This is a genomic window from Streptomyces sp. NPDC032822 (assembly GCF_055578825.1).
The window spans coordinates 1-91174 of sequence record NZ_JBVIOL010000025.1; the positions used below are offsets into that span (position 1 = coordinate 1).

General features: G+C 69.2%; 81 protein-coding genes, 1 tRNA gene and 8 pseudogenes. 38 read left to right on the forward strand and 52 right to left on the reverse strand.

All coding sequences use genetic code 11. The annotated features are described in order from the left end of the window. Positions 1-264 precede the first annotated feature (264 nt). Together ACZ5VD_RS39130 and ACZ5VD_RS39135 are read right to left on the reverse strand one after the other, a co-directional pair. Positions 265-3678 carry a LysM peptidoglycan-binding domain-containing protein gene (locus tag ACZ5VD_RS39130; RefSeq protein WP_468685204.1) on the reverse strand — a complete coding sequence of 1138 codons (3414 nt, stop codon included), beginning with the start codon at positions 3676-3678 and terminating at the stop codon, positions 265-267. After that, positions 3678-4118 (reverse strand): TadE/TadG family type IV pilus assembly protein, encoded by a 441-nt coding sequence (locus tag ACZ5VD_RS39135; RefSeq protein ID WP_468685205.1) that lies wholly within the window; start codon positions 4116-4118, stop codon positions 3678-3680. Before ACZ5VD_RS39135 ends, ACZ5VD_RS39130 begins: the two co-directional genes overlap by 1 nt. Positions 4119-4180: 62 nt before the next feature. On the opposite strand from ACZ5VD_RS39135, the gene ACZ5VD_RS39140 reads away from it, so the two are divergent. From ACZ5VD_RS39140 to ACZ5VD_RS39150, 3 genes are read left to right on the forward strand one after another with little or no spacing between them, the layout of a single operon-like run. After that, complete coding sequence (locus ACZ5VD_RS39140; RefSeq protein ID WP_468685207.1) at positions 4181-4399, forward strand: hypothetical protein; 219 nt, start codon at positions 4181-4183, stop codon at positions 4397-4399. Positions 4400-4453: 54 nt separating this feature from the next. After that, positions 4454-4987 carry a DUF4262 domain-containing protein gene (locus tag ACZ5VD_RS39145; protein WP_468685208.1) on the forward strand — a complete coding sequence of 178 codons (534 nt, stop codon included), beginning with the start codon at positions 4454-4456 and terminating at the stop codon, positions 4985-4987. A 36-nt stretch (positions 4988-5023) separates the two neighbouring features. After that, the gene (locus ACZ5VD_RS39150) at positions 5024-5359 is read left to right on the forward strand and encodes a hypothetical protein (protein ID WP_468685210.1); all 336 of its coding nucleotides are present in this window, start codon (positions 5024-5026) and stop codon (positions 5357-5359) included. 20 nt (positions 5360-5379) lie between these two features. Here ACZ5VD_RS39150 and ACZ5VD_RS39155 read toward each other — a convergent pair whose 3' ends face one another. The 23 genes from ACZ5VD_RS39155 to ACZ5VD_RS39265 form a co-directional block, all read right to left on the reverse strand. Further along, on the reverse strand, positions 5380-5880 hold the full coding sequence (locus ACZ5VD_RS39155) for a TadE family protein (protein WP_468685301.1): 501 nt from the start codon (positions 5878-5880) through the stop codon (positions 5380-5382). Positions 5881-5894: 14 nt separating this feature from the next. Next, on the reverse strand, positions 5895-6320 hold the full coding sequence (locus ACZ5VD_RS39160) for a TadE/TadG family type IV pilus assembly protein (RefSeq protein WP_468685211.1): 426 nt from the start codon (positions 6318-6320) through the stop codon (positions 5895-5897). Further along, on the reverse strand, positions 6320-6535 hold the full coding sequence (locus tag ACZ5VD_RS39165; protein ID WP_468554696.1) for a hypothetical protein: 216 nt from the start codon (positions 6533-6535) through the stop codon (positions 6320-6322). Before ACZ5VD_RS39165 ends, ACZ5VD_RS39160 begins: the two co-directional genes overlap by 1 nt. Positions 6536-6582: 47 nt before the next feature. Beyond that, the gene (locus tag ACZ5VD_RS39170; protein ID WP_468685213.1) at positions 6583-7467 is read right to left on the reverse strand and encodes a type II secretion system F family protein; all 885 of its coding nucleotides are present in this window, start codon (positions 7465-7467) and stop codon (positions 6583-6585) included. Then, positions 7464-8414 (reverse strand): type II secretion system F family protein, encoded by a 951-nt coding sequence (locus ACZ5VD_RS39175; RefSeq protein ID WP_468685214.1) that lies wholly within the window; start codon positions 8412-8414, stop codon positions 7464-7466. The genes ACZ5VD_RS39170 and ACZ5VD_RS39175 overlap by 4 nt, the downstream gene beginning before the upstream one ends. Then, positions 8411-9904 (reverse strand): CpaF family protein, encoded by a 1494-nt coding sequence (locus tag ACZ5VD_RS39180; protein ID WP_468685216.1) that lies wholly within the window; start codon positions 9902-9904, stop codon positions 8411-8413. Before ACZ5VD_RS39180 ends, ACZ5VD_RS39175 begins: the two co-directional genes overlap by 4 nt. Continuing rightward, a complete protein-coding gene (locus ACZ5VD_RS39185) occupies positions 9894-10721 on the reverse strand; it encodes a hypothetical protein (protein WP_468685217.1) in 828 nt (275 codons plus the stop codon). Before ACZ5VD_RS39185 ends, ACZ5VD_RS39180 begins: the two co-directional genes overlap by 11 nt. Then, positions 10721-11338 (reverse strand): SAF domain-containing protein, encoded by a 618-nt coding sequence (locus tag ACZ5VD_RS39190; RefSeq protein WP_468685218.1) that lies wholly within the window; start codon positions 11336-11338, stop codon positions 10721-10723. The genes ACZ5VD_RS39185 and ACZ5VD_RS39190 overlap by 1 nt, the downstream gene beginning before the upstream one ends. A gap of 111 nt (positions 11339-11449) precedes the next feature. Next, positions 11450-12340, reverse strand: a complete 891-nt coding sequence (locus ACZ5VD_RS39195; RefSeq protein ID WP_468685220.1) for an ATP/GTP-binding protein — start codon at positions 12338-12340, stop codon at positions 11450-11452. Next, positions 12334-12936, reverse strand: coding sequence for a hypothetical protein (locus ACZ5VD_RS39200; RefSeq protein ID WP_468685222.1), 603 nt, complete (start codon positions 12934-12936; stop codon positions 12334-12336). Before ACZ5VD_RS39200 ends, ACZ5VD_RS39195 begins: the two co-directional genes overlap by 7 nt. A gap of 1271 nt (positions 12937-14207) precedes the next feature. Next, the gene (locus ACZ5VD_RS39205; protein WP_468685224.1) at positions 14208-14387 is read right to left on the reverse strand and encodes a hypothetical protein; all 180 of its coding nucleotides are present in this window, start codon (positions 14385-14387) and stop codon (positions 14208-14210) included. Further along, positions 14378-17008 carry an ATP/GTP-binding protein gene (locus ACZ5VD_RS39210; protein ID WP_468685225.1) on the reverse strand — a complete coding sequence of 877 codons (2631 nt, stop codon included), beginning with the start codon at positions 17006-17008 and terminating at the stop codon, positions 14378-14380. The genes ACZ5VD_RS39205 and ACZ5VD_RS39210 overlap by 10 nt, the downstream gene beginning before the upstream one ends. After that, entirely contained in the window at positions 16984-17634 is a 651-nt protein-coding gene (locus tag ACZ5VD_RS39215) for a hypothetical protein (RefSeq protein WP_468685227.1), read from the reverse strand. Before ACZ5VD_RS39215 ends, ACZ5VD_RS39210 begins: the two co-directional genes overlap by 25 nt. Next, entirely contained in the window at positions 17631-18734 is a 1104-nt protein-coding gene (locus ACZ5VD_RS39220; RefSeq protein WP_468685228.1) for a C40 family peptidase, read from the reverse strand. The genes ACZ5VD_RS39215 and ACZ5VD_RS39220 overlap by 4 nt, the downstream gene beginning before the upstream one ends. A gap of 35 nt (positions 18735-18769) precedes the next feature. Continuing rightward, positions 18770-21562: a hypothetical protein gene (locus ACZ5VD_RS39225; RefSeq protein WP_468685229.1), complete on the reverse strand. Its 2793-nt coding sequence runs from the start codon at positions 21560-21562 to the stop codon at positions 18770-18772. A gap of 1 nt (position 21563) precedes the next feature. Further along, positions 21564-21935: a hypothetical protein gene (locus ACZ5VD_RS39230; protein WP_468554684.1), complete on the reverse strand. Its 372-nt coding sequence runs from the start codon at positions 21933-21935 to the stop codon at positions 21564-21566. Beyond that, positions 21932-24625 (reverse strand): ATP-binding protein, encoded by a 2694-nt coding sequence (locus ACZ5VD_RS39235; RefSeq protein WP_468685230.1) that lies wholly within the window; start codon positions 24623-24625, stop codon positions 21932-21934. The genes ACZ5VD_RS39230 and ACZ5VD_RS39235 overlap by 4 nt, the downstream gene beginning before the upstream one ends. After that, on the reverse strand, positions 24622-25200 hold the full coding sequence (locus tag ACZ5VD_RS39240) for a hypothetical protein (protein WP_468685232.1): 579 nt from the start codon (positions 25198-25200) through the stop codon (positions 24622-24624). Before ACZ5VD_RS39240 ends, ACZ5VD_RS39235 begins: the two co-directional genes overlap by 4 nt. Next, entirely contained in the window at positions 25197-25541 is a 345-nt protein-coding gene (locus ACZ5VD_RS39245; RefSeq protein ID WP_468685233.1) for a hypothetical protein, read from the reverse strand. The genes ACZ5VD_RS39240 and ACZ5VD_RS39245 overlap by 4 nt, the downstream gene beginning before the upstream one ends. Further along, complete coding sequence (locus ACZ5VD_RS39250; RefSeq protein ID WP_468685234.1) at positions 25538-26470, reverse strand: conjugal transfer protein; 933 nt, start codon at positions 26468-26470, stop codon at positions 25538-25540. Before ACZ5VD_RS39250 ends, ACZ5VD_RS39245 begins: the two co-directional genes overlap by 4 nt. Positions 26471-27406: 936 nt before the next feature. Beyond that, on the reverse strand, positions 27407-27673 hold the full coding sequence (locus ACZ5VD_RS39255; RefSeq protein ID WP_468554679.1) for a hypothetical protein: 267 nt from the start codon (positions 27671-27673) through the stop codon (positions 27407-27409). Continuing rightward, entirely contained in the window at positions 27637-27870 is a 234-nt protein-coding gene (locus ACZ5VD_RS39260; RefSeq protein ID WP_468554678.1) for a hypothetical protein, read from the reverse strand. The genes ACZ5VD_RS39255 and ACZ5VD_RS39260 overlap by 37 nt, the downstream gene beginning before the upstream one ends. Then, on the reverse strand, positions 27867-28289 hold the full coding sequence (locus tag ACZ5VD_RS39265; RefSeq protein WP_468554677.1) for an ATP-binding protein: 423 nt from the start codon (positions 28287-28289) through the stop codon (positions 27867-27869). Before ACZ5VD_RS39265 ends, ACZ5VD_RS39260 begins: the two co-directional genes overlap by 4 nt. A 456-nt stretch (positions 28290-28745) precedes the next feature. Between ACZ5VD_RS39265 and ACZ5VD_RS39270 the strand changes: the two genes are divergently transcribed. Both ACZ5VD_RS39270 and ACZ5VD_RS39275 read left to right on the forward strand, forming a co-directional pair. Next, entirely contained in the window at positions 28746-29735 is a 990-nt protein-coding gene (locus ACZ5VD_RS39270; RefSeq protein ID WP_468685236.1) for a hypothetical protein, read from the forward strand. After that, entirely contained in the window at positions 29720-30259 is a 540-nt protein-coding gene (locus tag ACZ5VD_RS39275; protein WP_468554675.1) for a GNAT family N-acetyltransferase, read from the forward strand. The genes ACZ5VD_RS39270 and ACZ5VD_RS39275 overlap by 16 nt, the downstream gene beginning before the upstream one ends. 537 nt (positions 30260-30796) lie before the next feature. Here ACZ5VD_RS39275 and ACZ5VD_RS39280 read toward each other — a convergent pair. Beyond that, complete coding sequence (locus ACZ5VD_RS39280; protein WP_468685238.1) at positions 30797-31945, reverse strand: ISAs1 family transposase; 1149 nt, start codon at positions 31943-31945, stop codon at positions 30797-30799. A gap of 253 nt (positions 31946-32198) precedes the next feature. Then, the gene (locus ACZ5VD_RS39285; protein ID WP_468555286.1) at positions 32199-33512 is read right to left on the reverse strand and encodes an MFS transporter; all 1314 of its coding nucleotides are present in this window, start codon (positions 33510-33512) and stop codon (positions 32199-32201) included. Positions 33513-34053: 541 nt separating this feature from the next. Here ACZ5VD_RS39285 and ACZ5VD_RS39290 point away from each other — a divergent pair. The 3 genes and pseudogenes from ACZ5VD_RS39290 to ACZ5VD_RS39300 all read left to right on the forward strand — a co-directional run bounded on the left by ACZ5VD_RS39290 (position 34054) and on the right by ACZ5VD_RS39300 (position 36070). Then, positions 34054-35253 (forward strand): annotated as a pseudogene (locus tag ACZ5VD_RS39290) (IS256 family transposase). A 125-nt stretch (positions 35254-35378) separates the two neighbouring features. Continuing rightward, complete coding sequence (locus tag ACZ5VD_RS39295) at positions 35379-35660, forward strand: hypothetical protein (RefSeq protein WP_468555285.1); 282 nt, start codon at positions 35379-35381, stop codon at positions 35658-35660. A 20-nt stretch (positions 35661-35680) separates the two neighbouring features. Further along, the gene (locus ACZ5VD_RS39300; RefSeq protein ID WP_468555288.1) at positions 35681-36070 is read left to right on the forward strand and encodes an NAD(P)(+) transhydrogenase (Re/Si-specific) subunit beta; all 390 of its coding nucleotides are present in this window, start codon (positions 35681-35683) and stop codon (positions 36068-36070) included. Here the strand turns inward: ACZ5VD_RS39300 and ACZ5VD_RS39305 are convergent. The 5 genes and pseudogenes from ACZ5VD_RS39305 to ACZ5VD_RS39325 form a co-directional block, all read right to left on the reverse strand. Continuing rightward, complete coding sequence (locus ACZ5VD_RS39305) at positions 36003-37985, reverse strand: hypothetical protein (protein ID WP_468685239.1); 1983 nt, start codon at positions 37983-37985, stop codon at positions 36003-36005. The two genes, ACZ5VD_RS39300 and ACZ5VD_RS39305, sit on opposite strands and share 68 nt — an antisense overlap. A gap of 115 nt (positions 37986-38100) precedes the next feature. Beyond that, positions 38101-38586, reverse strand: a pseudogene (locus tag ACZ5VD_RS39310) (CoA transferase subunit A); the annotation flags it as partial. Positions 38587-38710: 124 nt separating this feature from the next. Next, positions 38711-39656: pseudogene (locus tag ACZ5VD_RS39315) on the reverse strand (fumarylacetoacetate hydrolase family protein). After that, complete coding sequence (locus ACZ5VD_RS39320; RefSeq protein WP_468685241.1) at positions 39653-41254, reverse strand: MFS transporter; 1602 nt, start codon at positions 41252-41254, stop codon at positions 39653-39655. Before ACZ5VD_RS39320 ends, ACZ5VD_RS39315 begins: the two are co-directional and overlap by 4 nt. Positions 41255-41384: 130 nt before the next feature. After that, the gene (locus tag ACZ5VD_RS39325; RefSeq protein WP_468685243.1) at positions 41385-42314 is read right to left on the reverse strand and encodes an MBL fold metallo-hydrolase; all 930 of its coding nucleotides are present in this window, start codon (positions 42312-42314) and stop codon (positions 41385-41387) included. Positions 42315-42491: 177 nt separating this feature from the next. Here ACZ5VD_RS39325 and ACZ5VD_RS39330 point away from each other — a divergent pair, with 177 nt between their 5' ends. Both ACZ5VD_RS39330 and ACZ5VD_RS39335 read left to right on the forward strand, forming a co-directional pair. Further along, positions 42492-43118 (forward strand): TetR/AcrR family transcriptional regulator, encoded by a 627-nt coding sequence (locus ACZ5VD_RS39330; protein ID WP_468685245.1) that lies wholly within the window; start codon positions 42492-42494, stop codon positions 43116-43118. Between the two features lie 126 nt (positions 43119-43244). Next, positions 43245-43475, forward strand: a pseudogene (locus ACZ5VD_RS39335) (NUDIX domain-containing protein); the annotation flags it as partial. A gap of 366 nt (positions 43476-43841) precedes the next feature. Here ACZ5VD_RS39335 and ACZ5VD_RS39340 read toward each other — a convergent pair. The 3 genes and pseudogenes from ACZ5VD_RS39340 to ACZ5VD_RS39350 form a co-directional block, all read right to left on the reverse strand. Continuing rightward, positions 43842-44435 carry a hypothetical protein gene (locus ACZ5VD_RS39340; protein WP_468685247.1) on the reverse strand — a complete coding sequence of 198 codons (594 nt, stop codon included), beginning with the start codon at positions 44433-44435 and terminating at the stop codon, positions 43842-43844. 243 nt (positions 44436-44678) lie between these two features. Then, positions 44679-45236, reverse strand: a pseudogene (locus ACZ5VD_RS39345) (transposase family protein); the annotation flags it as partial. A 342-nt stretch (positions 45237-45578) separates the two neighbouring features. Then, positions 45579-46514 (reverse strand): nitrilase-related carbon-nitrogen hydrolase, encoded by a 936-nt coding sequence (locus ACZ5VD_RS39350; RefSeq protein ID WP_468685250.1) that lies wholly within the window; start codon positions 46512-46514, stop codon positions 45579-45581. A 95-nt stretch (positions 46515-46609) separates the two neighbouring features. On the opposite strand from ACZ5VD_RS39350, the pseudogene ACZ5VD_RS39355 reads away from it, so the two are divergent. Together ACZ5VD_RS39355 and ACZ5VD_RS39360 are read left to right on the forward strand one after the other, a co-directional pair. Beyond that, positions 46610-46681 (forward strand): annotated as a pseudogene (locus tag ACZ5VD_RS39355) (carboxyltransferase domain-containing protein); the annotation flags it as partial. Positions 46682-46861: 180 nt separating this feature from the next. Continuing rightward, entirely contained in the window at positions 46862-48133 is a 1272-nt protein-coding gene (locus ACZ5VD_RS39360) for a low temperature requirement protein A (RefSeq protein ID WP_468685251.1), read from the forward strand. 590 nt (positions 48134-48723) lie between these two features. Here ACZ5VD_RS39360 and ACZ5VD_RS39365 read toward each other — a convergent pair. Then, positions 48724-49464, reverse strand: a complete 741-nt coding sequence (locus tag ACZ5VD_RS39365) for a methyltransferase domain-containing protein (RefSeq protein ID WP_468685253.1) — start codon at positions 49462-49464, stop codon at positions 48724-48726. A 146-nt stretch (positions 49465-49610) separates the two neighbouring features. On the opposite strand from ACZ5VD_RS39365, the gene ACZ5VD_RS39370 reads away from it, so the two are divergent. Next, positions 49611-50063, forward strand: coding sequence for a DUF5959 family protein (locus ACZ5VD_RS39370; RefSeq protein WP_468554930.1), 453 nt, complete (start codon positions 49611-49613; stop codon positions 50061-50063). On the opposite strand, the pseudogene ACZ5VD_RS39375 reads toward ACZ5VD_RS39370, so the two are convergent. Continuing rightward, positions 50045-50521: pseudogene (locus ACZ5VD_RS39375) on the reverse strand (IS5 family transposase); the annotation flags it as partial. The gene ACZ5VD_RS39370 and the pseudogene ACZ5VD_RS39375 sit on opposite strands and share 19 nt — an antisense overlap. Positions 50522-50593: 72 nt before the next feature. Here ACZ5VD_RS39375 and ACZ5VD_RS39380 point away from each other — a divergent pair. From ACZ5VD_RS39380 to ACZ5VD_RS39390, 3 genes and pseudogenes are all read left to right on the forward strand, one after another. Next, positions 50594-50965, forward strand: a complete 372-nt coding sequence (locus ACZ5VD_RS39380; RefSeq protein WP_468685254.1) for a helix-turn-helix domain-containing protein — start codon at positions 50594-50596, stop codon at positions 50963-50965. After that, positions 50966-51013: pseudogene (locus ACZ5VD_RS39385) on the forward strand (hypothetical protein); the annotation flags it as partial. Between the two features lie 116 nt (positions 51014-51129). Next, positions 51130-51735 carry a transposase gene (locus tag ACZ5VD_RS39390; RefSeq protein WP_468685256.1) on the forward strand — a complete coding sequence of 202 codons (606 nt, stop codon included), beginning with the start codon at positions 51130-51132 and terminating at the stop codon, positions 51733-51735. Positions 51736-51764: 29 nt separating this feature from the next. Here ACZ5VD_RS39390 and ACZ5VD_RS39395 read toward each other — a convergent pair whose 3' ends face one another. The 5 genes from ACZ5VD_RS39395 to ACZ5VD_RS39415 all read right to left on the reverse strand — a co-directional run bounded on the left by ACZ5VD_RS39395 (position 51765) and on the right by ACZ5VD_RS39415 (position 55114). After that, on the reverse strand, positions 51765-52100 hold the full coding sequence (locus ACZ5VD_RS39395) for a hypothetical protein (protein ID WP_468554931.1): 336 nt from the start codon (positions 52098-52100) through the stop codon (positions 51765-51767). Further along, positions 52076-52297 (reverse strand): hypothetical protein, encoded by a 222-nt coding sequence (locus tag ACZ5VD_RS39400; RefSeq protein ID WP_468685258.1) that lies wholly within the window; start codon positions 52295-52297, stop codon positions 52076-52078. The genes ACZ5VD_RS39395 and ACZ5VD_RS39400 overlap by 25 nt, the downstream gene beginning before the upstream one ends. 249 nt (positions 52298-52546) lie before the next feature. Further along, a complete protein-coding gene (locus tag ACZ5VD_RS39405; RefSeq protein ID WP_468685260.1) occupies positions 52547-53779 on the reverse strand; it encodes an MFS transporter in 1233 nt (410 codons plus the stop codon). A 252-nt stretch (positions 53780-54031) separates the two neighbouring features. Beyond that, a complete protein-coding gene (locus ACZ5VD_RS39410) occupies positions 54032-54475 on the reverse strand; it encodes a hypothetical protein (RefSeq protein WP_468554934.1) in 444 nt (147 codons plus the stop codon). Positions 54476-54580: 105 nt separating this feature from the next. Beyond that, positions 54581-55114, reverse strand: coding sequence for a hypothetical protein (locus ACZ5VD_RS39415; RefSeq protein ID WP_468685261.1), 534 nt, complete (start codon positions 55112-55114; stop codon positions 54581-54583). Between the two features lie 527 nt (positions 55115-55641). On the opposite strand from ACZ5VD_RS39415, the gene ACZ5VD_RS39420 reads away from it, so the two are divergent. The 7 genes from ACZ5VD_RS39420 (at position 55642) to ACZ5VD_RS39450 (ending at position 61881) form a co-directional block, all read left to right on the forward strand. Continuing rightward, complete coding sequence (locus ACZ5VD_RS39420; protein ID WP_158711611.1) at positions 55642-55824, forward strand: hypothetical protein; 183 nt, start codon at positions 55642-55644, stop codon at positions 55822-55824. Between the two features lie 109 nt (positions 55825-55933). Continuing rightward, positions 55934-57403: an SAVED domain-containing protein gene (locus ACZ5VD_RS39425; protein ID WP_468685263.1), complete on the forward strand. Its 1470-nt coding sequence runs from the start codon at positions 55934-55936 to the stop codon at positions 57401-57403. Positions 57404-57641: 238 nt separating this feature from the next. Beyond that, positions 57642-58610 (forward strand): SMODS domain-containing nucleotidyltransferase, encoded by a 969-nt coding sequence (locus tag ACZ5VD_RS39430; RefSeq protein WP_019064904.1) that lies wholly within the window; start codon positions 57642-57644, stop codon positions 58608-58610. Positions 58611-58615: 5 nt separating this feature from the next. Beyond that, positions 58616-59203 (forward strand): hypothetical protein, encoded by a 588-nt coding sequence (locus ACZ5VD_RS39435; RefSeq protein WP_468685265.1) that lies wholly within the window; start codon positions 58616-58618, stop codon positions 59201-59203. Beyond that, complete coding sequence (locus ACZ5VD_RS39440; protein WP_468685266.1) at positions 59197-60471, forward strand: HesA/MoeB/ThiF family protein; 1275 nt, start codon at positions 59197-59199, stop codon at positions 60469-60471. The genes ACZ5VD_RS39435 and ACZ5VD_RS39440 overlap by 7 nt, the downstream gene beginning before the upstream one ends. Then, positions 60468-60986 carry a Mov34/MPN/PAD-1 family protein gene (locus ACZ5VD_RS39445; protein WP_468685268.1) on the forward strand — a complete coding sequence of 173 codons (519 nt, stop codon included), beginning with the start codon at positions 60468-60470 and terminating at the stop codon, positions 60984-60986. The genes ACZ5VD_RS39440 and ACZ5VD_RS39445 overlap by 4 nt, the downstream gene beginning before the upstream one ends. 34 nt (positions 60987-61020) lie before the next feature. After that, the gene (locus ACZ5VD_RS39450; protein ID WP_468685269.1) at positions 61021-61881 is read left to right on the forward strand and encodes a nucleotidyltransferase domain-containing protein; all 861 of its coding nucleotides are present in this window, start codon (positions 61021-61023) and stop codon (positions 61879-61881) included. A 320-nt stretch (positions 61882-62201) separates the two neighbouring features. On the opposite strand, the gene ACZ5VD_RS39455 is transcribed toward ACZ5VD_RS39450, so the two are convergent. From ACZ5VD_RS39455 to ACZ5VD_RS39490, 8 genes are all read right to left on the reverse strand, one after another. Continuing rightward, the gene (locus ACZ5VD_RS39455) at positions 62202-63662 is read right to left on the reverse strand and encodes a Wadjet anti-phage system protein JetD domain-containing protein (protein WP_468685270.1); all 1461 of its coding nucleotides are present in this window, start codon (positions 63660-63662) and stop codon (positions 62202-62204) included. Position 63663: 1 nt separating this feature from the next. Next, a complete protein-coding gene (locus ACZ5VD_RS39460; RefSeq protein WP_468685272.1) occupies positions 63664-66840 on the reverse strand; it encodes a coiled-coil domain-containing protein in 3177 nt (1058 codons plus the stop codon). Further along, on the reverse strand, positions 66837-67463 hold the full coding sequence (locus ACZ5VD_RS39465; protein ID WP_468685273.1) for a hypothetical protein: 627 nt from the start codon (positions 67461-67463) through the stop codon (positions 66837-66839). The genes ACZ5VD_RS39460 and ACZ5VD_RS39465 overlap by 4 nt, the downstream gene beginning before the upstream one ends. Before the next feature lie 2 nt (positions 67464-67465). Next, entirely contained in the window at positions 67466-68032 is a 567-nt protein-coding gene (locus ACZ5VD_RS39470) for a hypothetical protein (RefSeq protein WP_468685274.1), read from the reverse strand. Then, a complete protein-coding gene (locus ACZ5VD_RS39475) occupies positions 68029-69324 on the reverse strand; it encodes a hypothetical protein (RefSeq protein ID WP_468685275.1) in 1296 nt (431 codons plus the stop codon). The genes ACZ5VD_RS39470 and ACZ5VD_RS39475 overlap by 4 nt, the downstream gene beginning before the upstream one ends. Before the next feature lie 130 nt (positions 69325-69454). Then, positions 69455-70582 carry an AAA family ATPase gene (locus tag ACZ5VD_RS39480; RefSeq protein WP_468685276.1) on the reverse strand — a complete coding sequence of 376 codons (1128 nt, stop codon included), beginning with the start codon at positions 70580-70582 and terminating at the stop codon, positions 69455-69457. A 126-nt stretch (positions 70583-70708) separates the two neighbouring features. Continuing rightward, a complete protein-coding gene (locus tag ACZ5VD_RS39485) occupies positions 70709-73069 on the reverse strand; it encodes a transposase (protein WP_468685277.1) in 2361 nt (786 codons plus the stop codon). A 20-nt stretch (positions 73070-73089) separates the two neighbouring features. Then, on the reverse strand, positions 73090-73833 hold the full coding sequence (locus ACZ5VD_RS39490; RefSeq protein ID WP_468685279.1) for a TnsA-like heteromeric transposase endonuclease subunit: 744 nt from the start codon (positions 73831-73833) through the stop codon (positions 73090-73092). A 942-nt stretch (positions 73834-74775) separates the two neighbouring features. Here ACZ5VD_RS39490 and ACZ5VD_RS39495 point away from each other — a divergent pair. The 4 genes from ACZ5VD_RS39495 (at position 74776) to ACZ5VD_RS39510 (ending at position 78806) form a co-directional block, all read left to right on the forward strand. Next, positions 74776-75003: a hypothetical protein gene (locus ACZ5VD_RS39495; protein WP_468685280.1), complete on the forward strand. Its 228-nt coding sequence runs from the start codon at positions 74776-74778 to the stop codon at positions 75001-75003. A gap of 143 nt (positions 75004-75146) precedes the next feature. After that, the gene (locus ACZ5VD_RS39500) at positions 75147-75668 is read left to right on the forward strand and encodes a hypothetical protein (protein WP_468685281.1); all 522 of its coding nucleotides are present in this window, start codon (positions 75147-75149) and stop codon (positions 75666-75668) included. Between the two features lie 449 nt (positions 75669-76117). Next, a complete protein-coding gene (locus ACZ5VD_RS39505; protein WP_468685283.1) occupies positions 76118-78079 on the forward strand; it encodes a hypothetical protein in 1962 nt (653 codons plus the stop codon). Next, complete coding sequence (locus tag ACZ5VD_RS39510) at positions 78060-78806, forward strand: hypothetical protein (RefSeq protein ID WP_468685285.1); 747 nt, start codon at positions 78060-78062, stop codon at positions 78804-78806. The genes ACZ5VD_RS39505 and ACZ5VD_RS39510 overlap by 20 nt, the downstream gene beginning before the upstream one ends. A gap of 292 nt (positions 78807-79098) precedes the next feature. Here ACZ5VD_RS39510 and ACZ5VD_RS39515 read toward each other — a convergent pair whose 3' ends face one another. Next, positions 79099-80136 (reverse strand): hypothetical protein, encoded by a 1038-nt coding sequence (locus tag ACZ5VD_RS39515; RefSeq protein WP_468685286.1) that lies wholly within the window; start codon positions 80134-80136, stop codon positions 79099-79101. Positions 80137-80330: 194 nt separating this feature from the next. On the opposite strand from ACZ5VD_RS39515, the gene ACZ5VD_RS39520 reads away from it, so the two are divergent. From ACZ5VD_RS39520 to ACZ5VD_RS39560, 9 genes are all read left to right on the forward strand, one after another. Then, positions 80331-80594: a helix-turn-helix transcriptional regulator gene (locus ACZ5VD_RS39520; protein WP_468685288.1), complete on the forward strand. Its 264-nt coding sequence runs from the start codon at positions 80331-80333 to the stop codon at positions 80592-80594. A 169-nt stretch (positions 80595-80763) separates the two neighbouring features. Then, positions 80764-81621, forward strand: a complete 858-nt coding sequence (locus ACZ5VD_RS39525; RefSeq protein ID WP_468685290.1) for a DUF6083 domain-containing protein — start codon at positions 80764-80766, stop codon at positions 81619-81621. Then, entirely contained in the window at positions 81618-82100 is a 483-nt protein-coding gene (locus ACZ5VD_RS39530; protein WP_468685291.1) for a hypothetical protein, read from the forward strand. The genes ACZ5VD_RS39525 and ACZ5VD_RS39530 overlap by 4 nt, the downstream gene beginning before the upstream one ends. Beyond that, positions 82097-83566: a UvrD-helicase domain-containing protein gene (locus ACZ5VD_RS39535; protein WP_468685292.1), complete on the forward strand. Its 1470-nt coding sequence runs from the start codon at positions 82097-82099 to the stop codon at positions 83564-83566. The genes ACZ5VD_RS39530 and ACZ5VD_RS39535 overlap by 4 nt, the downstream gene beginning before the upstream one ends. A 270-nt stretch (positions 83567-83836) precedes the next feature. Beyond that, a complete protein-coding gene (locus tag ACZ5VD_RS39540; RefSeq protein ID WP_468685293.1) occupies positions 83837-84238 on the forward strand; it encodes a hypothetical protein in 402 nt (133 codons plus the stop codon). Positions 84239-84376: 138 nt separating this feature from the next. After that, positions 84377-84664, forward strand: a complete 288-nt coding sequence (locus ACZ5VD_RS39545; RefSeq protein WP_468685294.1) for a helix-turn-helix domain-containing protein — start codon at positions 84377-84379, stop codon at positions 84662-84664. Beyond that, a complete protein-coding gene (locus ACZ5VD_RS39550) occupies positions 84661-86214 on the forward strand; it encodes a helix-turn-helix domain-containing protein (RefSeq protein ID WP_468685296.1) in 1554 nt (517 codons plus the stop codon). The genes ACZ5VD_RS39545 and ACZ5VD_RS39550 overlap by 4 nt, the downstream gene beginning before the upstream one ends. Continuing rightward, positions 86215-86790, forward strand: a complete 576-nt coding sequence (locus tag ACZ5VD_RS39555) for a transcriptional regulator (RefSeq protein ID WP_468685297.1) — start codon at positions 86215-86217, stop codon at positions 86788-86790. It begins immediately after the preceding gene. Between the two features lie 65 nt (positions 86791-86855). Continuing rightward, positions 86856-86929 (forward strand) — tRNA-Met (locus tag ACZ5VD_RS39560). 55 nt (positions 86930-86984) lie between these two features. On the opposite strand, the gene ACZ5VD_RS39565 is transcribed toward ACZ5VD_RS39560, so the two are convergent. After that, entirely contained in the window at positions 86985-88028 is a 1044-nt protein-coding gene (locus tag ACZ5VD_RS39565; protein ID WP_468685298.1) for a TniQ family protein, read from the reverse strand. Between the two features lie 279 nt (positions 88029-88307). Between ACZ5VD_RS39565 and ACZ5VD_RS39570 the strand changes: the two genes are divergently transcribed. After that, on the forward strand, positions 88308-90572 hold the full coding sequence (locus ACZ5VD_RS39570; RefSeq protein WP_468685299.1) for a helicase associated domain-containing protein: 2265 nt from the start codon (positions 88308-88310) through the stop codon (positions 90570-90572). A 42-nt stretch (positions 90573-90614) separates the two neighbouring features. Then, entirely contained in the window at positions 90615-91094 is a 480-nt protein-coding gene (locus ACZ5VD_RS39575) for a hypothetical protein (RefSeq protein ID WP_468685300.1), read from the forward strand. Positions 91095-91174 lie beyond the last annotated feature (80 nt).

Consider the following 91174-nt stretch of genomic DNA (forward strand, 5'->3'; position numbering starts at 1 on the left):
AGCTCACGGACCGCCGCGTACGAACCGGCGAAGCCGATCCCGGCGATGACGACCGCACCGGCGACGACCACGCCGATCAGAATCCGGTGCATCCGGCCGATACGGACAGTGCCGGGGGTACCTGTATGGCTGGTGTGGTGGTGTCTTCCGGTCATGAGCAGCCCTCTGTCGGGAGGGTTCTCGCAAGGGTACGGCGTGCTGTCCTGCCGGGATCAGCTGTCGTGGGGCTGGAGATCTGCCGGGTGATTGTGGAGTGGAGGACGGTCATGGGGCAGCCGTCCGGTGTTCGTGGGCAGGGGCGAGGAGTTCGGCGATGAGTTGTTCGGTCTCGGTCTCAAGTGAGCAGTCCAGTGCCCGGTTGACCTGTTGGACGCGGGTGATTGCGGTGCGCAGGCCGGAGCGGTTTTTGGCGGCGTGCTCTATGCGCATCCAGTCCCTGTACAGCAGCTCTGCACTGTCGTCGGCCTCGAGACCGGTTGTGATGGCTTGCCGTGCCCTGCCGAGGTCGTGGTGAGGGCCGGGTGGGGTGCGGTGGGCGGCCACGGTGTGGGCGACGTCGATGATCCGGGTGGTCATCTCCTGCTGAAGGGGCTCGGCCCAGGGCAGTGGCCGTGAGCCGAAGGGTCGCCCGCGCACCAACCTCAGGGCTGCTTCTAAGTCCGGCAGTCCGGCCGGTCCTTGGGGGAGCGCACGCTCGGCGAGCTGCAGGAAGTGGCCCCAGTCGCAGCGTACGGCGGGGGAGAGACGGTAGGGATCGTCTCCGATACGGCGGCGCGGCACGTACGCGTGGCCGGAGGCGTCGTTGCCCAGTGCGCGTCGCAGGCCTTGGAGGCGGGCGTTGAGGGTGCTCGTTGTCCAGGGCGTCAGCGGGTCCATGTCCTTGCACAGTGCATCGGCCGTGCGCCCGGGCCGGAAGTACATCAACGCGGCCAGTTGGGCCATCCGTGGTCCGTGTCCGGAGCTGGCCACGCCGTCCACCTCGACCGGACCCAGGACCCTGATCTGCGGCGCATGCAGATCGTGCACCTCGCTCTGCTGTTGCAACGTCCCGCCACGATCTGGCTGTGGTGCCGTGTCGCTCGGTGGCTGCCCTGTTGCGGTTTTCGGTTGTTTTGCGGGATCTGTCTGTGGGTGGCTTGGTGCCGTCGATAGCAGGTTCAGCCCTGCCGGATCGGCGGATGCGGCCAGCAGGGCCGGAAATACCTTGTTGTTGTCCCTTCCAGCCACGGAAGCTCCGGCACTGCCGGCGTCGGTGCCGGCACGGATGCCGTCGTGAACGGGTTCCTCCTTGACCACCACGGCTGTTTTGGGGCCGGGCTCTGGTGGCACGTCCTCCCAGGGGAAGCGGGCCGGTTCGGCGGGCTGCCCGGAGACCGCGAGCGCCGTGGTGATCTGCATGTAGGCGGCGTGTTCCAGGCGCTGCACTGTGATGTCGATGCCGGCGTAGTTGAGGTTCTGCGGCTCGTTGAGTGAGGCGTTGAGGATCTCCGCTTCGGGGAAATGCCCGGCTGCCGAACTCGCCGGGGCGATCAAAGTGACGGGGACCGTGCCGGCCTTGTCGATGACCTCCGCGAGTTCCCAGGCCGTGTCCGTGTCCAGGGACGACGCGCACAGCAGCAGGTAGGGATGATGCTGGGTTTCGGGTATCTGGTGCGCTTCCAACAGCCGTTCGCTCAGATCGCGTATGGCGTGCGCGGCGTGCCGCATGTGGGAGATCCGCACCGTGGGCAGCAGCTGTGGCAGGTCCTCGCCGAACCCTACGGTGACGACCTCGACGTCGCTGGCCCACGGGCTCATCCCGAGTTCCAGGGCGAGCGAGGTACACACCTCGGTGATGTGGAGCGGGTTGCCGTCCAGCAGCAGCACGGGCAACTGCGCGAGGTTGATCAGGAGAAGGTCGCCCGCCTCGGAGGAGCCGATCGTGACCAGCCCCGGATACGGTGCCGGCACCTCCCTGGCGGCCTCCTCGTCCAGGAGCACGGCGTCGGAGGGCAGAGCCCACCAACCGCCCTGCCCCGAGACGAAGGGCGTCTGCGGCTTCAGGGCGAGGTCCTCGGGCAATACCTCCAGCGTGCAGGCCCCGATCCGGGCCGCCCGCAGCGGCGGCGGGACCTCGGCGTCTTCCCGCTGGTGGGCCAGAGTCCGCAGGGCCACGTCCAGGAGGGCAGCTCCGCCGGGCTCGGCGGCCGCCGCCAACTGGGCTTCTGCCGTGGACGTCTGCGGTGCGATGGCGATCTTCTCGCCGGGTTTGCGGCGGCGGCGCTGCAGCGTCCTGCGCAGGGCGAGGGCACCGGTGGTGGCTGCGGCCAGCAACGCGCCGGCGCCGAGAACGGTGCGCAGGTTCAGTGGGCTGCCGGCCGGAGCCGGCGCCGGGGGCTCGGACGCCGTGGTGGCGGGGGAGGAGGCAGCAGAGCCGGAGGATTCAGCCGACGCCGAAGGGGAGGCGGCAGAGGGCGAGACGCCGGCGCTGGGCCCGGACGTTGCAGTGTCCGGTGCGGAGGGAGAGGCCTGGCCCTGCCCGGGCTGCTGGGCAGGGCGGCTGGCCGGTGCGCTGGGCGCCGACGACTCCGGTGCAGGCGTGGTGCTCTGGCTCGGCGCGGGCGCCTGTTCGTCCCCCGTCCCCTCACCCGGCTTCTGCCCGCCGTCGGGATCCTGGGTGGCCGGGGGAGCGCTCTCCTGGCCGTCCGGCTCCTCACCCTGGTCGCGGTTGTGGGAGGGCTGGGCGCCAGGCACCGTGACCTGCTGCCCCGCGTAGATGACGTCCGGGTCGGAGAGGGCGGGCAGGCCGTGCGGCTGCGGCTTGTCCCGGCTGGCCTCGAACAGCTGAGGCCACTCGCCGCCGTCGCCGAGCTCCTCCTCCGCGATCTTCGACAGGTAGTCGCCGGAGTGGACCGTGACCACGTGCTCGCTCTTCCTCTCGGCAGATTGAGCGCCGCCGTCATCCAGCTGTGTACGGGCGCCTCCCGCGGCACCGGCGGGGTCAGGCATCTGAAGCTGCCAGCCGGGCTGCAGAAAGCTGTTCGCGCTAAAGACCTGGCCGTCGGCCATGGTCCGGCCCGCGTTGAGGTCGGCGATCTCCCGCCACCGCTCGCCGTCTCCCAACTCCCGCTCCGCGATGGCCCACAGGCTCTCGGCGGGCCGCGTCTGTCGCACCGTGTACGACGTGCGGGGCATCGAGATATTTGCGGCGGACGCCGGGGCCCGATCGGCTTCGGTGGCTTGCGGGGCCTGTGTCGCCTGAACGGCGATGAGGGCCGCGGCGGTGGCCGGCGCGGCCTGCGCGTCGGAGGCCAGAGCCGAGTTCGTGGGCAGCAGGACCAGGATGCTGCCGACCAGAAGAGCGGCGGCACGCTGTGAGGAGCCCAGACCCCGAGGGACGTGCCACGTCCGGCCACGCAGCTGCGCGATCAGCTCACGGACCGCGCAGAACGCGAACTGCGCCCACCCGATCCAGCCCACCGCGATGAGCAGCAGCAGAAATACCGCCCCCGTGTCCTGCCGGTCCAGCAGGTGCATGAGGTCATCGTGGGTGGAAGCCCAGATGGCCGGGGTGGCCCAGGCCAGCAGCAGCGGCAACCCGGCGACCGCGGCGGCCAGTACGGTCAAGCTCAGCACGGCCTTGAGGACACGGGCCAGGGTGCGGCCGGCCGTCGCAGCGGGGGAGGAGGTGGGGCGCATCAGTCTCCTTCAGGAGCAGTGACGCCATGCAGGAGGGTGGCCTGGCCCTGGCCGGTCACCGACAACGAGCCGATCCCCACCGCCGACAGGAACTTCGTGTCGTACGAGCCGGTGACGGTGACGCTGAGGGTCTTGCCGTCGCCGGACACGCTGATCGTGCCGGTGGCGCCGACGGAGCGTAGGTAAGCCTGCGCGGCGGTCTGGGCGTCCTGAGGGTCCACGACGATCGCGTTGCCGCTGATCGCCTCGGCAGGGTCGATGGCCTGCCCGCCTGCCCGGGCGGCTTCGCCGGCGACGTAGTCGGCACGTTCGGTGGCGCGCATCTTGCTGCCGCCGTCGACAGCGACGCCGATGATCCCGATCAGCGCGATGACGCACACGGCGACGAACACGGTGACACCACCCCGGTCATCGGGGCGCGCCCGGCCCGACCTCATCATCGGGAAAACCATCAGTCACCTCGTGTCGGAAGAGTCATCGGTTTGCAAGCCGTTGTAGTGCCATGGGAAGCCGTAACGTCGGCATCCGCTGGATCAAGCTGCTGCTCGGCCACGGCGTCAGCAGTCGCTCGATCTGCGAAGACCGCATCCGCGCCGAAGCCATGGCCAGCCGGGGAGATGCCAAGCGCTGGCACGACATGTTCGGCCTGTCCATCAACGCCGGCCTCCACCACACCGATGTCGAGCCCCCGGGCCTCGCCGACGCCCCTCCGTCGCAGTGACCGGGCCCCCTCCTGCCGAGCCTGCCGCCGACGCGCCCCCGTAGCCTCATGGCTATGCCCACCGGTCACAGCGCCTGCCATTGCGTCGTCTGCCAGAACATCCACGAACTGGACCCCAGCACCCAGTCGACCGTCGACACCATCCATCAGCACGGCTGGCAGGTCATGATGATCCCCGCGGACGACCTGGGGCCGGGCTGGGCGTACACCATTGGCCTGTGGCACCAGCACCGGATACCCGAGTTGGCGATGTTCGGCCTGGACATTTCGCGGATGCAGACACTCCTCAACGACCTCGCCCGACAGGCTGTCGAGGGACAACTCTTGGAAGCCGGGCAGGAGGTGCATGACGTCGCGAACGTCTCGGTCGTCCTCAAGAGCGTCGACTACCGCTGGTACAAGGCGTTCTTCGGCACCGCGATCGGCTACTACCGCAAGCCGCCGTTCTCGTTTCTCCAGGTTGTCTGGTCCAACCGTGACGGAGTCTTCCCCTGGCAGCCAGGAGGAGAAGACCTCCTGGACCGCCAACCCTGGTTGTCGCTGCGTCCCGAAGAGCACCCCGTCGGGGTCTGGACGCAGGATCTGTGAAGAGGCGACTGTCACGCCGTCGAGGACAATGACGTCATGACGCGCTGGTTCCGCAGTTACTGGGCCCAGGAAGACACATGGTTCTACTTCGAGGCTGATGCCGACGGTTGGGTCACCCGCCAGGTCGAACTCCAAGGACCACTGGAGAAACCCGTCGCTGCAGCCTCGTCGACAGAATGGGAAGCTGCCCAGCGGGCCGGAACCCTCGCAGACTACGAAGCCACCTTCGGCGCCACAGCAGAGGTTCCCGTCCACGACTGGGATGCGCACGAGCCGCAGGACCTCACCGCCGGAGAATTTGAGACTGTCTGGCTCACCGCACGAGCAACCTGCCAAGCAAGAGCGCGAGCACGCTCGGCGCGCGAAGCGTGAACCAAAGCATCCCCGCGTGCTCACTGCTCACCTCCCACACTTCGGTGCGTACTCCACGGCACTTCAGGATTCGCGAAGCCAAGAGCTCTCTGTCGGTACTGATCCACCACCGACGTGGCAGTCGACGTGAGCGTCCGGGCCCCGGGTACACCTGGCAGCAGCAGGTCCGACAGGTTGACCGTGCAGGTCACGGTCACGGTGACCGTCCCGACCTGGCCCACCGGCACGCCGAGACCGCCGGTGTTGATGCTGACGCTCGTCGACCCGCACGCGATGCCCTGGTCGTTCAGCGACTCGGCGGCAGCCGCCCGCGCGGCGCCCAGGGCCGCACCTGCGGTGCGGTGGATGGACGCCTCCCTGGCAGCGTCCTCGGCTGCCGCATCGATCTTCGACCCCGAGGTGACGAGGCGTCCGCCGGCGATCGCCAGGCACAGGAACATGATCAGCGACGGGAGGACGATCGCCGCCTCAATCGCGACGCTCCCCTCATCGCTGGGTCCCCTGCGAGCCCCTCGGGCCATGTATCGCATCTGGTTCACTCTCCCGGCACCGTCCAGCGCTCCACCGGGCCGGACGCCGACTGAGTGACCTGCAGGCCCGAGACGCCCGGGATCATCGACATGGCCGTGCCGGAGACCTGCACCCGCACCCGCTGCCCGTCGCTGCCGGCAGTGACGCTGTAGCCGCGCAGGCTGTCGCCCGCAACCCGCCGCAGCACGTCCCGGGCCTGGGCCGCACCTTCCGCCGGGCTCGACTCGTAGGCGCGGGCCGCGGTGAGGCCTTCTCGGGCAGCGGTCAGGGCGATCTGCCGGGCGTAGTACCACATGGAGGTCTGGATCACGGCCACCGTCGCGAGCAGCACGAATGGGAAAATGATCGCCATCTGGATGGAGGTGTCACCGCGGTCGTCGCGCCATCTTCGTTCTTCCCACCAAACCTTCAGCCGCCCGGGAGGAGACATCACAGTCCGCTGAGCTTGACGTTGTACTTGGCGACCACGACGGCGATGGTCCCGGCGATCAGTACGGCGCCGGTGACGGCGGCCACCCAGATGATGACGGTGGTGGTGCTGATGTCACCGCGGTCTGGCCGACGCCTGGCTTCCTCCAGGCCATCCTGCAGCCGCGTGGTCAGCCAGTGCACCGCACGGTGGGTGCGGGCTGCGGTGTGCTTCATGATCTGTGCTCCTTGCTCTTTGAGAGATTCGGCGAGCCGGGATTTTCTTAGACGGTGAGCATGCGGATGACCGCGGGGAACGCCATCAGCAGCATCACCAGCACCGCCAGCAGGGCGCCGGGGGCGGTCATTTTCTCGCTGGCGGCGTTCGCCTCCGCGGCCTGATCGGCCAGCAACTCCGCGTTGAGCGCGCCTGTTCGGGCGCGCAGCGCCTTGTAGACGGCGGTGCCGTCGGTGGCCGAGCCGCGCATGATGTCGGCGACGTCGGAAAGGACGGGCAGGTCATACTCGGCGGCGAGTTCGGTGAGCGCCTGGTAGGGCGGGACCTTCTCCATCCGGGCCCGGCGCAGTGCGCCCTGCAGGTAGAGGAAGGGCCAGCCCTGGCCGACCCCGGCTGCCTTCTCCAGTGCCTCGGCGGGGCCGGCGTCGGCGGCCCGCTTGAGCGCGACCAGGTCAAGGTAGGCGGACACCGCGTGCGCGAACTCCTCGCGCGCCCGCTTGGCCTGGTCCCGCACCGCGAGATCCGGGGTGATGAACAGCAGCCCCGCGATGAGGAGTCCGACGCCGGCGGGCACGTAGAACGGCAGGGAGACGCCCGCGATGATCCACGGGATGGTCGCGATGACCGGGCAGAGCAGGCCGAGTGCGGCGAGTGCGGTCTTCTTGAGCATGAACTGGCCCGGCCCCTGGCCGAGCAGGGCCAGGTTGGTGGTGGGGATCCGCACACCGGGAAGACGCTCCAGGCGGGCCAGCAGCCACCGGCCCCACACCTCCTCGCGGTCCACCTCCGGATCAGGCAGGGCCAGGGCGGCCGGGGCGCTGCGCGCGAGAGCAGGTCCCAACGCGGGCTGGGGGCGCAGGAGTTCCCGCACGAGCAATGCGAGGCCGGCGCCTACCGTGCCACCGGTCAGTACGACGGGAAGCAGGTTCACGAGGAGACTCCTTCCAGATCACGGCCGGTGACCGGCACGTCCGCCTCGGCTGCGGGGGCGGGCAGCCGGACGGTGCTGGCCGCATCGGTGATCAGGAAGCGCGGGATACGGCGGAAGGAACCCAACTGCCGCATCAGGGCGAGCACTGCGATGAACCCGGCCGTCAGGAAGGCGAGTACCAGCTGTCCGAGCAGCGTGGAGTAGGGCTTCGTGTAGCTCGGCACGAAGAACCCGCCCACCACGATGCCCATGGTGATAACGGTCATCCACCGCACGGTGGTCCGGGGCTTCGCCCGGTCCGCCTCGATCGACCGCTTGCGGGCGACCTCCTCACGCACCGTGCCCGCCAGGTCCTCCAGCGCCTGGGCCAGGCCGGGGCCGCGGTCGTTGACCGACAGAATGAGTGCGGCGACCACCTTGTCAGCGGTGACGTCATCCAGTTCCTCGGCGAACGCGCGGAGCGCTCCCTCCGGCCGCCAGCCCAGCCGCAGCCGGTCGGACAGGTTGACGACCTGCGGGGCAAGCTCCTCCGGTGCACCCTGACGGCTGGCGACCATTGCCTGTTCCAGCCCCATACCCAGCCGCAGCAGCCCAGCCAGACGCTGGGTCCACTCACTCAGGGCTTCCAGCTGACCGATGCGTTCCTGCGCCATCTGCGTGGGGGTGATCAACCAGGGCACGCCGATGACGGCCGCGCCGAGCAGGGCGCCCCCCACGAAGTTACCCGAGACCAGCCACACGGCCACGAAAACCATGAGCGCCGCGGCCGCGAGGGTCCGCCGGCGCAGCCGGACATCCTCGCTCTGTTCTTCCCTGTTGCGCAGGGCCCGCCACCGTTGCCGAAGCGTCGCCCGGCGCGGCGCCGTCGTACCAGTGAGACCTGCAACAACGCCGATCAGCCCGCCGATGACGGCCATGCCGCACAGCAGCCCCCACAGCAGGGTCATCGGCTGACACCCACCATCAGCGGAAGCGGCGCCTGCCAGGCCCCGTAGGGCTGCTGCAGCAGGGCGGAGTCCAAGCCGACGCGGCGCAGGTCATCGATGCAGCCCGGGTCCATCCTCGGCACCGCCCGCACGTCCCCGAACTCGCTACCGGGGGAGAAAATCGTGTTCGTGGCGGGCCGGCCGTTCTCGCCGATCCCGGTCAGCTCCAGGATGTGGGAGACGTAGCGGTGGCGGCGGCCGCCGATCTGCGTCTCATCCGTCATGTCGACGTACACGATGAAATCCAGGCCGTTCGCGGTCTGCCGGTAGGCGAGCTGCTCGGACAGGTTGTCCTGGGCGAGCGCGTACAACTCGGCGATCCGGTCGAAGATGATGTCGGGTCTTCGGGCGTGGATGGTGCACAGATTGCCGCCCGAGCCGTTCGTCAACGCCTGCATCATGGCGACGACTTCAGGGCCGCGGACCTCGCCGACCACGATCCGCTCCAGCGACATCCGCAACGCGGGATGCATCAGGTCCAGCAGCGTGACCTCGCCTACGCCGCGGCCGGTGACGTCCTTCTCACCGTTGGACTCGCGGCCCACCAAGGAGACGACCTGCCGGTGGTAGCCGTTGGCGTGGGCGAACAGCTCGTCCTCCGTCTGGATGGTCGCAAACCGCGTCTCGGGATCGAACTCCTTGAGCATCGCCCGCAGCAGCGTGGTCTTCCCGGCCTTCTGCTTCCCCGCAATCATGATGTTCTTCTCCGCACGCACGCATGCGCCGAGGAACTGCCGCAGGATCGGATCGATCGTGCCCAGCCGCACCAGGTCATCGAGACCGGCGTGGGAGACCCGGTGCCGGCGGATCACCGCATAGGTCATCGGGCCCAGCCCCGTGATGGCCTGCAGGCGCGAGCCATCCTGCAGGGACAGGGCCAGGGTGGGGTTCGCCGTGGAAATGGTCCGCTCGCTGTGCCCAGAACCCCTCGCCAACTCCCGCAACAGCTCCAGCAGTTCATCCTCCGACTCCGCGATCGGCCCGACCATGCGGCGTTCACCGTCGCCGTAGTCGAGCCACACCGCGCCCGGGCCCTGGATGATGATGTCCTCGACCCGCTCATCATCCAGATACGGCTGGAGCCGGCCGGCCCGGAAGAGCAGGTCATAGACGGCACGCCGTAGCGCCTCGTCTTCCTGCGGCGGCATGGCCGCTGCGTCCGACCACAGCGCGACCGCCTCGTTGATCCAGTCCAGGCAGCGCTGTTCCTCGCTGGCCCGGTCCATATCAGGCGTCGTCTTCAGCAAGTCCTCGCGCTGCTTGGCGACCTGGCTGGCGATGTGCCGGGCGGCCTTGTGGTCGACGGTGACCTGAGGCGTGGCAGTGCCGAGGACGTGCGTACTTGAGGCAGCGCCGGCACGCGCGCCGCTCGACTGCTGGGGCCAAGCCTGTTGAGGGCCGCCGGGCGGCGGAGACACGAGGGGATCGTTGTGCAAGGGCCTACCGCGCACGGGTCACCCCTCTGCCTGCGGCAAACGTGCCGCGCGGATCGAGGCGGGCCCGGCGCATCGCGGCCCGCTGCACGAGCAAGGTGCTGCCCGTACGGGCAGCCTTCATCAGCGCCGACCTGGTAAAACGGCGCGGCTGCTCGGCGCCGTCCGACAGCACACGGGCCTCGTCCGGTGCGTACGGCAGTGTCGCCACCACCGGAACCTGCAGAACGCGCTGCACCTCGCCCGCGGGATACGGGCCTTCGTTGATCATCAGAACGCCTACGTCACCGACCCGCTCCTCCAGTGCGCGCACCCGGCCCTCGGCAGCCTGAAGACAGCGCAAGGTGTTGCGCACGACCACGATCACGGCGTCGGCCTGCTCGGCCAAGACACCGGACGGACCGAAAGCCCCCCGGCGGCCGAGGTCGATCAGGACGTCGTGGCCGTGCTCGGCCTCGATGCCGCGGAAGATGACGCCCAGGGCCTTCCACACTGAACCCAGGCTCGCTGACTGCGCGGGATCGGTGATCCCCGGCAAAAGAAGCCGGTCGCGCGCTGGCTGCTGCCTGCCCTCCTCGCTCCCCAGGTCGATCAGTTGACGCCAGAACGCATCGCCGAGCTCGCCTTGGCGGGCGGCGACCGAGAGGTTCCGCAGTCCGTACCGGTCGCCGAGCGTGCCCTGGAGCAGCCCATGTAGCACCGCCCCGCCGTCGGGGTCGCATTCGGCGAGGACCATCCGTCGGCCCGGCTCCAGCGGCCACGACAGCAGCATGGCGAGCGCGGTCGTGCTCACGCCGGGCGCGCCACTGCAGCCTGCCAACGCGATCACAGTCATCAGGTGCCGTCCGCAGCGGTGAGGACCAGGCGCAGTGTGCCGGTAGATACCCACGCGGCAGCCGTGGGGCCGTCCTGCGCGCTGGTGGCGACGTCGACGACCATGATCCCGGTGCCGGGGGCGGCGCTGGAGGCCTTCACGACCCGTCCGTCGATGGTTTCTGGCGCGGTGTTGGGCATCTCGCCGGCCTCCGACGCCCCCTGGGCTGGAACGTGGACCAGCCGCACCTTCTGGCCCGGCACCAGCGAGGTGGCCGGGATCTGCTTGGGCTCAAGCCCGATCGGCACCAGTTGCTCACCGGCCATCACCAGGGAGTCCTTCGTCACCTGCGACGGGTTGAGGAGGGATCCGGGCTTGAGTTCCACGGCGGCTCGCTTGCCCACCACCGAGTCCAGGTCATCGCCGCGTACTGCCTTCACGGCCGGGTCGAGCGCGATGCTGGCCTTGCCCAGGTCGTCCTCGCTCACGACCTGGCCGACCTGGACGTCACGGACGACCGTCACCACCTCTGTTCGGTCGCCGACCTGCAGCAGCAGGACAGCAACCCCGGCCCCTCCGGCAGCGATCAGCGTCAGCGACAGGGCGATGACACCTGGTCGTCTTCTGCGAGCCGACACCCTCGGGGGAGTGACCGGTGCTGCCACCTGTCCCGGCCGGGGGACACCGTGGGAGCTGGCTGTCTCTAATCGTTCTTGGGTCTTGCTCACCGTTTAGTCCTTCCGGTGGCGCTACCTGACGACCTGTACTTCGCCGACCGCCACCTGCACGTTGGATTGTCGGGTCTCGATGAGCTGGCCGGCCGCTCCGCCGCCCTGCCAGTTGATCGTCCATGTCGAGGTCGCGGTGACCTGGTACTTGCCGTTCTTGGCACCAGCTGAGGTTTTGGGATAGAGGTGTCCGCACGTTGGTGACTCGGTCATGTCCTCGGACGCCTGGTAGACCGTGCCCGGGCCGTTGCACGTCACGCTGACGCCGCCGCCCATCTGCCACACGACCTTCGACACCTTCGCGGTCGCGGTGACAGTGATCCCGCCCGCCGACGCCGAGGCGGTGTTGGGCCCGTAGGTCGTGACGCTCGGCCTGACCCACATCCACACCGGAACACCGACCGTGTACCGTCCGGCTGCGCGCGGGCTGGCAATGTCAGGACCGAGCAGCGTCATCGAGTCAACCGCGCGCTGCGCCAGCGCAGCTGGGTCTACCGCCTCCTGCTCAGGGGGGTCGGCCAGCCACACCATCCGAACGACCGTGAGGTCCCCTCCATTTCGGGTACAGCTTTCTTCGTACACGGCCCCTTCGCCACGTTCGTGGCCTTCCCAGTCCAAACTGTCAGCGAGCGGCTGCGGGTCTGCAAGCTTGTAGGTGCAGACATTTGCGAACTCGCTCTGAGTAGCCGAGCTGCCGCTGCCGCCCGATCCGTCTGCGTCAATGCCCCCGCCCTGGCCGCCGCCCTGGCCGCCGGCCTGGCCCGGAACGTCGACTTCCACCTCGCAGTTGAACTGCCCGCATTTCACACTGCCGCCGCCGTTGGGCGCGTCATCCGCGTAGCTGTTGAAGGGAACGGCGAACGCAGCAACTAAGACAGCAGCCGTGGTGACGGAGACCCGGCGGGTCAGCACGACTTTCCCTGGGGCTCGTCGCGGGTGACGCGCCACCCTTCCGGATACTTCTCCACTGTGCTTGCGATCACATACTTCGTTAGCCGGTTAGCGGGGAGGGACACGGGCTTCTCGGTCTCGGCATCGACGGTCTGCCAACGCGAGATGTCCAGGCAACTGGATACCTTCGCGTACGGGACCTTCCTCGACACGTCGATCTTGGTAACCGTCTGGTCGGTGACAGCAACGTCGCCGAGGTAGATGAGTCCGCCGTTATGGGCGCGTTTGGCGTCTGACTCTGCGTTCTTCAAGGCGGCTGATGCGGCGTACTGATCAAGATGCGCGCTCTTACCCGTCGGGTCGGCGTAGAGCTTTTCCATCTCCTGCCAATAGGCCCCGTACGCCGTGATTGCCTGCTTCTTCGCTGTCTCCTTCGGATCAGCGGTGATGGAAGCCGTCGGGGACGGCGCGACCGACGAGGGCTCGTCGCTGGGCTCGTCCTTCGCGTCGGATGGGCTGCAGGCGGTTATCGCGAGCGCGGCGCACAGTGTGAGGGCCGCGGCTGAGAGCTTGCGGATGTGGACAGCGGAATGGTCTGTCCGGTGGTGGCGGGTCACGATCCCTCCCCGATCAGTGCCCGGCGACCAGACTGCTCAGTCTGCAGCCGCCTGGAAGCAAAACCCGACCTTGCGCCCTGTTTGGGTCGCACGGATGCGCTCTTTGTAGCGGGAACCCTACGCATATGCCAGTCAACATCCCAGCCGTATGCGTGAGTTATCAGGAACAACTCGGAACGAATCTGGTCACACGAGGTCATGAGCGGTGATAAGTCGCCCCAGATCAAAAGCGACCACTCATCCCTTTTTTGGATGTGTGATGGGTGGCGGCAATCGGCACTGCGCAGGGCTGCCAGGTGTCGAGCGGTCGCGCGGACGCTCCCTGCGGCAGGAGGCCTTGGCCGGTGTATCGAACGGCAGCGGGCGGGAGCCGTCTGCGGTGGTGCCCGCTGGGGCGGCATGGAGTCGTAGGGGGACGTATGGGCTCTCCCCGGCCTGAGCGTGCGGAGGTCAGCCGTGGTGGGCTCGGGCGGCTGCCAGGCTGGCCACGGTGCCTGGGTTCGGTGCCGGTCGGCGGCTGCCGCGAGAAGGGGCCGCCTCACTGGGTGGGTGAGGGTGTTGGCCAGACGGTGATCACGTCCCCGTCGAGGGTCACGCGCCGGTCCGGGAATCGGCGGCGCACCAAGTCGAGGTCGTCTAGGTCGAAGTCACTGGCCCCTTCGACCACCCACGCCCTCCCGATGCGGGAAGCCTCCCGCGTTCGGGCAGGCCACGCTCCCTCGGTGTGCTGTTCATTACTGCGAAGTTTGTCAGTGGCTGGTGTCATCCTGGAGACCTCAATCATCGTGGCGTGTAAAGGTAGTTGCGACATAAGGCTTGCGGATCAGGAGGATTCTAGGTGTTCGCGAGAGCAAACAGCAAGAGTTTTTCGTGGGGATTGCAACGCTGATATTCGCCCATGCAGGCGCGTTGTGGACGACCCGGCGAGTGCGATGAGAGGAGCGGGCACAGCTCAGGGCCGTACGAGCTCTGGAACCCCTGGCCTTGCTCGTCGCCTCACCTGTGCTGCTTATCGCCGGAGCGCCGGTCCACCGCTGCCCAGTGCACCCCGTATGCCCGTTCGCGGTCGTGCTTGTTCCTTCCCGTCGACGGTGCTGCCGTCTGATAGCTCTGTCCATGAACGAGGCTCGCCGCCGACGAGTGGTATCCAGGCATCGCTGGTAGGACCCTTAAGTTCGAGGTCTTCGAGGACGGTTGCTCCCGGTGGCACTTGGAGGGCCCGGTCCGCCACGAGCGGACGAAGTAGACCAGGCGCTCGCCGAGCAGCTGGTTCAGCCGTTCCGAGACGACTGGCGGGAGCGGTCGGGACGCAGCAGTACGTGCGGCTGGTTGGTGGATGCCATGCGGTACTGGGCGAGCATGGCCAAGAGCTGGTGCTTGAGGGGCTTGGTGGGGCTGGGCGTGAAGCCCGCTGTCGTACGGTCTTTGGCCCGGGCGGTGGTCAGTTCCATTCGTCTTTCTTCGACAGTTGGCCAGCGGGGGCGCCGGCAGGGACATGCGCGGCGAGGAAGGCGATGACCCGGCCGAGCTGCTGTGCGGCGCGGTCGGTGAGCTGGTCCAGCGGGAGGGCTCCGGCGTTCAGGTGCGCGGCCCGCTCCAGCGCCGGGACATCCTTCGGGCGGGCCTGGGCGGCGAAGATGTCGTCGAGATGGGGTCCGCGCAGTGGGATGGGCCCGATGCGGCGTCCGTGTACGTTCATGGACACGTAGTGCTCGAAGCGTTCCATGGTGGCGACCCGGTCGGGGCTGGGGTTGTCGCTCCACTCTGCGGTGATCGGCGCGATTGCGGACTTCGACCCGGCGGTGGTGGCCAGCGTGGACGCGTTCTGTACAAGGGACAGCCGTACGGGGGTGGGCAGGCGGGACAGGAGCTGGGTCATGCCGTGGACGTGGCAGCGGTACTTGCGGAGATCCTCGAACATCGCGGCGATGGTCTCCGGGGCCGCGCCGGTCAGGGTGATCAGCTCGTCGAAGTAGGGACGGAACGGCACCCGCTGCTCCTCGGGCGTGTCACGCCGCGAGCGCGCGGCCCGGAGCAGATCGCGGGCGAGCAGAGCGGTCAGCAGGCGGTCGGTGGGCCCGTTGCCGCGCGGGCACACCCACACGATCATCTTGCAGTCCATCGCGGCACGGATGTTGTAGATGCCGACCGGCTGGCCGAGGAAGGCGCGGGTGATCGGGTTGGCGGCCAGGCGGGTGATCGGGTTGAGGACCACGGCGAATGCGTCGGGCGGCAGGGCCGGGAACACCGCTGTCCACCACGAGTGGGTCTCCTCATCCAGCCTGTCGGTGACCGCGGCGAGTGCTGCCTTGCGTAAGGCCGGGTCGGTGAGCAGGGCCCGTACGTGGAAGATCGTGGCCTGGTCCTCGGGCCGGCCGGCCTGGCAGGCCGCCTCGTTGACGGCGACCAGCACAGTGAGCGCACAGGTGAGGATGGTGAGCGCGCGCGGAGCGGTCGCGTCGTCCCAGGCCAGTGCGGAGGCATAGGCGTCGGTGATCGCCTCGACTACCTCGTGCGCCGTCTGGCCCTGGTGCATGGCGAGCGGATTCCACGAACTCACCCGCGGGTTGGGACCCAGACCGTTGAGGTCGATCAGCGCGATCCGGGGCATCAGGGTTTCGTGTGCCAGGAACGTGGTGGCCCGCGGCCACGAGTCGCGGTGCGGGTCGACGAAGACAAGCCCTCCGCCCGCGTGCGCCCAGCCGATCGCCTGTGCCAGGGCCCGCTCCGTCTTGCCGCCGCCCGCCTTGCCGACCCCGACCTCGAACAGGGTCTCCTCGGCATAGGTGGCGACCAGACGCTGCCTGCCGTCAGGGCCCCGGTAGATGCCCTGCAGCAGCAACTCGGGCTCGCCGAAGGCGAAGGTCGGCAGGTCACCGGCGAGCACCGGCAGACGGCAGTGCACGGTGGGCGGCTTGAGCAGGCCGGTCAGCTCTTCCAGTCTCACCCAGTTCGCCCGGGGCGGCTGGCAGTGCCCCAGACGCCAGCGGCGTTCGAAGCCGTGCCGGGTGGGCCAGTGGTCGGCGCCCACCCGCCACGGTCCCAGGCGCCACCCGCGCATGGCCCACCGGGAGCGGCCACCGAACACGTCAACGCCTGCCTGTAGTTGGGCGAGCCGGGCCTGGGCACGGCCCTCGGTGTTCGACGCGCACATCACGAGCAGCTGGACCCGGACCAGGTGGTCGTCCTCGGCGAGCTTTCCCAGGGCCTCGGCCGGCTCCACCCGGCGGGGCACTGGCGGCATCACCAGCCGCCGACCCGAGCCCGAGCCTGGCCTGACACTGAGGAGCTGCTGCAGCTGCCTGCCCCAGGAGTCCTCGATGCCGTTGGCGTCTTGACGGATCCATCGCGCGGCCCGCTGGGCCTGGCGGCGTTCGGACCGGCGGGCGGCGCTCATCAGCTGCAGGCGGCGTGCCCGCAGTGACCACTTGGGGGCGCGCTGGATGTCGAGCCGTATCTCAGCGAGGTCGCCGAGCCCGGCGCGCAGGTCGGACACGGCATCGACGAGCGGCTGGAGCGGGTCGGGGGAGAGCGGCACTTCGCGTAGCGGGGCCGTGGGCTTGCCGCGCAGGATGAACTCCGCCCGCACGGTGTGTGTCCGGGGCTTGTCGAGGATCGGCCGGGCCCGCTTGACGGTGACGTCCGGCCCGAACGGGGTGATGGACAGCAGCCGTTCACCGCCGGCGGGGCCCTCGATGCGGTAGCGCAGCGGCTCGGTGCCGTCCGCGCGCAGCCGGATCTGCACGGTCTTCGCCCGGCGGGGCGCCCACCAGGGCATGGCGGTGGAGGCGCGGGCGAGCTGGACGCCGCGCCGGAAGATCTCCTCCGGGCCCGGGTCGAAGTGCCGGTCGGGGACGAGCTCCAGGGCCATCCGCTCGGCCGAGGCGCGTGCGGCGAGACGGCGTGCCAGCACTTCGCCCGTGCGCCAGGTCGCGGCGATAGCCAGGGCGAGCAGGTACCAGTGGTCGTAGAGCCAGCTGGCGGCGTCGATCAGGCCGGCCAGCAGGCCCAGTGCCTGGCCGGCTGCCGTCTCATCGGTATGACCGGTCACGTACGGGGCTGGGGTGTCCACGCGGATGCTCCCTTTGTCGCAGTGCGGGTGAAGTACCAGTTGGTGACGTGCCGCTCGGTGTAGGTGCCGCCGCGGTCTTTGCCCGCCCACACCAGGTGCACGACCGCCTTGTCCGGGCTGTCGTCGCTGCGGGCGATGGCCGCCTGGATGCGGAAGCGGGCGGTGGCGAACGCCGGTGCGATCGCCTGGTCCGGGTCGCCGAAGAGTGCGGGCCACTTGGTGCGGCCGATCCCGGTGGCGTCTGTTCGCAGCAGGCCACGGCCGGCGGCGAGGAGAGTGTGCTCGTCGGCGTCGGAAAGGTCGGCAGGCCAGGCGTCCTCAAGTGAGTTCTGGATCGCCGCATCGCCGGCAATGCCCTCGCCGTGCGGCGGCATTGCGGACGCGGCGGCCGGCTGCGCCGTCGCGGTGGAGGCCGTGGCCGATGAGGGTGCCCCGGTCTGCGGAGGGCGGCTGGAGGCAGTGGTTGCCGCGGTAACCGGCGTGGAGTCAGTCGCGTGCAGTGTCGCCGAGATAGCGGGTGCGCTCGGCGCCACATACGGCATCGTCAGCAGGACCACCCCGGCCACGACCAGGATCACAGTGGCGGTCAGCAGCAGGCGCGGCGAGCACACTGGAGAGGTGGTCACAGCAGCCGGGCCCCTCCCGCATAGCCGGACATCGTGTTGACCGCGTCCAGGCGGACCGCAGTGCCCGGCCGGGCGGCGTTGACCATCTGTCCGCTGCCCAGGTAGATCCCGACGTGGTAGATCGTTACGTCGTGGCCGGGGGCGTCGGCGTAGAAGACGAGATCGCCGGGCTTGAGGGCGCCGGTGCCGAGACTGGCGGGGATCCGCTGGCCGACCCCGGCCTGGGCCGCTGCCGTGCGCGGCAGCTGGATGCCAGCCTTGGCGTAGGCGTACACGGTCAGGCCCGAGCAGTCGAAGCCCTTGACGTTCGCGCCGCTCGAACCGCCTGGCGAGCAACATAATCCGTACGACTTGCCGTTCGTGTTGCCGCCGCCCCACGAGTAGGGGACACCGCGCTGGGCGAGCGCCGTCTCGATGACGGTGCGGACCTTCCCGGACACGTTCTTCAGGTCCGGGTCCTTGGCGGCCGCCGTGTACTGGTCGATCCACCCGAGCACGTTGGCGACGTACTCGCTGGAGTGGTTGTACTGCCAGATTGCGGCGTTGAGTTGGGCGCGCCGGGTCAGGTCACGGCCGCCTCCACACAGGTAGACGGCACCTGTGAGCGCGGCGTCGTCGGCGTTGTGCGGGTCGGCGACCTGGTCATCGCCTGCGTCCTTGCCGACGCTCTCCCAAGTGGAGGGCAGGAACTGGAAGGGGCCCACAGCACGCTCACCTGTCGCGGTGCCGTCCCACTTGCCGCTATCGGTGTCCGGGAAGGCGGTGGTGTTGCCGGCGGCCCCGGAACCGTTGAGGAGTACCCCGTAGATCTTCGGGCGGATGTCTCCGCCTGCGGTGATGTTCCGGCCCACGGCATGGTTGGACTCCACCTTGGCGATCCCGGCGAGGACCGGCCAGCGCATGCCCTGGCACGTCGGCACGTGCTTCCCGATCTGCTGAGCGGCCTTCTTGTAGGCGGTCAGCATCCGCGGCGGGATGCCCGCGGCACTGCCGCTCCTGCCGTCGTCGCGCGCACCGGTCTGCAGCGCGATGTATGCGCTGATCGAGTTCGAGACGGGTACGGCGCAGCACACGGCGGCGAACATCAGCAGCGTGATCATGCATCCCCACCGCCGGACACGGCGCCCCGGCGGCCTCACTCGTCCTCACCGCCCCCGTCGGCCTGCCAGCGTGCCCGCATCTCACGCAGTGCCTCGGCCTGTCGTATCTGCTCCGGTGTCCGGCCCGGCGCCGGCCGGGCGGTTTCGCCCTGCATCCGGCGGGCGAGGTCCGGATCTGTGCGTGCGACGCTCGCGATGGTCTGGCGCCTGAGTTCTGCGGGATCGTTGAGGAGCCGCTGCAGCGCGTCGTTTGGGCCCCAGACACTGGAAGTGCCGGTACCGGAGGATGCCGGCGCCGGGCCACCAGCAGTCCCAGTGGAGGCTCCGCCGGCTGCCGCGCGCGGCTGTGTCACCCGGGCGGTGCCCGTCGTGCTAGGCGCTGTGGTGGGCAGACGGCGGCTGGCGAACGGGCCTGTTCCGCTGCTGTTGTCGCGGTGTTCGCGCAGGACACGGGACACGTGACGGCCCGTGTCGCCCCAGGCCCGGCTGTCCTCGCGGACGGTGTTGCCCCACACCCGCACCTGCTGGCGGGCGTCCTGCGCGTAGCGCGAGCTTCCCGACCGGGCCCGCTGGACGTTGGCCGGCAGACCGACCGTCGCCCCGTACCCGGTTCGGCCGCCGCGGTTCAGGATGCGGTATCCGCGGAGGCGGACCAGCCGGTTGTGGGCGCGGGTGGAGAGCAGGGTGCGGTCGGTGTTCTGGTCGTGGAGTACCTGGCCGGAGTCACGGTCGATGATCTGGCCGTCGGCGTTGCGGTACCGGTCGGGCGGCCCGCCGGGCCGGCGCGGCCCTACGCCGCCCCATCCGCCGTCTGCGCCGCCGGGTGGGCCGCCCGCGCCTGGGTCGCCGTCTGCGGTGGCCTTGCGCCACCTGGCCAGCTGGTCCTTGTCCGGGCGGCGGCCGATCAGCAGCCCGTACGCGCCCTTGGCGCCGAGCCGTGCTGCCAGGCCGCCCACGGCTGCGGCCGCGGTGAGCGGGGCGAGTCCCCGGCCGGCTTCGGCAGTGGCGTCGGCCAGGACCCGTCTGGTGTCGAGGGGCATGCCCGCGCCGTCAGCCAGCGAGGTGAGGGCGCCCATCAGGCGCTGGCGGGTGCCGAGCAGCCGGTACCGGCCGCCACCGCCGCCGGTGAAGCCGCGCAGGCCGCCGCCGTATCCGCCCAGCATGGCGGGGGAGTTCATGGCGAGGGCGGCGCCGAGTTCGGAGGTGTCACCGGGCAGGTGGGTGCCGCCGACCTTGGCGTAGCGCATCCGCATCGCCATGCGGTGGCCGAAGGACGTGATGCCCATCAGCAGGCGGCGGTGCCCGGCCGCACCGGCGATGGCCAGCACGTCGATCAGCAGGATCCGCTCGACCATCAGGTCGGGCCCGTCGGTGATGGTGGCGTCGACGGCGATCCCGAAGAACGGAACGAAGGCACAGATCCCGACCACGGCCAGGACCGCGATTCCCCACAGGGACAGCCACTTCCACACCGACTGGCGTGCGGGGCCGGGAAGCATGCCCGCAACGAAGGTGACGCCGCCGACGGCCGCTGCCGCAGCACAGATGCCCTGGGTGGCAAGCAGGACGATCGCGCTGGACAGGAGCATGCCGCAGATGAGCAGCGCGGCGATCAGCAGCAGGGCGGCGCCGCCGACGCGCCACCAGGTCGGCTCCTCGGCATAGGCAGCACATGCCTTGCCGACATCCCCGGCCTTTGCCATATCGGCAAGGAAGGCGGCGAACTCCTGGTCCTCGTCGGTGACGATCGCGTGGGAGGCGTCCAAGAGCTCTCCCCCGGGCGTCAGCTCCGGCAGAGTGCGCGGGACGTCGCCGGTGTCACGCTCGCAGTACTCCTTGGCCGGCCCGTACAGCAGACTGCAGGCTTCCTCCTTCTTGTTCTCCTCCTCGCAGTACTTCCGGGCCGGTTTGGCGAGCAGATCGCAATGAGCGTCCCCGTCGCCGTCCTTGGCGACGGCTTTGTATCCGCCGGAGACCCATTTCAGGTGCACGGCGTAAGCCTTGCGGTCGGAATCTCTGGCGGGGTCGAGCGTGTGGCCGTACTGGAGCAGCATGAACGGCTTGACGATCAGAGCGTTGGTGATGGAGTCCTGGAGCGGGCGGGCCACGTCTTGTGCGGAGGCAGGGGCCTCGTCTTCACGCTCCAAGCACTTGATCTCGGCGTTGCCGGCCATGCCGTCGCAGGGGCTCTTGCTGGCGAGTTCGCCACCCCAGTCATAGGAGTCGACGCTCTGCTGGGCGACCTCGGCGGCCACCTGCTGGGCTTGCCCGAGCGGGCCGTTCTGGGCGAGCAGGGTGTCGGGGCGGACGAGAGCCGAGGCTGCGATCGCCCCGATGAGCAGGGTGAGGAAGATTTCACCCAGACCGCGGCCCACCCGGCCGCGCACGATCATGAAGGCGGTGAAGACGAACGCCCAGGCGAGCAGCAGCCCTTTCAGCCCGAGCGTGTCGATGACCACGTCGTTGTAGGCGTCGGCGGCCTTCTGCGCCGGCCGGGTGAGGATTTTCAGCAGCGGGAACCGGAAGGCCACCTCGATCGCCCACCCCGCAAGGCCGACCAGCAGCCGGATCAGGGTGAACAGACCGGAGAGGGCGAAGGCGAGGGCCTGGGTCTTGAAGGCGATGATGGAACCGCCCGAAGCGTTCAGTTCGTACCCGTTGATCGGCACGCCCTCGGACGAGGCGATGTTCAGCGGGGCGAGCAGGTCACCGCTCTCGCTGGTGCTCCCGGCCGCGTACACGACCTGGCTGTTCACCAGAAGGAACACGCCGGTGAGCAGCAGGACGAAGCCGGCCGAGCGGAGGGTCGCGCGGTCTAGACGCACCATGTCAGCGCCGCCTTTGCCCAGCGGCGGCGTTCCGGCGCTGCCACACCACGAGGGCGGCCGCGCCCGCACCGGCCGGCACCAGCCTCCACGCCGCACCCGCAACGCCCGGCTGCCCGGCCGGGGTAGAGGCGGTCGTCGTGGCGCCGTGCTCGCAGTGGTCCTTGGCCGGACCCACGATCAGGGCGCACGGATCCGGCTCAGCCGGGCGGGCGTCGGCGGCGAACGCCTGTCCGGTGTGCGGCCACCACGCATCCGGGACATGCGCCCCGACGGTCAGTACGAGCACGCCGAGGACCACGGCGATCGCGGTGAGGACGCTCGCGGCCGCGTCTGCGGCCAGGCGCCGGGAGTGGTCCCAGGAAGAGGAGATCATCGGAAGAGTTCCTTCGGATGGCTCCCCGCGCTCTCGCCGGCCAGCGGCTCAGGCACTGAAGGCGGGGCGGGGCTCGTGCGGCGTCCGGGTGTGGTGGTGATGGACGTGGCGATGCGCTCGATAGGGGGGATGGAGACCTTGATGCGGCCGGTGTTCTGCCGCGGGCAGGTCAGCAGGAACTCGCCCTCCCGGCCCTTCTGACCGACGGGGGACAGACCGGTGCTCACCAGCCGCAGCAACTCCGGGTCGCCTGGGTCGAGGCCGACGAACTCCAGGCCACGGCGTGCACGCTCGCGGTCGGCGGTGCGTGCGAGCGCCCGGTAGGCCATCAGGCCGCGGTCGGGGCCGAGTTCGGCGGCGTCGTGGGATGCGCCGAGCAGCCCGGCGCCGTGCTTGCGGCCGTCGTGGAGGATCTCGTGGACAAGGGCGGTGCCCTCGGCGGACGAGGTGAGCCAGTACAGCTCGTCCAGGACTACGGCGGTGAACCGCCCGGGGTCCTCGAACGCGGTCTGCCGGGCGATCGCCGCGATCAAATACAGCACGGCGCGGCCGATCAGCACCTCCAGCGGCTGCTGGTGCAGGACCTCCGGCTTGTCGAACGCCGCCTTCGGCGGAAGCTTCAGACCGGTCGTGGTGATCACGATCATGTCGGTGCTGCTGGAGGCATCCAGCCGTACCGGCGGCAACGTCGGGTCGAAGACCATCCGGGCCAGGGAGTTGGTGGACACGACCCGGATGAGGCCGGCGAGGGTGGCGGCCGCGTCCTGCCGCTTGCCCGCCTCACTCGTGGCCATCCCCTCGAGGACCTGAAGGACGCGGTGCATGGACGGCTGCGGACCGGCGGCGGCCTGCTCCACGGCGTGGTGCAGGACCTCGCCGTTCGTGCTCATCGGGCCGATACCGAGCTGCAAGGTGAGGTAGGACAGGGCGTAGTGGCGGCCCTCGGGGCCGTGGAACATGCGCAGCGGATCGATGGACACCTCGGCCTGAGCGGCGTCGATGATCTGGACGCGGCCCTTGGCGGCGGTCCGGGCGAAGGTGGCCCACTCGCGCACAGGGGTGCGGTCGATGCAGATCGCGCAGCCGCCGCGCGCCCAAACGGCCTCCGCAATCAGCTTCTGCAGGACGCTCTTGCCCGCGCCGAGATCCCCGACGATGCCCATCGAGGCCGACGCGTCCACCTTGGGCGCGTCCGCGACATTGATCATCACGGGGCGGGTGGTGCCCGAGTCCAGGTCGATGCCGAGGAACATCCCGTTCGGGTCGCCGACCTCCGAGGCGGTGAAGGCCCCGCCCAGCGCCCAATCCTCGGAGATCTGGTGCTGGGTGAACTCGCGTGCCACGCCAGGCCCCACCGTGCCGGGCAGCCCGAGCGTGAACAGCGCCTCCTGCAGGCCGGCCGGGCGCACCGCGCGATAGTCGGCACCGCCCAGCAGCGCGGCAAGAGCCCGGGCCCGGGCGTCGCAGACGGCTGCGGTCGGGCCCCATACCGTCAGCACGGTGACGGACTGCACCTCGACCTCGACCGAGGTGCGCGACAGACGGGCATCCAGCTCACCGAGGTCGCGTGCGGCCTCGGTGAGCGAGGCAGGCATGCCGGTCGGCCGGGCGTCGTACTGGTCGGCCTGGTCGATCAACTCGTTCTTCTTGCGCCGCACCTGGTCGCGGGCCTTCTCCGCGGGCACCAGCGTGAGGTCCACGGCGTAGTCGACGGGAAAGTCGAGCATCTCCAGCTGCGCGAACAGATCAGCAGCGTCCTGGCTGACCGAGGGCGGGCACTCGGCCAGCGCCAACTGCGCCTGATAGCCCACCCCGGCATCCGTTTCGACCTGCAGCCAACGCCGCCCGAGGGGCGAGCCGGTGTTCAGCCGCCACCAGGCCGTGCGGCCCGACCGCGTGATCTGGCCCGCGCTCCCCAGCTCGCCGACGTCGTCGAGCTCGGGGTCGATGCCGCCTTCCTGCAGGCGGACCTGGCCGAGGCCGGCATAGCTGGGAGAACGCAGCACGCCGCCTTGGAGGTGCCCGCCGTACAGCCCGCTGGTTTCGGCCTCGGCCAGCAGCGGCTCCGCGAGGCCGCGGTGCAGAGCGTGCTGGATCATCCACACGATCTCCGCCGGGCGGGCGGGGCGGAAGGCTATGCCGCCGGCGAGTGCGGCCTCCACCCGGGCAGCCTGCTCCCGGTGCGCGGTCACCTCGCGCCGTGCCACCGGCGCCGGCCGCATGCCCAGCATCGGGGACAGTTCGGCCCACGCCGCGCCGAGGGACGCTGACACCTGCATGCCGGCGTTCTCGGTCTGCAGCGGCACGGCCAGCCACAGGGTGCGGCGGTGCATCTCCTGGTCGTCCAGCAGGTTCAGGGTGGCCTCGACGTTCTCCACCCACGGATGCGGCCCGTTGTCCGGGGCCGTGTCGGCTGGCTCGATGCCCTCGATCATGCGCAGGGCGATCTCGCCCGGGTCGACCTGTGCGCACAGCCCGAACAGCCGCGGTGCCCCGGACAACGACCGCACCAAGTGTGTGATTTTGGCGAGCTGTTCGTCGCGGACCGGGGCCGGCACGTAGGTGCCCTGGACGGTTTCCTCCCGGCGGCCCTGTGCGTCCGGGCCGGGGTGGAGGCGGTAGAGGGCCCACACGCTGCCCTGCTTCGACCACACCAGATGTCCGGCGATGTGACGGATCGGAACCCTCACCGCGCACCCCCGCTCTGCCCGGCGAGGGCGAGCAGCTGCTGTACACCCGACACCGGACCCACCGGCGCCGGGGGAGCAGCCGCCACCGTACGGTGGCGCGTGGACGAGCGACCCACTGCCGGGATCGGGTGGGGTGCCCGGGTGGCCTGCTGCACAGCCGCGCGAGACGGTGTGGCCGCTGCGGCGAGCGCGGGCGTGTCCTCGATTGTGAATCCGCCGAGCAGGGGACGAGATCCGCGGTCGCGGGCGGCCCGCCCGCTGATCCGCCCTCCGCGGGGCTGCCAAATCAGCAGCATCCAGCCCAGGGCCGCCTGCATCGGGGCACGCCCCCGGATCTTTGGCCGGCGTACGGCCCAGATCGTCAGCAGCCAGGCCACAAGTGGTACCGGGCCCATCCACGACCACCACGCGATGGTCTTGATGAGAAGGAAGCCGCCGACGACGGCGACCCCGATCTGCGCGGGTGTGTACGGGCCGAGCGGGATCTTCCAGTCGGCGACCTTGCCCAGCACCCAAGGGTGACGGCGGGCGGAGGTGTAGAAGCGGCCCACCCGGCCGGTGCCGGCCGCGGTCACAGCCAGCCCCCGGCGCCGGGCGAATGGTCACGGGCGGCCGGAAGTTCGGACTCAACGATGACACCTGGGACGGCGGGTGCGCCCGTGGACGGGTTCTTGACCTCGTCCTCGAACATGTTCGCGAGACTGTCGCGCGAGTTATAGAGACCCAGCGCGATCACCATCAGCAGCAGCGCGCCGATGCCCGCTTTGAGGCTGAACTTCTGGATCATGATGACGACGACGAGAACGAGCAGACCGGCCTGCAGCCCCTTGGTCGCCCAGTTCTTGAACATATTGATCCAGCTGTTGCCGAGGTCGTCCAGCTGCCCGGCGAGCATCAGGCTGTGCACCGTGTTCACCGCGCACCGCCGTCCTGAGCAGTCCCGGACTCCAGGGACGCGACTTCCCACCTGCCCGAGCGGGCCTTGAGCGCGAGCTCGTACGCCAGGGGCCACCGCCCGTCGGCGTCCCGGGCCTCGACCTGGACGAGGACACGCACCTTCGTGCCGTCGGCCGGTACCTGTTCGGCGGCCGCGGCCTCCTCGACGGCGGAGATCTGCTGCACCATGACCGCCGGGTATGGGGCGGGGGAGATGGCCGACAAGCTCACGCCGGGAGCGAGGTAGCGGTCGACCTCGCCGGCACCGGTCAGGTAGGCGCTGAAGAACTCCCCGACGGCGGACGACAGATCACCTTCCGGGACGTTCACGCCGTAGGACGACTTCGATACCTCGGCGCGGACCGGACCGGCCACCACGCCCGGCGCACCGGTCACCGTGAACGAGGAGCCCGCATCGTTGGCGTAAACCGGCACCGCGTAGTAGCGCACCGATCCGTCGGCGTACTGCGCAGCCACCGTCACCGACCACGCACCTCCGGTGCCTTGCACACTGCGCACCGCTGTCACGGGCTGCGGCTTCGACTGCGCGCCCGTGGCCGGGTCGGGCAGTTCGACGTCCGGCGCGAGTGACTGCGCAAGACGCGCCTGCGCACTTGTCGCGTCGTCCGCGCTGCTGCGCAGCCACGCACTGACGAACAGTTGCGCATAGCCACCCGGGTCTGCGGCGGACGACGCAGTGCGCACGGAGGTGGGAGCGGCTGGGGTGGCCGCCTCGACCGTGGTCGGGGTGGAGGCGACGGCGACGCACAGGGCGATCGGGCCGGCCGCGATGACGGTCCAGACCGCCAGGCGCGAGAGGCGTACGCGGCGGCGCATCGCCTCCAGCCGGGCGCTGGCCGCGATCGGAGCAGCAGCCTCGCTCTGTGAGGCATGCTTGGCAGGGGACATGGTCAAACTCCCAGGTCAGACCGGATGTTGCTGACCTTGAGGAAACCCGTCGGCCCCGACCCGACCACCGACCATGAAGGCCCGACCATGGTCACGATGGGGACACGAAGTCCATGGTCGGGGTCATGGCCGGCCCGACCACAGGCCCGACCACGGGTTGGCCCGAGCAGGCGACAGGTCATCGGGTCCGCTACACGTTCCGCGGCCGAGGCCTGCTACACGACCACCAGCCGTGCGGCCCCTGGAGCCCGTGAACCGGTGCGCAGCCCGGACGAGCGTTGCGCAGACGGAAGCCGCCCGGACCGCAGTTGCCGTCTGCGCAGTGCTCCACCAGGACCTGCGCATCAGCAAGACCACCAGCCACTGGGCGGACTGCGCAGTCGCACCGCCCATGGCGACTGCGCACGACCCTCGCCCCGTTGCGCAGCCCGATTGCGCAACGCTCGTCCGGGCTGCGCAATCGGGCCCGCGACTGCGTGCCGGTGCTGAAGGGTGTGGTCGGGCCGACCATGAGCCCGACCACGGCAGCTAGCCCAGGGTGCTCCGGTTCGCCTCAAGATCGGCAGTGATCCCGCTCGATGGGTGGGCCGGACTTGATGCCACCTCGGAGCCATCGGTGGGATTCAGGCCTCATGCAGCTTCGAGGTAGTTGATGCGCTCACCGGGTTGAGTCCTGAGCTCCGGCGGAATCGCGTGACGTCGGGTACGTTGCACCGCCCCATTCCGTGGCGCTACTTGGCTGGCTTGCGCGCCTCGGATGCCGACTGCGGAGTCATCCTGCTCCGTGACGGAGTTTCCCTTGTCCGACGAGGAGGACGCCGAGATCCTGAGGCAGATTGCTGAACAGGCTGAGGCGGCGAGCGAAGAGTAGTGGCCCCGACCGTCACGGGACGATCGGGGCCTCTCCTCCTCAATGGCCGGGGGGAGCCTCCTGGATCAGGTGGCCTCGGCTCCGCGAGGGGCTCGGGGGAGCTGGACTATCCGGGGCCGGGTGTCCATCCGCCCCATGGAGCGCTCGTGCATGACGAGCAGCTCCTGTACGCACTCGCGACAGGCGTACAGAGGGGTCACGCCCTCGTCGCTGGTGATCTCGCCGAAGCGGGTCACCTGGGTCCCTTTGCGGGGGCACCGGAAGCACGAGCCCAACTCGTACTCGTACGCCGCGATCAGGACGCCCAGACGGTCCGTGGGGGTGGGGGCCACCAACCCTGCTCCTGGTGCTGCTTGATCCGCTCCGCGCGGGTGACCGTCACCTTCAGCCGGTCGTTGGTCGGGGCCGTCCACGTGAGGGCCCACGTGTACACCTCGCGAAGGATGGACGTCCCGCCCTTGACGTCGGTGACGACCCCCTCCTTGTCCGCGTCCTCGTCCCCCACCCACGCCTTCCGCTCTTCGGTCACTGAGCCGGCCCGGTCCACAGCTCTCCCCAGACCTGCTTGCCCCACCGGTAGAGGTCGGTGCCCCAGCGCTCGGTGAGAGAGTCCACGATCAGGAGGCCGCGCCCCCGGATCTGGTCGCCATTGGAGTCGGTCCGCATCATCGGGATGACCTTCGAGCGGTCGACGACCCCGACGTGGACCCAGTTCTCGGTGGGCCGGGAGACGATCACGCGGATCGAGGGGAGGCGGCCGTGGTCCACGGCGTTCGAGACCAGCTCCGTGACGACCACCGTGGCGGCGTCGATCTGGTCCTCCAGGCCCCAGGCGGCCAGAGCGGTACGGACGAGCTTGCGGGCAACGGCCGCGCTCTCAGCCTCGCGAGGGAGAGTCGTGTAGTACCCGGGATGCCCTGTAGGGCGGGGCGTAGCGGTCACAGTCATCGACGACCTCAAGGGGTGTGTGAACTGCCTGCGGTGTCCCCAGGCAGCGGACGGCCTCGATTCAGTGAACGACGCTCCGCATGGCCACAGCAGGAAATATGAGCCCGCCGTGCATACGGCCCGACCGGAAATTTCTGTGCGATCCCTGCTCACTGGTGGGGACTCAGTCACTACCGTGGGTACGTGGAGGGGAACGAAAGCCTCAGCAGCGCGATGCAGGAGCGGGGCCTGACTCAGGTCGAGTTGGCCGACGCCGTGAACACGCGGCTGATCTACTCCGGGCACGACGGCACGGTCAGTGACCGGACGATCCGCAACTGGTTGACGGGAAAAACGCGGTGGCCCCACCCTCGGCAGCGCGAGGCGTTAGAGGCAGTATTCGGCTGTACCGCCAGGGAGCTGGGCTTCAGCCCACCGGCGAGACGACGACGAACCTCGAACCCTCCGGAGGACCCTGTGGACCGCAGGAACTTCCTCACCGCCGCCACCGGCACGACCGCCTCCGTGGTGCCCTTCGTGGGTGCTCTTCCCCAGGTCGGCACGTCTGACGTTATCCGGCTCCGCAGCGGGCTGGACGCCCTGATGGAGCTGGACCGCAACAGGGGCGGCCACGAGGGCCTGGAGCGGGCGGCGTTGGCCGGAGCCGCCGAGTGCCTGGAAAAGCAGAAGCTCGGGGCCACCCAGCGCATCCGGCTCCGGCTCTTCTCCGTGGCCGCCGACTACACCGCCACGGCGGCCTGGAGCGCGATCGACGCCCGGCAGATGGACCGGGCCTCCCAGCTCCTCGGCCGGGCCCTGTACCTGGCCGGGATGGCCAAGGATCCCATCGCGGAGATGCGGGTCTGGAACTCCTACGCGATGCTCGCCCACCACCGGGACGAGTACGCCGAAGCGGTCGACGCGGCGTACGCGGCTCAGGGGACGGCTATCGCCCGGCGTCAGCCGTTCTTCGCCTCCCTGGCCCACGCCCGTACGGCCATTGGCCACTCGAACCTCGGCGACCGTCAGGCCGCTATCCGCTCTCTGGGGCACGCTCAAGAGGCTCTGGGCAAGACGGAGACGGGCGAGCCCCGCCCCTCCTGGATCTCCTTCTACGGGCCCTCTGAGCTGCTCGCCATGACCGCCATTGTCCAGGACCGGATCGGGGACTCAGCAGAGGCCGAGGCCGCCTCTCACAAGGCCCTGCGGACCATCCCGAAGGAGTTCCGCAGGAACCGGGCCCTGGCCACGGGCCGGCTCGCTCTGGCCCAGCTCCACCAGCGCGAGATCGATCAGGCGTGCTCCACGGCCGCCACGGTCTTCCCCCTGATGTCCGGCCACCCGATCCCTGGCCGGATGCGCTCCCTGCTCGGTGACTACTACCGCGACTTGATCACTCTTGCGCCAGATGCCTCGGTCGCCCGAGAGTGGGGCGACCGTTACCGCACCGAATGGAGCCGACTGTGAGCGCCGCTGAGCTGGAGATCCGCCGCTTCGGGCATGAGGATCTGCCACAGATCAGGCAGACGATCATCGACCTGCACGCCGCAGCAGCGGGCCCCGACCGGGACGACGACTTCAAGAAGAAGTTCCCCTGGTTCGTGGACCACTGGGGAGGTAACCCCGACTTCGCCTGTGTGATCGCCTACGACGGTGACGAGGCCGTGGGCTTCGCGTACGGGGCTCCTGCCGCTGACGGCCGCGAGTGGTGGCGAGAGCACGTCGACCAGGTCCCGGAGAAGACGCTGACCTTCTCCTACTCCGAGCTGGCCGTCCACCCGAAGAAGCGCAAACAGGGCGTGGCGGACGCTCTCTCGCGCGCCCTCCTGGAGGAGCGCCCCGAGGACCTCGCCGTCCTCCTGGTGGATGTCAAGCACCCCCGCGTACAGGCGCTGTACGAGGACTGGGGCTTCCGGAAGGTCGGCGAGCGTCAGCCCTTCGCGGACTCTCCGTTGTACGCCGTGATGCTTGCCGAGCTTCCCCTGAGGTGAGGGGAGGCCGGTGACTCCAGAGCACGTGCGTTTGTGTCCTCGGCAGCGGGGATGGTCCTGGGTTGGATCCAGTTTCAGATCAACCAGGAGGCCACATATTGCGCGCAGCACCCGGGCAGCACTCCGAACATGCGCACCGAGCACGGGTGCCTTGTCGAGCCGAGCACCCTGGCCGTGATTCTCGGCTATACCGGCTTCGGGATGCTTCTGTTCGGCATCGTTGGTGTCGTGGGGGTAGCAGTGGTTGCAGTCCGCGCTGAGCTGCGCCGATAGCACGAAAATTCCCCCGATCTCCACGAGGGAGAGCGGGGGAATCTTGTGTATCCCGTCAGAGATACGGAGGTTGGGCTGACGTTCGGGATCTTCAGGTCCGCCCAGGAGACGGGACCTGGAGGCCACTTGGCGGCCGAGCCGGTGTACTTCAGCTTCCGCTGGAACTTCTCGTACGAGGCCACATCGGCCTGGCCGAGTTTCGGGCCGGGCCCCTTCTTGTACCAGGGCTGATTCAAAGTCCTGGTGATCATGTGGTGTTGCTGGTCAGGGTAGTCCGATCAGGTCCAGGGGGCGGGTGAAGGGTGTGTAGGAGAGCTCGCGCAGGCCGGCGGGGATGCTGTGGTGCCCGGCGGTGCGAAGGATGCTGATCGCGAAGCTGCGCAGTGTGGCCATGTTCTCCGGTCCGTGCCCGGTGCGGATCTTCGAGGCGTCCTCGCCGAACGTGGTGTCTCTGACGTGGTGCACGGCCTCGATGCCCCATTGCGCGCGGGCGAGTTGGCCGATGGCCTGGGGAGAGGCTGCACGCGCCGTCAGGTCGGTGATGGGGTAGACGGTCTGGCGGGTGCTCTTGCCGGTCTTGAGGTCGGTGCGGTGCCGGTGGATCTTCGCGGCCTGCGCCACGTGCGGGAAGTCCAGCCCGAGACCAGTGACGGTGAGCGTGCGTATCGAGCGGGTCTCACGCCGCCCGTGCCCCGTCTCGCGGTCGTAGCGGCGGGCGGTCACCTCCTTCCTCGGCAGCGACCGCAACGCGTTGTGCAGCGTCGGCTGGTTCCGCTCGACCACCAGCAGGTAGTGCGCCCACTTCGCCTCGACCAGCCACCTGGCGTGGTCACGGTGGGTGTGCAGGGCGTCGGCGGTCACTACGACACCGGACAAGTCGAACGGGGACAGCAGCTTCGTGAAGCCGGTGACCTCGGTGGTCTTGTCCGGCCTCCGCAGCTGGCTGACGGTGCGTCCGCCTTCCAGGACGGCGGAGAGCAGGTGGGCGGGCGGGCCGGTGTCCGTGCGCGAGCCGCGGGGAACCTTGCCGTCCACGGCCAGGTGCCGACTGCCTGCGGGGTTGCATCCGAGCAGGTCGGCAAGCCCGCCGGGACATACGAGAGTCAGGAGACGGCGGATGGTGGAGCTGGACGGTGCGCGGCGCACGCCCAGCGGGCCGGCGGCGCGCACGCCGAGACGGGCTAGTGCGTCCAGAGGCGCGTGACGGGCCCACTGGCCCACGGCCAGATAGGAACGAGCCCCGGCCAGCACCGCGCAGCAGGCGGTGAGCAGGACCGATACCAGCGAATGGCGCCGTCCCCGCTGATCTCGCGGATCGCGAAGAACGGCCAGCCGTTCGGCAACACCGTTCGCGCCGCGCTGGGCGGCGGTGGGCGACTTGGTCAGGCAGACAGTGGCAGACTGGCGGCACATCGAAGCTCCGGGGTGTTCACGAATCGGTCTAACCTGTGTGGCGGAGACCGGTTCGAAGGTCGCTTCCCATCTGCCATGTGATTGTTTCCCGTCGCCGATACTCCAGCTGTAGATCGTGTCGGCATTTGCGGAAGAGGTACCGAAGTCCGTTCATCCCTGTCGGCAGATCCTGCTGTCGCCGCCGGTCATGCCGGTCATGACGGGCACGAAGGCTCACCAGGCGGCCATGGACAGCGGTTGGCGCATCGTTCGATCAGACGGATATCCGGAGGTGGTCCGGCACGTCGTCGGTGAGCCGCTGGACAGCACCCCTGAAGATCCATCCGATGGCTGCCCAGGCCAGCACGGCCGCGAGGATGAAAGCGACCGCGTTGCCCGTCACCGCGGCGACGGTGCTGCCTACGACAGGGCCGAGTGCGTTGGCTCCCCAGATGAACGGCAGCGCGACGCCAGTGACGCGTCCCATCGCGTGCACGGGCGTTGCCTTCTGGATGAGCGTGATGAGGGCGACGTTGGTGAGGGGCCCGGTGAAGCTGGAGATGCTCTGGGACACCACGACGACCGCGAATGCGAACGGCTTGCCACCCAGTGTGGCGGCCGGGAGCAGTATGAACGCGAGGCCGAGGAGCGCGTGTGTCAGTACGAGCGTGCGTCCCATCCCCAACCGCGCGTTGATCCGCCGGGACAGCGCCGCGCCGACGAGGACCGGGGCGCTGCCCAGGCTCAACGCCAGGCCGAACTGCCCTGCGGAGAAGTGGAGGTCCTGGTAGGCGAACACGATGATCATCGCGAGCGTCGACGACACCGCCATGTTGCCGAAGGCCGCCATCAGCGTGAGGGATCGCAGCACGCGGTTGCCGAGGGTCATTGCGACGCTGCCCCGGATGTCCCGGAGCGTGGCGGCGAGGCCTCGCTCAGTGGGCGCCGGCCTGGGCTCCTTCTCGCGGATGAACAGCAGTAGTACGGCGGCGGCGAAGTAGGACAGTGCGTCGGCCGCGAGGGCCCGGGCAGCGCCGGTCAGGCTGACCAGGCCGCCACCGGCCGCCCTGCCCACCGTCATCGCGATCGACTTGCTCAGCTGGGTCTTGACGTTGCCTTCGACGAGGTCGGCGCGGTCGAGTACCTGCGGCATGTACGCCTGGTACGCCAGTTGGAAGACCACGTCGAAGACGCCCTTGAGTAACGCGGCGACGTACAGGTGCGCCAGGGTGAGGTGGCCGAGGACTGCGGCCAGTGGCAGTGAGCCGAGGATGACGCAGCGGGCGATGTTGGCGAACTGCATCAGCGGCCGTCGGCGCAGTCGGTCGGTGAAGACGCCCATGATCGGCGCGAGCAGTACGAACGGCAGCCACTGCAGTGCCACGAGTGCGCCGACCCCGAGGGCGCCGGTACCCAGGACAAGGACCGCCAGCGATGGCAGCGCCACGACGCTGATCTCGCTGCCCAGAAGGCTGATCGACTCCGAGGACCACAGGAAGAGGAATGCGCGGTTGCGGGCCAGGACCGACTTCGGGCGGGTTGCGCCGGTTTCTGGATTTTCGACAGCACTCTGCGTGGAACGCCGCACGATTCCCCCGGGCCAAGATCTGCGATGCGCTAGCAAATAGAAAGCATTTTGCCGTGATCACCTTCCCTGGGGCAAGCGCTTTCTGGCCGTGCTGTCCGGTAATGGAGCCCTTGCAGTCGCAGAATCGCTGCCCTGCAGATCGTGATCTTGCTGGTGAAGGCCGACGCGGGGATCGGTACGGCCACCGTTGATCATCGTGAGTTGTGTGGACAAACGACGAGACGGTGGTCGCAGCATGGATCCCGCCCGATGGCGGGAGGCGTTCGAGGTGGCCATGGGCCAGATCACAGGCAGGTTCCGCCCGGTACGAGCCCCGGCGGCGGCCTTAGGGACGGTTCAGTGGGCCCCGGGCCTGGAGGTCATCTCCAGGTTGGAGTCGATCGCCCGTACCTGGCCAGGAGTGTAAATCTAACGGCGGATCCGACGATCATGAGAGAGACGTCAAGTGACTGATACCGCCGTGGAGTTGGAGACCGTGAAACCTGTCGAGAGTGTCCCGTCCGGGAAGCCTGCGCCCGTGTCCGATGAGCAGCTGGTCGCGATGCCTGTGGAACGGGCCCGGTCGGAGGGACTGCAGTTGACCGGGCAGGGTGTGCTGCTGTAGCAGTTGACCAAGCGGGTCCTGGAATCTGCCCTGGAAGGTGAGATCGCTGATCACCTCGGCTATGAGAAGCACGATGCCGGCGGCCGGGGCAGCGGCAACTCCCGCAACGGGAGCCGGGACAAGACCGTGCTGACCGACGTCGGGCCGGTCGAGGTCAAGGTCCCGCGTGACACCTCGGGCACGTTCGAGCCGCTGATCGTCAGGAAGCGGCAGCGGCGGCTGACCGGAGTCGACGAGATGGTCCTGTCGCTCTCGGTGAAGGGCCTCACCCATGGGGAGATCGCCGCTCACCTGGCCGAGGTCTACGGGGCGGAGGTCTCCAAGCAGACCATCTCCACCATCACCGACAAGGTCATGGACGGCATGGCGGAATGGCAGAGCCGTCCTCTTGACCGCGTTTACCCGGTTTTGTTCGTCGATGCCATCAACGTCAAGATCAGGGACGGGAAGGTCGCGAACCGTCCCATCTACGTGGTGATGGCGGTGACCGTGGACGGCACCCGCGACATCCTGGGCATCTTGGCCGGCGACGGCGGCGAGGGCGCGAAGTACTGGCTGCATGTGTTCACGGAGCTGAAGAACCGCGGGCTGGACGACGTGCTGATGCTGGTCTGCGACGGGCTCAAGGGCCTTCCCGATGCGGTGGAGGCTGTCTGGCCTCGCACAATTGTCCAGACGTGTGGGGTTCACCTGCTGCGGAATTCGTTCCGTTACGCCGCCCGCCAGGACTGGGACAAGGTCGCAGGGGCTCTCAGGCCCGTCTACACCGCACCCAGCGAGGATGCGGCGACGGAGCGGTTCCTGGAGTTCCAGGAAGCGTGGGGCCGGAAGTATCCGGCGATCGTGAAGCTGTGGTCGGACGCCTGGGCCGAGTTCGTGCCCTTCCTCTCCTTCGACGTCGAGATCCGCAAGGTCATCTGCAGCACGAACGCGATCGAAAGCGTAAACGCCCGCATCCGCAGGTCCGTCCGCGCCTGTGGCCACTTCCCCAACGAAGCCGCCGCCCTCGAGTGCATGGCGCTGATGAGCCTGGACCCGACGGGCAAGGGCCGCAAAAGGTGGACCATGCGCTGGAAAGCACCCCTGAACGCGTTCCAAATCGCCTTCGAAGGCCGCCTGACCCCGAGCAACAACTGACCACTCAACAACCAAGATCAGCCCTTAAATTGACACACCCGAAGCCTTGAGCTGGGAGAACGCTGGTTGACGGTGTGTTCGGGGTAGGCGTCCTTCTACTGTGGTGGGTGGAGTAAGGCGCGTCGATGGTGTCGTTGATCGAGGAGTTGGAGGCGCGGGAGGCCGCGGCCCGTGTCCGGGTGGAGGAACTCAAGCCGGAGATAGCCGAGTTGACATCACGGTTGGCGGGTGAGCGTGAGGTGTGGTCGCGGCTGCGGGTGACGCGTGAGACGGTGGCCCAGGTGCTCGCCGAGCTGTCCGGGCAGGACGTGGCTGAGACTGCGCCGTCGCGGGAGCCGGTGGCGGCGGTGGAGCCCGAGGTGCGGACCGCGGAAATGGCCGACATGCTCTCTCAGGCCGCTCGGTGATCATCGCCCCCGGCTACGGCATGGCCGTAGCCCAGGCCCAGCATCCTGTCGCGGAACTGACGCGGCAGTTGCGGGGGCGGGGCGCCGAGGTTCGCTTCAGTGCCGATCTCGTCACCGGGCGCCCGCCCGGTCAGATGAACGTCCTGATGAGCCCCGGCAGTTGTGGACCGGCTCCCGCAGTATGCCGCGTACTGGTGCCCGCACCATGCGCTCGCAGCCACACTGATCTGGCACGACCGGTGATCGGCGGCGACAACGGTGAGCGAAACGCCTGCTTCAGCGCGCTGTTGTCACGCAAGGGTGGCGCGCGCCGCACATCGGCCCAACTGCGCGCTTCTTTCGTCAACGCCGGGCGACAGGGACGAGGCCGCGGAGCTGCCCGCCCGTCGACAGGTCCGCTCGCAGAGTGATGTTCGGATGCGGGGGAGCGGGCACGAACAGGGTCCGGCCCTGTCGATGGGCGGAGACGGCGCCGTCGAGCGTGAGCGCGGTGACGGCGCGGCTGCCGGCGGCCAGGACGTACCACTTGCTCTTCGATGACCGCCAGCTGGTGGCGGCCGCCACGTGCTGGCCGAAGCGGGTGCACGCCGCGGACGACCGCTCGCGGGAGACGACCCGTGCGGTCTCGTCCGGCTCGTCCCCGGACGTCCGCAGGGTCACCACCGCTTCGCCCGGGCCGCGCCAGCTGCTGGTGCGGGCGCAGGTCCACACGGCGTGGCCGCCTCCGTCCGGCAGGTCCTGTTCGGCGAAGTCCCAGGCGTTGACGGCGCGGACACCGGTGTCGCGGAGTTCTCCGAGAGCGCAGGCATGACGGGACCAGGCCAGTAGTGCGGCGGGGCCGGTCGCTTCCCGGGGCCGGCGTGCGGGTGGTGAGCCGTGTCCGGGCAGCGGGGTGTAGGTGAGGTGGACCGGGGTCAGGTCGCCCACCCCGGCGAGCAGGAACGCGTGGTGTTCGGCGATCCTTTCCGAGGACCGCAGTTGAAGGACTGGTCCGCTGTCGCAGCCCCCGGCCCGGGGCAGCACCGGAACGGTGCGCGTGACGCCCTCGCCCGACACGTCCAGTGGACGCGCCAGGGTGTCGGGTCGCAGCAGGTCCCGGGTCTGTGTCTGCGCGATCCACGGGGCGATCAGGTAACGCACGCCCGTGCGGTCGAAGGTGAGGGCCACGGCCGCCGAGGTCGTCACGTCGGCATCTTCGACGCGTGCCACGGTCAGAGACCTCGGCACACCAGGACTCCGGCCCGAGGACACCGGCTCGCTGTAACGGGCCAGCCGCTGACCGTCGTAGAAGAGGACCACGGCCTGTCGCTGTACGTTCCCCGCGTACAGGAGCTGCGGTGCCGCGGTGGGCGGGACGGTGGATGTGGCGCGCGACGCGGTGACGTGTGTGCCATGTGGTGGCCGCGCCCAGGTGTTCAGAGCACGGTCGAGCAGGTCTTGGTCCTGGACGCGGGAACCGCGCGCGGGCCAGGCCGTGAAGTCGACGCGCGAGGTGTTGTCCCACAGGCCGGCCGGGACGCGGCTGAGATCGGTGGCCCGCAGTACGGGATCGGTGGTGCCGGACGGGAGGTGGGGCCGCGACGAGTCCTCTTGCGGCGTACTCATCACCGCCGCCACCGCGGCCAGGAGGGCCAGAACCGCCACGCCCCCGGCACGCGTCCTTCGACGGCGCCGCAGCAGGTCGGTGGGGCTGGCCTGAAGGGCGCAGGCGTCGAACTCCTGAAGCACCGACGGCCCTGGTAGCGCCTGCGCCGCGACAACGCGGGCCTCCCGAAGGGCCGTTGCGGTGTCGTCCACGCCGGCCTCGGCGAGCACGTCGGCAGTGGCGTTGTCGGGCATGCCGTGCAGACGGAGCACGAAGGCGGCCCGGGCGGGCGCGGACAGTTCCGCCAGCGCCTGGGTGAAGGCCAGTTCGTCCACGCTGCCCGAACGCGGGAACAACCGCAGTCCCAGCACCAGCGGCAGACGGGGAAGCAGGGCGCGCGGCGGGACCAGCCGGGCCGGCCACCCGGCAGGCCGCCGGCCGTGGGCCAGGGCGTCTTGCACCACGGTCACGAGGTAGGAGCGTTCCAGGGCCGCCCGCTCCCGGTTCTCCAGGCGCGGCGGAGGAACGGCCGGAGCGACGCGTGCCGGGCGAGCGGCGCGCAGGGCCCGCTGGACAACGGAGTGCGCGACAAGGACGCGGCGGTGCCGGCCGAGGGAGACGGGCAGCACGACATGTGCCAGGCGGACCAGATCGCCGTAATGCTCGATCAGGGTCCTTTCGGCCTCCAGGATTCCGTCTCTGGAGTGCTCGGCCGGGTTCCGAAGGGAGCGAAGGCTCATGGAGCGGGCGGCTTTCGTCGAGGGACGCGCGGGGATACCCCCCGTCAAACGAGTGAATGACCTTCAGGTCACTCGGGTGGCGGTACCGCCCGCGTGCACGCCCCTCCTGGTCAGCTTCCAGGAGGTACGTCCGGCCGCGGAAGGTCCGTGTCTCCTTGGGCGGGGAGACCAGTGCCACGGCGCCGTCGGGGCCGTAGCGCCAGGGCAGTCCGCCCTCGGAGACCTGGGTGCCGACCCCGGCCGGGGTGTAGAAAGCGGGAATGCCGGTGCCGCCGGCGCGCAGCCGTTCGGCGAGGGTGCCCTGCGGGGTGAGCTCCACTTCCCGTTCACCGGCGAGGTACTGGCGGGCGAACTCCTTGTTCTCGCCCACGTAGGAGCCGGTCACCCGGGCGATGCGGCCGGCCGCCAGCAGGATGCCGAACCCCCGGCCGTCCACGCCGCAGTTGTTGGAGACCACACGCAGGCCTCCGGCGCCCTGGGCGTACAGGGCGTGGATGAGGACGGTGGGGATGCCGCACAGCCCGAAGCCGCCCACCGCCAGCGACGCCCCTTCCGGAATGTCGGCGACCGCGTCGGCGGCCGAGGTCATGACCTTGTCCACGTTGTGCATGCCTTTATCCCGGTGCCGGGCACCGGGGTCTGCCAGAGGCAGGTTGTTCAGGGAGCGGAGGCATCAGGTCGGGGAGAGCCGTTGCTCCGGCCCGCCCCCACGACAAGTACGGGGGTCATCGCCTGCGGCGGGCTGATGGCAGACGGGTTGGGGCGACGCCCTCGACGACGCTGTTGCTTGATGGTGCCGATGCTCTCGACCGTCATGGTGACGGTGTCGCCGGGGACGAGCGGCGGAGGTTCGGAGGTGCCGTTGCGGCCCCAGAGTTCGGCCAGGCAGCCGCCGTTGCCGCAGGTGCCGGAGCCCAGGACGTCGCCGGGGCGGATCCAGGTGCCGCGGGAGGCGTACGCCGCCATCTCCTCGAACGTCCAGGCCATGTTGGCCAGTCGGTCCTGGCCGACGGTCTCGCCGTTGACCTGGACGGTCAGGGCGAGGTCGAGGAAGCCTTCCGGGTTGCGGTGGGGTTCGAGTTCGTCGGCGGTGACGAGCCAGGGGCCGAGGGTGGTTGCCGTGTCCTTGGCCTTGGCCGGGCCGAGTTTGACCTTCATCTCGCGGCCCTGGAGGTCGCGGGCGGACCAGTCGTTGAGGATCGTGTAGCCGAGGATGTGGTCGTGTGCCTGCTCGGGGGTCAGGTCCCGGCCGGCCTTGCCGATGACGGCGGCCACTTCGAGTTCGAAGTCGAAGCGTGCGCAACCCGGCGGTACCGGCACGTCGTCGTGGGCGCCGATCACCGCGTACGGGTTGGTGAAGTAGAACGCAGGGGCTTCGTACCACTCGTCGGGGACGGTGTCGCCGTATCCCTGGGCGATGCCCGCGACATGGCTCTCGAAGGTCATGTAGTCGCGTACGGTCGGCGGTTGCAGCGGTGGCAGCAGCCGTACGTCGGTCAGGGGCAGCGGCAGGGAGCCGGTCAGGGCGCGTTCGCCCGCAGCGCGCAGGGGCTGCTCGCCCTCCATGATCAGATCCAGTAGTTCGACGGGGTGCTCGAACGGGTGGATCTGGTCGCCGGCAACGGTCCCCGGCTGCCGTTTCCCGTTGTGGAAGAAGGTCGCGAACCTCATGCCGGGATCCCCTCCGCCTCGGCCGGCCGCATGCCGCTGGGCCGGAAGCCGACGAAGACGGCGGCGATCACAGCGGCGGACAGACAGGCGACGGCGGTGAGGATCAGTGCGTTGTTGTAGCCGTGGGCAAGTGCCTCCGTGGTGTAGGGGGCGAGCTTGGCGCTGAGCGGACCGAGGTCGGCGGTGTGCAGGGCGATCGGGCCGCCCTCGTGCAGGACGGCGGAGGCGATGCCGTGTTCCTTGGGGGTCAGGCCCGCGTCGGCGAGGCTGCCGGTGAGCTGACTTGTGGCCATGCCGAGGGCGACGGCGCCGACGATGGCGGGGCCGAGGGTCTGGCCGAGGTCGCGGACCAGGCTGGTGGTGGCGCTGGCCATGCCGGTCAGGGTGGGAGGTACGACGTTGACGGCGGCGGCGGTGAGGGCGGCGACGACCAGACCGAAGCCGACACCGTTGAGCACCAGCGGCCCGAGCAGGGGCACCAGGCCGGTCTCGTCGATCGGCACCGCCCGCAGCCACAGTTGGGCCACGGCCAGTGAGACGAACCCGGTGACGAGCATGGGGCCGGGGCCCACCCGGTGCAGGAGGCGGACCAGCAGCGGCCAGATGAACGGGGTGATGCCTTGGACGATCACGAAGGGCACCGCGGCCTGGAAGGGGCTCTGGTGCTGGATGACGCCCAGGCGGATGCTCAGGTCGTACGCGCCGCCGAGGAAGCCGAACATGCCGATCACCGCCATCGCGGCCGATGCGGCGAAGGCCGGAATGCGGAACAGTTCCAGGCGCAGCATCGGGGCCGCGCTGCGGTTCTCCACCAGCACGAACGCGGCGAGGAACACGGCGAAGGCGACGAAGGACGCGACGACGGGTGCCGAGCCCCAGCCGTCGGAGGGGCCTTGGATGATGCCGTACAGCAGGGCGAGCATGGCCACGGCGATGGTGATCTGGCCCGGCCAGTCGAGCGAGCGACCTTCGGGGGCGCTGGACTCGGTGGCCAGCAGCCAGGCACCCACCGCGGTGATCACGGCGAGCACGCCGGTCACGCCGAACGCCCACTGGAAGGAGACGTGCTCGACGATTCCGCCGGACATCAGCGGGGCGATCAGGGCACCCAGCGACAGGGCCGTGGTCCAGGAGGCCAGCCCCTTGGCTCGTGCGGCCGGTGTCGGCGTGCCGGCGATGATCATCGACAGGGAGGCGGGGAAGAGCGCGGCGGCCCCGATGCCGGAGATCGCCTGACCGGTGATCAGCTGGGCTGCCGAGTCGGAGGTGGCGGACACCAGATAGCCGGCGGCGGACAGCAGCGCCGCGCCCACCACCAGTTTCTTACGGCCGTACAGGTCGCCCACGACGCCGAAGGTCAGCGCGAGGACGGCGGCGGGCACCAGGAAGGCGTCACTGATCCAGGTCAGTTCTCCGCCTGATGTCTGGAGGGTGCGCTGCATGACGCCGTTGATCGCGGCGGGCAGGACCAGGCCGATCTGGGCCAGGCAGACGGCCAGACAGGCGGCGATGATCGTGCCGGTGTGGCGTGCCGGAGCGGCCGATGCGGCATCGGACGACGGGGCGGCGGGTGGGTCGTAGGCAGGGGTGGAGACCATGTCTCCTCCTTGGAAGGGTTGGCGGGACGTACGGCCCGGGGGATGGCGGGGAGCTGGGCGCATCGGGAGGGGCGGTGCGCCGGCCGCCGAGGGAGTGGGGCATCGTCAGGCGGGCGCGGGCGGGGCGTCGTCAGACGCGGGGGCAGAGCTCGGCCATGCAGCCGAACAGCCCGGGGCCGTCGAGTGGGGGCAGGGTGGGGTCGAGCTCCCGGTAGACGGTGTGCACGTTGACGGCGAGGCGTTCGCTCTCGTGCAGGTCGGCGAAGCGGCCGAGGCGGATGTCGAGCGCCGCGTCCATGACCGGCATGCCGGCGGTGAAGCGGGCGGTGGCCTGCTCATGGACGTGTTCGAGGTAGTCGCGGATCTCACGGACCGTCTGCTTGGTGGTGACGGGGCCGTGGCCGGGCACGACGATGTCCGCGTCGAGGCCCAGCAGCAGATCGCAGGCGGCGAGCCAGCGGGCGAAGGGGCCGTGCCAGACGATCGGCGCCGCCCCGGCGAAGACGATGTCGCCGGTGTAGACCGTGCGGGCCTGCGGCACGTGCACGATCGTGTCCCCGGCGCTGTGCGCGGGGCCCACGTCGATGAGGCGGACCTCGGTCCCGCCGATGTCCAGGACTGTCTCGCCGTCGAAGATCCGGTTCGGGAAGGCGGGTTCGATGCCGGTGTAGTCGAAGCGGCCGAAGATCCGTTGCGCGAAGTGTCCGGCAGGGCTGTCCATGCCGGTCAGTGCCAGCATCTCGGCCGGACCCACCTGACGCATGTCCGCCACGGACCCGCGGGCCGCGATGATCTCGGCGTGGGCCACGAGCTGATTGCCGAACCAGTGGTCGCCGTTGCCATGGGTGTTGACCACGGTGGCGATCGGCGCGGTGGCGGTCAGTGGCGTCAGCGCGTCGAGCATGTTCTTGGTCAGCCGCAGGTCGTAGAGGGTGTCGACGAGCAGTGACTCGCCCCGGCCGGTGATCAGCCCGGCGTTGCTCATGCCCCATCCGGACTCGCCCGCGATCCAGGCGTAACAGCCGTGTCCGAGCTCGACACAGCCTGTTCGGGATGCCACGGAAGCCACGTTGCCTCCTGTTCTTGCCCCGCACCAGATGGCGAGACTTGAGTACATTGCTGGACTGGGGTCCATCAATGGCCGCTAATCTAAGAAGGTGGTGGGGTGGCGTCAATACCCCTGCGGCCATGTGCTGTACTGACGGCCATGAAGATCCCGGAGGCAGGAGGCGAATTGGTGTCCACGCCCGCAGCACCGCCCGCCGGACGTCGGGAACGCAAGCGGCAGCAGGTGCGCGACCGGCTCTACACCGCGGCGCTGCACTTGTTCGTCACCCAGGGGTACGAGGCGACGACCATGGACCAGGTCGCCGAAACCGCCGACGTCGCCCGGGCCACCGTCTTCAACCACTTCTCACAGAAGGTCGGGTTCCTCGAGGAATGGGGAGTCCGCCGCCGCGCCCGCGTCAACGAGATCCTCGGCTCCCAGCACGCCGAGGACCTGCCGGTCGGAGAGCGGCTGCGCCGTTACCTGAAGGAGATGGCCGACCTCAACGTCGCCTCCCGCGCCGAGACCACCGTCCTGATGGACGCCTCCGCGCGGTACGGCAGCCTTCTGCAGGATCGGTCTCTGGAAATCGAACTCGCCAGGATCGTCGAGCAAGGGCGGCAACCTGGGGAGATCGGGGCCGGCGTCGACTGCGATCAGGCCGGCCAACTGTTGGCTGCCTGCTACTTCTCGACGATCCTGCGCTGGATCCGCGAGGAACCGGCCCCCTTCGACCTGCACGAGCGCCTCGCCGGGGCGCTCGACATCATCTTGCTGGGCCTTCTTGCCGACGAAACACATGCCGGGGAACCCTGACGGTTCTCCTCGCCGCCGCCTTGAGGCAGAAGGCCTGTGGGCCCGTCGGTCAAGCAAGCTCATGGCTCCTGGTTGATCGTTCTGCGGAGAGAACAGAAATGATCACGCAGGACCCGGGCAGGGGGCTTTTGGGCGGTGCCTGGTGGGTCCTTGGAGCGCGAAGAGACCCACCTCGATGCTGCTCACCGGGAACTGCAGGAAGAACTCGGGGTGATCAACGTTAAGGTCGGGCCTGAGGTGGCGGTCCGGACCAAAGACCACCTTGTCGGAGGCCAGGCGGCCCGGCAGGTAGAGAAATACTTCGTGGCGGTCGTGGACGCCGTAGCGGTCGACCCGGCCCGGGCCCAGCCAGCCTGACGACATCCGCGCTTGGCAGTGGTGGGGTCTGCATGAGATGCAGGAGACTAGTCAGACGATCTATCCGCTCGGCCTTGCGAAACTCATCATCGACTACCTCCGAAGCGGTGCGCCCACCACACCGATCGAGCTGGCGGGGCAGGCGCTCTGAGTTGCCGTCGGCCTGCCCAGCAGAACGAGTAGGCATGGTGCCTGATCATGGTCACGACTCGGTCACCTGTGGCACACCCGTACGTGGGCCTGGCTATGGACGAACTGCGTACCACCGGACGCGAGGCGGACGCCGAGGTTTTGACCCATGTCGCCCCGGCCCACAGCTCCACACCGCATCGACTTCGCCTAAACGCCACGATGCACCGTCAGAGGTCACACCGCTGCATTGCGCATTACAGACTCAGAAATCGTCTTTACCTTCGCGTGGGCTCGCTGTTCGGCGATGAAGGAAAGAACTATGGCGGCGGAGCCCAGCAAGATTGATGCGGAAGTCCCTGCTATGCAAAGCATGCCATTAGTGGGGCCAAGTCGTTCACTTGACGTTGTGGCCACGGACTGGATCAGGGCAATGGTCACGCTCCCTACATAAACGACGCCTATCATAACTCGTATGCAAACATTTGCCATCGCTCCGTGGCGGTGGCGTGCTATTTCAGACTCCCAGTGCGTCACGGGGAAACCCGCCTTCCTGGCCACCTCGCGCTCCAATGCCGCCTGGTAGCCTCCCAGTGACAGTGCCTCCGTGTTCAAGAAGAGCAGGTAGACGATCAGGAAGGAAAGCGAGAAAGGTAAGCCTATAAGGAGGTACAATTTTCCTGAATTGATGGCTACCGACATGCCGATGGAGATAAGCACGACCGAACTGGCGAGTATCTTTTCGCCTAGCAGGAGATAAGCCGTGAGACGCTCGGAGGCGGCCCGGCATTCCTCTAATAGGCCCGTTATGACTTGTTCATCTTGCGTCATGGCGGCTTCCTGGAACGAGGATTGCGAAGGGATGGGGGCGCTGATATTTCGGCACTTGGTGCCTGCGACAAGGATGGACCCATCGCCTTTGATCGTCGCGAAAACAGCGGGGCGCATAGGGGCGCGAGGTAGTGAAAATCCGTAGGTGCCATGCCGCCACGCGGTGCCGATATGGCTGTCCGTGGCAATGGGTCGGATGTTCCGTCAGGGGCTCACCCGTCGCTACGGGCGCAATGAGGGTTTTCAGCGGTGCTGCTCCAGGGTGAGGACGGCCTTGGCGATTGACGTCATGCAGTTCGGGCTGCATCGGGCTCTGCGGAAGATTCGCTAGGATTTGAGGCGGGCGATTCCTCGTTCGACGGGTGCGCGAGCGGCAGATAGCGCTCGGTTGACCGTCCGCTTGGTCGTGGTGAGTTCGCCTTGGGGCGGTCGGCGTTTGGGGGTGGTGACCCACTCGCCCGCGCCGATGTAGGCCATGTGGGCGAGGACGGGGACGCCTTGGCGCTCGCAGATCCTGATGATCTTGTGGGTGCGGGCGGCGGTCAGGTCGTGTGTGCGGCCGGGCAGGGCGGGTGAGAGCCACAGCGTGCGACCGGCCGGGTCCGTGATGACCTGCACGTTCACACCGTGCCGCTTGTGCTTCGTCGAATAGTCCGCGCGCCCGTCGCCGACCCGATCGCACTCGGCGAGCGTGCCGTCCACGAGAACGTAGTCGGGGTCTGCCTCGCGCAGGACCTTCAGCAGGCCCGGCGCCATGTCGGCCAGGTGCTCGACGACGGTGGTGACGTACGCGTGGGCGGTGAGAGCTGCCCCGATGCCTGCACCGCCCACCAGCGGCCGCCTGCAATGGACCGACGTCCCCACACTCCTGCGCGCCCGCCTCGAAGACGCCCTGGGCGCGCCCGTCACCGACGCGGTCAGCCCCGCCGGTGGCTTCGCTCACTGGCCACTGGCACCGCAACGTCCGCAGTCCCGAGCCCCCTGGCGCCCCGGGACTGCACGCCTACCAGCACCGCGCAGCGGCCGCCGGTCTGGCTCTCCTTGGCCACCGTCTGAGCTGAAACAGCGGCTGTCTCACGCTCGTGTCAGTGGCTGGTCGGCTCGTGTCAGTGAGGGATTGTCATGAATTCCTGAAGACCCGCCTCAGCGGGCGGGTTGCAGGGTGGGGTTGAGGGTGAGGCGGTTGTCGGTGGGGTGGTGGCCTTCGGGGCTGAATGGCGGGACCGTTGCGGGAAGGCAGTCGGCGATGAGCAGGCAGTCGTGCTGGCGGTCTTCGGCGGTGGCCGCGACAAGCGGTTCGCCGTCGGGGGCCCAGATGCCGGAGTTGCCCTGGTACTGCCAGGCGCCGGCGGGGACCTGTTCCCAGCCGCGGCGGTTGGCGTAGGCGATGAACAGGCGCCAGATGCTGGCCATGGCGGGGATGATGTGGCGGGTGGCGTCCTGGTAGGGGACCTGGCTCATGGTGCCGTCGGCGAGGCGGAAGTGTCCGTCAGCCGCAGTAGGCCCGAGGACGACCTGCGCGCCCTGTCCGGCCAGGTACTGGTACAGCGGCGGGACCTCGCATTCATAGCAGTTGAGCACCCCTACTCCGATCCCGTTCATGGTGACCACGGGCGGCAGTTCCTGCCCGAAGGAGTAGTTGCGCCGCTCGGCGGCCCCGTACAGGTGGGTCTTGCGGTAGTTCGCCGCCACCAGCCCATCCGCAGTGATCACGCTGATCGAGTCGTAGAAGTCGGTCCCGTCGCGTTCGGGGTAGGGCAGGACCACCGCCAGGGCGTTCTCCTTGGCCGCCAGTCGGGCGCGCTCGACCGAGGGGCCCTCGCGGTGCTCGGCCAACTCGCGGCACTCCCGGGGGCCGATGGCGTAGCCGGTGGGGTATTTCTCCGGGAACACCACCACCTGGCAGCCGTAGTCCGCCGCCAGCGCGGTCACCTCGGCCAGCCGCTTGAGGTTCTGCTCCACTGCCTCGCGGCTGCCGACCGGGCCCTGGCCCTGGTACAGGGCCACCCGCAGTCCTTCGCCGACAGCGGGCGCGGTGCGCGAAGCGGAACGGAACACGACACGGACAGGCTCGGGCATCAACGGGAGGTCCCTTGGTGAAGGGCGGTCCAGATGACCGCCACCCCAGCAAGAACGATTGACCACGCCGCCAGACACCAAGATCCTCGTCCCGCTACCTCACCGGTCTCCCGGCCCGCTACGACGTACCGCGGCGCGCGACTCCGCGGACGTCCGTTCCGGCAGGGTGTAGAGCGCGCCGTGCGGCTTGACGTACGGCATGTTCGGCATCGGCCGGTTTTTTGGCGGCAGGGACATGGACGGGGTCCGCGATGCTGGGGATCGGGCGGGTACGGTGTTTCGCCGTTGTCGCCGGAAGGCTCTGTGTCGGCAGTGCTGGCAGGGGAGCGTCAGAAATACTGCTGCACATGAATGATTCCCCATCCACCGGAAAGTTCGGTCTGTCGCGACGGCTGGTTCCCATGACCGGCCGTGACCCGGAAGAGCACGGGCGGACCGCCTCGCCGCTGGAGCTGTTGTTCGACCTGACGTTCGTGGTCGCCGTCGGCACGGCGGCGTTCCAGTTCGCCGAGATGGTCGCCGAGGGGCATGCCGGCCAGGCGGGCATCGCGTTCGTACTGGCGATGTTCGCGATCAGCATCGCCTGGATCAGCTTCAGCTGGTTCTCCTCTGCCTTCGCCACCGACGACTGGCTCTACCGGGCCATGACGATGCTGCAGATGACCGGCGTCGTCGTGTTCTCGCTCGGCCTGCCCGCCATGTTCCACTCCGTCGAGGAGGGCGGCCACCTCGAACTGCGTGCCATGGTCGTCGGCTACGTCGTGATGCGGATCGCGATGGTGCTCCAGTGGTGGCGCGCCGCCCGGCAGTCCCCGTCGTTCCACGACGTCGGCATGGCCAACATCCGCTGGACGGTGATCGTCCAGGCCGGCTGGATCGTCGTGGCCTTCGTCCACGTGCCGATCGCCGTCGCCTTTGTCGCGTTCGGTGTCCTGGGCGCCCTCGAACTCGTCCTGCCGGTGCTGACACAGGGCTCCGCGGGTGGCACGCCCTGGCACCCGCACCACGTCGCCGAACGGTACGGGCTCTTCGCGATCATCGTCCTCGGTGAGGGTGTCGTCGGTACGGTCGCTTCCTCCGGCGACCTCCTGGGCGGCGGGGAGGGCACGCACTGGAGCTGGAACGCCATCGCCGTCGTCATTGCCGGTGTGGGCCTGACCTTCGGCATGTGGTGGATGTATTTCCTGACGCCGTTCGGCGACATCCTGGTGCACCGCCGCGGCCGCGGATACCTCTTCGGCTACGGCCACATCCCCCTGTTCATCGGGGTCGCCGGTGCCGGCGCCGGGCTGCACGTAGCAGGGCTGTACATGGAACATCACGCCAAAATCTCCGGCACTGCCGTAGTCCTCGCCCTCGCCGTCCCGGTCGGCCTCTACATGCTGATGATCTACCTCCTGCACACCCTGCTGCTGTCCACGGCCGACCGCTTCCACATCCTTCTGATCGCCCTCACCACCGCCGTACTGCTCACGGCAGTCCTCCTGGCCGCCGCCGGCGTGGCCATCGCGGTGTGCCTGCTCGTGGTCATGCTCGCGCCGTTTGTCACCGTGATCGGCTACGAGACGATCGGCCATCGCCACCAACAGCAGATGCTTGAAGAGCTCGGTACGCAGTAGGCATCGGCGGGCAGGCGGCGACGGTGTTGGGCCACTGCTTGCGTGCTGTCTGGCGGGTGTGCCCTGTGGTCGGGCGCGGGTCCGGGTATCGGGACGTTTCTTCGCGGGTTCTGGGTCGTTGCGGTAGGCATGGAATCGAAGAACGACGCTGGCGGGGTCGTCGTGCTCAGTGCCTGTTGGCTCATGGCCGACGCTTCGGCGGGGTGCCGGTCCGGCTGCCCGCGGTGTGGTGTCGGGACCGGGGTGTTCGGTGGGGGCGGGCAGCGGGCCGGGGTGGGATCGCCCGGAACGTGACGGTGGCGGTGGCGGCTGTGGTGGTGCTTGCGGTGCTGGCGTCCACTCTCGCGTCGGCGGGGCCGTGAACTCTGAGGTGAGTGTCCTGGACGGTCATGGCCGGCAGTGGATCCAGTGCTTCTCGCGGGCGCGGTGACGGGTGGTGTGGCCTGGGGGTGTTCACGAGTGGGGCTGGCCTGCGGCGTCCAGGCCTGGTGGAGATCGCTTCCCATCTCGAGGGTGATCGTTTCCCGCGTGTCACGCCGGTGGAGAGGTCCCTCCAGGCTTGAGTGTGCAGTCAGGCGGTTCGTCTGGTTCTACAGGTCGGCTACGAGAAGCCGGTAGCCGCCATCGAGTGCTTCGCGGTCGAGCAGGTCGGCGTGACGCTGGTGCCATCGGCCGGAGGACAGGTCGTCGGACAGCCGGGCCAAACCTGGCCGGACGACTTCGTCGTTGATCTGGGCGAACAGCGAGATACTGGCCCGCACTTGCGGATCGAGGTATGCCTCGGGCCGGCGCCAGTAGGCGGCGAGGAATCCGTCGGTGCAGTCGTGCGGGACGGGGACGGTCTCGATGCGGGCGCCTCCCAGCAGCGTTACCAGGCGGTCGACCGCGACGGCTCGTGTGTCGTCGAACGCGGCTGCTTCGGGCAGGTACTCCTCCAGCAGCCAGAACCTGCGGTTGATATCGGGGTCGAAGGTGAGGATGACGATCCGCTGCCGGGCGATGCGGAGGAGTTCGCCGATGCCGGCTTCCAGGTCGCTCCAGTGGTGCACGGTCAGGAGGGCCATCGCCGCGTCGGCCGAGTCGTCGGCGAGAGGGATCGACTCCGCAGATGCTTCCAGGGCCGGCGTGGATCCGGCCGGGCGCTGGTCGATCATCACCGAGCTGGGTTCTACGGCCAGCACCGTCTGCGGTGGTTCGTAGGAGCCGGTGCCGGCTCCTACGTTGATCACGGTGGCAGCATCGCCGAGGGCTTGATGGATCCTGGCGGCGATTCGGGGATCCGGTCGCCGGGTGGAAGCGTAGGTCGCACCGATGCTGTTGTAAGTCGCCACAGCGTGCAGTATGCGCTTCCCACCACAACCGTGGAAGGCGAAGGCTGTCTGCCGTCATGAGGCGGGAACACCTGCTTGTGCCCGTTGATCCGGTTCAGAGACCCTGAGCTCTGACAGATGTGAGCGGGCAGGACAGAGGGTGCAGGGTGGAACTGATCAGCCTTTCGGATGGCGACAACAGCTTTCGGGTGCGTGTGCTGGGGCGTAGGTCGCCGGGCGTGCTGCATCTTCACGACCAGCTCGACGCAGAGGTCATTGTGACCAGCAGCTTCGTCGGCGGTCGGCTGGCCATGTCCCTGTTCCCTTCCGACCTGGAGGAGTGGTCCCGTGCTCTGGACCTGCTTGCTGCCGGTCAGGACATCTGCTGGAGGGACGACGACCACAGCCCCGAGATCAAGATTCAGCCGTACAGCGAGGAGCATGAGACTGTCGCTGTCCGTGTAGAAGATCTGGGCAGTTCGTGCGTCTCCGTGTTCCTTCCCATGAGTCTTGAAGAGGGCTGGATCGACAAGCAGCGCAAGCTACTCGGGCAGGTGCTGCAGGAGTGGCCGAGCCAAGTGCTGGAGTCTTCACCGGGTGCCTATGAGTGGCGGCGCTGAACTGCGGCCAGGCGCCGCCAGCAAATGAGTGCGCATCCGAGGGTGAGGAAGGCTTCGTGGATGTCGTCGCGTATCTTCCATCGGATCCGCAGTCGGCGGAATCAGTGCAGGTGGGCGAACGCGCGCTCCACGACCCAGCGTTGGGTGCCCAGGCCGGAGCCGTGATCGGTGCCGCGTCGTGCGATCAACGGCTTCACGCCGAGGTCCCAGACGAGACGGCGGTACTTGTCGTGGTCGTAGCCGCGGTCGGCCAGTAGTACGTCCGGGCGGCGCCGGGGCCGGCCACGCTTGCTCCGCACGGACGGCACGGCCTGGAGGAGTGGGATCAGCTGAGTGACGTCGTTGCGGTTGCCGCCAGTCAGGGTGGCGGCGAGCGGAAGGCCGGTGGCGTCGGTGATCAGGTGATGCTTACTGCCCGTCCTGCCCCGGTCGACGGGGCTTCGCCCGGTCTTGGAGCCTCCTTTGCTGACCTTTTCGGCGTGATGTCGTTGAGGGCTGACGATGCGTCATCGTCGCGGTATGCCGGTTGTGTGAGATATTCGCAGGGTGGTGGGCTGACGCCTGAACGGCAGGCGTTTCGCGAGCGGATCCGGATGGAGGCCGCGGAGCGATTCGCTGCTGGTGCCTCCAACGCCGAGGTCGCCAAGGACTTACGGGTGAGTGTGCGCTCGGTGCAGCGCTGGCGCCGGGCCTGGCACGACGTCGGCACCGAGGGACTGCGGTCTGCCGGGCCGGTGTCACGGCCCAAGCTGAGTGAGGCCCTGTTCACCGTGCTCGAGCAGGAGCTCGCCAAGGGTCCCGTCGCGCACGGATGGCCGGACCAGACATGGACGCTGGTGCGCATAAAGACGTTGATCGGGCGCAGGTTCCACAAGAGCATGACGCTGTCGGCGATCGCGTAGATGCTGCACCGGCATGGTTTCAGCCACCAGGTCCCGGCCCGCCGAGCGGTCGAGTGCGACGAGGAGGCCGTGGCGGGCTGGGTGAAGGGGACCTGGCCGCAGGTGGATGGTCCGTGGCGGCGCTCGACACCTGGCTGTGCTTCGAAGACGAAGCCGGCTTCTCGATGGCGCCGCCCACCAGCCGCACCTGGGCCAGGCGCGGACACACACCCCTCATCCGGGTCCGGGGACGATCCCAGCGCCGCTTCTCCATCGCTGCTCTGGCCTGCTACAAGCGAGGCGAACGCTCACGGCTGATCTACCGGCCCAGGCGGCACGTCGTTCACAAGCGGGGCGGCAGACGCAGCTTCACCTGGACCGACTACCGCGACCTGCTTATCGCCGCCCACCAGCAACTCGACGCACCCATTGTGCTCGTGTGGGACAACCTCAACGTTCACAAGGACCGCCGGTTGCGGGAGTTCGTTGACACCCACGACTGGATCACCTGCTACTTCCTGTCGGCCTACGCACCCGACCTCAACCCCGTCGAAGGCATCTGGTCACTACTGCGGCGCAGCAGCCAGGCCAACACCGCCTTCACCGACCCCGACCACCTTTACAAGGCCCGCAACGTCGTCGAACGCTGCTTCAACCGCCTCAAGCAGTTCCGCGCGATCGCCACCCGCTTCGACAAACTCGCTGACCGCTACAAGGCTGGCATCCACCTCGCGGCACTCATCCTCTGGCTCCGCGAACCCACCCAAGATCATTTGTCAGACAGAACCTAGCAGGCGCATGGGGCGGCGTCAGTGCCCCGTCAGTAGTCAGTGAGTTCCACGATCACATCGCAGTGCGGATCGTCGGAGGGCTGATGCAGATGCTCGTTCGCCAGGAATGCCGGGGAGACCAGAGCGCCGAGCAGGCCGGGCCCGGCATGGCTGGTCAGTACATCTACCCCGTACGTGCGGTCCCGCTCAGGCGAACGGAAATAGAGGCGCATCCGATCGTCACCCGTGATGACCGCTCCGATGAACAGCGGCTTCCACGACACATGCGTGGTGACGAAGGAGCGGACGAGATCGAGCAGACGGCCGGTGGCCGCCTCCTCGATGCCTGGTTCAGCGGAGTTCACATCTTGGCCCATGTCGGACACTTGTTTCCCTGCTGGTTGTGGCAGTACGCCGTGATGACACCGATCTTCTGACCGCGACCGGCATCGTAGCGACCGTCCGTGGTCTTGCGCGTGTACTGCACGACCACGGTGAACCTCACTTGCCGCGGCCTCGGCACACCCGTCTCGAACGCGACGCCGTCGTACTCCAGGTGGCCGTGGTGGTCGTCCCTGTCCACACGGCCGTTCAGGGCCGCGTACAGGGTGGAGCACTTCTTGATGTTGTGGCGGCCGGTGAAGTGGTGCCAGCCCAGCTCCGAGTTTGGATAGGGCGGCGTTCAGCGGCCCTATCAGGGCGACTCCAACTGGCCCCAGTTCACGGATAGTTCGTGAAGATCCGGCGTCGTGAGGTGGCCCCGGAGGGCGGTTTGATCTGGACCCACTGGGGTGGCAGCGGGTAGCGATGCTGGACCGTTCCTTCGGACTGGTCAGGCTGCTGGCGCCATTCCCGTGGATTGAAGCTGTGTCTGATCGTGTTGGTGGCGTTGTGCCCAGCGGACAGCGAATGGTGCTGTCAGGCCCGTCAGCGCGAACATGGTTCCCACGACATACCATCCGGGGCGGCCCCAGGTGATGCAGAGCGCGATGAGCAGACCGGGCCCGAGGGCCTCGGCCAGTCCGGCGCCCAGACCGAACACGCCCAGGTATTGGCCGGTGGCGTGCTGTGGGGCGAGGGCGAAGGACACTTCGAAACCAGCTGCCGAGTGCCACAGCTCGCCGACGGTGTGGATCACCACCGCGATGATGAGCAGAGTTGCTGCAGCCCACGCCGTTATCCCTGCGGACAGCGAGATCATCGAGCACGAGACCAGAAAGGCTGCGCCTGCCCGACGGTAGGCATGTCCGCCGGCCGTGGGGGAATCGACGCTGCGGCTGGCCCGCACCTGGAATGCGATGACGATGACGGTGCAAGTGAGCATGGTGCCCGAGATGAGCCAGTGCGGGGCGCTCGTAGCACCGACCAGCCAGAGCGGGATCGCCACGGTGAGTACCTTGAACTGGATGGCCATGATGCCGTCGAGGATGGTGAGTAGCAGGTAAGGGCGGTCACGGAGGGCGATCCAGCGTGGTCCGCCGGCGGCAGGGACGGGTGCGACCGGTGGAAGGAAGGCCAGGAGCACCGCGGAGACCACGAAGGCGATCGCGTTGCCGATGGCCATGAGCTGGTAGGCGGTGAGGGTGCCTACTTGAACAACCCATCCCGCTCCCAGGGCGCCGAGAGAGATGCCGACGTTGGTTACCGCGCGGAGGTAGGCACGGAACTCCTGTGGGCGGTCCCCTCCGTAGTGCCTGATGAGCGGGGACCGGGCGGCCACCCCGGCTGCCTTCGCCCCGGCGGCCGAGCCGACCGCGAGCACGAACGGCCAGAAGCTGTCCACGAACACGAAGCCGGCTGTGGCCAGCGCCTGGACCACAAGGGTGGCCGCGTAGATACCACGTGCTCCGTATCTGTCCGCAAGATGACCGACCGCGACGCCCAGGGCCAGGGCGGCAAGACCGGCGATGCCGAGCCCGAGCCCCACCTGGTCTGCCGGAAGGTGAACCGCCTCGGTGAAATACAGCACCCCGGCGGTCAGATAGAGGCCGCTGCCCACGGTGTAGACGAAGTTCGAGGCCGCAAGGACGCGCTGCGGTCCGGGATCCGGTATTAGGCGGGGCATGGCAAGGCTCCACGTCACAGGCAGGCAGTAAGGACCCGTCAAGCTTGTTGCATATTACTTGCAATAGCAAGAAGGTCGCGCTGGCTGGCCGCGCTGGGCGGGAGAGTCATTTCGTCCCGTAGGCCCTGTTCCCTTTGGTGCGGGCCAGGCGGTCCGGCAGCCGGCCGTGGTGGAACGGGCCCGTCGAAGCGCTGTACAGGCTCAGGCGGGCATCGGTGCCGGACGCAGCGACGCGAGCGGAGAACGCCGGAGTCACCTCACGCTGACCGGTTCGGCCTCGTCGGCCAGGTCGGTCAGGATGTCGCTGATGCCCTCGATCAGCAGTGAGAAATCCTTATCGCCCAGTCCTGCCCGCACGCACTCCACGACACGGCCGGCCCATTCCACCTGCGGGGCAAGGTGCAGGGCAGCGTCCAACCGCTTGTGGGGATCGAGCTCCTGGAAGATGAAGTGCAGGAAGCCAGCGGTCATCAGGGCGACTGGTGCGGTGTACCGCCGGTGAGCCTCCGCCGCCGCCCGGACCAGGCCTTGGGCGTTGGCCGGGTCATACGTCTTCATCGCGGTCTCGAGCAGAGCCCACGCGCCTGCCAGGCGGGCATCCATGTGCCGACGCCGCCCCGGGACGGGCGGATTGCCGAACCGGCGCGCTACTTCCCCATGCAACTCTGCGCGATCGATGACGTCATTGAGGTCCATGCCCGTATCGCTATCCCGGCGGACAGCCGAGCGCATGAGACATAGCCGCAGGGCACGCCCCGTTCACCTCGATGGCGCAGTGCCGCGAGCGGAGAGCGCCCGGCCTCAGCGCTCGGCCTGCTCACGCAGGAAGCGGCGCTCCTTAATCCGCCGACGCACCTGCCACCAGCGGGCGGTGTAGGCGAGGTCTTCCCGGCAGACGTCCAGGAACGCATCCCTGGCGGCCACCACAGCATCGGCCTGCTGTTGAAAACGGTCGGCGCTCTTCTCGTTCAAGTCCAGGTCGCCGGTCGCGGCAACAAGGGTCTCCGCGGCGGCGATGACGTGCACGCTGCCGCACAGCCGCACGCCCTGCAACGCGCCGATGAGCTCGCTGCTGAGTTCCCACGCCTGGGGCAACTGGCCCAGCAACACCTTGTTCGCCGCCCGCCCGGCCTCACGCCGGAGGTGGGCGAACTGGTAGGCGTAGCCGAACGAGCGGGCGGAGGCGTCCAGCAGCCGCCGATACGCCTCCGCGCGGTCCTCGTTGCTGCCCAGCCGGGGCACGCCTGTGGGCCGGTACCGTCCGATCAGAGCGCTGGCCACGCTGCCCGTGGCCTTGATGCCGGCAGCGGCCATGCCCGGCGTTATGAAGGTCATGCCCGGTTCTACCACCCGTCGGTTCCGGCGCCGGCCGGAACACCGCAGCAGCCGGACCAGGCGAGCCGTCCCATATGACAAATCTGCTAACGATCACTAGGTGAATGGATGCGCTGACGTGTGTATCTAGTGATCATTTCGGGATCTCTTGCCGTGGTACGGCATGGTTCTGACCTGGGTTTTCCTGGGGCAGTTGGGATGCGGGCAGGCTCTGAGGTGCAGGTTTAGTGATCACTTCGGAATGTAGTGATCGGCTCAGGATTTCCTTATGGCTGCGTGGCCTGGGTGGGTAGGTATGCGCTGGTCAGGGTTGGTCTGGCGGATCGTGGTGGTTACGAGCTTGGCTGCGGGAGCGTATCGGTGCCGGACCGAAAATCCTGCCCGCTTGTCAGTGGTGGTGACGACACTTGGTTCATGACGCTTGAGCGTGACAGCGGCGTCGGTGGGCAGCGGGGTGCTGGCTGGCTCCGGCACTACCAGCGCCCGCTGCTGGCTCGTGGGCGCGGACCGTGTCTGCGAGGCGTGGTGTGACTGAGGTGGATGTGCTGCTTCTGCTCGCCGTACACCAGCCAGGTGTCTGCCCCTTCGCTCTCGGGGAGCTGGTCCATGAGAACGTCCGCAGCCGTGAGCGTGGCACGGGTCTACTCTCCCACGACCCGGCCCAGCAGTACGCTCTGCCAGCGGCCGTGGCCAAGCGCGACACCCCGTGATGGCCGGCCGCCGCCCGTCGTACGGCTCCGAGATCGGCCACCCTGCGCAATGGGGCATCGAAGCCCGCGAACAGTTGCAGCTCAACCCCGAGACCACGGAGCGGACCTCATGCCTGACCTTCCGGCCCCTGGCCCCACCGGTGTGCGGATCGCCGGCGATAGATACCAGTGGCTGTGGGCCTGGCAGGGTTGCGTCACAGCACTACGGGACGCTGCCCTCCGCACACCCAACCCGGTCGTCGGCGTCGGTGTCGAAGCCGACCAGGCGGGCAACCTGGACGATGTTGTCCTCTACCGGGCCAGCCCTCCGCACACCTACGCCCAGGTGAAGTACACCGCCGACGCCGCCACCCCCGTCAATGAGACGTACCTGTTCACTCCCAGCACCTCCGGCGGCACCTCGCTCCTGAAGAAGATCACCCAGAGCTGGCAGCGTCTGACCGCCGACGGGGCGCCCGTCGACCTGGCACTGATCAGCAACCGGGCGCCCGACCCCGCCGACCCGCTCGTCTCGCTGCGCGATCCACGCACCCAGACCCTCATGCCCAAAGCCGGCCAGCAAGGACCCCGGTCCGCGAAAGGCCGGGCCCGCAGCCGCTGGGCGGCGAACGCCGGGACGGACGAAGAACAACTTCTCGACCTGCTGCGCGTACTGCGCTTCGACATCGCCCGCGACGTCTCCCACCTCCACGAACACCTGCAACTGTTGATGTTCGCTGCGGGCCTTCGCCCCGACGCGGCTGCCGTACAAGCAGGCGCGGACTGGGTGGCCCGCCAGGTGATCAACGGTCAGCGCACGCTGTCACTGGCCCAGATCACCGATGCCGTCCAGACGCTCGCGCTCACGGCCGGTCCCAACCGCGCCGTCGTGTCGATCGCCACCCTCAAGCCCGACCCGATGGCCGACGACGCCGACTACGCCATCGACTGGGCCGACCGCTTCGAGGGAGACACCGCTTACTCCAAGTGCCGGCCCAAGGCCCCCGCCACCTGGGCACAGCTTCAGGAGGAGATCGAGGCGGCGCCTCACCGGCTTCCCCCGGGGACAGCCGCTGTGGCGGTAACCGGCAGCCTGCGTCTTGCGCCCGCCTTCCTGACCGGTACCGCCTTCCGCATGGTCACCGGAGCCGACTTGGCCGTACTGCAGCGCGGCCAACTCTGGTCCTCCACCGAGCCCTACGACACTGTGCTCGCTCCCGCCCGGGAGACGCACGCGATCGACGCAGGCCAGGATCTGGCCGTTGCTATCGCGGTGGCCACCGACCCCACCGCCGATGTCCTAAAGTTCCTGCAGGACAGGCAGCTGCCGGTATCGCGGCTCCTGGTCCTGCGCCCGCCCGCGGGGGCGAAGGACAACTCGATCCCGGACGCCGCCACTGCCAACGCCCTGGCCATCGGAATCCGTGACGCTCTCCGTACGGCCAGCCACGGTGCATCCCGGATCCACCTTTTCCAGGCCTGCCCCATGGGTCTCGCCCTCCTCCTCGGACACCGCTGGAACCGGCTGCGCCCCACTGTGGTGTACGAGCACGTGGCAACGGAGGACGTCTACGAGGCGGCCTTCACCGTGGACGCCTGAACCACACCCGCCTCACCCTCAGGAAGCAGACGTCACGGCACCCACCACACATCTGACCGCTCCGGCACCACCCCGCCCCGCAGGCGGCGGCGGATGACGCCGGGGCGTTGTCAGTGGCGGGTCCTAGGCTTGTCGGAAGGAACAGCTGTCGGTGCCTCCAACTCGACCCGCTGACCGTCTCCCGACGGCCGACGGCGGCGCGCACTCGGGCTGAACGGCGAGCCTGAGGAGGCACGTGATGGGGATCAACGACGCGTTCGATGAGCTCCAGGCAGAGGTCAACGCCGACATCGACCAGGTCAAGCTGGCGCGCGAACGCCGGGACACCTTCAAGAAGGCTATGTCCGGCGAGGAGGACGTCCTGGAGACGTTCGGATCGGGCTCCCTGAGCCGAAGCACTCAGCTCAAGCCCATCCACGATGTGGACATCGTCGTGGTCTACGACGTGACCGCGCACCCGGACTGGGGCGCACCGGGCGACAGCGCGGGCGAGGCTCTGGACCACGCCGGCGATCAGATCCACCGGCTTTTGGGCCAGACCTACGGCACCGTCGCCCAGGAGGTCCGCCTGGCTGTGCCGCGCAACCACGCGGTCAAATGCTTCCTGGACGACAAGGACGAGGAAGAGGCGTTCACGGTCGACGTCATGCCGGCACTGCGCCAGAGCGACGGCACCCTGCTGATCCCGGAGAAGCTCAACCGCTGCTGGGTCCCGGCGGATCCGGAGTATCTGATCCGCAAGGTCGCCGAGCACCAGGGCGCGTGGGAACACTTCCGTCCGCTGGTGCGGGTACTCAAGGACTGGCGCCACAGTGCGCCGGTCCAGGGCCGCATCAAGTCCCTGGTCGTCGAGGTCCTCGCGCTGGAGTGCATGCCGAAAGAGGGCAGCCGCGCGGAAGGGCTGAAGGCGTTCTTCACCGCCGCCGCGGTCAGGGTCAACGAAGGAGTCTCGGATCCCGCGGGACTGTGCGGGGAAGTGCAGCCCGACCTGGACTACGACGGACTCTCCGACGCGTTCGCCGATGCCGCGGACCTCGCCGAGCGGGCCTGCGCCGCTGCTGCTGCCGGGGACACCGACGGTGCGCTGCGACTGTGGCAGGACATCTTCGGCGACGGCTTCCCCGCACCCGCCAAGCCCGCGTCGAAGATCACAGGCACACCCGCCCTGGTCGCACCCCGGCCGATCAAGGACGCACCCCAGGGATGACAGCCATGGACAGGTCCGACCGTGAACCGATCACATGGTGGAAAGCCGAACCCCGGCGCCTTGAGCGGGACCAGTCCGAGATCACCGCCCGGTTCAGCGGCCTGGTGTGGAACAGCGACGGCGCCGGCACCTGGACCGGCGTCCTGCCGCGCTGGCCGTTCGACCGCCCGCAACCGCCGAACCTCAGCGCCTGGGTGGGGGAGGAGGGGCTGCGCCTGACCGTTGCCTACAACCAGGCCTACCCCATGGTGGAACCCGCTCTGCTCCCCCTGGACCCCCTGCCGCCGCCCCAGGAGTGGACCCAGACCCGCTGGCACGTCAACGGAGACGGCACCCTGTGCCTGCTGCAGGAACACGCCTGGTGGACCGGACGGGACTCGCTCATCGACCTGCTCCTCAAAGCGGCTGGATGGCGGCTGGAGTACGCGCTGATGAAACACGGCGTCATCCAGGAGATGTCCCGCTGCGGCATCGTCAGCGACAACCGCCACGATCACTTCTTCTCCCAGCCGCCGCCCGCAGCCGGCCAAACAGATACCGCACCAGCAGCCGGCCAAGCGGACACCGGCCCGAAGACAGAGGCGCCGTGCTGATCCTCTTCCCGCACCTGGCCGCCGCCACGATCCGCCAGGCCGGCACATGGGGCCACCTGACCCTGCGGGTCAGCGCCCCGGATGAACTGGCCGTGGTGTGCGCCCTGTCGGACGGCAACAACCCCAAGGTCTCCGTCGACCCCGAGCCCGCCGAACGGCTCCTTGCCAACTGCGACCCCGCTCCCATCAGCCTGTGGTACCGGGTCGACCCCGCCCTGCACCTGGCGTGGGCGCAGTGCCGCGCACGCCAGGACACGGTCATTCCCAGAACAGCGTTCCGGGACGCCGTACGCGGCGGCTACCAGACCTTCGGAACGCCCTACCTCGCCATCACCTACGCACCCGGCCTGGCAGAGGCCTTCCCCGACGCCGCACTGCCCGACCTGGCCGCCTGGCAAGTCACCCCCGAAGGCGCCCTCCCGCTCGACATCCTCATCCAGCCCGCCGTCACCGGCATCGCCCAGCTGGAGCCGCACTGGCCGGCAGCACACCTGCAGAAAACCCGTGCTCTCCTGGTCGGGGCCGGCAGCATCGGCAGCGCCACCGCCCACGCCCTGGCCGGCTACGGCATCGGACAGCTGACCCTGATGGACCCCGACCGCCTGTCCTGGCACAACCTGGTGCGCCACACCAGCGCCGGCCGCTACATCGGCCGCCACAAAGTCACCGCCCTGGCCGAAGAACTCACCCGGCTGCGCCCGGACACCCAGGTTCAACCGCTGCCCTGGGACGTGATCACCCAAGCAGACCGCGTACGGGCACTGCTCCCCGCCGTCGACATCGTGGTGTGCACCGCCGACGGCGTCGCGGCCCGCAGAACCACCGGCCACCTCGCACGCCGTGCAGGCGTCACCGCCGTCCTGGCATGCGTCCTGCAGGACGGCGCCATCGGCGAGGTACTCAGGCTCCGACCCTGGCCCTGCCACGGCTGCCTGACCTGCCGCCGCCAGACACTGGTCAACAACGGGGGCATGGACCCCGAGCCCGCCCTGGACGCCGGCTACGGCACCGGCACACGCCACCGGCCGATGACCGCAGTCGGCCCCGACCTGCACCTGGTCGCCCATTTCGCCGCCAAAACAGTCGTCGCCACCATCCTGGAACGCGCCGGGCACCCCGACCAGCGGCTGCCCGGCGAACACGCGCTCTTGGCACTGCGCCGCCAGCCCGACTGCTCCCCGCCCTTCGACCTGAACCGCACGGGCGAACTGCGCTGGCTACCCGCGACACCCCCCGAACCGGGCTGCCCCACGTGCGAAACACCATGACCCTCCAGCAGCCGGTCACCCGGGTACGCCTGACTGCACGAGCGGTCCGCACCATCACGACGGAGCTGGCCACCAACGACCATGCCACCGAAACCGGAGGCATCCTTCTGGGCCGTCACGATCGCGACACCGTCGTCGTCCGTCACGCAGGCACCCCCGGCCCCGCCGCAGTACGGACACCGACATCCTTCCTGCGCGACCTGGCGCATGCTCAAGCATTCGCGGACCAGGCGTTCGCCGACGACGGCAGCATCTGGATCGGCGAATGGCACACCCACCCCACCAGCGCCACAACGACCCCTAGCCCGCGCGATGCAAGCACCTACCGCCGGCTCCTGGGCGACCCGGAACTGGCGTTCCACACCCTTATCGCCGTCATCCTTGCCCCTCACCGGGACGGCTGGGCAGTTCAGGCATGGGCCTGCCGCCACCACAGGATCACGGCCACTCAACTGCAGCTCCCTGTACACCTCATGTCCCCGACAGACCATCGTGACCGTGGAGGCCCGTCATGACCACCCCGGCCGGACCCCGCTGGAGGTTTCTTCCGTGAAGCGCGCTCGTGCCACGTTGCTGCTGACCGAGATGCTCGACCGCCTGGAAGGAGGCGAATGGCCGCTGGGCCTGGTCGATCAGGTCCTGGTGTTCGGCTCTTACGCCCGCGGCGCGCTGGAGCCGCACGACGTCGACGTCGTGGTCGAGCACCGCACGGACAAGCGGCTGACGTCCGAGTTCGTCCATGCCATGTCCTACGGCGGTGATCCGTCCGGGTCGATGAAACGCGCCTTGAAAGGCCGCAGCCGCGGCCTGCAGCTCCACTTGCGCGAGCGCAGCACCCTGGAGGAGGACGGCTTCCCCCTGACCGTGCTGTGGACCCGCCCCGAACCCGTCGACGCCGCCCGCGCCCGCCTGGCCGCACTCACCCCCGACCCCACCGCCGGCCGGGCCCCGCGCGACCACATGATCGAGGCATTCGAAGGGCTGGACCGGTGGATCCCACGACCAGTCCGCATCGAACTCGTCGACCTGGTCTCCCAGGGAGCCGTCCGCATCGACCGCCTCGACCTGCCCGACGCGGTACCGCAGCATCCAGCAGCGCTCGAAGCACTGCACCGCTGGACCGAGACCAGCCCACTGCGCCGCGCCGCCGCCGGGGCACTCGCCCATCTGGAGAGCACCGGACACCCCCTCGACCACGTACTGCTCCACGGTGAACCCCTGACCGACAGCCACCACAGCGCTCCCACGCCCACAGTGGGGATCGGACTCGGCTGGCACGACTTCGGCTACCTACCCCGACTGCTGGAAGACGTGAGCGACTGGTTCGAGGTGATCCGCCCCACTCGGACCCGGCCCCTGCACACCCTGCACCTGACCGTCCTCGACCACACCGCCGTGAAGGCGCGCTGACGCTCCATACACGATCTTCCCTACCCGACTCCTCCGGTCCGGACTCGCAAGCGGACTGCGCGGGAGCATCGATCACACCGTCGCACGGCCAGGGCAGCGCCACATCTCGTCAGCACCGTCGGTCTCCCGTGGAGACAGTCCCGCCAGACGCGCCCTCCCCGTCACCCTGGCCTCAGCGAATCCCCCGCACCACCGCCAGCCGACCTGCTGGCAACCCGCTGGCCCGCCGTGCCGACCTTCTAGAGGTCGAGTACTGCGCGTAGTGCCTGGCCAACCCGTCCATGGCGGTGCTGTCGACCATTCCGATCAGCAAGTGGCGATCACACGGCGCCGTCGGCGTTGGACGGCCGGGCGGCCGGGGCGGGTCCATCGGTGATCTGGTCCAGCGTGCGCGCCAGAGCTGGCAGGACCTCGTGGTAGAGGGTTTCGTGTTCGCAGCCGTCGCCGCCGTTTGCGGCGATTTCGGCGGCCAGGGCGCGCAGTGCGGGCGGTCCGCTGACGGCAAGCCGCTCGGCGAGTTTGAGGTTGCCCGCCCGTTTCTCGGGTTTCTGGTGGTACTTCGTACCACTCCTGTAGAAGTCGACGTCCATGCCCACCGGGGTGATGGGCCGGCCGATGCGCTCGGTGAGGTTGGCGATGATCTGGATGCCGTGGGCGTCCAGATCCTGCCAGGCGGCCACCGGCAGCGGCGCCATCGCCTTGAGGAACGCGGCCAGGCCGTGCGTGGCGTAGCCGGCGCCCCATATGCACAGCCACTGCTCCGCGATATCGGGGAGTTTGCACACCTGTGCGAAGGCGTCCTCGTTCTCGACCAGGAAGACGCCCACCGCCGAGCAGTCGATCAGTCCAAGGCTGCGCAGGCCGCCTGCGGGCAGTCCCAGCCAGGGGAGGCAGGCTGCGGCGTCGGCGATGACGGTATCGACGCGCCAGCGCAGGGGCCCGTGCATGCGCAGCTCCGTGTCGGTCTCTTCCACCGCCTGGTCGAAGGGGCGGCCGACGAGGTTGGCGAACGCCTGCCGACGCGCCGGCGTCCACGTGTACTTGGTGTCGCGCATGCTCTTGCCCGCCAGAACCTTGGCGGTCATCGGCTGCGGGCGGGATTGGGCGGCCCACCACACCGCGGCGGACCTGACGGCCACCTCATACACCCGCCAGTCCCCGGTTCCGGTGGCGCTGCCCGCGGGAACCTGCAGGGTGCGGGCCGGGGTGGTGGCGGACAGCAGGTTGTGTTCGCCAGCCAGTTGGGGGATGCCTGCCATCGCTTGCAGCAGCTCGGTGTGCAGCCGCAAGGGGTCGGGGTGGCCGCGCAGCTGGGCGAGCTTGTCCTCCCTCAGCGATGCCCAGGACGGGGTCAGCTGCCAGGAGTCGGGGGCGAACCCGGTGGCCTGGACGACCTTGCAGCGCAGGACGACGGCACCGCAGCGGATCAGCGACGTGGTCGTGCGCCACGCCTGCTCCTGGCCGAAGTCGGCCTCGATGGTGGCCCATCGCTTGCGGGTCCGGGTCGTCAGGACCTTGATCAGATCGCGGTCGGCCAGGTCGGCCGGCGGGTCGTAGGCGGGGACCGGATCGGAGGCGACGAGGTCGACGAAGGTGGGGTTGACGCGCCGTTTGCGGTCCACGGGCACGCGGGTGAGGACCTCGTCGCCGTCTTTTCGGGTGCGGGGCACGGTGACGGCGATGACCCCGGTGGGAAGTCCGTGCAGCGGCACTTCCCGCCGACCGTGGGCTTCGCCGACCAGCAGGGCGGGACGGGGGAGGTGCGCGCTGGGTTCAGGCATGTCAGGCATCGGAGCGTCCTGCACTGATCCAGTCGGCGGTCAGTTCCACACGCTGGCCGTCGGCGTCGTGTCCCCACGCGCGGGTGGGCTGGTTGTAGGCGTCGGAGGAGGAGGCATGGACGAACCACAGCAGCTCGTCGCAGACGTCGGCGGCATCCACCAGCACACTGTCCTGGCAGGTGCCCAGGATGGTCAGGTGCTGGAGACGCGCCACGTCCCGCAACGCGGCGAGCATGTCCTTGCGGTTGACCTCGCCCAGGCTGTTGCCGAGCTCGTCCAGGATCAGCACTCGGCCCCTGGTCTCGGCATCGGCCAGCACCGCGGCCAGGACCAGCTGGATGGCATGCACCTTCACCTGGGCGCCGTTGGCGTTCTCCCGGTAGTGCACGAAGGCGCCGCGGGGGGAGCGTTTCCAGCGCGGTGTCACCTGCCACAGCCAGGGCCTGGCACCCTCGGGCCGCACACTGTGGTATTCCAGGCGCGCACCGTCACCGCCCCGCTGCCGGTCCAACACGTTGAAGGCTTCGCTGATCTGCGCAAACAAACCTTCGACATGATGCTCGATCATGTCCTGCAGCGCTTGGAGGGTGTGCTCGCTGCGCTCTGCGGCAGTGGTGAGCTTGGCCAGGGCCTGCTCGCGTAAGGAGCGGCCGGAGGCGATCCGGGCGGCTTCGACGGCGTCTTTGTCGGCGTGGCCGTCCAGCCGGATCTGCAAGGGCGCGGCCACCTCGCCGAAAACCGTGCGCGGCAGCGCGGCCTCCTCCTCCTCCGCGAAGGCGGCCCGCAGGCGCTGCGCCAGCAGCAGGTCCTCGTCGACACCGGCCACAGCGCCAGCCGGCAGACCGTAGTGCTCGTACGCGTCCCGCAGATGATCCTCGACTTTTCGCCGCAGCCGGCCGGGCCGGGGCGTCGGCGTGCCGGGATCGGTGGCCTCCAGGAGCTCAGCCGCCTCCTCGGCGGAGGCGCTCCACAGCTGCTGCCACTGCGTGCAGGCGATCTCGGCACGGGCCCTGACCAGCGCCGTGTGCTCCTTGATCTGCTCCTTGTATGCCTTGGAAGCCGCGTCCCGGGTGAGCTTCGCAGCCGTCACCGCCTGGTCGTGGGCCGCCACTGCGCTCTGGGCCTGCTCCCACACGTCGTGCAGTCCCTCTTCGGCGTCCCGGGCAGCGGTGACTTTGCCGTCGGCCTCGGTGATTGCGTCCTTCAAGGTGGAGGCACGCTCTTCCAGGGCGGCCAGATCCCGTGCCGCCACGGCCGCATTGTGCTCGATCTCGGCGATCTCGAACTCCGATTTAGCCGTGCCCAGGCCCTCAACTGCCGCAGACACGTCGTCCGCGCACTGGCGCCGGTGCGCGACGGCCTGGGCCACGCGAGCGTCCCGTCCGGCGATCGGAGCCTGGAAGCCGCCGACGACCGCCAACGAAAGACCGGCATCGTAGGCCGCCGGCGGGTCATCCAGAGCCGTCATGCGCTCCTGCAACATGCCGAGGAATCCTGCCAGCGCCCTGCCGCTGCGCACCCCCTGGGGCAGGACATCCCCGGCACCTCCCGTCCCGTCGGTGGGATCGGCGGCGATGACCTGGGCACCGGGCAGGCCACGCAGAAACTTCCGAGCGCATTCGGCTTCGCCGCACGGCACCACCACGGCGTCGCGCCAGGGCCACAGACGCGCTTCCCACTGCGCACGGGCCAGCTCCTCCAGTTGCAGTTGGTCCATCAATCCGGCGGCGCTGATGCCGTGGCCGTCGAGGATCTCCAGGGCCTGACCCGCGACCCCACTGCGTCCCTGACGGGCCGCGTCCTCCAGCCGCAGGGCCTGTGAAAGGGCGCTGTCTGCGCCGGCCTTCTCCTGCCGCGCCGCATACAGTGCGTTCCGGGCGGCTTCCAGCGCGCCCCGGGCATCGGCAACCGGAGTTCCCTGCCACAAGCTGGCGCTCGGCCGCAGGGGAGCCATGTCCCGGCGGACGATGTCCCGCCGGGTAGCCGCCGATGTTCGTTGTGCGGCGGCCTCCTCGGTGATTTGCCTGGCGTCCACCCACTTCTGGCGGGCGGCGCTAGCAGCCGCGGCCAGTCCGGTTGCCGCCGTCAGCTCGCGCAGCCTCTCCTCGGCGCCGGCGACCAGCGTCCGCGCCTGCGCCACCCGCTGCTCTTTGTCCTCCAAGTCAGCCGCCAGCTTCCGGTCGGCTGTGGCTGCCTGCAGGTAGCAGGCAGCCACATAGTGCCGCCACGCATGGCGTCCTTCCTCCAACGCACCGCGCGCAGCGACACGTGCCCGCACGCCCTCAAGCACCGTCTCCTCGTCCGCCAGGGCCAGCGCGTGCTCATCGCGCGCCTTCTCCAGCTGCGCGGCATGTTCCAGGGCCTTGCCGCGGCGGGCACCCTCCTGCTCCAGGAGATGGGACATACCGGATAGTGCGATCAGAGCCTCCCCGATGTCGTGCGGTTCCATCGCGGTCATCTGCTGGCTGAGCAGCGAGGGCACCGCCGGGCGCAGCGGCGTGTCGAGGTAGGTCAGGCACCGCGGTGCGTTGCCGTAGAGGGCATCGGCCATCCGACGTGCCGACAGCCGGCTCGCACTGCCCAACTCCTGCCACAGGGCATCCGCCTGCACCGCACGCTCGGCATCGGACGCGTCATCGGCCACGTGGACGCCCTCAGCCCAGTTGGCCTGGACGTACGGGGCGGACGTGGCGATGCGCACCCACACCGTCAGCACCCCCTCCCCGAGCTCGTCGCCGGTGACCGCACCGTCCGCGTGGTAGGGGCCGGACCTGTCGTGCGCGAAGACGCCGACCACGTAACCGTGCGAGGCAGCAGGCATCTGCTGGGCCCGATCCACCCCGGCCGCATCGGGCTTGAACAGGATCCCGCTGGCGTACAGCCCGTGGTTGGACTCCAACCGCCACTGAGGATCGGCCAGCAGCAACGAGACCGCGATGAGGAACGAGGTCTTGCCCGAGCCGTTGGAGTCGTCCTTGGGGCCCATCCCGGACACGGCGACGAACGTCTCGGGCACCACCGGCACCGCGTGGGTGGTCAGCCGGGCGATGTCGAACGTCTGGACCGCCACCAGATGACGGCCGCCGACGATGCCGCGGTGCTCGACGAGCTCGGGCAGTCCCTCCTCCCCGTCCTCGCCCGGCTCCTCGGTCCTGTCCTGAGTCCATGTGTCGTTCATGGCTCCTGCCTTTCCTGGCCGGCGGCGCGGGCCCGGCGCCGCCATATCGACTCGGCCATGACCCCCCTCGGCTCGGCCAGCAGCACCAGCTGTTCGAACAGGTCCGCTTGGGCTGCCGGCGTCAACCGCAGCAACTGGCTGCCCAGCACGATCCCCGAACTGGTGGACCGCACCAGGTCGGCGGCGGCAAGACGGCTCAGCGCGGCGTCCACGACCCCGTCGGGTACTGCGGACTCCTTCAACCGCTCCCGGCTCACCGGCTCCCCCTGAGTCCACAAGGCCTGCGGCAGGACACTGCCACCAGCGCGCGGGACAGCGACGCTGAACAGCAACACCAGCGTCAGCACCGCACGGTCCTCAACAGGCAGGACACCGACACCCTCATCGGCCAGCCGCACCCTGACCGTGTCGTCATAGCCGGACAGGAATCCCTCTCCCACACCGAGCAGCGCCCGGCCCGAGGCAGCCAATACCTCCTCCACCACCCTGCGCAGCGGCACCTCTGCCAACGCTCGGAAACGCGCCGACGGCACCGGCCACCGCGCGGTTTCCACCGCGCACACAGCCGCCCGCACCTCTGCACGGCGCTGCTCCGGCAGCGCCTCCAGATACCGCACCTCCACGTCTACCCCTCCTCCACCTGGCAGGGCAGCAGGCAGTAGCCGTTCCGCAACTCATCGACATCCCGCTCGCTCCACGCGGCCACCATCGGCCCCAGCCGCACAGTGCCGTCCCCGGCATCGGCGGCCAGGTAGCCCCATGCGCGCAGGACCCGCAGCGCGCTGCGATACGCCGAGGTCTGCGCGATGAGCGCCATGCCTTCCCGCAGCAGACCATCCCCAGGCGGAGCACAGGCCGCCAGCACCTCCGCCTCGGCCACCACGCCCCCGGGGTACAGCGGCCGCTCCGGATCGGGCCAGCACAGGCGCACAGCCGCTCCCAGCGTCAGCAGTTGCGACGGCGTCGCCTCCCGATGCGTCAGCGGATCGCCCACCACACCACTGACCGGCTCCACGTCCGGCGCCCAACGCACCATGACCCCTGGGCCACCAGCCGACTCCACCTCGACAAGGCGCCGCTGCACATCGTCGGCGGCCCGCCGCAGCACCGACAGCCCATCCGCCGCACCCGCGGCCAGCGGCACGACCCGTCTGGCCCGGGCCCGGGCCAGCAGATAGGCGTCATCGTTCATGCCGGCCCATCCTGCACGGCCGAAGAGTCCCCGCCCACCGCACCCGACACGTCCTGCGGCAGCCGGTACAAGGACAGCGGACTGGCATAGGTGACCGCCTCGGCCGGATCGACGAGGATCTCCTCGCCGATCTCCACGAAGAACGGTGTCGCCGGGTCCGCAGACGCCTGCAGCAAGTCCACCACCGTGGCGATCGCCGCACGCCATGGCAGTGCTCCCAGCGTCCCGGTCAGGTCTGCCTCCTGCCCGCCCCTGGCCAACGACTCCATCGACGCCGAGCGCCGCCGGCGCAATAGCAGCGCCTTCTCCCGCGCCGCTTCCACCGGATCAGGACCCGGGGGGAGCGGAGCCGGCCGCGCTGGCCGCCGCCGGGGGGCCGGTGGCCGCCGCTCCCCGGCGGCCACGAGCACCTGCGCCGCGGTGATCTCCACGCTGGCGGGATCAAACACCGTGGCAGCGAACGCCTTCGCGAGCGCGTCCACCGGCGCGCCCAAGGCCGCCGACAGGTACTGCTCCGGCAGCAGCATGCTGAAGTCCCGCCGGGCACGCACCTGTTGCAGCAGCCGGTCGGAGAACTCATCCACGGCCGCCGAATAGTGAAGCGCCTCATCGATCAATCGCGTCCCCGACGCTCTCAATCGCGGGAAGCGGTTGCTGACGGCTTTGACCAACTGCTTTGCGTGGTCCAGCAACACGGCCTTGGACTGGTGATGGTGACGCTCACCCACCAGCTCCTCGATAGGCTTGGACCGCACCAGCCGCAGCAGATGCGCGGTGGTGATGGACAGATCACGCCGCACTCGCCGCAGCCGCCCGGCCAGCTGATCCTCACTCAACAAGCCCTGCGCCAGACCGACCTGCGTACGGTCCAGCAGGGTCATGATCTCCTCGACGCCGCCGGCTTCCGCCAGCCGCTCGAAGACCAACAAGGCCGCACCGCTGGTCGGATTGAAGACATAGCGCCCCTCGTATGCCTTGCCGCGGGCCTGCTCCAGCATCCCCAGCTCCGCAAAGACCCGGAACCGGGCATCAAAGACCTCGCCCGAGGCCACCGGAGCACACGCTGCAGCAATCTCCTGCCGGGTCAGCCCCCGATCGGAGGCAAGATCACCAAACGCATCGTGAATCGCCTCGGCCAGCTGCAACGACAAAAGATCGTCCGAGACCGCACCCACCGTCGACGCCACCGGTGCAACAAACGGCCGCACGAAGTCCAACGGGTCACTGCGAACCCCAGCGGCAGCACCATCGAACAGATCCCCCTGCTCGAAGCCGCTCTCCTGTGCAGACAAGCTCCCCCCAGAACCGGCCAGGCGCCCCCGCACCCTCCTCCAAGGGGCCGAACCTATCCGCCGCGGGCGCTGCCTGCTGCCACATCACCAATATCCGCCACATTCACAACGGATGGCGCAAACCCTCGTTTCAGGAGCGGATCTGGGCTGTCGCGGCGTCGATTTCTTTCATGGTGATGTTCTCGCTGCCGCTGCGGATCGCGATGACGGCGGCGGTGGAGACGACGTAGGTGAGAGCTTTGAAGTAGCCGCCGGTGCGCTGGTGCAGTTCGGCGGCGTGTTTGCTGAGGGCGTTTCCCTCGAGCCGGTGCAGGCTCAGGTCGGCCTCGAAGCTCGCCAGTACGCGCCGGAACATCTCCTGTTCCTCCTTCTTGGTGCCCAGGGGTAGGGGGTGCAGCCAGGTCACCGGCAACAGCGCGGTGGGGGAGGGTGAGACGGGTCCGGCTGGCTGTCCCGCCTGTTCGAGCCGTACCTTGTTCTCCTCGCTGACCCGGGTGAGGTCCTGGGCCAGAATGCGGGCCTGGTGCAGGCGGTAGCTGGCGCCGGTGCCGCAGAAGACGAGCGAGATGCCCAGCTTGTCGCGCAGGTAGTCGAAGTAGGGCAGCACGTTCGCCAGGTGCTGCGGCGAGGCGCGGTTGATGTCGTCGATGAGCAGCAGGCGGGTCTGCGCCGTCTCCAGGACGTAGTTGACCGGCAGGGTCACGTCCTGGTGCTTGCGCATGTCCAGGACTTCCTGGAGGTTCTTCGGCTCGGGGTTGAGACCCAGGTAGGAGCCGATCTCCCAGAGCCAGTTCACCCTCGGCTCCGGGTCTGCGGGGGTGGTGATGTGCACCACCGGGATCGTGTTCTTCTGCCGGCCGTTCGTGGTGGCTTCGATCTCTTTCTGGGCGGTGCGTCCCATCGCCCGCAGCAGGCAGGTCTTGCCGGTGCCCGGGGGGCCGTCGATGACTTGGTCCATGAGCCCGTCACGGCCTCCGCTGTTGCGGTGGATCGCCTCGACGACCGTCTCCTGCATGTAGGTCGTCGCGTCGGTGGGCACCATCCGCAGATGCCGGTGGTAGGCGATGGCCTGTTCGTCCTTCTTCCTGTCCGTGGCGGGACTGCTGCCCGCCGCCAGGACGGGCGGCTCCACTTTCTCGTCGACGAAGTGGGTCCAGCCGGTGAGCTGGAACAGCGGCAGAGGCCGCATCGGGGTGTCCTTCAGCTGCTGACGCAGACGGGCTTCACGTTTGTCACGCAGTTCGACGGATGCCTTCATCACGCTTCTCTCTCGTCACGGCCCTGCCCTACACCGACAGACCGACAGACCGACTCCGGACCGGAAAACGTGTCTGCGCCCGGGCCGGCCTGCGGCTGCGTCATTTACGGCCCCTGCCCCGGTCGTCTACATCTCCCATACGTCGTCCTCGTCACCGTCATCACCGTCCGGATCGAGGTCGTCGAGGAGTTCCGCCTCGACGACCTCGTAGGCAGCTGCCGGTGTTCCGGCCGTGGGGGCGTCCGGAGGACTGCCGTCGCCGTCGTCGGGGAAGAGCGCTGCCAGCGGATGCGGGGCCTGCCCGCTGTCCGACGGCCGGTCCGCGCCGCCCGTGCCTGCAGGCAGCGCGGGGGAGAGGGGCGCGGGCGGGGGCGCCAGGGGGGAGATGGGCAACGCCGGGTAGGGACGCAGCGTCGACAGGTCGAACTCCTCCAGGCCCGCGTAGGGGTCCTGGGAGGGCTGCTCGGTCTCCAACTCCAGCCCCTGGAAGGGTGGTTCGGCTCCGGTGCGCTTGGGTGGCGGCCTGCGGCTGCGGCGGCGCCGGTCGCGCTGTGCCAGGGACAGGGCGATCGCCTCTTCGTCCTGTTCGCTGCCGCCGGCCGCGCGGTGCTGCTCGGCGTGCTCCTGCCACATGTCCGCGGTCCACGGGTCGGTGAGCAGGTGCCGCAGCCGGAAGTCGCAGGTCACCCAGGTGTCGGCCGTGTGGTCGTACAGCCACACCCGCTCGGGACGGTAGGGGTTGAAACGGCATTCCCACTTGTTCTCTGCGCCGGGCAGCTTCGAGCCGCCGCGCAGGAGGATCTCCCGGTAGTGGGCGGCGTCCTGCGCGACGGGCTGATAGGTCCGATAGTTGATCATGAAGCCGCCCTTGCCGGGGACGACCTGGCGCGACAGCAGGAAGAAGCGGTTCTGGGCGGGGGAGAGCGGCACGGGCCGGTAGCCGCTGCGGGCCACCTGGACGGCGTACATGTCGTTGGGCGACAGCACGACGCCGGGCCGGAACGGATCGCGCAGTCCCGCGTCGGGGGTCCGCTGGTACTCCAGGGCCACCCATTCCTGGGCCATCTGCTGGAGTTCGGCGATCGTGTACAGCGACATCCGTTCGATGCCGCGGCCGCGCTTTTTGTGGCTGCGGCCCTGCCAGCCGTGCCGCACGTACTGGCTGAAGCGGTGCGCGAGGGTGGTGAAGGAGTGCTCGACGAGCGGCTTGTCGGGCCCGGTCCTCTTGCGCGCCGGGCGGCGGGCGATGCGCAGCCGGTCGCAGACCTCGGTGAAGTGCTCGCTCACGTAGGGGCTGCCCTGGTCGTAGATGATCAGTTCGGGGCGGATGACCGGGCGGGCGGCGGTGGCCTCGGTGAACCGTTCGTCCGCCGCGCGCAGCGCCCCGAACGGCAGGGTGGAGGCGGCGGCCGCGCTCAGCGGGTCCCAGCCGGGCATCACAGGCCAGGGCGCGAAGGCCTGGGCCAGCATCAGGGTCAGGTCGATCGCCCGGGTCGCCTGCCCGGCTTGTCCGCTCTCGGCGTCCCGGGGACGGCTGGGCGTGATCATCAGCGCGCACATGCTGTGACTGGCCACGTCGATCAGCGTGCTCATCTCCGTGGCGGTGGGCCGGCCGTCGTCGCCGTGGGCCAGGATTCGCAGCGGCGTGGTGTCGATCTGAGTGACCTGTCCCGGCCGCAGCACGGCCTCGCGCCCGCCGTGGGGCAGGGGCGGGGTGGATGCCAGGGCGGCCCGGGCCCGTGTCGGCTGGTCCAGGACGTCGGCCAGGCCGGACTCCTTCATCCGCAGGTAGAAGGTGGAACGGGAGGGCAGCAGAGCCGCCACGGCGGCCGGATCGCCGAGTTCCTTTCCGTAGCGCTCGTGCAGGAGATCCTCGACCTCCTCGCGGATCAGGTCGATGGTCACGTCCGACGCGTGTGCGCGCTGGGCCACCACCTCCTGCATGGCGGTCAGACACCGCGGGTCGGTGAAGCCCCCCGGCCGTTTGTCCCGCGCCGTGGGCAGCAGGACGACCGGGTTCTCCCCGGCCGCTTTCCATTTGCGCCGCTTGTCGGCGAGGGTGTGGGCGGAGCAGCGGATGCCGTCGGCGGCCAGCCGCGACGACATCGCGGCGCACCGCTGGGCCAGCGTCGTTCCCGGCCCGAATCCCCGCTCATGCTCGCTGCGGCCCGGCGCCAGACCGGTGTCGATCTCCACCATCCGCGCCTGCCACAGCGCGGCCTCCTCCTCCTGCCCCTCCTGCCGCCCCCACCCGCCAAGGGCCGCCCCGCCGGCGACCGGTGCCCCACTGCCGCTGACGACGGCGAAGTCCTCCGCGCCCACCAACCACCGGTAGGACACCGCCCGGGGCGCCTCCGCACCGTCCCGCGGTACCAGGGTGACCTGCGACCCCTGCCACTCCACCACCTCCCACTCGCGCGCCTGCCAGCGCACCCGCGCCCCGATGCACAGCGACCCCGCACGCCGGCCCTCACCCGTTCCCGCCATGCGCCGCCCCCTTCCGGTCCTCAGGCCGTCCAGGCCACGGCATCGGGCAGCAGCGGCTGCGCGATGTCGAACAGCAGCCGCCGCTGCCAGAGCATCCGGTAGGCGAGGTCCAGCCCCGTCAGCTCGTCCAGCCCGCTCGCCGCGACCCCCGCCCGCAGACCTGCCGGCTGCCTGAACGCCTCCAGCAGTGCATGCCCCTGGCCGTTCTCGTCGCCTTCGGGGAACCGGTAGCCGGCCAGCCATGCCAGGTTGCGCCCACGTACTCCCGCCGGCTCACGCACCTGCCGCACCCGCCACCCGGCCGCCCGCGCCACCTCCTCAAGCACCTGAAGCCTCACCGCAGGCAGGCTCTCCTGACTGGGTGGCACCAGCACCAGTACCTCACGCACGCCATCGGCCGTGCGGGCGAGGAAATCCGGGCGCCACCGGCGAAGTCGGCCTCCCGCCCGCCAGCGCAGTTCCACCGGGCCGGCACTGAACGCCGCCCAGGCCGGCTCGAAGTCCAGCTCCACCGCCATCCGCCACTGCCGCAGACTGCTGCACACCACGGTCTGCTCCCGGGTCGCCACCGGCCAGTAGGTGATGATGCCCTTGCGGCCCCGATAGGGCACCGGCTCGCTCACCGGCCCGAACTCCTCCAGCACCACCCCCCGAAGCTCCGCCGCGCTGCACAAGTGCACTGGCCCGTACGGCTCGCGGTACAGAGCCACGACACCCTGCCTCGCGCCGCCCAGCAGGTCGCCGGGAACCTTCGCCGCGCTCACACCGCCCACCCCCTGCCGCGCCGCCGCACGGCCCCGCACACCTGCCCGGCCGACAGCTCCTCCGACTCCCGTCCCTGACCATGCGCCAGCCGGCCGACGAAACCGCCCGCCGTCGGCTCTCGCCGTAACGGCAGCGGCTGATGGGGCCGAACAGTCAAGCTCTCACCACCTGTTCACCCACTCTGCGTCTCTCCCGGCGACGATCGCTGCCGCAACAGCCAGGCATCCCCCCATGCTGCTCCGCGCTGTGCCGTGACAACCTCCCAGCCCGCCGGATACGCCTGAAAGGGTGAACAAACCTGCGATTAAGGGGAACCGGCCACCCCCTTCCCGTACGGAACATGAGGCCCCGGGCAGACAAGGGGGAGAGGCAGACGGACCGCGTAGGTCTGGCACCGCGAAGGCTTCCAGGGCCCCCACCTCACCATCTGCCACGAGGTCGCCGACAGAGTGCTGCCCGAGCGGCGTCCTGCGCGTCGGCTCGGCTGCGAAACTCGCCCACCACGCAGCCGACTTCGGATTGCCTCGTAGCGGATGCGCCGCGGCGGAATCCCGGCGCCCAGCAGCTATCTGCGGCCCCCTTGCAAAAGGGGCCGCAGGCTGAACGACTTCGATCACGTCGGGGTAGAGGAGACGACGAGGCATCCGCGGCGAGCGGCTGGAGGGTGAACTGCTCGCCGACGTGTTGATGTACCGCCACCCCTGCTGCTCCTGTCACCGCTTCCGGAGCCAGTCCAGCCCTCGCGAACCGTTGTGCGTGCACAGAGGGCTGAAAAAAGCTGTTCCGCAAAAATCCCGTGCGCAACAAAAAAACACAACAGTCACCCCATTAACCCCCTGCTGCTATACCGGCTGGCGTAAAAGAGTACTCACCACATCTTCCTTTCCCGGAACTGTGGTGAAGGGGCAATCTCCGCTACGCAACGTGGGGACGCTGAGGCCATGCGACTTCATCTGTGGCGTTTCATCCTCGATCCTGTCACGTCGGTGCGGGCCCTCCGGCGATTGGCCGCAAGCCGCGGCCAGACATCGTTCGACGTGGCCTGGCGGCAGGTGCGCGTGGAGCGTTTCCCCGACGAAGCCCCCTATCAGCGTCACGGTCACGCCCCCTCTGGAGCCGACAGGAAGCAGCCGGAAAACGTGCATCGCCCGGACAGATGGCCGAATTAGCGAGCAATGTATTTCGGCCTGATAGGGAGACGGCAGGCAGAGGGAAGTATTCCTGCCAACTTCTGGAAACCGGTACGCTCCGCTGTACGGGATCGGACAGAATCAGGCGGTCTTTCCAGGCGAACAATGTGAGGGAGTGAAGCATGCCGGATTCCACTGAACTCGCACTGATGACAGCCTCCCTGCCTGCCGCGCTGACCTTCGTCTTCCAGCGCGTGGAGCACTTGCTCAGCAAGCGCGGCGAACAACCCGAGAACGACGTCACTCCTCCCGACGCCCTGGTCGGTACGCTGCAACTGCCGCTGCAGCCCGACACAGGACGCCTGCGCGAGCAGCGAGACCAGCTGGAAGCGCTGCGGGACGCCGTCGCCGACTACGCCCACGGCGGCGTCCCCGCCCACCCGTCACCGGCACTGCTGCGCAACGTGGCCCGGCTCAGGGCCGCCCTGGAGGACATCTACGGCCAGCACCTGACTTTCCGGGGGGAGAACAGGCCGGACTCGGGCCCGTTCGTACACCAGAAAAGCGACTTCCTCGACGGCAAGCTCACGGGCATGGATGCCGAGGAGATCACCGGAGACACCCGTGTGGTCCAGGACATCGGCAAGGTGGGCCGTGACGCCAAGTTGATCGGGATGAAAGCCCGGCGGATCGGCCCCCAGTAGTAGCAAGCAGGCCCACCATCTCGCGGCCGCGCCGCGGTGTTCCTCTCTCTTGACCTGGAAGGGCTTACGTCTTGACCCTGTCCCCGCCGCCCGGACACGACACCGCTCCGACGCCGCCCGCGCCTGCAGACGATCCGCTGCGCGATCTCACCACCGGCTTCGAACCCCCGTCGGCCCGCGATCAAGCCCCGCCCCCCGCCCCGGCGATCGAACACGGCGGACCGGCTAAAGACGACGAAGCCAGTACGCCGACATCGTTGGACCGTCTCCCGCCCGGCCCCCTTCAACCGCCCACAGCTGACGCGCAGCCACCGCCCCTCGACACACTCGCCCAGCGCCGTGACCCGAGTAACGGCCCGACAGACACAACAGCAGGCCCCAGGGGTGAACAGCCGCCCGGCCCGGGCGTCCAGCAGAACATCCCGTACAACGTCGGCACGGTCATCGGGGTGCAGAACGTCAACGACATCCGTCGGCTGAGGGGAACACCCCTGCCCGACGAATGGATCAAACGCCGCCTCGATCCCTACCTCCCCGACGACGAACTGACCAAAGCCATCACCGACACCCTGCAGTCCCACCACGCCGCCGTCCTGCACGCCCCCGCCGGCACCGGCCGCTACACCACGGCCCTGCATGTGCTCACCCGCCTCCCCGTCACAGACATCCGTCAGGTCCGCCGCGAACCAGGCGACACGGTGGACCTCGAAGGCCTCACAGACGAAGACACCGGCTGGATCCTGGACCTGAGGGACAAAGAAGAGACGCTGCACACCGGATTCGGACTCCACCTGAAAGAAGCCGAAGAACATCTGCGCGCACACCGCTCATTTGTCATTGTCGTCACCCGCACCGACACCTGGGGCCGGGTGGCCGATGAGGCCACCGAACTGGGCTACCTGCTTAACCCGCCCGAGGGGCTGAAGGCCCTGCGCGCGCACCTCACCCATCCCCAGCCTGGCATCGACGAGCTGGACAAGTGGCTGGCCGAGGAACGGATCATCCAGGCCGTGGCTGGCGCGACACCGGCCATCGCCGCCCACTGGGCCGGCATCATCCGTACCGCCGTCGGCTTCAACAGCGCCAGCACCGAACCCAAACCTGTCAGCGAACTCATCGACCCCGTCATCCAGTCCGCCCACAACTGGCGCCGCGTCCTGCGCGAATGGCACACCCGCAACACCAACAGCGTCCACCGCAACTACCTGCTGGCCGCTGCCGCACTCGACGGCGCCCCCGCCGAAGCCGTCTACGACGCCCACACCTCGCTCGGCACGGCGCTGGACGACATATCCCCGCCCCCGCGCGGACAACAAGGCCCAGGCATTATCGAACTCACTCACACCGTCGGCGCGGAGCTCGGGACCGACGACCGTATCCGCTTTCTGCAGCCCGGCTACGCCGAGGCGGTCGTCGACTACTTCTGGGTCGACCGCCCCCACCACGCTGCTGCGTTCACACAGTGGACCGCCGAGCAGACCATCACCCTGCCCGCCGACCTGGGCAGCCCGCTGGCCGAGCGCGTGACCCAGTGGGCCACCCACTACACCCTGGCCAAACAAAACTTCAGCATCCTGCGTGCCATCGCCACCCACTGGGCCGGATCTCCACGCATGCGCGTCCACGCCCGGGAGCTCCTCGTCGCCGCTGCCCTGGACCCCGCCGCTGGCAAAGGCGCCCGCGACCAGTACCTCGCCTGGGCCAAGAACCCCGACGCTACGGACCTCACCCAGCGGGGCCACACCCCCACCGTCCTCAAACGGGCACTCGCCGGCGCTCTTGCCGAACTGGGCTCCGCTTACCCCCAGATCGCCCTCAAACGGCTTGCTGAACTCGCCGCAAACACCACCGACGACGCCGTCACCGACGCCGTCGGCCACGCCCTGACCACCCTGTGGGACCAGCCGAGTCTGCAGGAAAAGATCCGCACCACCCTCACCTCCTGGTTCATCTCCTCCCAGGACCACTACACCAAAGCCGCACGCCGGGCCTTCCTCCACCTTGCCGAACGCACCAGCGCAGATGCGGTCCCTCTCCTGCTGGACCCCGACGGCCACGACATCGACTCCTGGCTGATGGAAGGCTGGCGCTGCGCCCTGGACGAGCCCATCGCCTCCACCCTCCAAAACGCATTCGACATCTGGATGGACGCCGCCCTCGCCCGTCCCGCCCTACAGCCCGCGGTCCTGAACGCCTTCACCGAAGCGGTCTTCCGCTCCGAAACCGATCGCACCTACCTCGCCACGCGCTTCCTCGTCCTCAACCACGCGGCCAACGGATGGGAACCCGCCCGCGCCGGACAGCAGCCCACCGAACGCACCCGCCTGCGGGACACCCTCGTCATCGCCCTACGCGATGCAGACCCCACCACCACGCTCGCCCGCGCGCACCATGCGCCGCCCCAGTCGTAACCGCAGCCGCTGGCCCCCGCCCCGGTCCGGCCCCCTCGACGTCACCTGCCCCGCCCCCAGCTGTCTGCCCGGCCACGCCTTCACCCTCACGCTCACCGGCATGTGGGAGGAACTCCCCTCACCCCACCCGCATCACAGCCCCGACGCGGCCGCCACGGACCACGCCCTCACCCTTGCCCGCGCCATCACCGCCGGCTACATCTCCACAGAGTCAGAACCGGCCGCCGCCCGCATCAACACCCTCCTGGGCCGACCCGTCGAACTGCCCCACATCCCCGTCAGAATCGTGTGGGCGACAGCGCACCTCACCGCCGGGCCTGAAGCCCAGCGCGCTGCCGTCGACCAGGAGCGCCGCGCGCACGAACAGCAGCAGCGCCGCGCCGAACACGACCGCCGCTTGGACCAGGCCCAGATACTGCGCGACACCCTGATGAGCGACCCCTCCCTAGCCCTGGCCTATTGGTTCGCCGCAGCACCCCACACCATCGACAAAAACACCCTCACCCGCCTCGAGGAACTGTTCGCCACGGCAGCCGCCTATGCGCCCAACGGCACATGGGCTCCACTGGCCCGGCTGCTGCACACCTTCACCGGCCAGCTGTCCGACGATGCCAAACGCCACCTGCTCGACACTCTCGCCGCACTCACCGACCGCTACGGACAGGCGGACATCGCCGCCACCATCCGGGCACTGCGCATCACCCCGAACGGTTCAGAACCGCCCTAGACATCGGTGAAAACACTGCTCTGGAGCCGAACACGCGCCCCGTGAGGCGGGGAAAGACGCAGGAGGCACGGCCGGGCATACGCATGCCCGGCCTCGTGGGGCCAGACGGGGGAAAGGGCGTACGCAAGCGCAGCTGACTGGCGGACCTGCTGTCGACGACTCACAGAACGCCCACTGAGAAAACCTCATTGGCTGTCCGGATGAGAGGAGCAGGGAATTCCCTGCGCCGGACGGCGCGGGGAGCTCTCGCGCCGAGCAGCCCGGGCGGAGAGGCGGAGGGAACAGGGCCGTCTCATCTTTGTGGTGCGGCGCGGTTGGGCGGGGAGTCCGCGGGCAGTTCCCACCGGACTTCGTCGCTGTCGTGATGGTGGTGCCAGGCGGTCACGAGGCGGGCGCGGACCAGCTGGTCGAGGAGGTCCTCCAACTGCTGGGGCGGCTGCCCGCACTGGCGGGTGAGGGCATCGAGCTCGCCCCCGCCCGCCCTGGCACTGCTGTGGGCGGCCAGGACAAGCGCGGTCAACCGCAGGGCGGAGGGCAGGGCGGGCGAGAGTGCCAGCGGGGCGGGGCACAGGGCCCATTGGGCGGCGCGGATGCGCGCGGTGCGTCCGGGAGTCTGGTGGAGGACGGCGGCGTCCAGCAGCTGTGCCTGGACGGGGGAGCGGCTGCGGTTGGGGCGGTGCAGCCAGCCGGGGTGCTCCAGTTCGAGCCACAGCTCCGCGCGGCCGTGGAGCCGCATGCCGCGCAGGAAGCCGTGGGGCAGGCGGATCTGTCCGTGGTGGTCGGCGCGCAGCGCGCACTGCAGGGCGAGCAGCCGGGCGGCGGGGGAGGAGAAGCGGGGCAGGGCCGTGGCGAGGTAGGTGAGCATTTCGCGTACGCGCCGCTGTTCTGCCGGGCCGAACGCGGGCGTGTCGCGCGCAGAGCGCGACGTGCCGGCGGTCGGCTGGGCGCGGCCGGTGTGGAGCAGGGTGGGCGGTACGACGGAGGTGTGGCTCATCGCCGCCGCGCAGGCGGCGCAGGCGTCGGCCAGCCGCCACGCGCGGCCGCTGCGGTCGCAGGTCAGGGCGAGCAGGACGGGCCCCGCGCAGCCGCGGTGGCGGGGGTGCCAGTGGCAGCCCCTCGTCCGGCACTGGCAGGTGCGCAGGTGTCCGGGCAGCGCGTCGGCGCGGGCGTGGCGGGCCAGATGAGTGAGGGCGGCCGAGCGGGCGGAGACGGCCGGCAGAACGGGGCTGTGGGTGCAGCGGGGACAGGTCAGGGCCGGTCCGCCCGTCTGCGGGCGCAGGTGCACTGTCCAGATGCGCTGCACCGTGGCGTGTGTGCTGGCAAGCCGCATCGGCTCGTTGTCCCTTCCGGTCTGGTCCGCGCTGGCCTCGTGCGGCGGTCTCCCGGTACGGGCACGCGGGAGCCGCCCGCACCGTAGTGCAGATCCCTGCACTCGCGCAGTGCGGGCGCCCGGCGCGCCCACCTGCACTGATAGTGCAGATTCCCGCACTGACAGGGCAGGTTTCTGCACCGTCGGATGGTGGGGTGACGATCTTGCCGCCCGACCCGGACCGCGACGCGCTGCGTGTGACGCTGGCGCGGCTGAGGAACACGCGCGGGTGGACCTTCGACGAACTCGCCGACCGCAGTGGCCTGGCCCGGCGCACGCTGATCGACCTCGAACACGGCCGGGCCGCCGGCACCGTCACCACCTGGCACGCCCTGGCGCACGCCTTCGACGTCCCCATCGAGCAGCTCCTCGGCCCGCTCTGCGGCGACCACACCCCACCCGGGCCCAAGGGCGCCTGACTCCGGTCACGCCAGGCCCGGCACGCCGCGCAAATCACCCGAACCGGCGAGCACGCATAGAACGCACACTCGCCGAATCGTGGAGCTGTTCGATAGCGCTGGGCCACCCGGGGGACCGACTGCCCGCCAGCCCCGCCCTCGGAGCGTGTCGCCTGGCACGGTCCTCGCCATGCGCCCCAACTCCACCCCCGGCTGCCACTGGGACGGCAGCCCCCGCACCGCACCGGTGCGCCGTCCCCTGCGGGTGGCCGCCACCAGCCCCAGCCGCCTGCTGCGCGCCGGTCAGAGCGGCCGCTGCCGCCACTGCGGCAACCGCGTCGACCTCTACCCGCGCGCCGACGGGCGGCCCATCGCCCTGCATCCCGCCGAACTGGCCACCGCCCACGTCCCTTCCCTCTGCCACTGGCACCTGAGCTCCGGCATCGCCCACCCGCACGGCGACGGCAGCGCCTGGTGCCGTATCCCGCACGCCGTGCTGTGCCCGCAGCGCACGCCCGCCTGCCGGATCAGCCCGCCTCTCGAGTCGGTGCGCCGCCAGCTCGCCGTACGAACCCGCCGCCTGATCGACACCGGTGCCTTCGCCCCCACAGTTCCCCCTGCCGGCCCGGCGCTCGCCGACACCGGCCGCCCCGACCGCCCGGTCGTGCGGATGCTGCTGGGCCACTACCTCGCCGACAGTCCTGTGGAGGCCCTCCGCTGCGTAGCCCAGACAAACCACCGCCACCGCTGCCCCCGACCCGTCCTGGCCCCGGACGGCCCGGCCGGATCCTGGAGACTGCTGCCTGTCGGCCCCCGACGCGGCCAACTCGTCCCGCCCGAGCAGACGATCGCTGTCTACGACCTCAGCCGGCTGCCCCACGCCGAACAACGGCGCTGGCGTATCCAGCGCTGCCCCGCGCACGCCACCACCCACAACGCCGCCGACCTGGCCCTGGCCGGATGGGAGGTCGTCGACCCCCTCCTGCACGCGCAGCACCTCCGCACCGGTCTGCCATACCCGCCGGCGCACGGCAGCGGAGAAAGATGACGATGCCGCACCACGCCCTGGAAATCCTCCTGACCCGCCCCCTGGCCCCGGCCGAACTACGTGACGCCGCCCGCATGCTGCCGCTCGCGGCCAACCACGACACCACCCGCCTCATGACCCTCGTACGCGCCAAAACCCCCGGCCGCGCCGCACACCGGCTGCGCCAGCGCCTCACCCCCCGGCTCCCCGTGGACGTGATCACCACCCACTATCCGGACGCCGACGGGCAGGTCCTGCTCAACCTCGCCTTCCCGCCCGCCGTCCACGCCACGATCAGCCGCGCCGCCCAGGAAACGGGGCAGAGCCCGGAACTCTTCGTGAAACTGGCCCTGCACCGCGCACTGGCCCAGCACGCCAGCGACGAGACCGACCGGCTCGACCGGGCCGTACAGCACCTGCTCGCCCACACCACGGCCGCACACCTTCTGGCAGCCGTCGGCCACGCCCTGACCCGCACCCCCGGAGCAGCCCCCGCATGAACCCGACCGACGAACAGGTCGCCGCGGCCGACGCCTTCCACGCCGGCCGGCACCTCGCCCTGCAAGCCGGCGCGGGCACCGGCAAGACCACCACCCTTGCCCTCCTCGCCCGCACCACGAAACGCCGCGGCCGCTACCTCGCCTTCAACCGGGCCATCGCCCAGGACGCAGGCACCCGCTTCCCGGCAACCGTGCAGTGCAAGACCGCCCACGCCCTCGCCTACGCCGCCGTCGGCCACCGCTACACCCGCCGCCTCAACGCCCCCCGCCGCCCGGCCTGGCAGACCGGGCAGGCCCTCGGCATCACCAAGCCGGTCCGCATCGGCGAACGCGACCTCTCACAAAAGGTTCTCTCCAACGCCACGCTGCGCACCGTGGCCGGCTTCTGCCACACCGCCGACGAGACGATCACCCGCCATCACGTCCCCCGCCTGCGCGGTCTGGAAGACAAGGACCTGCACACCCAACTCGCCGCCCACATCGTGCCGTTCGCCCGCAGGGCCTGGGCCGACCTGCAGCACCCCGACGACGGCGCCGTCCGCTTCGACCACGACCACTACCTGAAGATCTGGGCCCTCACCCAGCCGAAGATCGACACCGACTTCCTGTTGCTGGACGAGGCCCAGGACACCAACCCCGTCGTCGAGCAGATCTTCCTTGACCAGCGCGGCCACGCCCAGCTGGTGATGGTCGGCGACTCCGCCCAGGCCATCTACCAATGGCGCGGCGCCAAAGACGTCATGACCGGCTTCGACGGCACCCAGCTCGTCCTGTCACAGTCCTTCCGCTTCGGCCCCCGCCTGGCCCAGGAGGCCAACCGCTGGCTGGCCATCGCGCAGGCACCGATCCGCCTGACCGGCACCCCCGCGGTGCCCACCGAACTCGGGCACCTCGTCCGGCCCGACGCCGTGCTGTGCCGCACCAACGTCGGCGCCATGGCCCACGTCATGGACCTGCTGGCCGCCGGACACCGCGTGGGGCTGGCCGGGGGAGGGGACAGCCTGCGCGCCCTGGCCCTGGCCGCCCGCGACCTCAAGGAGGGACGCCGCACCTCCCACCCCGAACTGGTGCTGTTCCCTTCCTGGGGCGAACTGCAGGACTACGCCGCCCACGACCCGGCCGGACGTGATCTGCAGCCGCTGGTCGACCTCGTAGACACCCACGGCGCCGACGCCATCCTGGCCGCCCTCACCCACCTCACGCCGGAGCAACAGGCCGAGGTGACCGTGTCAACGGCCCACAAGGCCAAAGGCCGTGAATGGCCCTGCGTGAAGATCGCCGACGACTTCACCCCTCCGAAGGACACCGACAAGCACGACGACACCGGCCGCCCGGTACCCGGACCGATCAGCGACAGCGAAGCACGTCTCGCCTACGTCGCCGTCACCCGCACCCGCCAGCTCCTCGACCTCGGTGGCCTCTCCTGGATCCACGAGCACCCCGACGGAAACCCGCCGACACGCTGAGCCGTCTTCGGCAACCCGCGGAGGGTGGGCGGCAGAGCTGTGACGGGTTCTTGTAAGCGGGCGAGGGACGTGCCGACGCTGCTCTCTCGCTCCCGGCGACCCGGACGTGTCGCGCGCACGGCCTGCCCGGTGCGCACGGGACCGGACGCGGCCGGTGGCGGTGAAGCGCACCGCCACCTCCAGGGTCGGCCCGCCCATGTTGCTCCAGCGCTCCTCGGGCATCCAGGCCGCCCGCTGTCCACAGGCGGCCCCGGGCAGGCTCCTGAAGTTATGAACATCAGCTCGCCGGGCATCGCCCGGAACAACAAGAAGGCGCCGCACTGCGAGCGCCACGACGCCTTCCTCGACCCGGAAGAGCAGGCCGAGTCCGCCGCCCGGTTCCCGGCCGGCCGCCAGGCGCAGATGGCCTTCCTCCTGGCCGGCTATGCCGGCAACGCCTCTGTGGTCGCTGTGCTCTTGGGCATCCGCGCGCGTACGGTGCACCGTCACTGCCGTGGTTGGCCGCCACCGCCCGGGCCCCGGCTGCGCCGGGCCCTGCGCCGCCGTGTCCTGGACCTCGTGTGCCCGCGGTGCCTGTCCGATCGTGCGGTGGAAGAGGCACGCCAGGCGAAGCGGGACGCCCGGCGCGCGGCCCGCCGGATTCCGCGTGGGCAAGACTGGCCCAATCGCTGACCTGCGGCCCGGGCGAGCAGCCGCCGTGGTGAGGGCTCCTCAGCTCACGGATGGGCAGGACAGAGCTTCTGTACATTTCTGAAAGCAATTAGCTGATTTTCATGCGGAAAACGCATAACTTCGGTTAGGGTGGGAGGTATGGGCTTGGCGTTGGAGGAGTCGTTGCGGCTGACGGTGGCCGCGCTGATGCAGGTGACGGGGGAGTCGCAGCGGTCGGTGGCGGGGGCGCTGGGACTGACGCAGACGCAGGTGTCGCGCCGACAGTCGGGTGCCGTTTCGTGGAGTCTGCGCGACGTCGATGTCCTGGCCGAGCACTACGGCATCGGCGCGCTGGACCTGCTGGCGGGTCCGACCAGAGCGTGCGAGGCGCTGCTCGCCGACCGGCGCCGTCCCCTCCGGGCCGAGACGAAAGGGGCAAGCCGGTGAGCGACTTCGACGCGATCGACTCGCTGCTGGATGCCGTCGGCCCGGAGGCCGAACTTCCGCCCTGCCAGGTGCGCCGCGAACTGAGGGAGCGAGCCCGGCTGTCCAAGGCGCAGGTGGCACGCGCGCTCGGCGTGAGCCCGTCCACCCTCGGCGGGTGGGAGAGCGGCCGGGACCCGGCCGGCGAGGTCCGCACCAAGTACGCGTATCTGCTGGACGGTCTGAACGCCAAGCTCGCCACCGAGGCCGAGGCCGGAGGGATGCCGGCGGACGAGCAGCCGGTGGGGTCGGGCACTGCTGCGGCGGCCGTCACCTCTTCGTCTTCGCCGCAACTCGGCCAGGACGGGGACGAGGTGGAGCTGCTCGCCGTGCCGCAGCCGTGCGTACTGTGCGGCCGTCCCGCCACACAACGCGTGGCGGGGTTCGCGCAGCACCTGGACCCCTCCGACTGCCAGGCGATCCCTGCTGAATCCCCGAAGCCCCCGCCCACCGCACCCTCTGCCCAGGCCCGAGTGCCGCGTGCGGCCCGCCCGTCCCGTCCGGCCGACGGGAAAGGCGCGGCCCCGCGCGGGCGGGCGTTCCAGGAGCCGTCCGGGCCGGCCGACTTGATCCGCGAAACGGTGCACGCCGCGCTTGCCGAGCACCAGGGCGACGTCGAAGCCGCGGGCACCGCGTTGCTGAAGCGGGCCATCCCGGACGCGATGCGCCTGCTGGACGAGACCCGCAAGGGTGCCCGCTACGACGTGATCGCCCACCCCTGGATCCCCGACATTCTCAAGAAGCAGACCTCCAAGGGCGCCGACCAGATCTGGGAGGCCCGCCCCAAGTGGACGCGGCCCGAACTGCCGCCCGGGAAGCACGAGGTCACCGCGCTCGACATCAACGGCGCCTATTTGAGCGCACTCAAGACCCATCTGCCGCTCGGCCAGCTGGAACACTCCACGGGCTTCGCGCACGACCGGCGCCGCGCCGGAGTCCACCTGATCACCCCGCCCGAGTGGGAGCACGACGCGGTACTGCCCAACCCGATCGGCCAGCGCGACGAACCAGGACCCCTGTGGGTCACCGAACCGACCCTGCGCCTGCTGCTGCGCCTGTCCGGCCCCAAGCACGGCCTGTGCGAGCCGCCCGAGATCCACGAGTCCTACACCTCGGGCGCCACCGAGAACCTCCTGGAGAAGTTCCGGATCGCACTCAAGGACGCCCGCGACACCGCGATCGCAGACAGCGACGGGCTGACGCTGGAGTACGTGAAGGCGATGTACTCCAAGTTCGTGTCCACGATGGGGGAGTCGAACTACAACCGGGAGCTCCACCGCCCGGACTGGATGCACATCATCCGCTCCCAGGCCTTCGCCAACCTCTGGATGAAGGCGCTCAAGGCCCACGACGGGGGACTGGCCGTCGTACGGGCGATGGGCACCGACGAGCTCCACGTCATCGGAGACTGGCGCCGTGTCTTCCCTGAAGGCCGCGGAGTTACCGAGGTCAAGGTCAAGGACATGTACACCGCCGGAACCGGCACCGAAGCCGGCATGGGGCAGGAGCAGTAAATGCCGGAGAAGAACATCGACTTCGGGAAGTTCGGCGCAAGCGGGATCAAGGGCAGCGACGCCGTCGCCCGCCAGCTCGACCGGCTCGCCGGCCACATCGCCACCCCGGTGACCGCCGAGCGCGGCCTGATGGCGCGCCTGCACTACCTGACCACGTCGGACAGGGCCTGGCAGGCAGCCAAGGATGCCGGACTGGCAGTGAGCGACCGGACGCTGAGGGCATGGAAGCAGGGCACCCGCCACCCGTCGAAGGCCAACCTGGAACGCATCGAAGCCGCCTACAGGGCGGTGCGGCGCCGCAACGTCGCCCGCCACCTCACCGCCCGCCTCAACCGTCAGGGCCGCGGCACCCGCGTGGAGATCCACCCCCTCGACCAGTCCGGCGTGGCGCGCCCACTCCAGCGCGTGGTGGAACACCGGTCGATGAACGTGCGCCGCTGGGACAAGATCGTCGGATCCTGGGCGGCCGGCGACCACCAAGGCCTGGACGACGCCTGGACCGCCGATGTCCTGCCCGACCTCGGCTCCCAGTGGGGCCAGTACGAGTACGTCAAAAACGTCGGCTTCGCCGCGTAGAAGCCGAGCCCGCACGGCGGTGGTCCTCAGCGTCTGCCGGCATGGCGTACGGTGGCGTTCACCGACGCGGGGTGGAGCAGCTCGGTAGCTCGCTGGGCTCATAACCCAGAGGTCGCAGGTTCAAATCCTGTCCCCGCTACTGCAGGTGGAGGGCCCGGAACCGTACGGTTCCGGGCCCTCCACCCGTATGCGGCCTACATGTCGGCAGCCGTCATGCCCAACTGCCAGGTCAGACACGAGCGCTGACTCACCGAACCGGTCCGGGACGCGATCCGCTGGTGCCCCGGCGCCAGTGTGAGGTGACGCCGGTCCGCCGGACGGGACGGAGCGGACACCTCCATACGGTGGCGCCCCAGCCACACCAGCAGCGGATGACGCCCTTCAGCCACGTCCACCCCCCAGTGGACCATCAACTGTTCCACGCCCGCGAGCCATCGGGTCCGGCCTGCCGTATCCCGCTGCTCCGCCCGTTCGAAGTCCAGCATGGTGTCCGCGAGCTGCGCCGCCTCCGGGTAGATCACCAGCGGGGCTGCTCTCATCTCGCGCGCGTCCAGCCCAGCCGTCCAGGCCCGCTGCACCCAGCACACGATGTCCGGCATCCGCGTCCACCAGTGCACCGCGACCTGGAAGGCATCGGCGAACAACTCCTCACCTGTCGGCCCCCAGCGCGCGGTCAGCCGCTGCCGCACGCGGTGCGCCGCCATCGTCTCGGGCAGTTCGGCCAGCCGCACGAAGTCCGGACCACGGCCGCGGGAGTCGTCCGACCAGTAACCGTGCCGCAGGCACACCTGCCAGTTGTCCGGCGACATCAGCCACACCGCCTCGCCGACGTCCAGGTCATCACCGCACAGCGGGCAGAACCGCACGAGATGCCCCGCCAGCGGTTCCCAGGGCCACTTCCACTCCGCTGCTTCCTCCTCCCGGCCTGCCGGCATCCGGTCTGCGCCCAGACTGGGCAGATCCTGCTGCAGAAGGCCGGGCGACCAGCCGGCCAGTACAGACAGGTAGCGCAGCCCCGCCTCGTTCACGTACATCTCGGTGTACTGCGGGTACTTCTCCACCCGCCCAGGGTCCGTGGACGCCTCGCCCTGTCCGACCCGGTCGAGGAAATCAGCCAGGCTCAGGCCGTTGGCGTGCGCGAGCCGGTTCACGAACGACCCCGTCGACTCACCCGGCACCGGCCACGCACGCAGCGGCAGCGCCCTGCGAGGCCCGTACAGGCCGGGATCGTCCAGCACAGCCGTCCCTCCGCCGACACTGCCGTCACGGCAACCGTGACCGGCCCGGCAGCAGCCGGTCAAGGGCGCCCGCACTCGTTCGGGTGAACCCGGCCGGACGCCGTGTCACGGCACCGCACACCCCTTCCACTCTGTGAACCAGGTGCTCGCGCACGCCGTCACCGGGGGAGGACCATGGCCACGACGACGCGCCTCCGCCCGGACTCAACCACCTTGGCCTCCGCCGCTCGCCTCAAGACCCGCCTGCGCGGACGTCAGCAAAGCGCCGCAGACGCCTGCGTGAGCAGCTTCATCGAGGGCTACCGCCGTGTGAGCGTCTACATGGCCACCGGCACCGGAAAGACCCTGGTGGCCCTGCACACCGTCCAGGAAACCGCGCCCGAAGGCGTCTGCCTGGTCGTCGTGCCCTCACTGCGACTGCTCGAGCAGACCGCACAGGTATGGCACCGCGAAGGACGCCCCGGCCGCTACCTCGGCGTCTGTTCCCCAGGCCACCCGGCGGACCCGGACCTGGCCGGCATCCTCACCATGGTCCATACCGGCGACGAACTGGCCGGCCAGGCAGCCGACACCCACGGACCGCTCAACGTGTTCTGCACCTACCACTCCCTGGACAAGGTCGTCGAAGCCCACCGCGACTTCCACTTGCCCCGCTGGGACGTCGTGGTCGCCGACGAAGCCCACCGCACCGCCGGTGACTACGACAAACCATGGGCCCACATCCACCACGACGACAAACTGCCCACCCGCCACCGCCTCTACATGACCGCGACGCCCCGCGTCCTCGACGAGAAGAAAGCCCGCGCCCAGGGCATCGGCGCCGACACCGTCATCGCCTCCATGGACGACGTGAGCATCTATGGGCCCGTCGTCTACCGCATCTCCCTGAGAGAAGCGATCGACGAGGGACTCCTCGCCGACTACCGCATCGCCGGCGTCGTCATCAGAGACGAAGACCTGCGCGGCCTCCTGAACCGGCTCCCCGCAAACACCTGGAGCGGCGAAGCACTGCGTGCCGCAGCCGCCCAAGTCGCCCTGCTGGTCGCCCAGAACCGCTACGACCTGCGCCGCACCCTGACCTTCCACCCCTGCATCGACGCGGCGGAAGTCTGCGCCGAAACACTCCACCAGACCGCAGCCCTCATGCCCCCGGCCTACCGCACCACCCTGCAGGTCGGCACCGTCAGCTCCCGGCAGAGCCCCTTCGAACGCCACAAGAACTACACCGCCTTCGCCGACACCCCCCTCAACACCCCCACCTCACAGCAGCCGCCCCGCCGGGCCGTCCTCACCAACTGCCGCTGCTGCTCCGAAGGCGTCGACATCCCCGCCATCGACTCCCTGCTCTTCGCCCACCCCAAGACCAGCACCATCGACATCATCCAGTCCATCGGACGCGCCCTGCGCCAGACCCCCGGCGACGGCAAGATCTCCACCATCGTCATCCCCATCTACATGGCCCCCGGCGAAACCCTCGAAGAGGCTGTCAAGAAGACCGCCTTCCACCTGATCTACCGCGTCCTCATCGACCTCGACGTCTACGACGAGCACACCTTCCACCTCGTCGACCACTTCCGGTACCCGGCCGACCCCGCCGGACCCCAGCTTGCCCCGCCCCCGGAGCGCGCCGACGAGATCATCCCCGTCCTCGATCTGAACGACGTCATGGCCCCCAACCGCGTATGGGAAGCCGCCTTCGAAGTCGCCACCAACTTCCACACCCAACACGGCCACCTCGACGTCCCCAGCCTCCACCTCCACGGCCGTTTCCACCTCGGCTGGTGGACCGGAGTGCAGCGCTCCATGCGCAAGAACGGCCTGCTCCTGCCCGAACGCATCGCAGCACTGGACACGCTCGACATGATCTGGGAACACCCCCCGCACAGCATCGAGCGCAAACTCCTCATCGCCCGCGACTACGTCACCCGCCACGGACACCTCGCACCCCGGTGGGCCGAACACCACCAAGGCATCCACCTGGGTCGTTGGCTCGCCGACCGCCGAAAGGAGGTCACCACCCGCCGCCTGCCCTACTGCTACCAAAGGGCCCTGAACGAGATCTACCCCTGGTGGAACGCCAAAGGCGACGCCGAATGGAAACGCACCTACGCCCGCGCCCACGCAGCCGCGCGCGACAACACCCTGATCTTCCCCGACCCGCACCAACTCACCGGCACCGCACCGCCGCTCACCCACTGGCTGGCCAAGCAGATCGACAACCTCGCCCGACTCGAGACCTACCAGCACCACCTCCTGGGCGACCTCCCCATCGAGCACCCCCTGGCCCTCCTGCTGCGCCGTCCCCGAGGCGCCTCCCAACGGGCCTTCGCCCGAGGACTGCAGGCCGCCTACGCATACCGTCGCCGCCACCATCACCTGGACGTCCCCTACGGCTACATCTGCGAAGACGGCCCCGAATTCGGCCTGGGGAGGTGGCTCGCCGAAAAACGGCGCGCCCCGCAAACCCTCTCCCGGGAACAACTGGACGCCCTGGAAGCCCTCGACATGCGCTGGACCTCACGCCACCGGCACAGCACAACCTGAACCGCCGTGCGCACCAGCAGACCACAGGAGCACCCCGGCATCATGACGACACCGCCCCACTCACCCGGCCGGCTGCCTGCTTTCAACATCGGGCTCACCTACGTCACGCTCCCCACCTCGCAGGTACAGGTCAACCGCCTGACCGAACTCACCAACGAAATCACTCTGGGCACCGACGTGATCGTGATCGTGTTGAGCACCGTGACCGCCCCGGCCTCCCCCCACCAGGACGAGACCGACGTCGATCGAAGCCGCTTCACGTGGCCACCCTGGCAGGGAGACGTCATCCCCGAGGCCCACCAGAAATGGAAGGCAGTCTTCGTCACCCGGGACCGCACCTTCAGGGGCATCTACTACGAGGACTCCACCCTTGAAGAGACGCCGACCATCCGTGTCCCAGCCACCGTTCTGTCCGACGCGATGTGGAAGATGGTCCAGAACGAGTCCTGCGCGGTCCTGTGCACCGGTCTTACCGGGGATCCCTCCGCAGCCGAAGTTATGACCGCCCTAGGGCCTGTGTGACGTTGTGATCAGCCAGTTGCCTCCAGCAGGTCGTTGATCCAGATCATTGAGGCACGGAGGTGGAGGCCGGCGAGGTAGCT

Coding starts and splice junctions, on each gene's coding strand:
- ACZ5VD_RS39130 (WP_468685204.1), bottom strand. CDS start 3,678: ATGCGCCCCACCTCCTCCCCCGCTGCGACGGCCGGCCGCACCCTGGCC.
- ACZ5VD_RS39135 (WP_468685205.1), bottom strand. CDS start 4,118: ATGATGAGGTCGGGCCGGGCGCGCCCCGATGACCGGGGTGGTGTCACC.
- ACZ5VD_RS39140 (WP_468685207.1), top strand. CDS start 4,181: ATGGGAAGCCGTAACGTCGGCATCCGCTGGATCAAGCTGCTGCTCGGC.
- ACZ5VD_RS39145 (WP_468685208.1), top strand. CDS start 4,454: ATGCCCACCGGTCACAGCGCCTGCCATTGCGTCGTCTGCCAGAACATC.
- ACZ5VD_RS39150 (WP_468685210.1), top strand. CDS start 5,024: ATGACGCGCTGGTTCCGCAGTTACTGGGCCCAGGAAGACACATGGTTC.
- ACZ5VD_RS39155 (WP_468685301.1), bottom strand. CDS start 5,880: ATGGCCCGAGGGGCTCGCAGGGGACCCAGCGATGAGGGGAGCGTCGCG.
- ACZ5VD_RS39160 (WP_468685211.1), bottom strand. CDS start 6,320: ATGTCTCCTCCCGGGCGGCTGAAGGTTTGGTGGGAAGAACGAAGATGG.
- ACZ5VD_RS39165 (WP_468554696.1), bottom strand. CDS start 6,535: ATGAAGCACACCGCAGCCCGCACCCACCGTGCGGTGCACTGGCTGACC.
- ACZ5VD_RS39175 (WP_468685214.1), bottom strand. CDS start 8,414: ATGACCCTGCTGTGGGGGCTGCTGTGCGGCATGGCCGTCATCGGCGGG.
- ACZ5VD_RS39185 (WP_468685217.1), bottom strand. CDS start 10,721: ATGACTGTGATCGCGTTGGCAGGCTGCAGTGGCGCGCCCGGCGTGAGC.
- ACZ5VD_RS39205 (WP_468685224.1), bottom strand. CDS start 14,387: ATGGAACTGACCACCGCCCGGGCCAAAGACCGTACGACAGCGGGCTTC.
- ACZ5VD_RS39220 (WP_468685228.1), bottom strand. CDS start 18,734: ATGATCACGCTGCTGATGTTCGCCGCCGTGTGCTGCGCCGTACCCGTC.
- ACZ5VD_RS39225 (WP_468685229.1), bottom strand. CDS start 21,562: ATGGTGCGTCTAGACCGCGCGACCCTCCGCTCGGCCGGCTTCGTCCTG.
- ACZ5VD_RS39230 (WP_468554684.1), bottom strand. CDS start 21,935: ATGATCTCCTCTTCCTGGGACCACTCCCGGCGCCTGGCCGCAGACGCG.
- ACZ5VD_RS39250 (WP_468685234.1), bottom strand. CDS start 26,470: ATGTCCCCTGCCAAGCATGCCTCACAGAGCGAGGCTGCTGCTCCGATC.
- ACZ5VD_RS39265 (WP_468554677.1), bottom strand. CDS start 28,289: ATGACTGTGACCGCTACGCCCCGCCCTACAGGGCATCCCGGGTACTAC.
- ACZ5VD_RS39275 (WP_468554675.1), top strand. CDS start 29,720: ATGGAGCCGACTGTGAGCGCCGCTGAGCTGGAGATCCGCCGCTTCGGG.
- ACZ5VD_RS39280 (WP_468685238.1), bottom strand. CDS start 31,945: ATGTGCCGCCAGTCTGCCACTGTCTGCCTGACCAAGTCGCCCACCGCC.
- ACZ5VD_RS39295 (WP_468555285.1), top strand. CDS start 35,379: ATGGTGTCGTTGATCGAGGAGTTGGAGGCGCGGGAGGCCGCGGCCCGT.
- ACZ5VD_RS39300 (WP_468555288.1), top strand. CDS start 35,681: ATGGCCGTAGCCCAGGCCCAGCATCCTGTCGCGGAACTGACGCGGCAG.
- ACZ5VD_RS39305 (WP_468685239.1), bottom strand. CDS start 37,985: ATGAGCCTTCGCTCCCTTCGGAACCCGGCCGAGCACTCCAGAGACGGA.
- ACZ5VD_RS39320 (WP_468685241.1), bottom strand. CDS start 41,254: ATGGTCTCCACCCCTGCCTACGACCCACCCGCCGCCCCGTCGTCCGAT.
- ACZ5VD_RS39340 (WP_468685247.1), bottom strand. CDS start 44,435: ATGACGCAAGATGAACAAGTCATAACGGGCCTATTAGAGGAATGCCGG.
- ACZ5VD_RS39350 (WP_468685250.1), bottom strand. CDS start 46,514: ATGCCCGAGCCTGTCCGTGTCGTGTTCCGTTCCGCTTCGCGCACCGCG.
- ACZ5VD_RS39360 (WP_468685251.1), top strand. CDS start 46,862: ATGAATGATTCCCCATCCACCGGAAAGTTCGGTCTGTCGCGACGGCTG.
- ACZ5VD_RS39390 (WP_468685256.1), top strand. CDS start 51,130: ATGGCGCCGCCCACCAGCCGCACCTGGGCCAGGCGCGGACACACACCC.
- ACZ5VD_RS39405 (WP_468685260.1), bottom strand. CDS start 53,779: ATGCCCCGCCTAATACCGGATCCCGGACCGCAGCGCGTCCTTGCGGCC.
- ACZ5VD_RS39410 (WP_468554934.1), bottom strand. CDS start 54,475: ATGGACCTCAATGACGTCATCGATCGCGCAGAGTTGCATGGGGAAGTA.
- ACZ5VD_RS39415 (WP_468685261.1), bottom strand. CDS start 55,114: ATGACCTTCATAACGCCGGGCATGGCCGCTGCCGGCATCAAGGCCACG.
- ACZ5VD_RS39425 (WP_468685263.1), top strand. CDS start 55,934: ATGCCTGACCTTCCGGCCCCTGGCCCCACCGGTGTGCGGATCGCCGGC.
- ACZ5VD_RS39430 (WP_019064904.1), top strand. CDS start 57,642: ATGGGGATCAACGACGCGTTCGATGAGCTCCAGGCAGAGGTCAACGCC.
- ACZ5VD_RS39435 (WP_468685265.1), top strand. CDS start 58,616: ATGGACAGGTCCGACCGTGAACCGATCACATGGTGGAAAGCCGAACCC.
- ACZ5VD_RS39445 (WP_468685268.1), top strand. CDS start 60,468: ATGACCCTCCAGCAGCCGGTCACCCGGGTACGCCTGACTGCACGAGCG.
- ACZ5VD_RS39455 (WP_468685270.1), bottom strand. CDS start 63,662: ATGCCTGAACCCAGCGCGCACCTCCCCCGTCCCGCCCTGCTGGTCGGC.
- ACZ5VD_RS39460 (WP_468685272.1), bottom strand. CDS start 66,840: ATGAACGACACATGGACTCAGGACAGGACCGAGGAGCCGGGCGAGGAC.
- ACZ5VD_RS39470 (WP_468685274.1), bottom strand. CDS start 68,032: ATGAACGATGACGCCTATCTGCTGGCCCGGGCCCGGGCCAGACGGGTC.
- ACZ5VD_RS39480 (WP_468685276.1), bottom strand. CDS start 70,582: ATGAAGGCATCCGTCGAACTGCGTGACAAACGTGAAGCCCGTCTGCGT.
- ACZ5VD_RS39485 (WP_468685277.1), bottom strand. CDS start 73,069: ATGGCGGGAACGGGTGAGGGCCGGCGTGCGGGGTCGCTGTGCATCGGG.
- ACZ5VD_RS39495 (WP_468685280.1), top strand. CDS start 74,776: ATGCGACTTCATCTGTGGCGTTTCATCCTCGATCCTGTCACGTCGGTG.
- ACZ5VD_RS39500 (WP_468685281.1), top strand. CDS start 75,147: ATGCCGGATTCCACTGAACTCGCACTGATGACAGCCTCCCTGCCTGCC.
- ACZ5VD_RS39510 (WP_468685285.1), top strand. CDS start 78,060: ATGCGCCGCCCCAGTCGTAACCGCAGCCGCTGGCCCCCGCCCCGGTCC.
- ACZ5VD_RS39515 (WP_468685286.1), bottom strand. CDS start 80,136: ATGCGGCTTGCCAGCACACACGCCACGGTGCAGCGCATCTGGACAGTG.
- ACZ5VD_RS39525 (WP_468685290.1), top strand. CDS start 80,764: ATGCGCCCCAACTCCACCCCCGGCTGCCACTGGGACGGCAGCCCCCGC.
- ACZ5VD_RS39530 (WP_468685291.1), top strand. CDS start 81,618: ATGACGATGCCGCACCACGCCCTGGAAATCCTCCTGACCCGCCCCCTG.
- ACZ5VD_RS39535 (WP_468685292.1), top strand. CDS start 82,097: ATGAACCCGACCGACGAACAGGTCGCCGCGGCCGACGCCTTCCACGCC.
- ACZ5VD_RS39540 (WP_468685293.1), top strand. CDS start 83,837: ATGAACATCAGCTCGCCGGGCATCGCCCGGAACAACAAGAAGGCGCCG.
- ACZ5VD_RS39545 (WP_468685294.1), top strand. CDS start 84,377: ATGGGCTTGGCGTTGGAGGAGTCGTTGCGGCTGACGGTGGCCGCGCTG.
- ACZ5VD_RS39555 (WP_468685297.1), top strand. CDS start 86,215: ATGCCGGAGAAGAACATCGACTTCGGGAAGTTCGGCGCAAGCGGGATC.
- ACZ5VD_RS39575 (WP_468685300.1), top strand. CDS start 90,615: ATGACGACACCGCCCCACTCACCCGGCCGGCTGCCTGCTTTCAACATC.